The organism is Comamonas testosteroni (assembly GCF_000761245.1).
In the GTDB taxonomy this organism is placed as follows: Bacteria; Pseudomonadota; Gammaproteobacteria; order Burkholderiales; family Burkholderiaceae_C; genus Comamonas; species Comamonas testosteroni_C.
Window position 1 is genome coordinate 57,672 of the sequence record NZ_AWOR01000110.1, and the last position, 115,343, is coordinate 173,014.

Annotated in this window: 103 protein-coding genes and 1 pseudogene (2 of these 104 cut by a window edge); 50 read left to right on the plus strand and 54 right to left on the minus strand. The window is 62.9% G+C overall.

Going from position 1 to position 115,343, the window contains the following annotated elements; genetic code table 11:
- From hflX to surE, 17 genes are all read right to left on the minus strand, one after another.
- Window positions 1–373 carry the 5' portion of a GTPase HflX gene (gene hflX / locus P353_RS26640; RefSeq protein ID WP_196354100.1) on the minus strand. The gene continues 791 nt to the left of window position 1, outside the view, so the window shows 373 of its 1,164 coding nt (coding positions 1–373); it begins with the start codon at window positions 371–373; its stop codon lies off the left edge, out of view.
- A gap of 101 nt (window positions 374–474) precedes the next feature.
- Window positions 475–732 carry an RNA chaperone Hfq gene (hfq, locus tag P353_RS26645; RefSeq protein ID WP_034376379.1) on the minus strand — a complete coding sequence of 86 codons (258 nt, stop codon included), beginning with the start codon at window positions 730–732 and terminating at the stop codon, window positions 475–477.
- A gap of 104 nt (window positions 733–836) precedes the next feature.
- A complete protein-coding gene (gene der / locus P353_RS26650) occupies window positions 837–2,177 on the minus strand; it encodes a ribosome biogenesis GTPase Der (protein WP_034376381.1) in 1,341 nt (446 codons plus the stop codon).
- A gap of 15 nt (window positions 2,178–2,192) precedes the next feature.
- Window positions 2,193–3,368, minus strand: coding sequence for an outer membrane protein assembly factor BamB (bamB, locus tag P353_RS26655; RefSeq protein ID WP_052085031.1), 1,176 nt, complete (start codon window positions 3,366–3,368; stop codon window positions 2,193–2,195).
- Window positions 3,369–3,370: 2 nt separating this feature from the next.
- Entirely contained in the window at window positions 3,371–4,048 is a 678-nt protein-coding gene (locus P353_RS26660) for a YfgM family protein (RefSeq protein WP_034359353.1), read from the minus strand.
- Between the two features lie 49 nt (window positions 4,049–4,097).
- Complete coding sequence (gene hisS, locus P353_RS26665; RefSeq protein ID WP_232776954.1) at window positions 4,098–5,366, minus strand: histidine--tRNA ligase; 1,269 nt, start codon at window positions 5,364–5,366, stop codon at window positions 4,098–4,100.
- A gap of 235 nt (window positions 5,367–5,601) precedes the next feature.
- Window positions 5,602–6,882 (minus strand): flavodoxin-dependent (E)-4-hydroxy-3-methylbut-2-enyl-diphosphate synthase, encoded by a 1,281-nt coding sequence (gene ispG / locus P353_RS26670; RefSeq protein ID WP_034376385.1) that lies wholly within the window; start codon window positions 6,880–6,882, stop codon window positions 5,602–5,604.
- Window positions 6,883–6,901: 19 nt separating this feature from the next.
- Window positions 6,902–7,891: a helix-turn-helix domain-containing protein gene (locus tag P353_RS26675; protein WP_052085032.1), complete on the minus strand. Its 990-nt coding sequence runs from the start codon at window positions 7,889–7,891 to the stop codon at window positions 6,902–6,904.
- Entirely contained in the window at window positions 7,884–8,735 is an 852-nt protein-coding gene (gene pilW, locus P353_RS26680) for a type IV pilus biogenesis/stability protein PilW (RefSeq protein ID WP_269799986.1), read from the minus strand. The genes P353_RS26675 and pilW overlap by 8 nt, the downstream gene beginning before the upstream one ends.
- Window positions 8,736–8,760: 25 nt before the next feature.
- Window positions 8,761–9,882 carry a 23S rRNA (adenine(2503)-C(2))-methyltransferase RlmN gene (gene rlmN / locus P353_RS26685; RefSeq protein WP_034376389.1) on the minus strand — a complete coding sequence of 374 codons (1,122 nt, stop codon included), beginning with the start codon at window positions 9,880–9,882 and terminating at the stop codon, window positions 8,761–8,763.
- Window positions 9,883–10,014: 132 nt separating this feature from the next.
- Window positions 10,015–10,440, minus strand: a complete 426-nt coding sequence (gene ndk, locus P353_RS26690) for a nucleoside-diphosphate kinase (RefSeq protein ID WP_003053316.1) — start codon at window positions 10,438–10,440, stop codon at window positions 10,015–10,017.
- Between the two features lie 122 nt (window positions 10,441–10,562).
- Entirely contained in the window at window positions 10,563–12,161 is a 1,599-nt protein-coding gene (locus P353_RS26695) for a pseudouridine synthase (protein WP_034376391.1), read from the minus strand.
- Window positions 12,158–13,327 carry an SMC-Scp complex subunit ScpB gene (gene scpB / locus P353_RS26700; RefSeq protein WP_034376394.1) on the minus strand — a complete coding sequence of 390 codons (1,170 nt, stop codon included), beginning with the start codon at window positions 13,325–13,327 and terminating at the stop codon, window positions 12,158–12,160. Before scpB ends, P353_RS26695 begins: the two co-directional genes overlap by 4 nt.
- Before the next feature lie 99 nt (window positions 13,328–13,426).
- A complete protein-coding gene (locus P353_RS26705; RefSeq protein WP_034376397.1) occupies window positions 13,427–14,485 on the minus strand; it encodes an RluA family pseudouridine synthase in 1,059 nt (352 codons plus the stop codon).
- A gap of 2 nt (window positions 14,486–14,487) precedes the next feature.
- Complete coding sequence (locus tag P353_RS26710) at window positions 14,488–15,348, minus strand: peptidoglycan DD-metalloendopeptidase family protein (RefSeq protein WP_034376400.1); 861 nt, start codon at window positions 15,346–15,348, stop codon at window positions 14,488–14,490.
- A gap of 13 nt (window positions 15,349–15,361) precedes the next feature.
- Window positions 15,362–16,147 (minus strand): protein-L-isoaspartate(D-aspartate) O-methyltransferase, encoded by a 786-nt coding sequence (locus tag P353_RS26715; RefSeq protein WP_034376608.1) that lies wholly within the window; start codon window positions 16,145–16,147, stop codon window positions 15,362–15,364.
- A complete protein-coding gene (surE, locus tag P353_RS26720; protein ID WP_034376403.1) occupies window positions 16,144–16,929 on the minus strand; it encodes a 5'/3'-nucleotidase SurE in 786 nt (261 codons plus the stop codon). Before surE ends, P353_RS26715 begins: the two co-directional genes overlap by 4 nt.
- 123 nt (window positions 16,930–17,052) lie before the next feature.
- Here surE and P353_RS26725 point away from each other — a divergent pair, with 123 nt between their 5' ends.
- From P353_RS26725 to P353_RS26735, 3 genes are all read left to right on the plus strand, one after another.
- The gene (locus P353_RS26725; protein WP_034376405.1) at window positions 17,053–18,030 is read left to right on the plus strand and encodes an NADPH:quinone oxidoreductase family protein; all 978 of its coding nucleotides are present in this window, start codon (window positions 17,053–17,055) and stop codon (window positions 18,028–18,030) included.
- Window positions 18,031–18,116: 86 nt separating this feature from the next.
- Window positions 18,117–19,724: an alkaline phosphatase D family protein gene (locus P353_RS26730; RefSeq protein ID WP_034376408.1), complete on the plus strand. Its 1,608-nt coding sequence runs from the start codon at window positions 18,117–18,119 to the stop codon at window positions 19,722–19,724.
- Between the two features lie 22 nt (window positions 19,725–19,746).
- Window positions 19,747–21,417: a phospholipase D family protein gene (locus P353_RS26735; RefSeq protein WP_034376409.1), complete on the plus strand. Its 1,671-nt coding sequence runs from the start codon at window positions 19,747–19,749 to the stop codon at window positions 21,415–21,417.
- 1 nt (window position 21,418) lies between these two features.
- Here P353_RS26735 and P353_RS26740 read toward each other — a convergent pair whose 3' ends face one another.
- Window positions 21,419–22,798 (minus strand): NAD(P)/FAD-dependent oxidoreductase, encoded by a 1,380-nt coding sequence (locus tag P353_RS26740; RefSeq protein WP_034376411.1) that lies wholly within the window; start codon window positions 22,796–22,798, stop codon window positions 21,419–21,421.
- Between the two features lie 386 nt (window positions 22,799–23,184).
- Here P353_RS26740 and P353_RS26745 point away from each other — a divergent pair, with 386 nt between their 5' ends.
- The 3 genes from P353_RS26745 to P353_RS26755 all read left to right on the plus strand — a co-directional run bounded on the left by P353_RS26745 (window position 23,185) and on the right by P353_RS26755 (window position 24,715).
- Entirely contained in the window at window positions 23,185–23,448 is a 264-nt protein-coding gene (locus tag P353_RS26745) for a ParD-like family protein (protein WP_034376413.1), read from the plus strand.
- A complete protein-coding gene (map, locus tag P353_RS26750) occupies window positions 23,445–24,251 on the plus strand; it encodes a type I methionyl aminopeptidase (protein WP_034376417.1) in 807 nt (268 codons plus the stop codon). Before P353_RS26745 ends, map begins: the two co-directional genes overlap by 4 nt.
- 131 nt (window positions 24,252–24,382) lie before the next feature.
- The gene (locus P353_RS26755; RefSeq protein ID WP_034376419.1) at window positions 24,383–24,715 is read left to right on the plus strand and encodes a DMT family transporter; all 333 of its coding nucleotides are present in this window, start codon (window positions 24,383–24,385) and stop codon (window positions 24,713–24,715) included.
- Here P353_RS26755 and P353_RS26760 read toward each other — a convergent pair.
- From P353_RS26760 to P353_RS26780, 5 genes are all read right to left on the minus strand, one after another.
- Window positions 24,709–25,401 carry an alpha/beta hydrolase gene (locus tag P353_RS26760; protein WP_034376422.1) on the minus strand — a complete coding sequence of 231 codons (693 nt, stop codon included), beginning with the start codon at window positions 25,399–25,401 and terminating at the stop codon, window positions 24,709–24,711. The two genes, P353_RS26755 and P353_RS26760, sit on opposite strands and share 7 nt — an antisense overlap.
- 196 nt (window positions 25,402–25,597) lie before the next feature.
- Window positions 25,598–26,008, minus strand: a complete 411-nt coding sequence (arfB, locus tag P353_RS26765; RefSeq protein ID WP_034376423.1) for an alternative ribosome rescue aminoacyl-tRNA hydrolase ArfB — start codon at window positions 26,006–26,008, stop codon at window positions 25,598–25,600.
- A complete protein-coding gene (locus P353_RS26770; RefSeq protein WP_034376425.1) occupies window positions 26,005–26,943 on the minus strand; it encodes an alpha/beta fold hydrolase in 939 nt (312 codons plus the stop codon). The genes arfB and P353_RS26770 overlap by 4 nt, the downstream gene beginning before the upstream one ends.
- Window positions 26,937–27,380, minus strand: a complete 444-nt coding sequence (aroQ, locus tag P353_RS26775; protein ID WP_003077599.1) for a type II 3-dehydroquinate dehydratase — start codon at window positions 27,378–27,380, stop codon at window positions 26,937–26,939. Before aroQ ends, P353_RS26770 begins: the two co-directional genes overlap by 7 nt.
- 133 nt (window positions 27,381–27,513) lie before the next feature.
- Window positions 27,514–27,846, minus strand: coding sequence for a hypothetical protein (locus tag P353_RS26780; protein WP_034376428.1), 333 nt, complete (start codon window positions 27,844–27,846; stop codon window positions 27,514–27,516).
- A 226-nt stretch (window positions 27,847–28,072) separates the two neighbouring features.
- Here P353_RS26780 and P353_RS26785 point away from each other — a divergent pair, with 226 nt between their 5' ends.
- The 5 genes from P353_RS26785 (at window position 28,073) to P353_RS26805 (ending at window position 36,281) form a co-directional block, all read left to right on the plus strand.
- On the plus strand, window positions 28,073–29,890 hold the full coding sequence (locus P353_RS26785; RefSeq protein ID WP_034376431.1) for a glutamine--tRNA ligase/YqeY domain fusion protein: 1,818 nt from the start codon (window positions 28,073–28,075) through the stop codon (window positions 29,888–29,890).
- A 310-nt stretch (window positions 29,891–30,200) separates the two neighbouring features.
- The gene (locus P353_RS26790) at window positions 30,201–31,622 is read left to right on the plus strand and encodes a YdgA family protein (RefSeq protein ID WP_034376434.1); all 1,422 of its coding nucleotides are present in this window, start codon (window positions 30,201–30,203) and stop codon (window positions 31,620–31,622) included.
- 338 nt (window positions 31,623–31,960) lie between these two features.
- Window positions 31,961–34,540 carry a DUF3300 domain-containing protein gene (locus P353_RS26795; RefSeq protein ID WP_232776949.1) on the plus strand — a complete coding sequence of 860 codons (2,580 nt, stop codon included), beginning with the start codon at window positions 31,961–31,963 and terminating at the stop codon, window positions 34,538–34,540.
- 118 nt (window positions 34,541–34,658) lie between these two features.
- Window positions 34,659–35,285, plus strand: coding sequence for an FMN-binding negative transcriptional regulator (locus P353_RS26800; RefSeq protein WP_034376435.1), 627 nt, complete (start codon window positions 34,659–34,661; stop codon window positions 35,283–35,285).
- Between the two features lie 114 nt (window positions 35,286–35,399).
- Entirely contained in the window at window positions 35,400–36,281 is an 882-nt protein-coding gene (locus P353_RS26805; protein WP_034376437.1) for a M23 family metallopeptidase, read from the plus strand.
- Window positions 36,282–36,401: 120 nt separating this feature from the next.
- Here P353_RS26805 and P353_RS26810 read toward each other — a convergent pair whose 3' ends face one another.
- The gene (locus tag P353_RS26810; RefSeq protein ID WP_003063876.1) at window positions 36,402–36,860 is read right to left on the minus strand and encodes a DUF2242 domain-containing protein; all 459 of its coding nucleotides are present in this window, start codon (window positions 36,858–36,860) and stop codon (window positions 36,402–36,404) included.
- Window positions 36,861–37,297: 437 nt separating this feature from the next.
- Here P353_RS26810 and P353_RS26815 point away from each other — a divergent pair, with 437 nt between their 5' ends.
- Window positions 37,298–38,122 (plus strand): META and DUF4377 domain-containing protein, encoded by an 825-nt coding sequence (locus P353_RS26815; RefSeq protein ID WP_034376439.1) that lies wholly within the window; start codon window positions 37,298–37,300, stop codon window positions 38,120–38,122.
- Window positions 38,123–38,542: 420 nt separating this feature from the next.
- Here P353_RS26815 and P353_RS26820 read toward each other — a convergent pair whose 3' ends face one another.
- Window positions 38,543–38,890 (minus strand): MoaF-related domain-containing protein, encoded by a 348-nt coding sequence (locus tag P353_RS26820; RefSeq protein ID WP_034376442.1) that lies wholly within the window; start codon window positions 38,888–38,890, stop codon window positions 38,543–38,545.
- Window positions 38,891–39,234: 344 nt separating this feature from the next.
- Here P353_RS26820 and P353_RS26825 point away from each other — a divergent pair, with 344 nt between their 5' ends.
- Complete coding sequence (locus P353_RS26825; protein WP_034376443.1) at window positions 39,235–40,530, plus strand: MFS transporter; 1,296 nt, start codon at window positions 39,235–39,237, stop codon at window positions 40,528–40,530.
- A 98-nt stretch (window positions 40,531–40,628) separates the two neighbouring features.
- On the opposite strand, the gene P353_RS26830 is transcribed toward P353_RS26825, so the two are convergent.
- Both P353_RS26830 and rarD read right to left on the minus strand, forming a co-directional pair.
- Complete coding sequence (locus P353_RS26830) at window positions 40,629–41,624, minus strand: diaminopimelate dehydrogenase (RefSeq protein ID WP_034376614.1); 996 nt, start codon at window positions 41,622–41,624, stop codon at window positions 40,629–40,631.
- Between the two features lie 81 nt (window positions 41,625–41,705).
- A complete protein-coding gene (gene rarD / locus P353_RS26835; RefSeq protein ID WP_034376445.1) occupies window positions 41,706–42,596 on the minus strand; it encodes an EamA family transporter RarD in 891 nt (296 codons plus the stop codon).
- 220 nt (window positions 42,597–42,816) lie between these two features.
- Between rarD and P353_RS26840 the strand changes: the two genes are divergently transcribed.
- Window positions 42,817–43,584, plus strand: coding sequence for a pseudouridine synthase (locus P353_RS26840; RefSeq protein ID WP_034376448.1), 768 nt, complete (start codon window positions 42,817–42,819; stop codon window positions 43,582–43,584).
- 52 nt (window positions 43,585–43,636) lie between these two features.
- On the opposite strand, the gene P353_RS26845 is transcribed toward P353_RS26840, so the two are convergent.
- Window positions 43,637–44,656, minus strand: coding sequence for a DHH family phosphoesterase (locus tag P353_RS26845; protein ID WP_034376451.1), 1,020 nt, complete (start codon window positions 44,654–44,656; stop codon window positions 43,637–43,639).
- A 339-nt stretch (window positions 44,657–44,995) separates the two neighbouring features.
- Between P353_RS26845 and P353_RS26850 the strand changes: the two genes are divergently transcribed.
- On the plus strand, window positions 44,996–46,192 hold the full coding sequence (locus tag P353_RS26850) for a M20 aminoacylase family protein (protein ID WP_034376453.1): 1,197 nt from the start codon (window positions 44,996–44,998) through the stop codon (window positions 46,190–46,192).
- A gap of 64 nt (window positions 46,193–46,256) precedes the next feature.
- Here P353_RS26850 and P353_RS26855 read toward each other — a convergent pair whose 3' ends face one another.
- A complete protein-coding gene (locus tag P353_RS26855; RefSeq protein ID WP_034376455.1) occupies window positions 46,257–48,539 on the minus strand; it encodes a putative bifunctional diguanylate cyclase/phosphodiesterase in 2,283 nt (760 codons plus the stop codon).
- A 156-nt stretch (window positions 48,540–48,695) separates the two neighbouring features.
- Window positions 48,696–49,646 (minus strand): ribosome biogenesis GTPase YlqF, encoded by a 951-nt coding sequence (gene ylqF / locus P353_RS26860; RefSeq protein WP_034376457.1) that lies wholly within the window; start codon window positions 49,644–49,646, stop codon window positions 48,696–48,698.
- 123 nt (window positions 49,647–49,769) lie between these two features.
- On the opposite strand from ylqF, the gene P353_RS26865 reads away from it, so the two are divergent.
- Window positions 49,770–49,994: a hypothetical protein gene (locus P353_RS26865; protein ID WP_034376458.1), complete on the plus strand. Its 225-nt coding sequence runs from the start codon at window positions 49,770–49,772 to the stop codon at window positions 49,992–49,994.
- Window positions 49,991–50,209, plus strand: a complete 219-nt coding sequence (locus tag P353_RS26870) for an oxidoreductase-like domain-containing protein (RefSeq protein WP_034376460.1) — start codon at window positions 49,991–49,993, stop codon at window positions 50,207–50,209. Before P353_RS26865 ends, P353_RS26870 begins: the two co-directional genes overlap by 4 nt.
- A gap of 39 nt (window positions 50,210–50,248) precedes the next feature.
- Here the strand turns inward: P353_RS26870 and P353_RS26875 are convergent, their stop codons facing one another.
- The 3 genes from P353_RS26875 to P353_RS26885 form a co-directional block, all read right to left on the minus strand.
- Window positions 50,249–51,904: a methyl-accepting chemotaxis protein gene (locus tag P353_RS26875; protein WP_034376615.1), complete on the minus strand. Its 1,656-nt coding sequence runs from the start codon at window positions 51,902–51,904 to the stop codon at window positions 50,249–50,251.
- Between the two features lie 154 nt (window positions 51,905–52,058).
- Window positions 52,059–53,585 carry a glutamate--cysteine ligase gene (gene gshA / locus P353_RS26880; RefSeq protein ID WP_034376461.1) on the minus strand — a complete coding sequence of 509 codons (1,527 nt, stop codon included), beginning with the start codon at window positions 53,583–53,585 and terminating at the stop codon, window positions 52,059–52,061.
- 317 nt (window positions 53,586–53,902) lie between these two features.
- Window positions 53,903–54,814, minus strand: coding sequence for an SDR family NAD(P)-dependent oxidoreductase (locus tag P353_RS26885; protein WP_034376464.1), 912 nt, complete (start codon window positions 54,812–54,814; stop codon window positions 53,903–53,905).
- A 552-nt stretch (window positions 54,815–55,366) separates the two neighbouring features.
- Between P353_RS26885 and P353_RS26890 the strand changes: the two genes are divergently transcribed.
- The 11 genes from P353_RS26890 (at window position 55,367) to prfH (ending at window position 64,921) form a co-directional block, all read left to right on the plus strand.
- On the plus strand, window positions 55,367–55,672 hold the full coding sequence (locus P353_RS26890) for a 2Fe-2S iron-sulfur cluster-binding protein (RefSeq protein ID WP_003077671.1): 306 nt from the start codon (window positions 55,367–55,369) through the stop codon (window positions 55,670–55,672).
- Window positions 55,673–56,173: 501 nt separating this feature from the next.
- Window positions 56,174–57,295: a bifunctional 3,4-dihydroxy-2-butanone-4-phosphate synthase/GTP cyclohydrolase II gene (gene ribBA, locus P353_RS26895; RefSeq protein WP_034376465.1), complete on the plus strand. Its 1,122-nt coding sequence runs from the start codon at window positions 56,174–56,176 to the stop codon at window positions 57,293–57,295.
- A 15-nt stretch (window positions 57,296–57,310) separates the two neighbouring features.
- Window positions 57,311–57,784: a 6,7-dimethyl-8-ribityllumazine synthase gene (gene ribH, locus P353_RS26900; protein WP_034376468.1), complete on the plus strand. Its 474-nt coding sequence runs from the start codon at window positions 57,311–57,313 to the stop codon at window positions 57,782–57,784.
- A complete protein-coding gene (gene nusB / locus P353_RS26905) occupies window positions 57,777–58,313 on the plus strand; it encodes a transcription antitermination factor NusB (protein WP_034376471.1) in 537 nt (178 codons plus the stop codon). Before ribH ends, nusB begins: the two co-directional genes overlap by 8 nt.
- 207 nt (window positions 58,314–58,520) lie before the next feature.
- The gene (locus tag P353_RS26910) at window positions 58,521–59,714 is read left to right on the plus strand and encodes a pyridoxal phosphate-dependent aminotransferase (protein ID WP_198529174.1); all 1,194 of its coding nucleotides are present in this window, start codon (window positions 58,521–58,523) and stop codon (window positions 59,712–59,714) included.
- A gap of 181 nt (window positions 59,715–59,895) precedes the next feature.
- Window positions 59,896–60,294 (plus strand): tol-pal system-associated acyl-CoA thioesterase, encoded by a 399-nt coding sequence (gene ybgC, locus P353_RS26915; protein WP_034376618.1) that lies wholly within the window; start codon window positions 59,896–59,898, stop codon window positions 60,292–60,294.
- On the plus strand, window positions 60,291–60,995 hold the full coding sequence (gene tolQ, locus P353_RS26920; RefSeq protein WP_003077681.1) for a protein TolQ: 705 nt from the start codon (window positions 60,291–60,293) through the stop codon (window positions 60,993–60,995). The genes ybgC and tolQ overlap by 4 nt, the downstream gene beginning before the upstream one ends.
- 144 nt (window positions 60,996–61,139) lie before the next feature.
- Window positions 61,140–61,571 carry a biopolymer transporter ExbD gene (locus P353_RS26925; RefSeq protein ID WP_012839211.1) on the plus strand — a complete coding sequence of 144 codons (432 nt, stop codon included), beginning with the start codon at window positions 61,140–61,142 and terminating at the stop codon, window positions 61,569–61,571.
- 77 nt (window positions 61,572–61,648) lie between these two features.
- Window positions 61,649–62,797 (plus strand): cell envelope integrity protein TolA, encoded by a 1,149-nt coding sequence (tolA, locus tag P353_RS26930; RefSeq protein WP_034376475.1) that lies wholly within the window; start codon window positions 61,649–61,651, stop codon window positions 62,795–62,797.
- A gap of 391 nt (window positions 62,798–63,188) precedes the next feature.
- Window positions 63,189–64,343, plus strand: a complete 1,155-nt coding sequence (locus P353_RS26935; RefSeq protein WP_034376477.1) for an RNA ligase RtcB family protein — start codon at window positions 63,189–63,191, stop codon at window positions 64,341–64,343.
- Window positions 64,334–64,921, plus strand: a complete 588-nt coding sequence (gene prfH / locus P353_RS26940; RefSeq protein WP_034376480.1) for a peptide chain release factor H — start codon at window positions 64,334–64,336, stop codon at window positions 64,919–64,921. Before P353_RS26935 ends, prfH begins: the two co-directional genes overlap by 10 nt.
- 73 nt (window positions 64,922–64,994) lie before the next feature.
- Here the strand turns inward: prfH and P353_RS26945 are convergent, their stop codons facing one another.
- Window positions 64,995–65,753, minus strand: a complete 759-nt coding sequence (locus P353_RS26945; RefSeq protein ID WP_034376619.1) for a sulfite exporter TauE/SafE family protein — start codon at window positions 65,751–65,753, stop codon at window positions 64,995–64,997.
- Between the two features lie 145 nt (window positions 65,754–65,898).
- Between P353_RS26945 and P353_RS26950 the strand changes: the two genes are divergently transcribed.
- The 3 genes from P353_RS26950 (at window position 65,899) to P353_RS26960 (ending at window position 69,236) form a co-directional block, all read left to right on the plus strand.
- Entirely contained in the window at window positions 65,899–66,804 is a 906-nt protein-coding gene (locus P353_RS26950; RefSeq protein ID WP_034376482.1) for a LysR substrate-binding domain-containing protein, read from the plus strand.
- Window positions 66,805–66,831: 27 nt separating this feature from the next.
- Window positions 66,832–68,220, plus strand: coding sequence for a tRNA 5-hydroxyuridine modification protein YegQ (gene yegQ, locus P353_RS26955; protein WP_034376484.1), 1,389 nt, complete (start codon window positions 66,832–66,834; stop codon window positions 68,218–68,220).
- Window positions 68,221–68,375: 155 nt separating this feature from the next.
- Window positions 68,376–69,236, plus strand: a complete 861-nt coding sequence (locus P353_RS26960; RefSeq protein WP_034376485.1) for a plasmid replication/partition related protein — start codon at window positions 68,376–68,378, stop codon at window positions 69,234–69,236.
- Window positions 69,237–69,269: 33 nt separating this feature from the next.
- Here the strand turns inward: P353_RS26960 and P353_RS28935 are convergent, their stop codons facing one another.
- The 3 genes from P353_RS28935 to ilvD form a co-directional block, all read right to left on the minus strand.
- Window positions 69,270–69,416 (minus strand): hypothetical protein, encoded by a 147-nt coding sequence (locus P353_RS28935; protein WP_198529176.1) that lies wholly within the window; start codon window positions 69,414–69,416, stop codon window positions 69,270–69,272.
- A 47-nt stretch (window positions 69,417–69,463) separates the two neighbouring features.
- Window positions 69,464–70,459 carry a Bug family tripartite tricarboxylate transporter substrate binding protein gene (locus P353_RS26965; protein WP_034376487.1) on the minus strand — a complete coding sequence of 332 codons (996 nt, stop codon included), beginning with the start codon at window positions 70,457–70,459 and terminating at the stop codon, window positions 69,464–69,466.
- 97 nt (window positions 70,460–70,556) lie between these two features.
- A complete protein-coding gene (gene ilvD / locus P353_RS26970) occupies window positions 70,557–72,371 on the minus strand; it encodes a dihydroxy-acid dehydratase (protein WP_034376488.1) in 1,815 nt (604 codons plus the stop codon).
- Window positions 72,372–72,912: 541 nt separating this feature from the next.
- Between ilvD and P353_RS26975 the strand changes: the two genes are divergently transcribed.
- The 3 genes from P353_RS26975 to P353_RS26985 all read left to right on the plus strand — a co-directional run bounded on the left by P353_RS26975 (window position 72,913) and on the right by P353_RS26985 (window position 76,812).
- Entirely contained in the window at window positions 72,913–75,129 is a 2,217-nt protein-coding gene (locus P353_RS26975; RefSeq protein WP_052085034.1) for a TonB-dependent receptor family protein, read from the plus strand.
- Between the two features lie 62 nt (window positions 75,130–75,191).
- Complete coding sequence (locus P353_RS26980; protein ID WP_034376491.1) at window positions 75,192–76,316, plus strand: PepSY-associated TM helix domain-containing protein; 1,125 nt, start codon at window positions 75,192–75,194, stop codon at window positions 76,314–76,316.
- A 106-nt stretch (window positions 76,317–76,422) separates the two neighbouring features.
- Window positions 76,423–76,812: a VOC family protein gene (locus P353_RS26985; protein WP_012839226.1), complete on the plus strand. Its 390-nt coding sequence runs from the start codon at window positions 76,423–76,425 to the stop codon at window positions 76,810–76,812.
- Between the two features lie 71 nt (window positions 76,813–76,883).
- Here the strand turns inward: P353_RS26985 and P353_RS26990 are convergent, their stop codons facing one another.
- The 7 genes from P353_RS26990 to P353_RS27020 form a co-directional block, all read right to left on the minus strand.
- Window positions 76,884–79,787 carry an aconitate hydratase gene (locus P353_RS26990; RefSeq protein WP_034376493.1) on the minus strand — a complete coding sequence of 968 codons (2,904 nt, stop codon included), beginning with the start codon at window positions 79,785–79,787 and terminating at the stop codon, window positions 76,884–76,886.
- Window positions 79,788–79,953: 166 nt separating this feature from the next.
- Window positions 79,954–81,093, minus strand: coding sequence for a CaiB/BaiF CoA transferase family protein (locus tag P353_RS26995; RefSeq protein WP_034376496.1), 1,140 nt, complete (start codon window positions 81,091–81,093; stop codon window positions 79,954–79,956).
- A 92-nt stretch (window positions 81,094–81,185) separates the two neighbouring features.
- A complete protein-coding gene (locus tag P353_RS27000; protein WP_034376498.1) occupies window positions 81,186–82,193 on the minus strand; it encodes a tripartite tricarboxylate transporter substrate binding protein in 1,008 nt (335 codons plus the stop codon).
- Between the two features lie 30 nt (window positions 82,194–82,223).
- A complete protein-coding gene (locus P353_RS27005; protein ID WP_034376500.1) occupies window positions 82,224–83,405 on the minus strand; it encodes a M20 aminoacylase family protein in 1,182 nt (393 codons plus the stop codon).
- Between the two features lie 173 nt (window positions 83,406–83,578).
- A complete protein-coding gene (locus tag P353_RS27010) occupies window positions 83,579–84,562 on the minus strand; it encodes a Bug family tripartite tricarboxylate transporter substrate binding protein (RefSeq protein ID WP_034376622.1) in 984 nt (327 codons plus the stop codon).
- Window positions 84,563–84,603: 41 nt separating this feature from the next.
- Window positions 84,604–85,599 carry a tripartite tricarboxylate transporter substrate binding protein gene (locus P353_RS27015; RefSeq protein WP_034376503.1) on the minus strand — a complete coding sequence of 332 codons (996 nt, stop codon included), beginning with the start codon at window positions 85,597–85,599 and terminating at the stop codon, window positions 84,604–84,606.
- A gap of 95 nt (window positions 85,600–85,694) precedes the next feature.
- The gene (locus tag P353_RS27020; protein WP_034376505.1) at window positions 85,695–87,404 is read right to left on the minus strand and encodes an acyl-CoA dehydrogenase family protein; all 1,710 of its coding nucleotides are present in this window, start codon (window positions 87,402–87,404) and stop codon (window positions 85,695–85,697) included.
- 251 nt (window positions 87,405–87,655) lie between these two features.
- Between P353_RS27020 and P353_RS27025 the strand changes: the two genes are divergently transcribed.
- The 3 genes and pseudogenes from P353_RS27025 to bfr all read left to right on the plus strand — a co-directional run bounded on the left by P353_RS27025 (window position 87,656) and on the right by bfr (window position 89,886).
- Window positions 87,656–88,543, plus strand: coding sequence for a LysR family transcriptional regulator (locus P353_RS27025; protein ID WP_034376507.1), 888 nt, complete (start codon window positions 87,656–87,658; stop codon window positions 88,541–88,543).
- 131 nt (window positions 88,544–88,674) lie between these two features.
- Window positions 88,675–89,010, plus strand: a pseudogene (locus P353_RS27030) (hypothetical protein); the annotation flags it as partial.
- A gap of 411 nt (window positions 89,011–89,421) precedes the next feature.
- Window positions 89,422–89,886, plus strand: a complete 465-nt coding sequence (bfr, locus tag P353_RS27035; RefSeq protein WP_034376513.1) for a bacterioferritin — start codon at window positions 89,422–89,424, stop codon at window positions 89,884–89,886.
- 386 nt (window positions 89,887–90,272) lie between these two features.
- Here bfr and P353_RS27040 read toward each other — a convergent pair whose 3' ends face one another.
- The gene (locus P353_RS27040; RefSeq protein WP_034376515.1) at window positions 90,273–90,953 is read right to left on the minus strand and encodes a 7-cyano-7-deazaguanine/7-aminomethyl-7-deazaguanine transporter; all 681 of its coding nucleotides are present in this window, start codon (window positions 90,951–90,953) and stop codon (window positions 90,273–90,275) included.
- 248 nt (window positions 90,954–91,201) lie between these two features.
- Complete coding sequence (locus P353_RS27045; RefSeq protein ID WP_034376624.1) at window positions 91,202–91,624, minus strand: hypothetical protein; 423 nt, start codon at window positions 91,622–91,624, stop codon at window positions 91,202–91,204.
- Between the two features lie 140 nt (window positions 91,625–91,764).
- On the opposite strand from P353_RS27045, the gene P353_RS27050 reads away from it, so the two are divergent.
- Window positions 91,765–92,607, plus strand: a complete 843-nt coding sequence (locus P353_RS27050) for a helix-turn-helix domain-containing protein (protein ID WP_034376627.1) — start codon at window positions 91,765–91,767, stop codon at window positions 92,605–92,607.
- 82 nt (window positions 92,608–92,689) lie between these two features.
- Here the strand turns inward: P353_RS27050 and acnB are convergent, their stop codons facing one another.
- From acnB to P353_RS27075, 5 genes are all read right to left on the minus strand, one after another.
- Window positions 92,690–95,275, minus strand: a complete 2,586-nt coding sequence (gene acnB, locus P353_RS27055; protein ID WP_034376518.1) for a bifunctional aconitate hydratase 2/2-methylisocitrate dehydratase — start codon at window positions 95,273–95,275, stop codon at window positions 92,690–92,692.
- 97 nt (window positions 95,276–95,372) lie between these two features.
- The gene (locus P353_RS27060) at window positions 95,373–95,945 is read right to left on the minus strand and encodes a hypothetical protein (protein WP_034376520.1); all 573 of its coding nucleotides are present in this window, start codon (window positions 95,943–95,945) and stop codon (window positions 95,373–95,375) included.
- 31 nt (window positions 95,946–95,976) lie between these two features.
- The gene (locus P353_RS27065) at window positions 95,977–96,981 is read right to left on the minus strand and encodes an HpcH/HpaI aldolase/citrate lyase family protein (RefSeq protein WP_034376523.1); all 1,005 of its coding nucleotides are present in this window, start codon (window positions 96,979–96,981) and stop codon (window positions 95,977–95,979) included.
- Window positions 96,978–97,802, minus strand: a complete 825-nt coding sequence (gene tam / locus P353_RS27070; RefSeq protein ID WP_034376526.1) for a trans-aconitate 2-methyltransferase — start codon at window positions 97,800–97,802, stop codon at window positions 96,978–96,980. Before tam ends, P353_RS27065 begins: the two co-directional genes overlap by 4 nt.
- 14 nt (window positions 97,803–97,816) lie before the next feature.
- Window positions 97,817–98,806 (minus strand): malate dehydrogenase, encoded by a 990-nt coding sequence (locus P353_RS27075; RefSeq protein WP_003053219.1) that lies wholly within the window; start codon window positions 98,804–98,806, stop codon window positions 97,817–97,819.
- Between the two features lie 230 nt (window positions 98,807–99,036).
- On the opposite strand from P353_RS27075, the gene P353_RS27080 reads away from it, so the two are divergent.
- The 8 genes from P353_RS27080 (at window position 99,037) to P353_RS27115 (ending at window position 105,682) form a co-directional block, all read left to right on the plus strand.
- Window positions 99,037–99,828, plus strand: a complete 792-nt coding sequence (locus P353_RS27080; RefSeq protein ID WP_034376529.1) for a GntR family transcriptional regulator — start codon at window positions 99,037–99,039, stop codon at window positions 99,826–99,828.
- A 146-nt stretch (window positions 99,829–99,974) separates the two neighbouring features.
- Window positions 99,975–100,400, plus strand: a complete 426-nt coding sequence (gene sdhC / locus P353_RS27085) for a succinate dehydrogenase, cytochrome b556 subunit (RefSeq protein WP_003053216.1) — start codon at window positions 99,975–99,977, stop codon at window positions 100,398–100,400.
- A 41-nt stretch (window positions 100,401–100,441) separates the two neighbouring features.
- Window positions 100,442–100,807 carry a succinate dehydrogenase, hydrophobic membrane anchor protein gene (sdhD, locus tag P353_RS27090; protein WP_003063575.1) on the plus strand — a complete coding sequence of 122 codons (366 nt, stop codon included), beginning with the start codon at window positions 100,442–100,444 and terminating at the stop codon, window positions 100,805–100,807.
- A 33-nt stretch (window positions 100,808–100,840) separates the two neighbouring features.
- Window positions 100,841–102,646 carry a succinate dehydrogenase flavoprotein subunit gene (gene sdhA / locus P353_RS27095; RefSeq protein WP_034376530.1) on the plus strand — a complete coding sequence of 602 codons (1,806 nt, stop codon included), beginning with the start codon at window positions 100,841–100,843 and terminating at the stop codon, window positions 102,644–102,646.
- Window positions 102,647–102,673: 27 nt separating this feature from the next.
- Window positions 102,674–103,378: a succinate dehydrogenase iron-sulfur subunit gene (locus P353_RS27100; protein ID WP_034376531.1), complete on the plus strand. Its 705-nt coding sequence runs from the start codon at window positions 102,674–102,676 to the stop codon at window positions 103,376–103,378.
- On the plus strand, window positions 103,378–103,671 hold the full coding sequence (locus P353_RS27105) for a succinate dehydrogenase assembly factor 2 (RefSeq protein WP_003053208.1): 294 nt from the start codon (window positions 103,378–103,380) through the stop codon (window positions 103,669–103,671). Before P353_RS27100 ends, P353_RS27105 begins: the two co-directional genes overlap by 1 nt.
- Window positions 103,672–103,701: 30 nt before the next feature.
- Window positions 103,702–105,012, plus strand: a complete 1,311-nt coding sequence (locus P353_RS27110; protein ID WP_003053203.1) for a citrate synthase — start codon at window positions 103,702–103,704, stop codon at window positions 105,010–105,012.
- Window positions 105,013–105,277: 265 nt separating this feature from the next.
- Window positions 105,278–105,682 (plus strand): nuclear transport factor 2 family protein, encoded by a 405-nt coding sequence (locus P353_RS27115; RefSeq protein WP_198529177.1) that lies wholly within the window; start codon window positions 105,278–105,280, stop codon window positions 105,680–105,682.
- Window positions 105,683–105,706: 24 nt separating this feature from the next.
- Here the strand turns inward: P353_RS27115 and P353_RS27120 are convergent, their stop codons facing one another.
- On the minus strand, window positions 105,707–106,702 hold the full coding sequence (locus P353_RS27120) for a quinone oxidoreductase family protein (protein ID WP_034376534.1): 996 nt from the start codon (window positions 106,700–106,702) through the stop codon (window positions 105,707–105,709).
- Between the two features lie 125 nt (window positions 106,703–106,827).
- Between P353_RS27120 and P353_RS27125 the strand changes: the two genes are divergently transcribed.
- The 3 genes from P353_RS27125 (at window position 106,828) to P353_RS27135 (ending at window position 113,921) form a co-directional block, all read left to right on the plus strand.
- Window positions 106,828–108,123 carry a DEAD/DEAH box helicase gene (locus P353_RS27125; protein ID WP_034376535.1) on the plus strand — a complete coding sequence of 432 codons (1,296 nt, stop codon included), beginning with the start codon at window positions 106,828–106,830 and terminating at the stop codon, window positions 108,121–108,123.
- A gap of 366 nt (window positions 108,124–108,489) precedes the next feature.
- Window positions 108,490–109,029 carry a hypothetical protein gene (locus tag P353_RS27130; protein ID WP_034376536.1) on the plus strand — a complete coding sequence of 180 codons (540 nt, stop codon included), beginning with the start codon at window positions 108,490–108,492 and terminating at the stop codon, window positions 109,027–109,029.
- A 107-nt stretch (window positions 109,030–109,136) separates the two neighbouring features.
- Window positions 109,137–113,921 (plus strand): DUF3320 domain-containing protein, encoded by a 4,785-nt coding sequence (locus P353_RS27135; protein ID WP_034376538.1) that lies wholly within the window; start codon window positions 109,137–109,139, stop codon window positions 113,919–113,921.
- A gap of 98 nt (window positions 113,922–114,019) precedes the next feature.
- Here the strand turns inward: P353_RS27135 and P353_RS27140 are convergent, their stop codons facing one another.
- A complete protein-coding gene (locus tag P353_RS27140) occupies window positions 114,020–114,529 on the minus strand; it encodes a hypothetical protein (protein WP_034376539.1) in 510 nt (169 codons plus the stop codon).
- A gap of 153 nt (window positions 114,530–114,682) precedes the next feature.
- Between P353_RS27140 and P353_RS27145 the strand changes: the two genes are divergently transcribed.
- Window positions 114,683–115,138, plus strand: coding sequence for a helix-turn-helix domain-containing protein (locus P353_RS27145; protein ID WP_034376542.1), 456 nt, complete (start codon window positions 114,683–114,685; stop codon window positions 115,136–115,138).
- Window positions 115,139–115,186: 48 nt separating this feature from the next.
- On the opposite strand, the gene P353_RS27150 is transcribed toward P353_RS27145, so the two are convergent.
- Window positions 115,187–115,343, minus strand: the 3' end of a protein-coding gene (locus tag P353_RS27150) for a GlxA family transcriptional regulator (protein WP_034376544.1). 866 nt of this gene lie beyond the right edge of the window; the window shows 157 of its 1,023 coding nt (coding positions 867–1,023); its start codon lies off the right edge, out of view; the stop codon is at window positions 115,187–115,189.

Consider the following 115,343-nt stretch of genomic DNA (forward strand, 5'->3'; position numbering starts at 1 on the left):
GCGTGCTGATGTATTGCAGGCGAGCCAGCTCCACCTGCAGCTTGCCTTCATGGCTGCGTGCGCGCTGAGCGAAGATTTCCAGAATCAGCATGGTCCGGTCGTTGACCGGCATCTGGATATGGCGCTCCAGATTGCGCTGCTGTGCCGGACTCAGGGCCTGGTCGAACCAGACTTCCTTGGCACCGTGCATCTGGGCCAGCATGCGGATCTCATCCGCCTTGCCACTGCCCACGAACAACGCGGGATCGGGGGCTTTGCGCTTGCAGGTCAAGCGGGCCACGGGTTGCAAGCCAGCGGTCTGTGCCAGCAGGCCCAGCTCTTCCAGCTCGTCGTCAAAATGGGGAACACCAAAATCCACGCCCACCAGCAGCACTGGCGCAGACGCGGAACGTTCAAAGGATTCAGAACTCAAATACCTGTCCCGTAGGGTAAAAGCCGCGCCGGGCTAGCCGGCGGGCGTTGACGCAAGAAAGCTTAGGCAGCAGCAGCGGCGTCGTTGTCAGCCGGAGTAGCGGCCGAGAAATTCACGGCGCGACCGGGAACGATGGTGGAGATGGCGTGCTTGTAAACCATCTGGGTCACAGTGTTGCGCAGAAGCACCACATATTGGTCGAACGACTCGATTTGGCCCTGCAGCTTGATGCCGTTGACCAGATAGATGGAGACCGGCACATGTTCACGACGCAGTGCGTTCAGGAACGGATCTTGGAGGAGTTGACCTTTATTGCTCACGATATTCTCCGTGTTCGAAGAGTGTTGTTGTAAACCGACACATTACCACAGGGCCCGGGAAAAACAACGAAAAGGGTTTTCCCGCAGGCACCAGCAGACAGTTATTAATCCTTGTCGGCGTAAGGATTATGGGAGGTTTTCAAGTCGATGCGCAACGGGGTGCCGACCAAATTGAACTCCTTGCGGAAACGGCCTTCCAGAAAGCGCTTGTAGGCATCGGTGACCAGCTCCAGCGAGTTGCCATGGATCACGATGATGGGCGGGTTCATGCCACCTTGGTGGGCATAGCGCATCTTGGGACGATAGGCTCCCACCTTCTTGGGCGTCTGGAACTGGATCGACTCCATCAGAATGCGCGTCAACACCGGCGTAGGCATCTTGCAGGTGGCTGCACGATGGGCCTGGATGATGGACTTCCACATCGGCTCGAGACCCTGGCGCTTTTGTGCCGAGATGAAATGCAGCGGCGCAAACTTCAGGAAGGACAGGCGCGTCTCGATGGAACGCTCCAGCATCTGACGCTGGTAGTCATCCACGGCATCCCATTTGTTGATGCCCAACACGACCGAGCGGCCGCTCTCCAGGATATAGCCCGCGATATGCGCGTCCTGGTCGGTCACGCCTTGCGTGGCATCGATCAGCAGCAGCACGACGTTGGCGCCTTCGATGGCCTGCAGCGTCTTGACCACCGAGAATTTCTCGATGGCTTCAAACACCTTGCCCTTGCGGCGCAGACCGGCTGTATCGATCAGCTCGAACTTCTGGCCATTGCGCTCGAAAGGCACGGTGATCGCATCGCGCGTGGTGCCGGGCATGTCAAAAGCCACCAGGCGCTCTTCACCCAGCCAGGTATTGATCAGCGTGGACTTGCCGGCATTGGGACGACCTGCCACCGCCAGACGCACGGGCTTCTGGTCTTCCTCGCCAAAGACCTCTTCTTCAGGCTCCGGCAGATTCAGCAGACCCAGAGCCGCATCCACCAGGCTGCGCACGCCCTGACCATGGGCTGCGGATACAGGCATGACCTCGCCAAGACCCAGCTCATAGAACTCGGACAGGTGCACGCCATCCTTCATGCCTTCGGCCTTGTTGGCCACCAGCATAGTGGGCTTGCCCAGACGGCGCAGGTAGTTGCTGATTTCGTGATCCTGACCGGACAGGCCGGCGCGCGCATCCAGCACGAAGATCACGACATCGGCTTCCGCCACCGCTTGCTGCGTCTGCTTGGCCATCTCCTTGAAGATGCCGCGCGATGCGTCCGGCTCGAAACCGCCCGTATCGATGACGATGTACTCATGCTTGCCCTGACGGCCCTGGCCGTAATGGCGGTCACGCGTCAGCCCTGCAAAGTCGGCGACGATGGCATCCCTCGACTTCGTGAGTCGATTGAACAGCGTCGACTTGCCCACATTGGGGCGCCCTACCAGGGCAATAACTGGCTTCATTCCAAAAACAACCTATCAATCCGGCTTGAAGCCATACACAGTTCCGCTTCGGCTGACGATCACCAGAGTATTGGCGGCGACAACCGGGGAAGTGGCAACTCCTGCCTTGTCAGTTTCCAAACGGGCCAGTGCAGAGCCGTCTTCACGCGAGAGCATATGCACTGTCCCCAAATCATCGGCCAGCACCACGGAGCGGCCCAGCACCAGAGGCGCCGTCAGCTTGCGGTACTGCAGCTTGTCGATGGACCACAGACGCTGACCGTCTGCACGATTCCAGGCCTGCACCGTGCCGTTGCCTTCCGCGCCAAACACGGCCTGCTCGTCGCCCGCCACGCCGTCGCTACCCTTGGAGGTCTGCGTCCAGCGCACATTGGCCGTGCTCACATCCACGCATCCCACCGAGGCCTGGAACGCACGTGCACAGACACTGCTGCCCACACGGCTGACGGGACCGACCAGATCCACCAGTCGCTCCACATCGTTGGTCCCGCGCGGTGCGGCCAGAGGAGCCATCCAGCGCACCGAGCCATTGTCAGGATCAACTCCTGCCAGACGTCCGGACACGCCTACCACCAGATTATTACCAACGGCCTGCAAAACGCCTGGCTGTCGCAAAATAAGCGGTTCATTGCTGGGGCCTTCAACCGACCACAGCTCACGACCCGTATTGGCATCGAAAGCCGCCAGAGAACGATCAGCCGCCATCACGAACACGCGGCCGCCAGCCACCAGAGGCGGCGTATAGACCGCTGCGGTCAGGTTGTTCTTCCACAGCTGCTTGCCTTCGGCAAACACCATGAGCTGGTTGCTGCGTGTAACCACCGCTGTGCGCTGGCCGTCGCTGCCCACGCCGGTGGTCAGCGGCTCGCCCGCACTGAACTTGCCCAGCTGGCTGCCGGTATTGCCATCAAGCGTGGTAACGCTGCCATCTTTGGTGACCACGGTGACGGTATTGCCCTGCACCAGCGCAGGTATGGCCAGAGGCACTTCGCTGCCGAGCTTGGCCGACCAAGCCTGATGCACCGCAATCTTGCCGGGATTGGGCCCCAGGTCCAGAGGCTTGGGCTTGTCCTTGCCGCCGAACATGGAGCAGGCAGCCAGCGACGCGGCCACAGCAGTCAGCACCAGCACACGGGCTGCGGATTGCGCTGCAGGGGCAGCGGACTTCACTTGATGGGCAAAAGTCTTCAAGATTATTTCTCCGACGGCGTTGTCTTGACCAGGGTTGCGGCTTCAGGAGCCACGCCCAGCGCGTTCAGCTTGAATTCCACCAGATGGCGGTAGTCCAGATCCTTGTCCAGTGCCTTGTAGGCTGCCTGGTACTGGGCAACCGCCTCAGCCTGCTTGCCCAGCGCCACATACAGATCGCCACGGCGATCAGCCTGCAGACCGGCATAGGACTCAGGCATGGCCGCCTCAAGCACCTTCAGGCCTTCGTCATAGCTTTTTTGCTGCTCCAGCACGGAAGACAGACGAATGCGAGCGAGCGCCTTGAAGCTTTCATCGCCCTTGTCGGCCACCCAGCTCAGCTGAGCCTTGGCATCATCGAGCTTGCCGGCATCCACCGAGGCCTTGGCCATCAGCAAAGCCGTCTGGGCTGCCTGCGCCGTGCCTGCGTACTTGTCCCGCAGCTCGCTGAAAGCCTGGTCGGCGCGCGCCGCATCCTTGGCCGTCAGCGCTTCGTCCACGGCGAACTCCAGGGCCGAGGCCTGGGTGGCCTGACGCTTTTGCCAGTACTGCCAGCCGTTCCAGCCGGCCAGTCCGAGAAAGACCACGACCAGCACGCTGGTGATCAGAGTTCCCCAGGAATTCCAGAAATGCTTGAGCTGCTCAATTTGCTCTTGTTCTTCAAGATCGAGATGATTTGCCATGGCTACTTAGATTGAGTGGAACGCTGGTCGAAAAACGAGGTGCGGAAAATCAAACCGCCGATTTTAGGCTGCCGGCCCACTGGGCCACGTCCGCCAGAGCTTGCTGCACCTGCTGGCCTTCGCCGTCGCGCAGCGACTTCACAGTCACCTTGCCCTGGGCCAGCTCGTCGGAGCCGAAGATCAGAGCAAAGCGTGCACCCGAGCCATCGGCCTTCTTGAACTGGGACTTCATCGAGCCCATGCCCTCGGCCGAGCCGCCGGCCGCTGCATGCATCTGAACCGCCACACCGGCTGCACGCAGCTGCTGCACGGTCTTGAAGACCTGGGGCAGCGCCGAGGCGTCGGGAATGATGGCGTAGACATCGGCTGCGGGCTGGGGAATCTCTACCCCCACCTCCTTGAGCACTTCGAGCACGCGCTCCACACCCATACCCCAGCCCACGGCCGGAGCGGGTTTGCCGCCGATTTCCTCGATCAGGTAGTCGTAGCGGCCGCCGCCGCAGATGGTGCCTTGCGAGCCCAGCTTGTCGGTAATGAACTCGAACACCGTGAGGTTGTAGTAGTCCATGCCGCGCACCAGACGCGGGTTCAGGCTCCAGGCCACATCGTTGGCATCCAGAATGTCCTGCACAGCCTTCAGATGCGCCTTGGAGGCATCACCCAGATAGTCCATCAGCTTGGGCGCTGCGTTGACCATGTCCTGCATGGCAGGATTCTTGGTGTCCAGCACGCGCAGCGGATTGCTGTACATGCGGCGCTTGGCTTCTTCGTCCATCACCTCGGTGTGCTGCTCGAAGTAAGCGATCAGGGCCGCGCGATGCGCCTTGCGCTCCTCGGGCTGGCCCAGGCTGTTGAGCTCCAGGCGCACGCCTTCAATGCCCAGCTCCTTCCAAAGTTGAGCGGCCAGCAGAATCACTTCGGCATCCAGCTCGGGGCCGGCAAAGCCCATGGCTTCCACACCGACCTGGTGGAACTGGCGATAGCGGCCGCGCTGGGGACGTTCATGGCGGAACATCTGGCCGATGTAGAACAGACGCTTGCCGCCTTCGTACAGCAGATTGTTTTCCACCACCGAACGCACCACGCCGGCCGTACCTTCAGGACGCAGGGTCAGGTGCTCGCCGTTGAGCTTGTCTTCGAAGGAGTACATCTCCTTTTCGACGATATCGGTCACCTCGCCCAGGCCGCGCACAAACAGGGCCGTGGGCTCGACGATGGGGGTGCGCATATTGCGATAGGCAAAGCGGCCCATCAGATCGCGCACCTTGGCTTCAAACCACTCCCAACGCGCCGAATCGGGTGGGAGAATGTCGTTCATGCCTTTGACGGCGGTCAGTTTTTCGTTCTTGGCCACGTGAAGTCTCACACTTGGGTTACTAGCAAAACAAGAGCACATTGCGCTTGGCAGGTATGCTTTTTAGCTAGAAACCTAATTCAAATCCATACAGATAGTGCGCAAGCAGCTATCAATTCCAAAGTCTTGGCTCGCTGGCATTGTGCCAGCAAGCGCAATCACCACCCGCATGCCGGGCCGCTGCAAGCGCTCAAGTCGCTCAGGCCTTCTGGCCATAGCGGCGCTGCACATATTCCAGCACCAGGGTCTGGAACTCCTCGGCGATATGCTCGCCACGCAGCGTCAAGGCCTTCTCGCCGTCGATGAACACTGGCGCTGCAGGTGCCTCGCCATTGCCGGGCAGACTGATGCCGATATCGGCATGTTTGCTCTCGCCGGGGCCGTTGACGATGCAACCCATCACCGCTACCTTCATGGCTTCCACGCCAGGGAACTGGGTGCGCCAGACCGGCATTTCACCACGCAGGAAATCGTCGATCTTCTTGGCCAGTTCCTGGAAGGTGGTGCTGGTGGTGCGGCCACAGCCCGGGCAGGCGGTGACGCTGGGCACGAACACGCGCAGACCCAGGGCCTGCAGGATTTCGGAAGCTACAACGACCTCCTGCGTGCGTGCTTCACCTGGCTGGGGCGTGAGCGAGACGCGAATCGTGTCGCCGATGCCTTCTTGCAGCAGCACCGACAGTGCTGCGGTGGATGCCACCGTGCCCTTGGTGCCCATGCCGGCCTCGGTCAGGCCCAGGTGCAGCGCATAGTCGCAGCGGCGCGCCAGCTCGCGGTAGACCGAAATCAGATCCTGCACACCGCTGACCTTGCAGGACAGGATGATGTTGTCGGGGTTCAGGCCGATGTTCCTCGCCAGCTCGGCCGAGCTGATGGCCGAGGTGATCAGCGCCTCGTACATGACCTGGCGCGTCTCCCAGGGCTTCTCGCGACGGCTGTTCTGGTCCATCAGATCGGCCATGATTTCCTGGTCCAGCGAGCCCCAGTTCACACCGATGCGCACGGCCTTGTCGTATTTGGCCGCAATCTCGATCATCTGACCGAACTGCTTGTCTTTTTTGTCGCCCTTGCCCACGTTGCCGGGGTTGATGCGGTACTTGGACAGCGCCTGGGCGCAATCGGGGTAGTCGGTCAGCAGACGGTGGCCGTTGTAGTGGAAGTCCCCGACCAGCGGCACATACTCGCCCATGCGATCGAGCTGCTCGCGGATATAGGGCACGGCCGCCGCCGCCTCGGGCGTGTTCACCGTGATGCGCACCATCTCCGAGCCGGCCTGGGCCAGCTGGCGCACCTGGATGGCAGTCTCCACCGCATCCACGGTGTCGGTATTGGTCATGGACTGCACGCGCACGGGCGCATCGCCCCCCACTGTGACCACGTTGTTGCGCCAAACCACACGGGCCTGGCGCGATTTGCGCGGCAGCGGGCTGGCGACGGCTATCGCCTGGCTGAGCTGCTGCGAGCTTTGAGAATCTTGCACTCTTGTTTACCTCGAACGGTTACTTCACCTCGAAGCGAGCCACATTGTCGCGTGTGCTCGAGATATCGAAGGGTTCGCCACGTACCGTCACCTGCGTGCCCTTGGCATTGCCCACAATCACCGACAGGGGCAACTGGCCTTGGGCAGTCGCAGATTCATCCTTGGACAGGGTCTTTTCCAGCACCACCTTGCCAGCTGCGTCCTTGACCTTGACCCAGGACTGACCGGTATTCACCTTCAGCACCAGCAGGCCGCCAGCGCCGGTCGCGGGCGTGGCTGCCTCGGCTGCTGGGGCTGCGGTTTGGGCCGCTGTCACAGGTGCGGGAGCGCTTGCTGCAGCGCCATCGCCTGGCATGCTGGCAGCAGCAGCAACCGGCACAGGTTCTGTCACCGACGCCGCGGGTGTGGCAGAACTGCCCTGTGCACCGCCCTCATCAGTCTGGGCAAGCGGTTCTGCAGCCGCAGCGCTCACCACAGCCGTCTGGCCAGACTGGGCCTGAGCCGGCGCTGGCGCGCCTGCCCCATCGGCGCCGTCCACCATCTGCTGGAATGGCACAAAGTACACGGCAGCGGCAGCTGCCAGCAAAATCAGAACGCCTGCCGCAATCTTGCGAGAGCTGCTGTTGCCGGAGTCCAGCGGTGTACCTGTGACCTTGAAGCTGCTGCGCACCTTGACGGTCTCGTTGATGCCAGGACCTGTTTTGGCAAGGCTTTTGATCTCGGTGCGTGGCAGCTTGGCCAGCACCGATTCGGCATCGATATGCAAGGTCCGGCACATTCCCATGGCCAGAGCACGCATGAACACATGATCGGGAAAGGCCTCATAGTCATCGGCCTCCAGCGCTTGCAGCTTGTGCTGCGGCACCTTCAATGTCGCAGCCATCACGGGCAACTGCATCCTGGCTGCTTCCCGCGCCTGACGCAACAAGACCCCGGCCGTGGCCTGCCCCTGAGTTGGCACCTGCTCTTCGCTTTGCATAGTTTCCTCTTCCACCGCAGCCTCATTCATTGAAAGCTCCACGTTCATAGGCCAGCCACTGACGCGATTGAGGAAAACGCTCGCGCAACTGATCGGCCTGTTGACGCACTCCAATGTCGTCGTGCAGTGCCCTGTCTATTTTGATCCCCAGCCAGAGGCTTTCCGCACTGGCCTGATTGCTATTGTTATTCAAGCGCCGGATGTAGAACTGCGACTTCTTCAGATCACCTTTGAGCCACAACACATTTGCCAGGTTGTAGCCTGCGGCGGGGTTGCCCACATCCATCTCGTAGGCGCGAAACATGTTCTGGTAGGCCTGCTCCAACTGTCCTGCCTGCTGGTAGCACATGCCCTTGGCCAGCAAAGTCCTGGGCTGTTCACGGTAGCCCGGAGCCTGCAAGGCTCTATCAAACCACTGCTGGGCTGCATCGAAATGCTTTTGCTGGCATTGCATCCAGCCGTAATTGTGAATCTGGTTGCCGTCGCGCGGATTGAGATCCACGGCCTTGCGCATGGCGATCTCGGCCTGCGTCCAGTCCTGGTTCTGCATGAGGATCAGGCCCAGCAGGCCGTATGCATCGGCGTAATCGGGCTTGGCAGCCAAGGCCTGCCCCACCTCATCCATGGCCACATCCAGGCGCCCGGCCTGAAAGTAATTGGCAGCCAGCTCCAGGCGAATCTGTGCACGGCGATTGGCATCGGCGACCTGGGTCGCACCCGTGCCAACCACGGAAGACTGGGGCACGGACGTAGAGGACGTGGTGGTGGTCGTTGTCGAAGTACAACCCACAAGTGCCGCGACCGCAACCGGTACCCCCCACCGGGCCAACAAGCCCCAATGTTGCCAAACCGGTCGCTGTACCACTGCCCTCATTGATTGTCCTTTATTCAAAGCTCCGTCAAGACACCTGCTTGAGCGGGATAGTACGCTGCTTGGCCATACGCTCGGCAGCGCGAGTTCTGTCCTTCACATCGCCCGCGAGCTGACCACAGGCCGCATCGATATCGTCACCCCGGGTCTTACGCACCGTGGTCACGATGCCGGCATTGCTCAGCAACGTAGCGAACTCGGTCACACGAGCCGAAGGCGAGCGCAACAAACCCGAAGCAGGGAAGGGATTGAACGGGATCAGATTGAACTTGCACCAGCTCTTGCCATCGCCGCGCGCGCGCACCAACTCTATCAGCTGGCGTGCATGCTCAGGCTGATCGTTAACGCCGTCGAGCATGCAATATTCAAAGGTGATGAAGTCACGCGGCGCGAACTCCAGATAGCGCTCGCAGGCGTCCAGCAGCTCGGCAATCGGGTACTTCTTGTTCAGCGGCACCAAGTTGTCACGCAACGGATCATTGGGCGCGTGCAGCGACACCGCAAGCGCCACCGCGCAATCCTGCGACAGTCGGTCCATCATCGGCACCACGCCCGAGGTGGACACCGTCACGCGACGACGCGACAGGCCATAGCCATGATCATCCAGCATCACGCGCAGGGCTGGCACCAGCGCACTGTAGTTCTGCAAAGGCTCGCCCATACCCATCATCACCACGTTGGAGATGATGCGGTCTTCGGTACCGAAGCGCTTGCGCAGCGAATGCTCGGCATACCAGAGCTGGGCAAGGATCTCGCCGGTATTGAGGTTGCGGCTGAAGCCCTGATGCCCTGTCGAGCAAAAGCGGCAGCCCACGGCGCAACCTGCCTGGGACGATACACACAGCGTGCCACGGTCGTCCTCAGGAATGAAAACGGATTCAACGGCATTGCCGTCACCCACATCGAACAGCCACTTCACGGTGCCATCGGCAGAGACATGCTCCGTCACCACAGGCAAAGCGGTAATGTGGGCCCGGCTTTTTAGCTTTTCGCGCAAAGACTTGGCCAGATCTGTCATCTGGTCGAAATCGGATGCACCACGCTGGTGAATCCAGCGAAACAGCTGCGTCGCACGGAAACGCTTCTCCCCGAGCTGCTCGCAATAAGCGGTCAGTCCTTCGAGGTCAAAATCAAGCAAATTAGTAGTCATATCGGCATGTGGCGAGGCGTCTTGCGAACGGGGTTAGCCACGCCGTGGCCAGCATCTTCAAGTGCTGACACCCGCTTTGCACGAATGCAAAGCGCTGGCGTCAGCGAGAGCATGCTGTAAAGCTAGCGTGGATTAACGCGAGTACACGTTCATGCCGGGGAAGAAGAAGGCAACTTCCACAGCAGCAGTTTCAGCAGCGTCGGAGCCGTGCACGGCATTGGCGTCGATGCTGTCGGCGAAGTCGGCGCGGATGGTGCCCTTCTCTGCCTTCTTGGGATCGGTGGCGCCCATCAGCTCACGGTTCTTCAGGATGGCGTTCTCGCCTTCCAGAGCTTGAATCATCACGGGGCCGGAGACCATGAAGTCCACCAGATCCTTGAAGAAAGGACGGGCAGCGTGTACAGCATAGAACTGCTCGGCTTCGCCGCGCGACAGGTGCACCAGCTTGGCAGCCACGATCTTCAGGCCAGCAGCTTCGAAGCGGGCGTAGATTTGGCCGATCACGTTCTTGGCAACTGCGTCGGGCTTGATGATGGAGAGGGTACGTTCGATAGCCATGATGATTATTTCCTAATCAGGGTTACTATGGGTTTTTGCCGAAAAAGCAAAACAGTTGATTTTAGCGGTGCCGCCATAGACCTTGAAGTCCAGACAGCACTCAAATCCTTACGGACGCCTTTTTAGCGACCGCCGCGACGACCACCACCGCCGCCGCCACTAGGGCGACGCTTGGCGTTCTGGCGGGCACGCGACAGACTGTCGCTGCCGATATAACCCACTGAAGTGCGCATGGGGTCGGGCTGACCGCCCCCTTGCGAGCGACCTGAGCCACCGGAGCCACTGGAGCGGCCGCCGGACTTGCTCCGCGGGTTGTCACCCAGCATGCCGCTAGGTGCCGGACGATTGCCGTCCCACTCGCCACGGCGCTGACCGCCGCCTTCACGGCGACCCTGGGGTGCGCGATCGGCGTTCATGCCATTGCCGCGACCGCCGCTGCGGTTGTTGCGTCCGCCACGGTTGTTGGCACCACGGGCGCCGCTGTTGTTGCGCTCGACGGGAGCGCGTTCCTTGACGCCGGCTGCCGACATCAGCGCCTGGATATCGGCCTGATCGAGCTCCACCCAGGCGCCGCGCTTGAGACCGCGGGGCAGCATCATGGCGCCATAGCGAATGCGGATCAGGCGGCTGACGGCATGACCCACAGCCTCGAACATGCGACGCACTTCGCGGTTGCGGCCTTCGGAGATGGTCACGCGGTACCAGCAGTTGGCACCTTCGCCGCCGCCGTCTTCCACGGCACCAAAGCTGGCTTCGCCGTCTTCGAGCTGCACGCCGTCCAGCAGACGCTGCTTTTCTTCCTTGCTCAGCGCGCCCAGCACACGGGCCGCGTATTCACGCTCCAGGCCGAAGCGAGGGTGCATCAGCGAGTTCGCCAGCTCACCCGAGCTGGTGAACAACAGCAGACCTTCGGTATTCAGGTCCAGACGCCCCACCGACTGCCACTTGCCATGCTGCAGCTTGGGCAGCTTGCGGAACACCGTAGGGCGGTTTTGCGGATCGTCATGCGTCACCACTTCGCCCACGGGCTTGTGATAGGCAATCACGCGCGCGGGCGGCGGGTCGATACGGAAGCGGATGGGCTGGCCGTTGACCTTGACGATATCGCCAAACTGAATGCGCTGGCCGACGTGGGCAGGCTCGTTGTTGACCGAGATGCGCCCTTCCAGGATCAGTTGCTCCATCTCCAGGCGCGAACCCATGCCGGCCTGGGCCAGCACCTTGTGCAGCTTGGGAGAATCGACCTGGGGTGCAAGCACGCGCTTGGCGGGCATGGCGCTGCCGTTCTCTTCCTCGTCATCGAAGTCGCCCGAGATCACATCGGCAAAGTCGATGTTCTGCCCCTTGCGTCCCTTGGACCCATGAGAAGCGGCAACGCTCTCCACGACCACGTCCGCGACGACTGCATCTGCTGCGTCATGGTCATGGCCCTGGGACTGCGCCTCCACCTCCTGCCCAGCCACGGGCTGAACCGGCTCCTCGACGGCCACGGGTTCTTCCGCGCGGGGCTTGGTCACGCGCTTGCGCGCAGGCTTGGCCTCGGCAGCAGCGTCCTTTTTGACGCCGGCACGCTTGCGCGGTGTGGCAGGCTTCTTGGCCTCGGCGGCATCCTTGGCACCATCGGCCTTGGCTGCGCGGGGCTTGCGAGTCTTCTTGACCGGCTCGGCTTCGGGCGAAGCGGCTGCGGACTCGGGCATCGGGTTCGATGTCTCGTTGTTCATTCCAGTTTTCCTTCGGGGATGACGCCATCGTCATCCTCCACAATTCGTTGTTCTGCCGACTCGACGGCATCGTCGGCCCGCGCTTTCGTCTTTGCGTCCTCGGCCTCGTCGTCGCTGCCGTAGTCATCCTCGAGAAACGCCTTCAGGCCCACCCACTCGGTACGACCTGTTTTCTTGGCCGCCGGCTTGGGCTCCGACTCTGCCGCCTTGGCAGTCCTGGCGGGCCTGGCCGCTTTGGGCTTGCTCACGGACGGCAGCTCCATAGCCGCCCCAGGCTCCGAGTCAGGCAGCGCGGTCTCTATTGTTTCCGTAGCAGCTTGCACAAAATCAGCCTGCGCTTGAACTGGATATGACTCCAGCTGCGGCACATCGGGCTCAGGCTGGAGCTCCGTCTGAATCACTGCCTGCTCTTCTGCCACTTGATCAGTACCTCGATCGGGCTGCTCCTCGCCGCCATCTTCCTCATTCAAGGCACCCAGGACTTCACTCTCAGCCGCATCGGACTCTGCAGCGACATCCGTATCCGCTACGACCTCGGCCGGCTCCACGGCTTCCGCCCCCTCCTGAGGCTGAACATCCTCCGCGCCGGCCTGCGGCACGGCAGTCTGATCGCCCTCCTCCCCATCCAGCGCCTTGAACAGGCTTTGCTGGGCCTGGGTTTCCTCCAGCATGGGCAGCTGATCCAGCGACTGCAGGCCCAGATCATCAAGAAACTGACGCGTGGTGGCAAACAGCGCGGGCCGCCCCACGGTTTCACGGTGACCGATGACCTCGATCCAGCCTCGGTCTTCCAGCTGCTTGATGATCAGGCTGTTCACGGTCACCCCGCGAATGTCCTCAATATCACCCCGCGTGACCGGCTGACGGTAGGCAATGATGGCCAGCGTCTCAAGCGTCGCCCGCGTGTACTTGGGCGGCTTCTCGGGGTGAAGCTTGTCCAGATAGACCCGCATCTCTGGCCGGCTCTGAAAACGCCAGCCAGAAGCCACCTGCACCAGTTCCACGCCCCTAAGGGCCCAGTCCTTTTGCAGGTCCAGCAGCAAATCCTTAATCGTGTCCGAGCCCAGCACATCATCAAAAAGTGAGCGCAATTCCCGCAGCGTTACGGGCTGCGGGGCACAAATCAATGCTGTTTCAAGAACCCGCTTGGCATCTACCGTATTCATGGGCGCAGCGTTTCGGGAGCGGCCGTCGCACCGACTGCGGTGGGACGCCTGATTCTAAGAAGAGAGGGAAGCGCCCCAAAGATGCCATGCGAGTGATGGTCAGAGGCTTTCTGGCAGATTGTAACGCAGACCCCATAAATCCAGTGCGCCGGCCATGTCTTGTGGCAGCGGCGCATAGTGGACCAGCGGCTTTTTCGTCACTGGATGCTCGAAGGCCAGCCTGAAGGCATGCAGTGCCTGGCGCTCCAGCCCGCCCTCGGGCTGGCCGCCATACAGCGTATCGGCTATCAGCGGATGCCCGAGCGAAGCCATGTGCACCCGGATCTGGTGCGTGCGGCCGGTGTGCAGCGTGCAGCGCACCAGGCTGTGAGCGGCATCGCCATCGAGCAGATCGAAATCGGTACGCGCCTGCTTGCCGGGATGCAGATTCAGATCCACCACCGCCATGCGCAGTCGGTTGCGCGGGTCACGGCCAATCGGCGCATCGACTTCGCGGCGCTTGCGGCTGCCCCATTGCTTGTGGGCAAGCGCCAGATACTGGCGACTCACATCGCGCGCGGCAATCATCTTGATGAGCGCATCCATGGTGCTGCGATTGCGTGCCACCACCATCAACCCGCTGGTGTCCTTGTCCAGCCGGTGAACAATGCCGGCACGCGGCACCTGGCGCGCTTTTTCGTCACGCGCCAGCAGGCCATTGAGCAATGTGCCCGTCCAGTTGCCGGGCGCCGGATGCACCACCAGGCCCGCAGGCTTGTTGATGACCAGCAGATCCTCGTCCTCATAGACCACCTGCAGATCCATGGCCTCGGGCTGGAAGGCCATGCTCTGCTGGGTGGGCCGCATTTCCACGCGCAGGCGGTCGCCCACGGCCACCTTGACCGAGGGCTTGAGCAGAACCTTGCCGTTGAGCGTGACTGCACCGTCGGCCAGCAACTGCTGCAGATAGCTGCGCGAGAACTCGGACACCCCCAGCGCCAGCACCTTGTCCACACGCTGACCATGATGCTCGGCGGCGACCGTGAGTTCGCGGTTCTCGACCTCGGCCGAGGCAATGCCGTCTTCGGCTGCTTCGTCCCAGCTCTGCTCGACCGCGTCAGAAGGCACAAGCCCCTGCGGGGCAGGGGCTTGTGCGGCTTGCTTGCGTTGCGAGGCCATGCTCAACGCGAGGGCAGATAGCGCGAAGGATCGACAGGCTTGCCCTGGCGACGCACCTCGAAGTGCAGCTTGACGCGATCGGCATCGGTGCTGCCCATCTCGGCAATCTTCTGTCCCTTCTTCACGGCCTGATCTTCCTTGACCAGCAGCGACTGGTTGTGGGCGTAGGCCGTCAGATAGGTGTTGTTGTGCTTGAGGATGATGAGGTTGCCGTAGCCACGCAGGCCGGCACCGGCATACACCACACGTCCATCGGCCGCAGCCAGCACGGGATCGCCGGCCTTGCCGCTGATGTCGTAGCCCTTGTTGCGCTGCTCGTCGAAGCCAGCAATCAACGAGCCGCTGGCAGGCCAGATGAAGTTCACATCATCGGCTCCCTTGGCAACAGGCGCGGGGCTTGTTGCAGGCGTGGCTGGCACTGGCGTTGCAGTTGCAGCCGGGGGAGTCACGGGTGTAGTCGTCGTTGCGGCGCTGCCACCGCCCACAACCACGGGCGCGACACCACGGCCCGAACCGGACGATGCGACAGGCGCCTCGCGTCCGGGCGGCACCACACGCACCACCTGACCGACTTCAATCACGTTGGGATTGTCCAGATTGCTCCAGCGGGCAATGTCCTTCCAGCTCTGGCCGTGCTCCAGACCAATCCTGATCAGAGTGTCGCCAGGCTTGATGGTGTAGTAACCCGGCTTGCCCGCATTTTCAGCGCCGGGCAGCGACTTGACGTCCACAGTTGAAGACGAGGAGGCCGACTGTCCGCGATCCTCCACAGGAGCCCTGTTTGCCTGGGCAGCACAACCGGCCAGGATGACACCTGCCAGCACGGCCGTTCCCCATGCACCAAGACTTCGCGATACCAACATAAGCTATTCCCTTCTAGGCGATCCCCGATTTTAGAGGGACAAAGTTGACTGCTTCCAAAACTGTCTGCGTAAAACCGTGTGAACTCTTGTCAATCACCAGCAGTGCCTGCTTACCCGCACCCACCACGACCGGAGCCACCAGACGCCCGCCCACCGCCAGTTGATCACACCACTCTTGCGGCACCACATCACCTCCGGCAGCGGAGATGATGCCCGCATAGGGCGCTCCACTTGCAAAACCCACCATGCCGTCTCCGAGAATCAGATGCACATTCGATAGGCGCATGGGGCGCAGATGGCTGCGTGCTTTCTCATGCAGGCCGCGCAGCCGCTCTATCGAATAAACCTCTTTGGTGAGCATGGACAGCACAGCGGCCTGATAGCCGCAGCCCGTACCGATCTCCAGCACGCGCCCTTGCCCGTTCCGTGCCGCATCTGAATCGAGCAGCAGCTCGATCATGCGGGCCACGATGCTGGGCTTGGAGATGGTCTGACCCAGGCCGATAGGCAGGCTGGTGTCTTCATAGGCCTGGTTGACCAGAGCACTGTCGACAAAGCGGTGGCGCTCCACCGTGGCCATGGCCTGCAGCACGGCAGGGTTGCTGACGCCGGCCGCACCGATGCGCTGAGCCATGCGGGAGCGCACCGTGGATGAGTCCAGACCCACCCCCACGGGTGAAGCGGCCACACGCAGCGGATTGATGGGCTTGGGAGCAACGGGCGGCCGCGCCGCGCTGGTGCCCGTCTGAACCGAGCGTGCAATCCAGCCCGGGACCTGAGGCGGACGACGCTCGCTCACGATGCCGCCGCCGATGTGGTGGATGGACCTGCCAGCTTGCTGGCCGTCTGCGCCCAATAGCCCAGGTTTTCATGATCAGTCAGATCGACCTTGAGCGGCGTCATGGAGACATGGCCGTGGGCCGTGGCATGGAAGTCCGTGCCTTCGGAGTCGTCCTTTGCAGCGCCGGCGCTGCCGATCCAGTACATGGTCTCGCCACGTGGACTTTGCTGCTGAATGGCCTGTTCGGCCGCATGGCGGCGCCCCAGGCGGCACAGCTTGACGCTTTTGAGTGCATCGAGCGGCATATTGGGAATGTTCACATTGAGCAGCCATGGCAAGACACCAATCAGTTGCTGGGACTGCATCTCCTGGACCATCTGACGCGCCGTGGCAGCCGCCGCTTCGAGCTCGGCCCAGCCTTTGTCCACCTGCGAGAAGGCAATCGACGGAATACCGAACAGATAGCCTTCCATGGCCGCTCCCACGGTCCCCGAGTAAATCGTGTCGTCACCCATATTGGCGCCGTTGTTGATGCCCGAGACCACCAGATCGGGCCGGTAGCCAAGCAGCCCGGTCAACGCGATATGCACGCAGTCTGCTGGCGTGCCGTTCACATAGCGAAAGCCGTTATAGGCCTGGTGCACATACAGCGGTGCATTCAGCGTCAAGGCATTGGACTTGGCGCTGTTGTTGTGCTCGGGCGCCACCACTTCGACGTCTGCCACGGTGCGCAGCGCATCGTGCAGGGCCACGATGCCTGGGGCCTGGAAGCCGTCGTCATTGCAAATAAGAATCTTCATGGATGAGGCGGATTGTAGGCGGCTCCAAGGTCACGACAGAGACACGCGGCATTCGCACCACACTTCTATCATCTGCGAGCCGATTCCCCCCAATCTCACCTCAAGAAGATCAGGAGACAAGATATGCACGCATGGCTTTGCACCACCCCCACCGGCGTCGAAACACTGAAATGGACCGAGCAGCCCACACCGCAGCCCGGCCCCGGCCAGGTGCTGCTGGAAGTCAAGGCTGCCAGCCTGAACTTTCCCGATCTGCTGATCGTGCAGAACAAATACCAGATCAAGCCGGCCCTGCCCTTTGTGCCGGGCTCGGAATATGCCGGCGTGGTGCAGTCTGTGGGAGAAGGTGTCAAACATCTCAAGCCAGGCCAGCATGTGGCCTGTCTTTCGGGCACGGGCGGGTTCGCCACGCATACGCTGGCACCTGCCGCCATGTGCATGCCGCTTCCGGCCGACTTCCCCTTTGTCGATGCCGCCGCCTTCATCATGACTTATGCCACCTCCCACCATGCGCTGATCGATCGCGGTCAGCTCAAGGCCGGCGAGACCGTGCTCGTGCTGGGCGCAGCTGGGGGCGTCGGCACGGCTGCCATACAGATTGCCAAGGCGGCCGGCGCACGGGTGATTGCAGCGGCCTCCACTGACGAGAAATGTGCGCTGTGCAAGGCGCAAGGTGCGGACGTCACCATCAACTACAGCCAGGGCGATCTGCGGGAAGCCATCAAGGCCGCGACCGACGGCAAGGGTCCCGACGTGATCTACGATCCCGTGGGCGGCGAGTTCGCCGAGCCTGCCTTCCGCTCCATCGCCTGGCGTGGCCGCTATCTGATCATCGGCTTTGCCTCCGGCCCCATCCCCTCGCTGCCGCTGAACCTGCCGCTGCTCAAGGGCGCTTCCCTGGTCGGCGTGTTCTGGGGCGATTTTGCCAAGCGCGAGCCCCAGAACAACGCCGCCATGATGCAGGAGCTGTCGCAATGGTGGGCCCAGGGCAGGATCAAACCCGTGATCGACCGCACCATGCCCATGAGCGAGCTGTTCGCAGCCTATGAGCGTATGGGCTCGCGCCAGGTACAGGGCAAGCTGGTGCTGGTCAACGCGTAAAGCTGCGGTAAATCGCGGCGATGCCTGTGGGGTCGGGGAGATACTTCCAGCCACTGGCTACAAAACCCCGACACCACAGCATCGCCATGTTTTCTCCTGCCCACACGCCCGCGCCGGATCGCCGGCGCTTTCTGATTGCCTCCAGCCTTGCCACGGCCGTGGGCGCCCTGCCCGCCTGGGCCCGCGCCACGGAATCACTGGCCCACAACCCGTTCACACTGGGGGTGGCCAGCGGCGACCCGGAACCCGACAACATCCTGATCTGGACGCGGCTCACAGCGCCTCTGGACTATCTGGGTACAGCAGCCGCGCCAGACCTGGCAGCACAGACCGTGCATTGGGAGGTGGCCCACGACACCCAGTTCCGCCAGCCCGTGGCCCATGGGCAGACGAAGGCCCTGGCCGAATGGGGTCATGCCGTCCATGTGCAGATCAACGGCCTGAGCCCGGACCGCTGGTATTTCTACCGCTTCCGCTGTGGCGACGCCTTCAGCACCATCGCACGCTGCCGCACCGCCCCGGCGGCCGGAGCCGATGTACGCAAGCTGCGCCTGGCCGTGGCCTCCTGCCAGCGCTGGGAGCATGGCTTCTACAGCGCCTGGGCCGATGCCGCCCAGGCCTCGCCCGATCTGGTGCTGTTTCTCGGCGACTACATCTATGAATATGCGCAACCGGCCAAGCCCGATGGGCTGGCGCGTGCGCAGCCGCTGCGTACCGCCCAGACCTTGCAGGACTACCGCGACCGCTATGCACTGCACAAGAGCGACCCCCATCTGCAGGCCGCCCATGCCGTGTGCAACTGGTCGGTCATCTGGGACGATCACGAGGTTGAGAACGACTATGTAGCCCAGTACGGACGCGGGGACAGCGCTCACTTCCTGGCCAGGCGCATGGCGGCCTGGCAGGCTTTTTATGAAAACATGCCGCTGCGTGACAGCGCATTGCAGCGCAACTTTCAAGGACTGGCGCTGTACCGCAGTCTGCAGTGGGGCAAGCTGGCCAGGCTGCATCTGCTGGACGGCCGCCAGTACCGCGATCTGCAGGCCTGCCGCCCCGAGGGCAAGGCCAGCACGGGCACCGTGGACCCAGCCGAATGCCCTGCCCTGCAAGATCCGATGCGCAGCTTTCTGGGCTGGGATCAGGAGCGCTGGCTGGCCCGGCAGTTGCAGGGCGACGCACGCGAGAGGGCCGACGCCACCCGCTGGAGCGCCGTGGTGCAGACCACCTTGTTCGCGGCCCGCAAACATCCCAATGGCCGGCAGTCTACCGACAGCTGGGACGGCTACCCTCAGGCCCGCCAGCGCCTGGTGCGCCAGATTGCAGAAAGCCAGCCACGCAACAGCGTGCTGCTCGGCGGAGACATCCACCAGAACTATGTCTGCGCCATTGCAGCCCAGGCCGACCAGGCTCCGGACAAGGCCAATCCGGTGATTGCCAGCGAGTTCTGCGGCACCTCCATCAGCTCGCACAGCGGCACGACACAGGCCAGGGTCGATGCCATCGTGGCCCACAACCCTCAGGTGCTTTTCGCACGCTGCGAGGAGCGCGGCTACAGCCTCGTGGAGATCACGCCGCAGTCCATGACCACGCATCTGCGTGCCGTGAGCAACCCGCTCCAGGTCGACAGCGACCTCTACACGCTGGCAAGCTTTGTGGTGGAAGATCGCCGCCCCGGCCCCGTGAAGATCGCCTGATGCGCTGCGGCATACTCGGGTCATGCAAAACACACAGGCCTCGAGACCCGAACTTCCCCTGTGGCGCGGTACGGCGGCAACCCTGCTGATTGCGGGCTTGCTCGCAGGCTGCGGCCTGCCGCCCATGCCGGATCGCACTGCCACACAGGCGCTGAGTGCCGAACAGGCCCTGCAAACCCGGCTCGGCCAGGCGCTGGCGCCGCTGCAGCAAGCGCATCCGGGGCAAAGCGGCATTCACATGCTGGCCGATGCCCATGACGCCTTTGCTGCCCGCGCCCTGCTGGCCCGAGCTGCGCAGCGCACGCTCGATGTGCAGTACTACATCTGGCGCAACGACACCACAGGCCATTTGCTGCTCGATGAGCTGCTGCTCGCGGCAGAGCGCGACGTGCGCGTACGCCTGCTCTTGGACGATGGCGGCACCGGCGGCATGGATGCCACACTGGCCGCCCTGGACCAGCACCCGCAGATCGAGGTGCGACTGTTCAACCCCTTCGCCCTGCGCACGCCCAAGGCGATTGGCTATGTGACGGACTTCGCGCGCACCCAGCGGCGCATGCACAACAAGAGCTACACGGCCGACTCCGCCGCGACCATAGTGGGCGGGCGCAATATCGGCGACGAATACTTTGCTGCCTCCGACGGCGTGCTGTTCGCCGACCTCGATGTAGTGGCCACAGGCTCGGTGGTAGGCGAGGTGGCAGCGGAATTCGACCGTTACTGGAACAGCCCATCCGCCTACCCGGCAGCCAGCCTGCTGCCCGCCATGCCGCAGCAGGCCGTGGACAAGGTCTACGCAAGCCTGCACGCCGATGTGAATCGCCCCGAATCACAGGCCTATGTGAAGGCCGTTAGCCGCAGCCGCTTCAGCACCGATTTGCTGGCAGGTCAACTGCCGCTGCAATGGGCCGAGACCACCCTGGTCAGCGACGACCCGGCCAAGGTCCTGCGCGAAGCTGCGCCCGAGGATTTGCTGCTGTCCCAGCTCCAGCCGGTGATTGGCCAGCCGCAGCAGTTGCTGGAAGTGGTGTCACCCTACTTCGTGCCCACCCAGGCCGGAGTCGACGCCTTTGCTCATCTGCGCCAGCAAGGTGTACGAGTACGCATTCTGACCAACAGCCTGGAGGCAACCGATGTGGCCGTGGTGCACGCGGGCTACGAGAAATACCGCAAGCCGCTGCTGAAGATGGGCGTGGAACTCTACGAGATGCGCCGCCAGATCGATCTGCGCAGTCAGCCCGCAGCCGACGAACCGGACAAGACCCGAAAGAGCGAGCCTGCCGAAAAGACTCCCAAGCGCGAAGCCCCCTCACCTGCCGTGCTGAGCGGCAGCTCCGCCACCACGGGCAGCTCGGGCGCCAGCCTGCATGCCAAGACCTTCGCGGTCGACGGCAAGCAGCTCTTTGTCGGCTCCTTCAACTTCGATCCGCGCTCGGCCATGCTCAATACCGAAATGGGCGTGGTCATCAAAGACCCGGCCTTGAGCCAGCAGGTCAGCACCAGCCTGGATCAGCATCTGCCGCGCATGGCCTACAAGGTGCAGCTGGACCCGCAGGGCAGGCTGAGCTGGACGGGCCAGAATCCGCAGCCGCCCCATGAAACCCAGACCTTCAGTGCCGACCCCGGCACCAGCTGGTGGCAGCATTTCATGGTGCGGGTGCTGAGCTGGCTGCCCATCGAAGGGCTTTTGTAGCTCAGTCCAGACGGATGGAGGGACGCAGCCGCGCGTTCATCAGATCAATCAGCCACAGCAGGCCACCGCGCCAGAAGCCGTAAAGCCGCGCCTGGTGCGAGCGGTACAGCATGATGTGGCTGAGCATGGCCATGCGGCCACGGATCACACCGCCGTTGAACAGGCCGAACTTTCCCAACGAGCCATAGGCGTCGTAATGCGCAAGCGACACCAGGGCACCAAAGTCGCGATAGGCAAAGCCTACGGGTTTGGCCCCAGGACGCTCCAGCACATGGGGCAGGGTCTCGATCAGATAGCGGGCCTGCTGGTGGGCCACCTGGGCCGTGGGAGGCAAGGCCTCCTGCTTGCCCGGCAAGGTATAGCTGGCGCAGTCGCCCAGTGCATAGATATCAGGGTCGCTGGTCTGCATCTCGTCATTGACCAGCAGCTGATTGCTGCGCGTGGTCTGCAAACCCAGCTGCATCAGAAATTCCGGCGCCTTGACTCCGGCTGCCCAGACACGCAGGCTGGCAGGAATCAGCTCGCCATTGGCCAGCTCGAAACCTTGCTCCGTCGCACGGCTGACACGGCCGCCGACGATCACGGAAACGCCCAGGGCCTGCAGCCGCACGCGCGTGGCCTCGGAGATTTCTTCGGGAAAGCTGGGCAGCAGGCGCGAGCCTGCCTCGATCAGCACGATGCGGAACTTGGCCGCCTCGCCCAATGCTCCGTAGGCCGTGGCACTTTCTGCAAGCTGAACAAGCTCTGCCGCCAGCTCAACTCCCGTGGCACCGCCGCCCACGATGGCGACCTGCAACTGCTCGCCACTGGTCATGCAGCGCACCATGCGCAGACGGATTTCCTGGTTGAAGGCATCGGCCTTGCGACGCGAATCGATCATGAAGCAGTGCTCATGCACGCCGGGCGTACCGAAGTCGTTGGCACCGCTGCCCACCGCAATCACCAGCTTGTCATAGGCAAGACGCCGCTCCGCCACCAGCTCGCGACCATCGGGGGCATAAATAGGGGCAAGCAGAATCTCGCGTGCCTCACGGTCCAGGCCGCACATCTCGCCAGGCTGGTAGGCAAAGTCGGCATCGGTGGCCTGGGCGAGATAAGTGGTCTGCTGCTGCGCCAGATCGCGGGTGCCGGCGGCAATCGTGTGCAGCATGGGCTTCCAGACATGAGCGGAGTCGCTGTCCACCAGCGTCACCGTGTCAATGCTTTCGCTTTTGAGCTTGCCCAGGGCAGTGGCCACCTCCAGCCCCGCCACGCCACCGCCCACGACCACGATGCGGGCCGCAAGCCCATTGCGCGGAGGCTGTGGCTTTCGAGCTTGCCGGCCCTGAGATTCGATGATGGGCTGCTCGCCCTGCTCTGCTTGACTGACTGCGTTTTCCATGAACGACCCTGACTCTGCGTCTGTTGTAACCGGACGCCAGAACATCCCGAGATGTCTGGCACGCATTGATTGTTCTTCAGTTTTTATAGCAGGAAACTCAATATGGACAAGGCAAATACTGATGATATATATCTTTTATAAGACTTGAGTGACACGAATGCAAGGCCTGCTCTAAAAGCTTTCAGTTTTCTGAACAACCCTGGCTGCAAGCAATGCCAATCATGCGCAGAGCGCTATCAACTTCTTGAGCACCGTGTTATTCGGCAGGGGCCTAAAACCCCGCTCGACGAACAGCGCTTGTCAAACAGTTGCAAAACCGCTGCTTCAACCATGCAATTTGCGTTTGTCAATATACGAAACGTATACAACCCTTATGATGCTCAGCCATGGGAATCGTCAAAATTTCAGACCAGTTGCACGACCAGATTCGTGTCTCCAGTGCGGCCCTCGGCCGCTCCATCAATGCCCAGGCCGAGCACTGGCTGCGTGTAGGCCAGTTGGCCGAGCATCACCCCCAGCTCAATTACGAAGGCATTTGTGCCCTGCTGCTGCAGCAAGCCGAGCGTGAGCTGCAGCCTGCCAGCGCTCATGACCCCGACACAGTCGTGCGCCGCCCCCGTCCGGTGCGCCTGGTAGGAGGCATGCAATGAAGCGCGGCAAACAGAAAGTCGTGCCCATTCATGACGCCACAGACATCTATCTCTCGCGCAAGGCAGGTAGCCTGGCCGCCAAGGTGCTGGCCATGCTCACGCCCCATGTGCAGCCCGGCGTGAGCACCGAGGAACTGGACAAGATCTGCCACGACTACATCGTCAATGAACTGAAATGCACGCCCACCAATGTGGGCTATTACGGTTTTCCCAAGACCGTGTGCACCTCCGTCAACCATGTGGTCTGCCACGGCATCCCCAATGTCGAGCAGGTCCTCAAGGACGGCGACATCATCAATGTCGACGTCGCAGTAACCACGCCCGAAGGCTGGATCGGCGACACCAGCCGCATGTACTACGTGGGCCAGCCAAGCAATCTGGCCAGGCGCCTGGTCAACACCACCTATGAAGCCCTGGTGGCCGGCATCCGCGCCGTCAAACCCGGGGCAACTCTGGGCGATGTAGGCCATGCCATCCAGACCGTGGCCCAGCGTGAGCGCTTTTCCATCGTGCGCGAGTACTGCGGTCACGGCATCGGCAAGGTCTATCACGACGAGCCTCAGGTGCTGCACTACGGCACGCCCGGCCAGGGTCTGATGCTGCAGCCCGGCATGATCTTCACCATCGAGCCCATGCTCAACGCCGGCAAGGCCGCCACACGCGAACTGTCTGACGGCTGGACCGTGATCACCAACGACAAATCGCTGTCCGCCCAGTGGGAGCATATGGTGCTGGTGACGGAGAGCGGATTCGAGGTGCTGACGCCCTGGCCCGAGGGCACAGGCGACTACCCCGCTATCTGATAGCACCTGGCAGGCCCTGCCCGGCGCCCGTGCGCACAGCCGCCGGTTTTTGGCAACAAGGACCGCAAGCCCACCGGGGTTTTGGCACCCGCCTTGAGGCCTCCCGCTTCGACCCCACTACAGTGCCCGGAATGACAAATTACCTGTATCTGGGCCTGGCCATCATCTGCGAGGTGATTGCAACCTCCTTCCTCGCCAGGTCGGAAGGCTTCTCCAAATTCGGCCCTACCGCTGTTGCCCTGGTGGGCTATGCGATTTCGTTCTATCTGCTGTCGCTGACGCTGCGCACCGTTCCCACGGGCGTGGCTTATGCGATCTGGTCCGGCGTGGGCATCGTGCTGGTCTCGGCCGTCGCCTATTTCTGGCAGGGCCAGAAGCTCGATGCCCCCGCTCTGGCCGGCATGGCCATGATTGTGGGAGGCGTGCTGGTAATCAATCTGTTTTCAAAGACCGCCGGTCACTGATCCGCATCGCTCCCGAAGTCATCCGCTGACTGCGTCAAATCCTGCAGCCACTGCATGCTGGCACGCAGCTCCTCGGGCCGGATCTCATGGGCGCCCGGATACTCGTGATAGCTCAGCTGCAGGGGCAAGGAGGCCAGACGGTCACGCACGGCATGGGCGCTGGTCAGCGGAATCACATTGTCATAAGTGCCATGGCTGACCCAGGCCGACTTGCCCTCAAAAGCGGCAGCGGGCGCGTGCAGCGAGGCAATCTCGGGCAATAGGCGGCTGTGCCAGACCAGCGCGGCACGCAAGGTCTGGGGCTGCGTCAGCAACTGGCTCAGACTCATGATGCCGCCCTGGCTGAAGCCTCCCAGCACCACCCGCTCGGGCGGAATGTCCAGCTGCTGGGCGGCCTGCTCCACCGTCTGCTGCAGCAAGATGCGCGCCTGCTGCTCCTGCGGCACATTGATATGGCGCGTGCCATCGGCATCCACGGTGAACTGAAACCAGGCATAAGCGCCCATGCCCATGGCAAAGGGAGCGCGCAGACTGAGCACATGAAACTGCGGCGGCACATAGGGCACCAGGCCGAACAGGTCCTGCTCATTGCTGCCCACGCCATGCATGAGCACCAGCAGCCAGGCAGGCCGGCCAGCGGCAAGCTGCGCGGGCCGCTCCAGATAAGTCAAAGGCAATGTGCTCATGGACAACTCCCGAAGGCAGCACGGAATTCGATAGGGAAACAGGCTGTAGCGCCTTTGCATTCTGCGACTCCAGCTATCAAAACAATATAGCGCAGACCCGCAGCCGGCCGAGGGCGCAGCCCGTGTTCCGATGGAGCTGGCACAGGCTTTTTGATACAACTGCGCGGCCTGAGCGTGGCTTTGCCGCTACACAAGCTCAGTCATGCACCCGGCCGCGCAAGGCCTTGATGTCGGAGCGCAAGCTTTTGCCCTGCAAGCGCCTTTGCTGCGAACCCCAGGTCGGCTTGGTGGGCTTGCGCGGGCGTGGTGGCCTGGCAACCGTGGCCACCAGCGCATTGAGGCGCTGCAGCCCTTCCCACAGATTGTGTTCCTGGGTGCGGTATTTTTGTGCTTTGATGACCACCACTCCATCGGTGGTGATGCGCGAATCGCCCAGCGCCAGCAGGCGCTGCTGCACATCGGCCGGCAGACGCGAGGCTCGAACATCAAAGCGCAGATGCACGGCGCTGGCCACCTTGTTCACATTCTGGCCGCCCGGGCCTTGAGAGCGCACGGCGCTCCATTGCACATCGGCCTCGGTCAGCTCGAAGACGGCAGCATTGCTCACGACAGAACCTCCTGCAGCGCGGCGCAGAAGGCGGCCGGGTCCTCGTGCTGTACCCAATGGCCCACGCCTTGCATCACCTGCCAGTCCAGCTCCCCCAGGCACTGGCGCTGCATCAGCATTTGCAGCTCAGCCAGGCAGCCCGCATACAGAGGGTCATGCTCGCCATAAATCGCCGCCACCGGCACTTCAATACGGGTCAGAGCCCGGGCCAGCACATCGGTGCGCGACAGCCGCCTGCGCGGCAGCCGGTCACGAGCCACATTGAGCGCATGCAGCGCCAGCGTCTGCTCATCGATCAGCGTCGCGTCATGCAGCATGAGAGTCGCAATATTGTGGCGATGGGCCTGCATCTGCGCCTCCAGCCCCGGCAGATGACGCCAGCCCAGCAGGCGCACGCTGCGTCCTTCGGTCATTCCCATGCCGGGAGCACCGACCAACACCAGCTTGCGGACCAGCTCCGGATGCTCGGCGGCCAGCAGACCGGCGGTCATGCCGCCAAAGGAAAAACCGACCAGATCGCAGACCGGCCCCGCACCGGCGTTGCCCAACAGTTGCCGGATTCCATAGGCCAGAGGCTCCAGCATGGTGTCCACATCCATGCCGCCGGGCACGCCATCGGATTCGCCAAAACCCGGCAGATCGGCCAGCCACAGACGATAGCCAGCCTCGGTCAACGGCTGAATCACGTGCAACCAATGCGTCCAGCTGCCGCTGCCGCCATGCAGCAGCACCAGCGGCAAGCCGCGCTGCGCCACCCCTGGCGGGGGCTGCCAGCCATGCCAGATCATCACGCCGCTGTCGGTGGCTTCGCCAAGCCTAGTCTGCACGCGCTGCGCCGTGGCCTGCAGCCGGGCAATCGCTGCCGGTACGTCGACACCCAGCTCCTGCGAGACCTGCGCCAGGGAGCAGGCTGCTTCAACCGCCGATGTCACCACTGCGCCACCGCATCGATGGCCAGGCCGTAGCCGGCCACGCCAAAGCCGCACATCACGGCGCGCGCCGTGGCCGACAGATAGGAATGGTGTCGAAAGCTCTCGCGCGCATGGACATTGCTGATGTGAAGTTCCACCAGCGGCACGGCCGTTCCCTTGACGGCATCGAGAATCGCCACACTGGTATGGGTATAGGCTGCGGCGTTCATGATCAGGGCCTGCAACTCCCCCTTGGCGTGCAGACGGCCGGCCTCGTGAATCCAGTCCACCAGCTCTCCCTCATGGTTGCTCTGGCGGAACTCCAGCTTCAGGCCATGTCGCACGCAAGCTTGCTCGCACAGCTTCTGGACATCGGCCAGCGTGGCCGAGCCATAGATGGCGGGTTCGCGCATGCCCAGCAGATTGAGATTCGGGCCATTGAGAACATAGACGGTTTTCACGGAAGCACTCTCCTGATTTTTGAGGACTGCCCCGGATTATGCGAGCGCGGCAGCCGGCCCACAGGCATAAAAAACGGCTGCCTGGGCAGCCGTCTGTGGTGCAGAGTCTTTCAGGGCTCTGCTATCGATGCCATCAACGATAGTGATGATGGTGATGACCACGCCAGCGCGGGCCGCCGCCGTAGTAGACCGGGCCGGGCACGACCATCACGGGTGCGGGACGATACACGGGGGGCGGCGGCGCATAGTAAACCGGTGCCGGAGGCGCATAGTAGACGGGGCGTGGCGGCATATAGACTGGGGCTGGCACCACATAGGGCGCAGCGTAAACGGGAGCGCCGACACCCACGGCCACACCAGGCACGCCGATGCCGACCGACAGGCTGACGCCGCCATGAGCCTGGGCGCCTGCGGCAGCCATCAGGCCGGCCACTACGATGGAGCCAGCGGCAATCAGCTTGGCCATACGGGGGGAAGTTGTTCTGGACATCACAATCTCTCCTCTGTTTATGAGTCACCGAGGGCAGGCCTGCAAACCTGTGCAGCGCCTTCGGCCCTTGGGGATATAACGTTTCAGAGTCCCGTCAGGATGGCATGATTCCTCAAAAACATTGTGTCCAAATGCACACGAGGCAAAGCTGCAGTGTCCGCAGATCGACATGAGGTCATGGCAGCCGGCCTAAAATGGTGCAATGAGCTCTGCTGACGCCTCCAAATCCAACAACTCCGCCCCCGAAGCGGTCAAGCCCACCAACTTCCTGCGCCAGATTATCGAATCGGATCTGGACAAGGGCACTTATGCCACCCGTCACTGGGGCGGTGCGCCCGGCGATGCCCAGCATCACCAGAGCGGCCAGGTCGACGAGGCCAAGATCCGCACCCGCTTTCCGCCAGAGCCCAACGGCTATCTGCATGTGGGCCATGCCAAGTCCATCTGCCTGAACTTCGGTCTGGCACGTGACTTCGGCGGCGTCTGCCATCTGCGCTTCGACGACACCAATCCGGAGAAGGAAGATCAGGAATATGTGGACGGCATCATCGACGCCGTGCGCTGGCTGGGCTTTGACTGGAAGGATGCCGACGGGCACGAGAACCTCTATTTCGCCAGCAATTACTTCGACTTCATGTACCGCTGTGCGGTCTACCTGATCGAGCAAGGTCTGGCCTATGTGGATGAGCAATCGGCCGACGAGATGAAGGCCAACCGCGGCGACTTCACCCGTCCCGGCGTGAACAGCCCCTTCCGCGACCGCTCCGTGGCCGAAAACCTGCAGCGCTTTGCCGACATGAAGGACGGCAAGCTCGCCGATGGCGCCGCCGTGCTGCGCGCCAAGATCGACATGGCCGCGCCCAATATCAATCTGCGCGACCCCGCCATCTATCGCGTGCGCCATGCCGAGCACCACAACACAGGCAATCAGTGGTGCATCTACCCGATGTATACCTTTGCGCACCCCATCGAGGATGCCTACGAGCACATCACCCACTCCATCTGCACGCTGGAGTTCGAGGATCAGCGCCCCTTCTATGACTGGCTGCTGAACCACCTGCGCGAAGGCGGTCTGATCGACGCCCCCCAGCCCCGTCAGTACGAGTTCTCGCGTCTGAACCTCACCTATGTGATCACCAGCAAGCGCAAGCTCAAGCATCTTGTGGACAACCAGTTTGTCACCGGCTGGGACGACCCGCGCATGCCCACCGTGGTCGGCCTGCGCCGACGCGGCTACACGCCGGCGTCCATCCGCAACTTCTGCGAACGCATCGGCGTGACCAAGGACTACGCCTGGATCGACTACGGCACGCTGGACGGCTGCCTGCGTGAAGATCTGGAAAACAAGGCACACCGCGCCATGGTCGTGCTGGACCCGGTCAAGCTCGAACTCAGCAACTGGGCCGAAGTGTTTGGCAGCGCCGAGCATCTGGAGGACTGCCACCTGCCGGCCCTGCCCCACGCGGCAGAAGGTGAAACCGTGCCGGAGCGCCGTTTCACTCTGGGCCGCGAAGTGTGGATCGAGCGCGAAGACTTTGCCGAAGTGCCGCCCAAGGGCTACAAGCGCCTTTTCCCCGGCAACAAGGTCCGCCTCAAGGGCGGCTATGTGATCGAATGCACGGGCGCCGAAAAAGACGCCGATGGCAATGTGACCAAGGTGCTGGCCACCGTGGTGCCCGACACCAAGAGCGGCACACCCGGAGCCGACAGCGTCAAGGTCAAGGCCGCCATCACCTGGGTGGGCGTGGCCGACGGCCTGCAGGCCGAAGTGCGCATGTACGACCGTCTGTTCACCGACCCGCAGCCCGATGCAGGCGGCAAGGATTTCCTGAGCCTGCTGAACCCCGACAGCCTGAAGGTCGTCACCGCCTATGTGGAGCCTTCGCTCAAGGCGGCCCTGGCTGACGACAAGTTCCAGTTCGAGCGTTTTGGCTACTTTGTGGCCGACCGCAAGGATCACCGGAGCGACAAGCCCGTGTTCAACAAGATCACCGGACTCAAGGACAGTTGGGGCAAGTAAACACTCCAGCCAGTTTCAGCAAGGCTGCCAGGATTCACTGGCAGCCTTTTTTTATGCGCAAACCGCTGCAGCATTTATCCCGAGATCAGCTATTCGGCTCTCCGATCGGAAAATGGATAGCGCCCCATGAATATTGGTTACATATTGAAATAAATACCGCAGGTATTGATTTTCAATACTCGATAAACATTTGCATAAAATGTTCTGGAATTCAGAGCATTTCATTATTTTCTTTCTAGAATCCTGCTCACCACAACATTACCAATCCGCAATTCATTCGCGGATTTTTTATTTTCATCAAAGGTCAAGAATGAACAGAAAAGCAGGAGCAGGCATTGCAGCTGCCATCGCCGTGATCGTGGCTGGAACACTGGGCACAAGCTATTACATGGGCGGCAAGCTGCAGCAGAGCTTTACCGAAGGCCTGGACAAGTGGAGCGAGCATGGCGTGAAGATTCAGGTCACCAGCTATGACCGCGGTGCTTTTTCTTCCACGGCCAAAACGGTCTGGACGCTGGACAGCGGCGATGAGCCCGTCCAGTTCACCGCCGAGCACAAGATCAGCCATGGTCCGCTGCCCCTGGGCCATGCCGCCGAAATTCACACCAGCTTCAATCTGCCCGAGAATGCAGACCCGGAGCTGAAAACCGCACTCAATGGCCGCTCTCCGCTGGAAGTCGACACCAAGGTCGGCTGGGGCCGCAGCAGCTCCAACGTCATGACATCGCCGGCCGTGAGCAGCAAGATCAAGGACAGCGAAATGACCTGGGGCGGCATGAAGATCGTCTGGGACATGCCCGCCGACATGAAGGCCGCCAAGGGCACTGGCAGCTTTGCCGGCCTGCAGTTCAAGGACGAGGAAGGCAGCGTGACGCTGGACAAGGCCGATATGCGCTTCGACATGAAGCAGCCCTCGGGCCAGCAGTTCTGGACCGGCCCGTTTGCCATGACGATTGGCAAGATTGCCGCCACCAAGCAGGAAGAGGAAGGCAAGAGCTCTGCCAGCCACTTCGAAGGCATCACCATGGATTCGGACACCATCCTCAAAGGCGAGGTGGTGGAAATGACGCTCAAGACCGGCATCAAGACCGCCAAACTCGAAGACAAACAGGCTGATGACCTGGTGCTGGAGATGGCGTTCAACAATGTCGATGCCAACTGGATCAACCAGGTTGTGGAAATGAGCAAGCGCAAGAACCCGCTGCTCGGTGCCTCTGGCGAAGCCGGGGACGATGAAGACGCTGACGAACAGCAAAGCGGCGATCTGCGCGAAAAAATGCTCAAGTCACTGACACAGGCGCTGGCACGACAGCCCGTGATCGAACTCAAACGCCTGTCCATGCGCACCCCTGACGGCGTGAGCGAGTTCGCGGCAGCCGTTCAGTATCTGGGCGATGGCGAGAAGATGGGCACTCTGCTGCAGGACTTGAAGGTCAGCCTCAAGGCCGATATGCCCAAGCCCTTCATGGAAAACATGATACTCGCGCGCAGGCGCTCCAGCCTGCAGGCCGTGTTTGAAGGCGAGAGCGAGTACAAGCCCGAAGATATCGAGGGAGCCGCCAAAGCCCAGACTCAAGCAAGCCTGGAAATGCTCAAGGAGCAAGGCATCTTCGAAGACAAGGATGGCAAGATGCGTACCGAGATCGTCTATGCCAAGGGTGAATTCCTGGTCAACGGCAAGCCGCTGGATGCCATGGGCACGAGCACACTCATGGGCACCATGGCCGAATGATGTGACCCAAATCCGGGAGGCGGGCTGCTTCGCGGATAGCTCCAAGGCCTGCCTCGTGCAGGCCTTTTTCATGGGGGAATAGCGCCCCAGCCGCAGCGACTCAGACGAGAAGTCACCCCCTTGCACTTCTTGTCGTAAATTTTCACTATTTTTGGCATTAAAGCATTACTCACACTACGATAAAAGCTATCAAAATTCATAAGACCCTCTTGGAGCATGGACTGCAGCCACACGCCTTATTTGCTTACAACACACTGTCAACAACGGCTCAACACTGGCGTTAAAACAGCATCCGCCAAAGCTCCGTGATCCGCACGGCGCGGCGCAAGGAACGTCAGATGTCGCATTTCTCCCGGACCCGGCCCGAGCAGCCGGAACTGCAGCCACACATGCTCCCCCGCTACTGGCACCCGGGCATGATTGCCCTGGCCGCTGCCATGGCGTTGAGTGCCTGCAACGACAAGGATTCGCCGATCAAGACGGACAGCACACCGCCAGCCTTGGCACCAGCCGCCACGCCCGATGCCGCCCAGCCTCAGCCCGCAGCCTATGTGCCACCCGATGCAGACGCGCTCTACCGGATGGTGGCACCGATTGCGCTGTACCCGGACAAGCTGGTGGCCCAGATCCTGGCCGGTGCCACCTATCCAGACCAGATCAGCGCCGCCGAAACCTGGCTGGGGCAAAACCCCGGCCTGCAGAGGACGGCGCTGAGCAATGCCGTCAACGCCCAGAACTGGGACCCGTCGGTCAAATCTTTGACCCAGTTTCCCAATGTGCTGGAACAGATGGCCTCCAATCTGCCCTGGACCACGGCGCTGGGCAAGGCCTATTACAACGCTCCCTCGGATGTGATGAACGCCATACAGGTCATGCGCAATCGGGCCTACAAGGCCGGCACGCTCAAGACCTCCGGTCAGCTCAAGGTCAACCTGGCCTCCACGCCAGCCGCCGTGGCCTATACGCCTGGAGCCGTAGTCACACCGCTGCCCGAGCCGGTCATAGAGCCACCGGAGCAGTTCATTGAAATTAGCCCTTCCCAGGTGGATACGGTCTACGTTCCCCAGTACAACCCGGCTGCGGTCTACGGTCAGCCGCTGCCCGTATATGGCGGCTACCGCTATGTGGAGGTGCCGCCTCCGGCTCCCGTGGCCGGCGTGCCCGTGATGGCCGGCCTGCTGGGCTTCGGTGCCGCTATCGTGCTGGCCGAGTCCAGGGACAGGCATCCGTCCTGGGGCTGGAATGCCTGGAATATGCGCTGGGGCGATCCCGAAAGGCCCTGGCGTCACGGCGAGCGTCCCCCGCCCCCGCAGGCCCGTCCGGCCGTGGTCTACAACAACACCACCTATATATCGCAGTCGCGAACCGTGGTGCAGAACATCCACCGCACGGACAACACCTACATCAACAACATCCATGAAAATGCCGCAGGCGAGCGACGGGGGCCAAGCGGGCAGCCTCAGGCTGCAGGCGTCTTTGCTGCGCCGGGCACGATGGCGGCGGGCGCAGCCGCGAGCGCTGCCGTCGGTGCCGCCGCCGTGGCAGCCAGTGGCCATGCCCTGAACCAGCGCCAGCCAGCACCGAGTCCCCTGGCGACACAGCCGCAGGGGCTGCCGGACTTTGCCCAGGGGAGCAACCGGGCTCCGGGCCTGCCGCGCGCGCCCAATGGTCATGCCCTTCTGCAGCCGCAAGACCCGCATGATCGCTCCAGCAGCCCCGGGGCCCATCCACCGCAGACACCGCAGACACCGCAGATGCAGGCCGCCATGACGGAGAAGACCTTGCAGCCACGCGCGCAGGAGCCAATCCAGCGCCAGCAAGCAATGCAGCAGCAGATGCAACAGCGGCACACCCAGTTGCAACAGATGCAACAACAGCACGCCCAGGAGCTGGCCCAGCGCCAGCAGCCAATCCCGAAGGCCCGCGAACAACAGGAGCGCCAGCAGCAGACCCAGATGCAGCAGCAACAGCAACAGCAGCGCGCCCAGGAGCAGGCCCAACGCCAGCAGCAAATGCAGCAGCAAGTTCGTGAACAGCAAGAGCATCGGCAGCAAGCCCAAATGCAGCAGATGCAACAGCAGCTGGCCCAGGAGCAGGCCCAGCGCCAACAGCAAATGCAGCAAGAGCGCCAGCAGCAAGAGCATCGGCAGCAAGCCCAAATGCAGCAGATGCAACAGCAGCGGGCCCAGGAGCAGGCCCAACGTCAGCAGCAAATGCAGCAGCAAGTTCGTGAACAGCAAGAGCATCGGCAGCAAGCCCAGATGCAGCAGATGCAACAGCAACGCACCCAGGAGCAGGCCCAACGCCAGCAGCAAATGCAGCAGCAAGTTCGTGAACAGCAAGAGCATCGGCAGCAAGCCCAAATGCAGCAGATGCAACAGCAGCTGGCCCAGGAGCAGGCCCAGCGCCAACAGCAAATGCAGCAAGAGCGCCAGCAGCAAGAGCATCGGCAGCAAGCCCAAATGCAGCAGATGCAACAGCAGCGGGCCCAGGAGCAGGCCCAGCGCCAACAGCAAATGCAGCAAGAGCGCCAGCAGCAAGAGCATCGGCAGCAAGCCCAAATGCAGCAGATGCAACAGCAGCGGGCCCAGGAGCAGGCCCAACGTCAGCAGCAAATGCAGCAGCAAGTTCGTGAACAGCAAGAGCATCGGCAGCAAGCCCAGATGCAGCAGATGCAACAGCAACGCACCCAGGAGCAGGCCCAACGCCAGCAGCAAATGCAGCAGCAAGTTCGTGAACAGCAAGAGCATCGGCAGCAAGCCCAAATGCAGCAGATGCAACAGCAGCGCGCCCAGGAGCAGGCCCAACGCCAGCAGCAGGCCCAGATGCAGGCTCAACATCACCAGGCCGAGCAGCAGGCCCGCATGCAGGCAGCGCGCGCCGAGGGCCGCACGCGCGGGGACCGCGAGCACCGCTGAAACGCCGCTGGTCCTCATGCCAGGCCGCCTGTCACGCAGGCGGCTTGTGAGCGCGCGGCCTGCGCGGCTGTATAAACAAGGCCACGCGTTTTTGCGCCACTCACTGCAGCAGGTCTTCATGTACAACCCCAGCCATTTCAAGGTCAACGACCCCACCACCGTGCATGCACTGATCCAGGCTCACCCGCTGGGTTGCCTGGTCACCCAGTCCGACGCGGGACTGGATGCCAATCACCTGCCTTTCGAGTTGCTGCAAGACGAGGATGGCTTGCTGCGCCTGATCGCCCACGTGGCGCGCGCCAATCCTGTGTGGCAGCAGATCCGGGAAGATAGCTCCGTGCTGGTGATCTTCCGTGCCGAGCAGGCCTATATCTCTCCCAGCTGGTATCCCAGCAAGCACGAGAACCATGAGCAGGTACCGACCTGGAACTACCGTGTGGTCCATGCCCATGGCCGCATCAGCGTTCGCGACGATGAAAAGTTCGTGCGCGGCGTGGTGGGCCGGCTCACCCGCCGCCATGAGGCCAGCAACAATGCCCAGGCCCCATGGAAGATGAGCGACGCTCCGCCCGACTATCTGCAGCGCATGCTCGACGCCATCGTGGGTCTGGAGATTACCGTCGACCGCCTGGAAGCCAAGTTCAAGCTGAGCCAGAACAAGCAGCAACGCGACCGGCTCGGTGCGGTCCAGGCCCTTGAGCAGCTGGGACAGCTGGATCTGGCCCGGAGCATGCGCCAGCCCTGATCACCGCAACCTGTCTTCAAGGCATAGGCAGCGCAAAGCTCCCATCCCTGTATCGCCTTTAGCTCCGCTATCGATAGCAATACAGCACAATGCCTGCACAACCCGATAAGCACCATGCCAACCGAAAAACTCACCAGCCTTTCTCTCCCGCCCGAACGCCGTCGTCTGCTGCAATGGATGGCGCAAACGGCGCTGTTTTCCGCAGCCCCGGCCTGGGCTGCACGCAGCGCCAGCTCGGACAGCGCGCTCTGGCCGCAGGACAGCAGGGTTCCTGGCGGCGTCGCACGCCTGTCGCTGGGCCCGGCTTCCGCACGTCCCCAGGTCACGGCCGCAGAGGCCGAGGTTCTGGTGGTGGGCGACATGATCGAATGGACCGCACTCGTGGGCATACCGCTGGCCGCCACACCAGGTGAGCAAAGCGTTGGCGTGAAGGCCGACGGCCGTTTGCGCACCATGAGCTATACGGTGCGCGACAAACAGTATGTGGAGCAACGCCTCAAAGTCTCGCCCAAGACGGTGGATCTGTCTGCCGAAGACAATGCCCGTTATGAACGCGAGGCCGCCCACCTGAAGAGCGTGATGGCCACCTTCACCGAGCCGCCGCCTTCCGGCAGCCTGCACATGCGCGTGCCGGTGCCGGGTCGCCGCTCCAGCAGCTTCGGCCTGCGCCGTGTCTTCAACGGACAGTCGCGCAATCCGCACAGCGGCATGGACATCGCCGCCCCTACGGGCACGCCGGTGCGTGCACCGCTGCCCGGCAAGGTGATTGATGTGGGCGACTATTTCTTCAACGGCGGCACAGTCTGGCTGGACCATGGCGGCGGCCTGCTCACCATGTACTGCCACCTGAGCCAGGTGGACTGCAAGCCGGGCGACCAGTTGCAGACGGGCGATGCGTTTTGCAAGGTCGGAGCCACCGGCCGCGTGACCGGACCCCACCTGCACTGGAGCGTGATGCTGAACCGCGCCATGGTGGACCCGGCGCTGTTCATCTGAACATCTGAACGGATCTCGCCGACAAAAAAGCGGCTTCGCGAGCCGCTTTTTAGTTCTTGCCACCAGATCAGAATCACAAGCGCCCGACCTACCAAGCGCTACAGACCGGTTTGCTCGAAACTATGGTGCATCCTGATCCTGCTTCAGATAGTTCTCCACCAGCTCGAAAAAACTGTCGTAGAAGCTGCGTTTGGAAATGGTCTCGCTGCCTACCTTGACCAGCGAATCGTTGCTGGAAGAAAACGGCAGCGACAGCGACCCCAGAGCGCTCACGCCCACGCTGGCCGAGGTTGCGCTTTTCTTGAGCGAATAGCGATCCTGCAGCGCTGTCGCAAAACCCAGACTGACCAGGCCGTCGCTGGTCTGCGGCACGCAGACCACACGGAAATTGATTTCCAGATTGGTCTCCGTATTGGGCTGGAAGTTCTTGCGCCCTTCTATCAGCTCCTGCGTCCTGGCCGTGGCGATATAACCCTGGCTCAACAAGGCGCGACGCGCGGCCTCGCAAGTCTGTGCCGGTGTCGCATCAAAGCCGCGGGAAAACGTGGAACTGGAGTCGAAAGTCTCCTGTACCGGCATATGCTGAGGTGCAGTTGCCGAGCATGCCCCCAGCAAACCTGCCAATATGCCCACAGAACCCAGCCGCCCCCAATTCAGCCCAAACAAAGCAACACCACCTAAGCGCACAGAAACTCCTTGATGCCTGGGCCATAGTTTCTGCATAGCCCGAACCTTTGAAGCGTAGCAGCTTGGCGAAGACTAATTTGACGAAGCGCTGTCTAGACGTACGGATTTTTTCGATCTTTACAGGGGCTTCACGCCCGAGCGGCACATCTGATTTCTCCGCCCGTCCGCGTGCAGCATTTGTTGACACTCTGAGGTTGTCGAAGCGCAAAACAAAAGCAACGTTGGGTTAAGGTCAGATAAAACCCGCAGGGAACTGATATGGTCAACAGAGACTCTGTTTCTGCTGACACGGTTTGCCGTATTCCTCTATTTCACCTTAAGGAAACCCTATGAAATTTCGCTGGACCTGGTGCCTTCCCCTTGTTGCTTCCATGACGCTTGCCGCCTGCGGTACGACAGGCGGCGGCGGTGCAAGCAAGCCCGGCCCTACAGGCCCCGCAGGCGATGCCGCGTCGCTGACTGCCTACCACTGGAAATTGCAAGAGGCCTTCACGCCAGCTGGCAATGAGGACCAGAGCTGGTTTCTGAGCTCCAGCCAGGCACCTATCGAGCTGGACTTCGTGGACCAGCGCGTCGTTGTCAAGAATCTGTGCAACGTCATCTCGTCGGCTTACACCGTTGAAGGCCAGCGCATCAATCTGCAGCGCGGCATGAGCACCCTGCGTGCCTGCAATGACAACCAGCTGATGATGCTGGAGCAGAAGGTTGCACGCATTCTGCCTACGGCCAAGCAGTGGAACGTGCAGCTCGGCGGCTCCACTACTGAGCAGCCTCGCCTGACGCTGCAGTTCATTGATGGCACGCGCTGGCAGCTCAACGGCAAGCCCACCGCCCAGACCCAGTATGGCAGCGCACCCGAGCGCATCTTTCTGGAAGTGGCCCCCGAGCGCAAGGCCTGCAGCCACGGCGTGATCAAGGACTACCAATGCCTGCAGGTGCGTGAAATTCGCTATGGCGACAACGGCGTCAAGACCTATACCGGCCAGTGGGAAAACTTCTACAGCGAGATCGAAGGCTACAAGCATGAAGCCGGCGTGAGCAATGTGCTGCGCATCAACCGCTTCAAGCGCCAGAACGTGCCCGCTGACGCATCGAGCTATGTCTATGTGCTGGACATGGTGGTGTCTTCGGCCATTGCCGACAAGCGTAAATAAGCAAGAACTCTGGCACCGAAAAGCCGGCCATGGTGCCGGCTTTTTTGCATTCTCATGCGCCGATGTTTCACGCCCCACGCGCATCCGTCACGGTTTGCTGCCGGATGCGATTTCCGTTTGACCATAGCCACTTAGAGAGCATTGCCTGCACGCAACCGCTCGGCAAGCACGATGGCAGGTTATGCCCAGCGACTGTGGAGCCGCCTGTGGACAAACCTCGGGAAAACGGGGCAAAGCCGCACTGGTGTTAGCTTTGGCCGCAGCGATCAAAAAATACGCAGCGTCCGGCGGGTCTTTGATGTTTCACGGACAAAAAACCGACATCGTTCGGATGTCGGCAAGAGAGGAAGACACTGACCTCTCACACACTCTTTGCACTGACCCCTGCCCCCGCTGCATGCGGGGCAGGAGCCGACAGATTCAACGCAGGCGGAAGCGGCCTTCGACAAACATGGAGGAACGATGACCGGTTTCGCACTGGTTGTCGGCATAGGACCAGAAGGCCTGCACAGTGCCTTTGGCCGAATCGATGACCTGGCTGACCGTGAAGCCGGTTTTCTCGATCCAGTTCAAAAAATGCAGGTGGTCGCTCAGTTGCAGATAGCTGAGGTTCTCGCAGCCCTCGGAGATATGTCCCTGCGAGTCCACCACGCGCCAGCGCATCTGCCCGCTGGCGGTGTAACGGACATGGGCCTGACTGTCCGGGAATTCAATGACTGCTTCGCGGCCCAGAAGAGTTCCTGCGTATTGCATCGAAAGCATGGACATGATGTCACTCCTTGAGAGAAAGCTTCGCTATTCATAAAGCCAAGCCGTTTGCGTGAAGCTATGATGAATCCGCGCCGTTTTTTTGCGTGTGGGAAAGTGACTCATGCCTTCGTCGGTAAACATTTTTTGACAAACAAGGCTTCTCTCCTGCACGGCTTGACGGCCAATCCGCAGCCTGCTTGCCGGATACGAACTGCAGCAGAAGTGAATGCTCATGGCGGCCACAAGTTGTGCAAAAAACAAGACGATCGCGCATACTCGGCCCTCTGACCTTTCAGGTCGCCGAGGCAGGAAGCCAGCCCAAGCCTTCCCCAGCCTCCCCGGCCGCATTCACGGATCTCACCTTGTCCAGCCCCGTCCCACCCAGCGCCCCCCAGGCATCCACCGTTGCGCCGTTGCGCGACCCCGCTTTTGTCAATTTCGTGCTGGCACGCATGCTGGCCATGTTTGCCCAGCAGATGCAGGCCGTGGTGGTGGCCTGGCAGGTGTACGACATCACACGCGAGCCGCTGTCTCTGGCCTATGTGGGGCTGGCGCAATTCCTGCCCATGGCAGGCCTGCTGATTCCCGCCGGTGATCTCAGCGACCGCATGAGCCGCAAACGCCTGCTCGGCATCAGCTGGCTGGTGGCCGCGGTGTGCTCGGGACTGCTGTGGCTGCTGGCCGAGAGCGGAGCGCACGATGTGCACTGGATCTACGCCGTGCTGGTGCTGTTTGGCTGCAGCCGGGCGTTCAGCGGACCGGCGCTGCAAAGCCTGCTGCCGCAGATCGTTGCCCGCGAGCAGCTGGCCAAGGCCCTGGCCACCAACAGCATGCTGATGCGCATCTCGGCGATTGCCGCTCCCGTGCTGGGCGGCCTGCTCTATGCACTCGGTGGCGGCGTGCTGACCTATGCGGTCTGCGGCATCGCCCTGATTCTGGGCGCGGTCCTGCTGGGCCAGGTCCCCGTGCGCTTTGCCAGCCCCAAGATCGGCATCGACGGGCAAACCACCATGTGGCAGCGTTTTGCCGAAGGTCTGCATTTCATGCGCACCCGCCCCATCATCCTGGGCACCATCTCGCTCGATCTGTTTGCCGTGCTGCTGGGCGGCGTTGTGGCCCTGCTGCCCGTCTATGCGCATGAAGTGCTTCAGGTAGGTCCGCAGGGCCTGGGCCTGCTGCGCTCCTCCATGGCCGCGGGCGAGGTCTGCATGGGCCTGTGGCTAGCCTCGCGCCCCATCAACCGCCGCGTGGGCAAGGTGATGTTTGCGGCCGTGGCCGTGTTCGGGCTGGCCAACCTGGTGTTTGCGCTCTCGCACTGGTTTGTGCTGTCCATGCTGGCCTTGGCCGTGGCCGGTGCAGCCGATATGGTCAGCGTCTATATCCGAGGCGCACTGGTGCAGTTTTCCACACCCGACCATATGCGCGGCCGCGTGAATGCAGTGAACATGCTGTTCATCGGCTCCTCCAACGAACTCGGCGAGTTCCGCGCGGGCAGTAGTGCCTCCTGGTTCGGCGCGGTTCCCGCCGCCATTCTGGGCAGCCTGTGCACGCTGGGCGTGGTGGGCGGCTGGATGACGCTGTTCAAGCCACTGCGCGATGTGGACAGGCTAGAGGATGCCGCACGCGTGAGCGGTGTCGCCGACCCCGCAGCCACTTGAGCATGCCTGCCTGACGATTCATCGATCGGCGCTGCAGCCTGTTCCCGTCAAAAAAGCCTCGCCGGTGTTGCGAGGCTTTTTTTCATGGCTGCAGGGGTTTACAGCAGCTCGGCGCGCAGCTGGTCGGCGCTCTTGGGCGACAGCAGGCCAGGGGCCACGTCAAACACGGTCTTGCAGCCATGTTGGCCGGCCTGGGCCAGGCGATGCACGGCGCGGGCATAGGCCACAAGCACGCTGGAAGTGAACTCGGGGTTGCTGTCCAGCTGCAGGCGGTATTCGATGACCTGCTTGTTCTCGGCACTGGTGTTGCCGCTACGGATCACAAAGCCGCCATGGGGCATGCGGGCATGGTCGCGAGCCAGTTCCTCGGCACTGATGAAGTGGACCGTGGTGTCGTACTGGTCGAAGTAGTGAGGCATCTCCACAATGGTCTTGCGCACGGCTTCGGCGTCGGCGCCATCCTTGAGCACCACATGGCATTCACGCTGATGCTTCTCGCGGGTGGACAGCTCGGGGCGCACGCCGGAGCGCACCTTGTTGACGGCCTCTTCCACAGGGATGGTGTACTGCACGCCGCCCGCCACGCCTTCCACACGGCGGATGGCGTCGGAATGCCCCTGGCTCAGGCCCTTGCCCCAGAAGGTGTAGGTAGCGCCGTCAGGCAGCAGGGCTTCGCCCAGCACACGGTTGATGGAGAACATGCCCGGGTCCCAGCCGGCCGAGATCAGGGCCGTGCACTGCCCCGCCTGAGCGGCCTTGTCCACATTGGCAAAGTGTTCGGGGATGCGGGCATGGGTGTCAAAGCTGTCGACCAGATTGAAATGGGCCGCCAGCTCGGGCGCCTGCCTGGGCAAATCGTCCTTGGAGCCGCCGCAGAGAATCAGCACATCGACCTGACCTTTGTGCGACAGCAAAACATCCATGGAATGCACCGGCGTACCTGCATTCAGGGGCTGGAGTTGGGAAGGGTCGCGACGGGTGTAAATCCCCTTGAGCTGCATATCGGGGTTCTTGGCGACAGCAGCTTCCACGCCGCGGCCCAGATTGCCGTAACCGACGATAGCAACGCGGATAGGGGATGGGGTCAATGCCATGACGAGCAATTCCTTCAAACAAAACAAAACTTCAATTATTGTCCTTTGATGCACCAACTTGGGGCTGGAACTGCAGCAATCTCAGTCCGATGTGTGTGAACGCCCACGCCATGAATGCCGAAAGCCGTCGCCGACCAGCAGACCCACGGCGGCAAAGATCAGCGCATAGCTCAGTTGCTGCTGTGGATCCATGCTCTCGCCCAGCAGCCAGGCCACCACGACCAGCAGGACCGGCTCCACATAGGACAGCAGTCCGAACAGCCCCAGCGGCAGCCAGCGACTGGCAATCATGTACAGCGCCAGCGCCACGGCGCTGACGATGCCCAGCAAGGGCAGCAGGGCCCAAAGCGAGGGATTGCCCGCCAGCAGCGGCCAGCTGCCGGGCTCGCGCAGCGTGAAGCCGACGGCCACCGGCACCAGCAGGGCCATGTCGATCCAGTGGCCTGCCAGGGTATCGGTCTGCAGCCAGCGGCGCAGCGAGAAATACACCGTGTAGCCCAGCGCCACCACCCAGGTCTCCCAGGACATGCCGCCCGCCTGCCAGAACTCATGTGCCACGCCCGCAGCCGCCACCAGCGTGGCCAGGCCCTGGCCGAGTGTCAGGCGCTCGGCAAACAGCACACGCCCGGCCACGACCATCACCAGCGGCAGCAGAAAATAGCCCAGCGACACCGGCAACGCGCGCCCGTTCATCGGTGCCCACATGAAGATCCACAGCTGCACGCCCAGCAATGCCGAACTCAGCACCAGCAGCAGTCCAAACCGGGGCTGGGCCAGGGCCCGCACCAGCAAGGCGCGTACCGCCGCCACCTCCTTGAGAGCGAACAGCAGGGCCGTGGTGAAGGGCAGCGTCACCAGCACGCGCCAGCCAAAGATCTGCTCGCCATCGAGCGGGGCGAGAAAAGGCGAGAGGTAATACAACGAAGCGAACAGCACGGACGCGAGGACCGAAACCACCACGCCCTTGAACATCACAGACACAAGATCAAGCCTCCAAATGGCTGCCGGCATTAATCCATCATGCGCGGCAACTGTCCCCCAAAAAAAGAGCCTGCATCGAGCGGCCCGCACCGATTCTCGGCCACGGCGCGGCCTGCCGGCAGGCAGGCCCTGGTCAGCAAAGCTTTGCACTGTGCGCTAGAGTGCGGCTCGCCCTGTATTTGCGGCTCGCCCTGTATTGCCTGTTCTCCTCATGCCCGACACCGCCCCGCCCGCCTGCTCTGCCAATCCCCTTTTGCATATCCTCTGGCAGGACGAGCACCTGGTCGCCGTCTACAAACCCGCCGGCTGGCTGGTGCATCGCACAGGGTTGGATGCGCACGAGACGCGCTTTGTCATGCAGACGCTGCGCGACCAGCTGGGTCGCCATGTCTGGCCCGTGCACCGGCTGGACAAGGGCACTTGCGGGGTGCTGCTCATGGCACTGAACAAGCAAGCGGCCCAGGCCCTGGCGGCGAGCTTTGCAGCCCATGAAACCCGCAAGGAATATCGGGCCCTGGTGCGTGGCTGGTTGCCCGAAGCGGTGGAAGTCGATCACCCCCTCAAGCCCGACGATGCGCCCGAGGATGCCCCGGTGCAGGAGGCGCACACGCGCTTGCGCTGCCTGGCACGCCTGTCCTGGCCCGAAAGCTATGACGGCAGGCACCCCGAGACCCGCATCAGCCTGGTCGAAGCCCTGCCCACCACGGGCCGCAGACACCAGATCCGCCGCCACCTCAAGCATGTGGCCCACCCCATCATCGGCGACGCCACCCACGGCAAAGGTCCGCTGAACCGCTGGTGGGCCGAGCGCCTGGGTCAGCAGCGGCTGTGGCTGCATGCCAGGGCTCTGGAGATCGCTCACCCCGTGAGCGGCCAGCCACTGCGCTTCGAGGCCGACTGGTCCGCCCTGCCCCAGGTACAGGAAGCACGGGACTGGCAAACGCTGCTGGCCCTGCCGGGCTGGCAGTCCACTCCATGAAAATAGCTGAAAGCCCCGGTATATAAAGCGCTGACAGCTATTGTTTTTGCAATTACGCAGACTTGGGCGTGGCGCGAACCCACTTGCCCTCTTCGTCGAACTGCAGGCTGGGTGCGGCCAGGAAATCGTACTGCGCTTCGGGGTCGGCCTTGAGCTCGCCCTGCAGCAACTCCACCAGACGCTCGTTGCCCATCTTGAAGCCACAGGCCTGGGCGTGACCGCCGCCTCCAAAGCTCTCGGCCAGAGGAATGCAGTTGAACTCCGAGCGCGAGCGCAGGCCCACCTTGGTGCCCTTGTGATTGGCATGCCACATCAGGGCAAAGCTGCCGCTCTGGCGTGCCAGCAAATCACCCACCTGGCTGTGGAACATGCCCGGGCAGTTGACCATCAGGCCCTGCCTGCCGTTGAAGACCAGCACCTGGGCGCCGTCGGCAATATCGGCACAAAGCTTCTGGAATTTCTCGTCCATGGCGCCGCCACGGGCCATGTAGACGGATTCCTGCTCGGGCGTGAAAGCCGCAATCTCGGCCCAGCGCTCAAAGCTGCGCACGGGCTCCATATCCAGAGCCGCGAGAAACGCCGCGCTTTCGGGGAACTCCCATTTCCAGATATCGCGGTCCTCGATGTAGCGAATCAGGCCGGGCACGGGCTTGTCGGCCTGGAAAAACTCCCAGGCCAGACGCGCGCCGGACTTGCTCATATCGAAATGCACCACGCCGCATTGGCATTGGTAGCCGCTGAGTTTCTCGGCCGCGCTCTTGTGATGGTCCAGCACCACGAGCTTGGCCACGCGCGACTCGATCTCGGCCATCAGCGTGGGCTCGAAGGCAAAGTCCAGCACATAGACGGCGCGACCGGCCAGCTCGCCCAGGTCCTCGGCCGTCTGAATCTCGCCGTGATCCAGACCGCGAAACTCGGCCTGACCTTCATAGAACAGCCAGGCCGCCAGCGCCGCGCCGAAGCCGTCAGGGCAGCGACGGCCATGGTAGAGGATGAGGGGGTTGGGATCGTTGCGATCGGGGCGCACCAGCAACTGCTGGAACAGGGAAATTTTGGCGTTCTGTGCGGTCATAACCCGGTATTTTCGCCGTTTGCGCCGGAACGAGACGACGCGCGGGGCATTGTGGGTTCACGGCTGGCTGCATCAGGCGGGTGCTTCGCCCTGCCAGGCACCGCCAGCAGGGCTTATCCCCGGCCGCCTGCAAGAGGCCTCACGCCTGGTAAGTCACCGCTTGCTTTTTCCTCGGTTAGCACAAGCGCTGAAATCCCTGATTTCGGTATCTACCTAAGCCCCCACTCTTCGCATACGCCTATGATGGGGGTCTTGCTATTGAAATGCTGCGGTCACCGGCAGGCCCGCAACGCTTGCCTGCCACGACAGTTACAGCGCTGGGTGCTCCGCGGCCCCTGTATGCGATCTACACCCGATATCACTCCTCACCTCGGTACGCTGCTCAGCTTTCGCCGCGACCTGCACGCCAATCCTGAGCTCAAATACGAAGAGCACCGCACCGGCGACAAGATCGCCGCGTACCTCACCGCCCTGGGCCTTACGGCGCACCGCGGTCTGGGCCAGACTGGCATTGTCGCCAGCATCTACGGCAAGGGCCGCAGCAAGGACAACCCCGGCCGCAGCATCGGCATCCGCGCCGACATGGATGCCCTGCCCGTCACGGAAATCAATACCTTCGGCCACATCAGCCAGAACAAGGGCCGCATGCATGCCTGCGGCCACGACGGCCACACCACCATGCTGCTGGGCGCTGCCACCACCCTGGCCCAGCACCCCGACTTCGACGGCACCGTACACCTGATCTTCCAGCCCGCAGAAGAAGGCGGCGCCGGAGCCAAGGCCATGATGGACGACGGCCTGTTCGACAAATTCCCCTGCGAAGCCGTGTTTGCGCTGCACAACTGGCCGTCGCTGCCGGCAGGTCAAATGGCGGTGCGCGTTGGCCCCATCATGGCTTCCACCCTGCGCTTTCAGATCAAGGTGCATGGCAAGGGCGGGCACGCGGCCATGCCGCACACCACGCTGGACCCGATTCCCGTGGCCTGCGCCATCGTGACGCAGCTGCAGACCCTGGTCTCGCGCAGCACCGATCCGCTGGACTCGGCCGTGCTCACTGTGGGCAAGATCACCAGCGGCACCGTGGAAAACATCATTCCCGATGACGCCATCATCGCCGGCACCGTGCGCACCCTGAAGAAGGAAACGCGCGAGATGTTTGTTGAAGGCCTCAAGCGCATCAGCAGCCATGTGGCTGCCGCCCATCTGTGCACGGCCGAGTTCACGCTGCGCCCCGGCGCCTACCCCAACACCACCAACCACGCCCGCGAAGCCAAGTTCATGGCTGCCGTGATGCGTGAAGTGGTCGGTGATGACAACACCTTTGACGATGTGCTGCCTGCCATGACCTCCGAAGACTTCGGCTTCATGCTGGAGGCCGTCCCCGGCGCCTATGGCTGGATTGGCAATGCCAAGGGCGACCAGCCCGGCGTGAGCCTGCACAATCCGGCCTACGACTTCAACGATGACAACATCGGTCGCGGCTCCAGGTTCTGGGATCTGCTGGCACGTCGCTACTTTGAGCAGCCTGCCGCCTGACGAAAGCCAAAAACTACGCTATTCATAGCTGATGGCCCTCAACCAGCAATGGTTGCGGGCTTTTTCATGTCTTGGCGGCATCGGGCTCGCCCAATACCTCGACCAGCCAACGCTGCTGCGGCATGGGCATGCCGAGCAGCATGCCCTGCAGCACGATATCCGGGTTCCACTGCGTCAACTGCAGCGCCTGCTCGGACAGCTCCACGCCTTCGGCCACCACGCGCAGTTGCAGGCGGCGCGCCACCAGCAACATGGCCTCCACCAGAGCCGCATCTTTTTCGGAACGATGACTGCCGCTGACAAAGCTTCTGTCGATCTTGAGTTCCTGAATCGGCAGGTGCTGCAAGCTGTACATGCTGGAATAGCCGGTCCCGAAGTCATCGAGAGAGATCTCTATGCCCAGGCCGCGCAGTGCCAGCATGCGCCGACGTGCCTGATCCAGATCCCGTAGCAAGGTGCCTTCGGTGATCTCCAGTGTCAGCTGGCGCGGATTGGCACCGGTTTCCCTCAAGACCTTGTCCAGCGTGGCCATGAAGTCGTCATGCGCAAATTGCTGGGCGCTGACGTTGACCGACAGACGCAGTCCGCGCTCTGCCATGGCCGGTCTGGCCAAAAGCATGCAGGCCTGACGCAGCACCCAATCGCCCAGACGCACAATGAGCTCGGACTCCTCGGCCACCGGAATGAACTCTCCCGGGCTGACCAGCCCCCATTCGGGGTGCTGCCATCGCACCAGTGCCTCGGCCCCCACACAGCGACCGCGCGCATCGGTCTGGCTCTGCAGATACAGACGCAGCTCCCCGTCGGAGATGCCATGGTACAAATCCCTGGCAATGCGCACGCGCCGATACACATCCTGGGCCATGCGCGGCTCGAACAGCACCACACTGCCCGGACCGCCCAGCTTGGCCTCATGCAAGGCCACGCTGGCAAAGCGCAGCACGTCATGGCTGTTGCCGCCTCTGATGGCCGGCTCCAGCACCGCGCCACCGATGCAGCAGCTGACAAACTCGGTTTCCACCCAGCTGTTGAGGGAAAACGGCTTTTGCAAGGCCTTCTTCAAGGTCTGCGCGTACTGCTGCAGCTGCTCCTCCACGCCCTGGACATGCTTGTGCAGGCTATCGAAGACGATGGCAAACTCCGCAGCCGCGATACGCGCAATCCAGGCATCGTCAGGCAGCACCTCGACCAGTCTGGCCCCCATGGCCTGCACCAACTCGTCGCTGTGCTGCATGCCATGCACATCGTTGAAGACGGAAAAGCGATCTACATCCAGCAGCAGCAAGCCATGGCTGGCATCCTGCCGAACCAGGGCCAGTTCGCGCAGATGCAAGGTCAGCGAATGGCGGTTGGGCAGCCCTGTGAGTGAGTCCAGGTAGACCAGGTCGTGGATACGGCGCTCGGCCAGAACGCGCTCGGAGAGATCGCGCTTGAGCTCCACATAATTGACGACCTCTCCCTGAGGCGTGCGAATCGGCGTCACCAGCACCGACTCCCGCAAGGCCTCACCCTTGCTCGTGCGATTGGTCATCTCGCCACGCCATAGCATTCCCTTGGCCAGTTGCTTGAGCGCGCGCTGGCGATGACTGCGGTCCATGCCCATGGTGGATACCAGCTCGGTAGACTGGCCGAGCACCTGCTCACGCGCATAGCCCGAGCGCAGCAAAAAGGCCTCGTTGACATAGATGACCTTCAGCTCGGGATCGGTGATGACGATGCTCTCGGGGTTCTGCTCGACCGCCCGATAGAACTTGCGCAACTCGTTCTGGCTGGCCTCCAGTGCGGCCAGCATCTCCTGGCTTTTCTGCACGCGCCGCCCCAGGCTGGCTCTTGCCTGCAAGCAAATGATGAGCACCAGCATCATCATGCCCAGCGAATGCATCATCGCCAGCGTTTGTTCGGCTGCCGATAGAGCCGCAAATGGCGTGCCGATATGCGGCGCCAGCCACCATAGAGCGGCAATGACGATGGAGGACAGCACCAGCATCGTCAGGGCGGCACGCGTGCCCTGCACCCAGAGCGCAACCGCCAACCAGGCAGGAAATGCCATCACGGCCGGCCCATAGAGCCCTCCCAGGTGCCAGACCCAGAGCAAGCTCAACAGCCAGTTGCCCCAGACAAAGCAGGACACGGCCCAGACCCACTGCCTGGCCTTGGCCAGGCCCATGCACAGCAGCGACAGCAGCATGACGCCGCCGGACAGCGCCAGATCCCTGTCGTCCATCGCCGGCGTCAGCAACCAGACCAGACTCATCGCTGCGCCCAGGATCCACATCCAGAGACAGCCCAGCCACACCATGCGACGCATGGGCAACCGATATCTGGCCTCGACGAAATGACGCTGCATGCAAGCCCTTTGGCATTCAGACCGAATGATGAATGCTAGGGGCAGTTGCCAATTAGTTCAATCGTCCGGCCAGCCAGGTCTTGAAAGTCCAGATGCGCGGCCTGCACGGCTTGAGCGCATGCCAGCCCTGGCTGCATCGGGCTTGTCGCCAGCAGCCTAACGCTGCTGCTGGCGCCGCGCGCTTCGGCGCGCTTTGGTCTGGGCGTCCTTCCTGGCCTGGCGCTCCGCATCCTTTTGCTGGCCCTCGGCAAGCCAGGCCTCGAATTCGGCCGGCGTCTCCAGCGTGATGCGGCCTATGCTCACATCACGGAAGTCGGTCAGCACCAGCTCGGCCGCCTTTTGCAGGTTCACGCGGCCGCCGCTCATCACGGCACCACGCTTTTTGCCGATCATTGTCAGCAGTTCGTCATCGTGCAGCGCCGCAATTTCTTCAGCCGAAATGCCCAGCTTGTAGCGCGCCTCCAGCATCGGGGCATAGTGTTTTTGCAGATACAGCAGCAGCTCCAGCGCCACCAGGTCTTCGTCGTAGGCATTGCGCCCCACGGCACCGCTGGCCGCCAGGTTGTAGCCGCTTTTCTCCACGATGATGCGCGGCCACAGCATGCCGGGCGTGTCCCAGAGATAGAAGTCGTCGGCCAGCACGATGCGCTGCTCCAGCTTGGTCACACCAGCCTCATTACCGGTCTTGGCCTGGGTCTTGCCGCTCATGGAGTTGATCAGCGTGGACTTGCCCACATTGGGCACGCCGCAGATCAGCACGCGCATGGGCTTGGCCAGACCGCCGCGCGAGGGCGCCAGCAGCTTGCACTGCTCAATCAGGCGCTTGGTGGGAGCTGGCTCCGAGGCATCCAGCGCAATGGCGCGCGTCTCGCTCTGGGCGTTGTACCAGTCCATCCAGGCCTTGGTCTGCACCGGATCGGCCATATCCTGCTTGTTGAGTATCTTCAGGCGCGGCTTGTGGCCCGTCATCTCCTGCAGCAAGGGGTTGGCACTGGAGCCAGGCAAGCGCGCATCCAGAACCTCGATGACCACATCGATTTCCTTGACGCGCTCCGTGATGGCCTGACGCGTCAGATGCATGTGACCGGGAAACCATTGGATGGCCATAAGCGGAGATCTTTCTTTTTTGCAGGGTGTGAGCACGCAATGGGCGCAAACACCCTTTTATGTCAGTGAATTCAGGCGCGCAAGGATAATCTCCCTCTGCTTTTCTGACCTGCCCGCTCGCTTATGCCCTTGCCCCCTGCCCCCCAAAAGTCCAAAGCCCGCAACGAAATTCTGATCAAAGGCCTGACGATTGCACTGATCGGCATCATCATCTTGCTGGCCCCTGTGTTCAAGCCTGAAAGCGGAATTGCCCAGCTGTTTGCCCAGTCCCATATCGTGGGCTGGTTTGCCCTGGTTCTGGGTCTGGCCTTCATCGCCCAGTTTCTCTGGGTTCGCTTCAAGAAATGAGCGACACAGCCGTGCTGCAGCCGCTGACCCAGGCGCGCAGCCAGATTGCGCTATGGCAGCAGCGCGCCACAGCAGCGGCGGTGAAGCTGCGCCAGCCCCCGCCCGAGCCCACGAGTTGCTGCGGGCGCGGCTGCAACGGCTGCGTCTGGGAAGGTTATTACGGCGCGCTGACTTTCTGGCTGGAGGATGCGGCCCAAGTCCTGACCGAGGCCTGACCGAGGCCTGATCGAGACCGGAAACCCGCTACTCGGGATTTATGCCATTTCGGCTTCCAGCGCAGCCAGGCGAGGCACATGGACTTCTTTTTCCATGACATCTACCTCGATATCGGCGATCTCGCTATCGAGCGCTTGATAGTCGATACGGAAGCGTCCCGCCCCTGCCTCCAGCCTTTGCGCCTGATGAAATAGCTCGCGCGCTGCTGCACTGGATTCGGCCACCAGCCCCGCGTTCTGGCTGGTCATATGGTCCAGTGCCTGCACCGCCTCGCTGATCTGGGCGATACCCTGGTTCTGCGCCTGGGCAGCCTCGGTGATCGACGCGATCAGACCGCTGACCGTGCGCACATCGCGCACGATATGCTCCATGCGCTGGCCGGCCTGCAGCGCCAATGTCTGTCCCGACTTCATCTGCTTGGTGGAATGCTCCATGAGATGGCGGATCTGCTTGGCCGCTTCGGCGCTGCGCTGGGCCAGCTCGCGCACCTCGGCCGCCACCACGGCAAAGCCACGGCCCTGAGTGCCTGCCCGTGCCGCTTCCACGGCGGCATTCAGCGCCAGGATATTGGTCTGGAAGGCAATGCCGTCAATCACCCCCACAATGGCCGCCACCTGCTGGCTGCTTTGCGCCATGTGTTCCATATTGCGAACCACCTCCTGCACCACGCTGCCGCCGCTGGCCGCCGCCTCGGCGGCGCTGCGCGCGCTCTGGTCGGCATGGCGCGCACTGTCGGTCGAATGTGTGACCAGGGTGACCATGTTTTCTATGCTGCTGACCGTGGCCTTGAGCTGCTCTGCCGCATGGGCCGTGCGATCGGAGAGATCGCTGTTGTCCTGCGCCATCTGGCTGGATGCGGCGGCCACGGCCTCCACTCCGCCCTGCACCTCACCCACCAGGCCGCGCAGCTGGCGCGTCATCAGCGCCAGCGACTGCATGAGCCGACCGAGCTCGTCGCTGCGCCCCGTCGCCGGCGGTGCATAGCTGAGATCGCCCGCCGCAATGGTCTGCGCCAGCTGCACGGCCTCGCTCAAGGGCGTGGTGATGGAGCGAATCGTCGCCAGCGACAGCAATGCCCCCACCAGACCCATGAACAGGCCCACACCCATGGCCATGCGCTTGGCGATGGCGGTTTGCTCGCGGCCATGCTGCTCGGCGTCCAGGCGCTGCTGCTGCTGGGCCTCGATAAAGGCATCCTGCGCCTGAACATAGCGCCTGGAAGCAGGGATCAGTTGCTCGTCCACCAGCTTCTGCGCCTCCCAGGCCTTGCCCAGATCACGCGCCTGATAGGCCTGCTCGTAGATATTGAGCACTGCCTTGCGCTCCTGCTCCACCCTGGCCAGGCCGCTGCGATCGACTTCGCTCTGCGCATCGGCCTGCACCTGTTGCTGCAGACCACCGGCCTGTTGCATCAGCCCACGCGCTTTCTGCGAGAGCTGAGCAATCAGATGCTCTTCCGAAGAGAGCACGCTGGCCAGCGCAGCCTCCACGCTCTGCAGCGTCAGCGCCTGCCAGCGCAGCGCAAGATTGATGCGCTTGTCCGTGGCCTGAACAGCAGCGCTGACCCGCTGCTCCACATTCTGCAAATAGCTGAACAAGCCGCCTGCCACCAGCACATTGCACAGCAACAGCCCCAGGAACAAGGCCCACATCTTGCGAGCCACCGAAAGGTTCTGGAATTTCTTCAACAACATGAGCACACCGCCGATCAAGCGCGGAGCGCAGTGCTCCGCTGGCCGTTACGATATGAAACACAGATGACAAGGCAATGACATCGCGACCTGCTCAAAAAGAAAAGCGCTTGCAGCCCAAGAACTGCAAGCGCTTTTTGCTATCGAATTCAGAGAATCAGCGCAGGCTGGCCGGATCCATATAGCGCTGGCGCCACTCTTCGAACGTCATGGTGTCGGCTGCCTCGATGGCTTGCTGCGCGGTCACCGACTCCTGGCTCATCTGCTCGTAGCGCGCCTGCTGCTCGGCCGTCCAGGGCATGGCCAGCAAGGCATCGCGGGCCTTGGCGGACTGCATGGTCATGAAGTCTATGAAACGGTTGTCATAGGCGCCGGTGAGCTCCTTGAGCACATGGGCCGAAGGCGTGGACTGCGCATCCTGCACGCGGGCCAGAGCCTGATCCAGCGCAGCGCTGTAGTCGCTTGTGCCATGAGCAGCGTCCAGAGCCTGGGCATAGGGGCGGCATTGCTCGAGCACATCCTGCGCCCAGTCGGTCAGCAGCACCTGCTGGCCGTTGCGCACCAGCTTCAGGCCCGGCTCGCGGCCCTGTTCTGCGGCCAGATGCTGGTTGTGCTTGAGGTCGGCAATTTCCTGGGGCGTGTCATCGGGGCTGTCGCTGTGCAGGCAGTGCAGCAGAAAGACGTCGATCATGCGCATGGTGGCCGGGGCAATGCCCACGGTTTCATAGGGATCGATGTCCATGAGCCGCACTTCCACATACTCCACACCGCGCTCGCGCAGCGCGTGAAGCGGGCGCTCGCCGCTCTTGACGGTGCGCTTGGGGCGGATGGTGCCGTAGAACTCGTTCTCGATCTGCAGCAGGCCCGTGCCCAGCTGGTTGTAGTCGCCACCGGGGTTCCTCACGCCCAGTTGCTCGTAGGCCGGGTAAGGACGGGTCAGCGCCTCATGCAGCGAGTCCGCATAGCCGTCGAGCCCGTTGTAGCTGACATTGATGCTGGACTGTGCATCGCTCTGATAGCCCAGGCGTCCCATGCGCAGCGATGTGGCATAGGGCAGGTACAGCGCATGCCTGCCGTCGCCCAGCGGTTGCAGGCGATGCTCACGCCCTTGCACAAAGCAGGGACACAGCGCGGGAGAGGCGCCATACAGATACAGCAGCACAAAGGCGTTGCGGCGGAAGTTACGGATCAGCGCAAAGTACTGGTCACTGCTCACTCCGGGCAGCGACCAGTTGTAATGAATCCCCGAGATGGTCTGCATGCGGCGGCCATAGCGGTGGCCCAGACCCATGCGGTACACACTCTTGGAACGGCCCGAGTGCGAGCTGCCATAGCGGCCCAGCGGAATCGTCTCGTCCGTGGGCAGGCGGCAGGGCATGCTGGAGTTCCACATCAGCTCGCCGCTTTCGCTGAGGTTGCGCAGCACGAACTGATGGACTTCGGTCAGCTCGTCCAGGCACTCCTCCACCCCCAGGCGCGCGCCGGTGATGAGTTCCAGCTGGGACTCGCTGTAATCGGTGGTGATGTGCGGGTGCGTGAGAGCCGAGCCCAGTTCTGCCGGGTGCGGCGTCAGGGCCAGCGAGCCTGTAGCCAATGCCCGCAGCCCCTCTTTCTCGATGCCGCGACGAATGCCCAGCAGCCTTTCGGCGGTGGGCATATTCACGGCGGCCTGCGATGTCTTCATTGTTCTTACCTTCTTAGTGAAGACGCTGACGACAAACTTCGTCTGCCCAATCGCGCCCAGACGGCGAATGATAGAGAAACAAGACGCAACGCGATGGCGGCTGGCCGCTTAACCACGTTTTTCGGCCTGTTGAGCTGCCAAGAGCCTGGGCCTCTACCAGAAATTTGTCAGGTTAACAGCAATCAAAGCATGAGCACATGCTCACTCCAGAACAGAAAAAGCCCTCGCGAGAGGGCTTTTTTCAGCTGTGCTAATCGCCACCGCCAGCAGCTCTTGCCGCTCGTACAGGGCAAAAAATGTGGCGACTTTGGCCTTGATCAATGTCCATGCGCTTTCATGGCCTTGCCCACTTCCACCTGTCCCTGGACGGCGCCGCTGGCCGGCACCTGCTGGCCCTCGCTGGCCGTGACTTCGGCCAGGCGCGCGGCCAGCTCTTCGGGGACGGTCTCGCCCATGCCCAGATAGATACCCTCGGTCATGGTGATGTGCGCCGCCTCGAAACCGCCGGCGCCGGCGCAGACAATGGTGCGCGTGGGCGCGCTCTCGTGCGCCAGCACCAGCATGGCTGGCACCACGGCCTCCGGCTTCAGGGCTTCCAGCACCGGCTCGGGCAGCAGGCCCGCTGTCATGCGTGTGGCCGCCGTGGGGGCCAGCGCGTTGACACGGATATTGTGTTTGGCCCCTTCGATGGCCAGCGTCTGCATCAGGCCCACCTGGGCCAGCTTTGCTGCGCCATAGTTGGCCTGGCCGAAATTGCCATAGAGGCCCGTGGACGAGGTCGTCATCACGATGCGGCCATAGTTCTGCTCCTGCATATAGGGCCAGACGGCCTTGCAGCAATTGGCCGCGCCCATCAGGTGCACATCGACGACCAGGCGGAAGTCCGCCATGTCCATCTTGGCAAAGCTCTTGTCGCGCAGAATGCCGGCGTTGTTGACCAGAATGTCCACGCGTCCCCAGGCCGTGATGGCCTGCTTGACCATGGCCTGCACGGCCTCGAAGTCGGTCACGGAGGCCGCGTTGGCAATCGCCTCGCCGCCCGCCGCACGGATTTCATCCACCACCTGTTGCGCCGCCGTGGCCGAGCCGCCCGAGCCGTCCACCGCGCCGCCCAGATCGTTGACCACCACCTTGGCGCCGCGCCTGGCCAGCGCCAGTGCATGCAGACGCCCCAGTCCACCGCCCGCCCCCGTCACGATGGCCACACGACCTTGAAAATCCATTGCCATGATGTCCTGCTCCTTGCTTGTGCATTGATGCAGCCACTTTAAGCGCCCATGCTGCAGCGCAACGTAGCGTTTGCGACTGCCTGCGGGTAAGTCAGGACAACGCTATTAATATGGAAGCTTTCATCGCAAGTAATAACTTGATTTCAATAAGAAAACTATTCAAGTTTCAATATTAACAAACGCTATAAGCTATTTTTTTAATAGCAAACATCGGTCATCCACAAGCATCAGGCTTTTCCCCAATTTTGCTCAACAAGCCTGTGGACAAGCCTGAATAGCTTTTGCAGCAATGGCTCAAGCTACTGATTTATCGAGAATTTTTCAAAATGCCTATTTTTTGATCAGATCCCTTCCGACAGCCAGCCACTTATCCCGTCCTACGCTGGACATCCTTGTGAACAACTGCACCCGCACCATGAATAAGTCAGGCAAGTCGTTGATTTCAAACAGCTCATTCCCCAGCGCTGAAAAAACAGGCAACCCGCACCGGACCCACGGCCTTGGCAAACCGGCTACAACAACGGGTTTTGCAAAGAATCACCACAGCGCCTCATGTCCAACGACTCCGCATTTGCCCCTCCCTTCTTCATCGCCAAGTGTGAGCCCAGCGGCCAGCAGGTCGATGCCTGGGCCGACCAGTCGCTGCTGGACTCGCTGGAGAGCGGCGGCGTGAACTGGCCCAGCTCCTGCCGCAACGGCACCTGCCGCACCTGCATGGGACAGCTGGTATCGGGCAGCGTGCACTACGACATCGAGTGGCCGGGCGTGACGAGCGAGGAACAGGCCGAAGGCTATGTGCTGCCCTGCTGCGCCTACCCCGACAGCGATGTGGTGCTCAAGGATCATGAGTATCTGTAAGCCACTCTGAGCCGCCTTGCCGCTTCCCCCAAGGGGGACGGCATCATTGCTCGGGCAGCCCATGCTGCGGGGCGGCGGGGCCGCCTAGGCCCTTGCTTGTTGATGCCCCATATTTGAAATCCGTCCAATTTCTGTACCGGATCATGGTTTCAGGGCAGTTCGGGGTCAAAGCTCACGCTGCCATAGCATGGCAGCGCAACAGCCCTCGCCCGTGCGGCTCTTGCTCAATGCCGCGCATCGGAACTGCGTCCGGTTCTTGCACTGCATCATGGTTTCAGGGTCGGCTCGCGCGCTCAAAGCCCGCTCTGCAATAGAATGAGCGCTTTCCGCAAGGCCCTGCCCTGCAGAAAGCGGCTCCGCCCAGGCGGCCCCCGCCTCACACGTTCTTTGGAAGTCCTGCCTGCGCCCCTGGCGGCGTCGGCAATGCCTCACTGGTGCGTGTCATGCGCCAGCCGCCGACTGCAGTGCATCGCCTCCAGTTCACGTCCAAGAAGGCATTCCATGAACAGCTCCCTCCAACCCGTGCCCATCTCGCCCGTCGAAGAAATCGTGGCGGAAATGCGTGCCGGCCGCATGGTCGTTCTCGTTGACGAAGAGGACCGCGAGAACGAAGGCGATCTGGTTCTGGCATCCGACCATGTCACAGCGGAGGCCATCAACTTCATGGCCCGCTTCGGCCGTGGCCTGATCTGTCTGACGCTGACGCGCGAGCGCTGCGAATTCCTCAAGCTGCCTCCCATGGCCGCGCGCAACGGCACCGTGTACAGCACGGCCTTCACGATCTCCATCGAAGCCGCCGAAGGCGTGACCACCGGCATCTCGGCTGCCGACCGCGCGCGCACCATCCAGGTGGCCGTGAACAAGAACAGCCAGCCCAGCGATCTGGTGCAGCCCGGCCATATCTTCCCGCTGCAGGCCGTGGACGGCGGTGTGCTCATGCGCGCCGGTCATACCGAGGCCGGTTGCGATCTGGCCGCGCTGGCAGGCTGCACGCCCTCGGCCGTGATCTGCGAGATCATGAAGGACGACGGCACCATGGCCCGCCTGCCCGATCTGCAACTGTTCTGCGCCGAGCATGGCATCAAGATCGGCACGATTGCCGACCTCATCGAATACCGCAGCCGCAACGAATCGCTGCTGCAGAAAGTGGGCAGCCGCCCCATGCAGACGGTCCATGGCGAATTCATCGCCCATGCCTTCCGCGACGTGCCCAGCGGCTCCGTGCATCTGGCACTGGTCAAGGGTGAATGGCAGCCCGACACCACCGTGCCCGTGCGCGTGCATGAGCCACTGTCGGTGCTCGATGCGCTCGAAATCGGCCGCAACCAGCATTCCTGGTGCCTGGACGAGAGCCTCAGGTACATCAACGGCAATGGCCAGGGCGTGGCTGTGCTGCTCAACTGCAGCGAGTCCGGCGAGCAGTTGCTGACCCAATTCGAAGGCAAGGCCCGTTCGGCCCAGGCGCCCGAGCGCGGCCGCATGGATCTGCGCACCTATGGCGTGGGCGCGCAAATCCTGCGCGAGCTGGGCGTGAGCAAGATGCACCTCATGGGCCAACCCCGCCGCATGCCCAGCATGGCAGGCTACGGCCTGGAAATCACGGGTTACATCCCCAAAGAATAAGAGACGGAACACCAGATGCAAAACGCAGAAAAAGGCCAAGGCCAGAACCTCAACGGCGCCGAGCTGAAGATCGGCATCGTGCAGGCACGCTTCAACGAAAGCATTACCAACACCCTGTTTGCCTCCTGCCGCGACGAGCTGCTGGCACTGGGTGTGAAGAGCGAGAACATCGACCATGTCACAGTCCCCGGCGCACTCGAAGTGCCCGTGGCGCTGCAGACACTGGCCGACACCGATCAGTACGACGCCCTGGTGGCGCTGGGCTGCATCATCCGTGGGGAGACATACCACTTCGAGCTGGTAGCCAACGAATCGGGCGCGGGCGTGACACGTCTGAGCCTGGACTACCGACTGCCGATCGCCAACGCGATCATCACCACTGAAAACATGGAGCAAGCCATTGCCCGCCAGGTCGAGAAGGGCCGCGACGCAGCCCGCGTCGCCGTGGAAATGGCCAACCTGCTCAACTCCTACGACGATCATGAGTGAAGAACAATCCAGCGAGTCCGGCTCGCGCCGTACTCCCCAGAAGCGCACCGGCCTGACCAGCACCGGCGCACGCAAGGCGGGCTCCAAATCCAATCGCAGCCGCGCACGCGAGTTCGCACTGCAAGGCCTGTACCAGCACATCGTGGGCCGCAATGAGGTGCTCGACATCGACCGCTTCACGCGCGATCTGGCCGGCTTTCACAAGGCCGACGTGGTGCACTACGATGCACTGCTGCGCGGCTGCGTGGAAAACGAAGCTGCACTGGATGCACTGATCACGCCCAAGCTCGATCGCGGCCTGACCGAGATCTCGCCCATCGAACATGCCTGCATGTGGATTGGCGTCTACGAGTTCCAGAACTGCCCCGACGTGCCCTGGCGCGTGGTGCTCAACGAGTGCATCGAGCTGGCCAAGGAATTTGGCGGCACCGACGGTCACAAGTATGTCAACGCCGTGCTCAACGGACTGGCTCCCGAGATGCGCAGCGCCGAAGTGGCGCATGACCGCGCCAACAAGTCTGCCAGCTGAACCGCTTGAGCTGCAGCGCCGTGCCTGCGCGGCCCTGCTGGCGCCACATGCATAGTCAATGCAAATACTGCAACAGGGCCGCAGGTGCTATCGTGCACCGGCTGGCTGGTTGCAGTTTTTTTATGGGCGCAAGGCTGCTGCACCGGCTGCATCCACCGGCACCAGGCTGCACCCGAACGCTGATTGATTGAAAGAATAACGTCGTCCATGTCCGCCATCGAGCTTTCCCGCCGCGCCCAACGCATCGAGCCTTTTTACGTCATGGAAATGGCCAAGCACGCGCAGGAAGTGGCCCGCCAGTCCAGCGCCAGCGGCACGCCCATGATCTATCTGAACATCGGCGAGCCGGACTTCAGCGCCCCGCCCCTGGTGCAGGAAGCCGCAGAACGCGCGATTCGCGCAGGCCGCACGCAATACACCCAGGCACCGGGCCTGCCCGAGCTGCGCGAGCGCATCAGCGCCTGGTACGCCAGCCGCTTCGGCGTGGACGTGCCGGCGCGCCGCATCATCGTCACGGCCGGCGCCTCGGCCGCGCTGCAGCTGGCCTGCCTGGCACTGATCGACGACGGCGACGAGGTGCTGATGCCCGACCCCAGCTACCCCTGCAACCGGCACTTTGTCTCGGCGGCCGAGGGCAAGCCGGTGCTCATCCCCTCCTCGGCGGCAGAGCGCTTTCAACTCAGCGCTGCCAAGGTCGAAGCGGCCTGGGGCGAGCGCACGCGCGGCGTGATGCTGGCCTCGCCCTCCAACCCCACGGGCACCTCGATTGCGCCCGACGAGCTGCGTCGCATTCACGAAGTCGTGCGCGCCAAAGGCGGGCTGACCATCGTCGACGAAATCTATCTGGGCCTGTCGCATGACGAAGCCTTCGGCCAATCGGCCCTGAAGCTGGGCGACGACATCATCTCCATCAACAGCTTCAGCAAATACTTCAATATGACGGGCTGGCGCCTGGGCTGGATGGTGGTGCCCGAATCGCTGGTCGCGCCCATCGAGATGCTGGCCCAGCATCTGTTCATCTGCGCCAGCACCGTGTCGCAATATGCGGCCCTGGCCTGCTTCGAGCCCGAAAGCATTGCCGAATACGAACGCCGCCGCGCCGAGTTCAAGGCGCGCCGCGACTATTTCATCCCGGCTCTCGAATCGATCGGCCTGCCCGTGCCCGTCAAGCCCGACGGCGCCTTCTACGCCTGGGCCGACTGCCGCGCTGCCGCCGAAAAGCTCGGGGTCAAGGGCAGCTGGGACTTTGCCTATGCGCTGATGAACCAGGCACACCTGGCCATCACCCCCGGCCGCGACTTTGGTCAGGCCGAGACGGCGAACTATGTGCGCTTTTCCACCGCCAGCTCCATGGAGCAGCTGCAAGAAGCGATTGCACGTCTGAAGAAGCTTCTTGCCTAAAACAGTGATGACACAGAGCACGCAGGAATCCCTGGCACCGGAAACTGACGCCCCCCAAGCCCGTGATGCCAAGCAAGAGCCGCCTCGCAGCATGGGCTGCCCCAGCGAAGGCATCGTCCCCCTTGGGGGGTGCCCTGCGAGGGAAAGCAACGCAGTTGCTCAGGGGAGATTCGCTTTCCCGATGCGCGTCTACTGGGAAGACACCGACACGGGCGGCGTCGTGTTCTATGCCAACTATCTGAAGTTCTTCGAGCGTGCCCGCACCGAGTGGTTGCGCTCGCTGGGCATCGCCCAGCAAAAGCTGCGGGAACAAACCGGCGGCATCTTTGTCGTAACGTCTGCGCAGCTTGAATATCTGCACCCGGCCCGACTCGATGACCAACTCTTTGTTACCGCTAGCTTGAAAAGTGCCGGCCGCGCTTCGCTCACAATCGAGCAGCAGGCGCTGCTGGTCCACTCCAACAGTCAAGCCCAAGAGCCCACGCCACTGTGCACGGGCTCCATCCGAATTGGATGGGTGGATGGCACAACCATGCGCCCCGCGAGAATTCCGAACCATATCCTGGAGCAACTTTCATGAACTCCCAAGACATGTCCATCCTCAGCCTCATCATGCAGGCCAGCTGGGTGGTGCAACTGGTCATGCTGATCCTGGTGATCGCATCCATAGCGAGCTGGGCCACCATTTTCCGCAAGGCCCAGACCTTGAAGCGCGTGCGCTCGCTCAACGACAACTTCGAGCAGGACTTCTGGTCGGGCACCAGTCTCAACGACCTCTACGCCTCTGCCGCGCAGAACGCCAAGACCGGCGGCCCCATGGAGCGCATCTTTGCCAGTGGCATGCGCGAGTACCAGAAGCTGCGCGAGCGCCGCATCGGCGATGTCGCCACGCTGATGGACGGCACGCGCCGAGCCATGCGCGCGAGCTTTCAGCGCGAACTCGACGAGATCGAATCCGGCCTGTCCTTTCTCGGCACCGTGGCCTCGGTCTCGCCCTACGTCGGCCTGTTCGGCACCGTGTGGGGCGTGATGCACGCCTTCACCGGCTTTGCCAACATGGAGCAGATCACGCTGGCCACCGTGGCCCCCGGCATTGCCGAAGCCCTGGTCGCCACCGCCATGGGTCTGTTTGCGGCCATCCCCGCCGTGACGGCCTATAACCGCTACGCCCACCACATCGACCGCATCGCCAGCCAGGAGGAGACCTTCATCGAGGAGTTCTCCAATATCTTGCAGCGCAATGTCGGCTCCACCGCCAGCGGCTCCGCCTCCGGCCATTGAGATGAAACTGTTCCCGAGTCGCTTCAGGCCTCTGGCCTTGACAGGGCACAAGGCCCGCGGGCCTTTGCACTGCGCCTCTGGATTGAAACTTGCACAAGCAGGACGGCTGCGCGCCAAGCAGCCTATTTGTAAGGAGTGTGATCCATGCCAGCCATGAGTTCACGCGGTCGCAATCGCCGCACCGTCAACGAAATCAATATGGTGCCCTTCATCGACGTGATGCTGGTGCTGCTCATCATCTTCATGGTGACGGCCCCCATGCTCACGCCCGGCTCCATCAACGTCCCCAGCGCAGGCAAGTCCTCGCGCCCACCGACCAAGAACATTGCCTATGTGCTGCTCGACAAGGATGGCAGCATCCAGTTCAAGAACGGCAGCAACACCCAGACCATCAAGCTCGACGACCTCAAGGGTCTGGCCCAGTCCTGGCAGCAAGGCCAGGGCGAGGACAGCGCCATCCAGATCATCGCCGACAAGGGTCTGCCTTTTGACGACGTCATGAAGGCGCACACCACGCTGTCCAAGGCTGGCGTCAAGCGCATAGCCTTCGGCGTCGTTTCCTCTTCCAGCAATTGACCCCCTACATGAAGCTCTGCCGCCAGCCGCGACTTTGATGTCTTGAAGCCGTAGCCCGCGCAGACCACCAATTCACCATGCCTAACCAGCAAGATCGCGATCAATTTGCCCCGCCCCGCCCCAAAGGCCGGGCGCGCTCATGGTCGCTCGCCCTGGCCGCGCACGGGTTGCTGATCGCGGCCCTGCTGTGGACGGTGCGCCCCCCCAAGGAAGCCGACGAAGCCATGGTCGAAGCCGAGGTCTGGAGCAGCTCCGCCCCGGCTTCCGCAGCCGCCGTGACACCGCCGCCTGCCGCTGCGGAGCCCACGCCGGAGCCAGCCCCGGCTCCCGAGCCGCCACCTCCTCCGCCGGAGCCCGTGGTGGCACCGCTGCCTCCTCCTGCTCCTGCCCCCAAGGTCCAAGCCCCTGACGACGATCATGAGGCCGAGATTGCCCTGGCCAAAAAGAAAAAGCAGGAGCAGCTGAAGAAGGAAAAGGCCGAGCAGGAAGCGCGCGAACAGCGGGAAAAAGAGCGCAAGGAAAAAGCCGAGAAGGACAAGGCCGAAAAGGAAAAGGCCGAAAAGGCGCAGCTGGAAAAGCAAAAGGCCGAGAAGGCTGAAAAAGCCGAAAAGGAACGCAAGGAAAAGCTCGAGCACGAGAAAAAGGAAAAGGCTGAAAAGGCCGACAAGGCGGCCAAGGACAAGGCCGATAAGGAAAAAGCGGAAAAGGCTGAGAAAGAGAAAGCCGAGAAAGCTGCCAAGGACAAGGCTGCCAGGGAAAAGGCCGACAAGGAAAAAGCAGCCAAGGAAGCCAAGGAGAAGGCGGCCAGGGACGCCAGGGATGCCAAGGCAGCCGATGATCGCCGCAAGGCCGAGCTGGCACGCCTGCAAGGGCTGGCCGGCGGCTCCGGCGGCAGCGATCAGTCCGGCAGCGGCGGCAGCCGCACGGGCGGTGCGGGCAGCAGTGCCAGCGGCGGTCCCTCGGCGGGTTATGCGGCCAAAGTGGCAGCGCGCGTCAAGCCCAACATCGTCTACCCCGATGCGGTCAGCGGCAATCCGCGTGCCGAGGTTCGCGTGCGCACGGCACCGGACGGCACCATCACCAGTGCCACGATCTCCAAGTCCAGCGGCAACGCGGCCTGGGATGAGGCCGTGGTCCGCGCCCTGCACAAGACCGACAAGCTGCCGCGCGATATCGACGGCAAGGTGCCCTCGGATCTGGTCATAGGCTTCAGACCCCAGGACTGACGCGGGACTGCTCCCCGCGCTGTCCCCCAAGCCCCGCAGGCATGGCCTTCGGGGCTTTTTTACTTGTGGCCATTCCGCAACGCACCGAGCTGCACGGCTTGCGCCGCCGCCCGCCAGTCCATAGCATGCCTTTCTTTGCCGCACTCCATGCAGGATTGCGCGCCTCACCCACTCACGCAAAGGAGAGAGCCATGTCCCAGACGACAAATCCCTTTGCAGTCGTGCACGCCTAAAGCCTTCTAGCGCTTCCCGCCACGCTGCAGACCCTGGCCGGCCCATGGAACAACATGGAGTCAGGCTTTGCGCTGCGCGTGAATTCCCGGATGCCTCCTGGCCGAGCATGTCGCGACTGCCCCATCGCTGATTTCATGCATTCGACCAAGGGCCATTCATGGGCAATTCTTTTTCGGACACCTATATCAAGGTGTTCGCCAACCGCAGCGTCTGGATCGAGGACGCTGCCATCCAGCAACTTCACACCACCGCCGCCAATCTGGACGGCATCCGCGCCGCAGTGGGTCTTCCCGACCTGCATCCGGGCCGGGGCTATCCCGTGGGCGCGGCCTTCTTCTCGACAGAACGCTTCTACCCGGCCCTGGTCGGCGGCGACATAGGCTGCGGCATGTCCCTGTACGCGACCAGCCTGGCCGTGCACAGGACTTCGGGCGCCAAGCTCGAAAAAGCCGTGGGCAATATCGACGGCCCTCTGCCCCAGGAACTGCTGGAGACCGCGGACATGGAGCAGTTGCAGCAGATCGCGCAGACCAGCGGTGTCGCCGATCTGGCCTATCTGCTGCAGAGTCTGGGCACCATCGGCGGCGGCAACCACTTTGCCGAACTGCAGCAGGTCGAGACCCTCTATGAGGAAGGCGCGCTCGACAAAAAGCGCGTGCACCTCATGGTGCACAGCGGCTCGCGCGGCCTTGGCGGCTCCATCCTGCGTGAGCATGTGCAGCGCTTCAGCCACGACGGTCTGGCCGCCGGCAGCGAAGCCGCACGGCAATACCTGCTGCAGCACGATGCCGCCATCGACTATGCCCAGCTCAACCGCCGCAGCATCGCCCAGCGCCTGCTGCGTGCGATCCGCACCCAGGGCGAGGCCGTGCTCGACATCACGCACAACCATGTGCTGCCCCACCACTGGCAGGGCCAGGACGGCTTTCTGCACCGCAAGGGCGCCACGCCGGCGGACCGGGGTCTGGTCGTCATTCCGGGCTCGCGCGGCGACTACAGCTATCTGGTGCGGCCCGTCGCCGGGCGGCACGAGGCCCTGGATTCGCTGGCCCACGGCGCCGGCCGCAAATGGGCGCGCACGGACTGCATGGGCCGGCTGCGGCCCCGCTTCACGCTGGACGAGCTGCTGCGCACGCGCTTCGGCAGCGCCGTGGTCTGCGCGGACCGCGAGCTGGTCTACGAGGAGGCCCCCCAGGCCTACAAGGATGTGGACTCCGTGGTCGCCAGCCTGCAGCAAGCCGGCCTGGTGGAGCTTGTCGCGCGTCTCAAGCCCCTGCTGACCTACAAGAAGGGGGGCATGCAATGCTGCTGATGCAACTGAGCTCCGCCCATGGCCCTGCCGAGTGCGAGTACGCGCTGCAGCTGACGCTGCGCAAGCTGCTGCAGGCCTGCGCGGCCGAGGACCTGGCCGTCGAGGTGCTGGAGGAGTCCCGCACCCCGGCCGGCTACAGGTCGGTACTGCTGCGCTGCGAGCGCGAGACGCCCGCCCTGCGCGAATGGCTGGGCACCATCCAGTGGATCTTCGCCAGCCCCTTTCGGCCGCGGCATCCGCGCAAGAACTGGTTCGTCGCCGTGCAGCGCTGCGAGCCGCCGCGCCAACTGGCCATGGACGGCGAGATCCTGTTCCAGTCCTGCAAGGCTTCGGGCAAGGGCGGCCAGCATGTCAACACCACGGACTCGGCCGTCCATGCCCTGCATGTGCCCAGCGGGATTGCCGTCAAGGTCATGAGCGAGCGCAGCCAGCATGCCAACAAGCGACTGGCGCGCGAGCTGCTGGCCATCAAGCTGGCGCAGCACAATGCGCGCAGCGAGGGGCAGGCGCAGCGCCTGCGCAGCCAGCAGCACTGGGAAGTCGAGCGCGGCCAGGCCGTCAAGGTCTTCCGCCTGTAAGCGCCCCGTGACGACATTGCCGCCCGCCTCCCGAACGCAGGGGCGGCGGCAATGTCGCTGTGGCCCCGACCACTCAGAAGCACAGATAGCCCCCCAGGGCCAGAAGACTGAGCATCAGCAGCTTCCGGAAAAGCTCGGGCGAGAGTTTCTCGCGCAGCAGCTCGCCCCAGTGCATGCCGGCCAGAGCCGGAATCAGCATCAGGGCCGAAGCCAGCAGTCCCAGCCCCATCTCCTGCGCCTGCGCACCCAGGCCCTGTCCTTGCCAGAGCAAACCGGCCCCCAGGGCCAGCGTGGAGGTGGTAAAGCACAGGCCCATGGCCTGCATGAGTGCGAAACGGGACAGGCCCAGCGACTGCAAAAAAGCCACGGCTGGCACGACAAAGACACCGGTCACCGCCGTGATGGCGCCCGTCAGCAGGCCGCATACCGCCCCCAGCCAGGCCTGGTGCGGCAGCGGCGTCTGCCAGCGCAGACCCGACAGCCCCCACAGGGCATACATCACCAGCGCCAGACCCAGGGCCGGCCTGGCCGCAGGCAGGCTGCCGACTCCGCCCCAAAGGGCCACGCCTCCGAGCGTGCCCAGCACGATGCCCAGCTGCATCCAGCCCAGACGCTGCAGCATGGGCCGCAAACCCGCCACAGGCCGCATCTGCACCAGATTCGTCACCAGCGACGGCAACAGCAGCAAGGCCGCCGCCTGCGCAGGCGGCATGAACACCGCCAGCAAGGCCATGGAAACCGTGGGCAGGCCCAGACCCACCACGCCCTTGACACAACCTGCCAGTCCAAACACGGCAATGGCTGCCGCAGCCATCCAGCCTTCGTTCCACATCATCAATCCTTCGTATCATCCGAACCTTTAGACACCGGCAAGATCCATTTTTCTCTTGCATGGCCCTGATAATCCTTCGATACAGAACGCTTTACCAACGGGATTATTCAAATCCAGACTTCGTACAAACCTTAGGCTTGACCCCATGCGCTTTGACCTGACCGACCTCCAGCTGTTTGTGCACATCCTCGACAGCGGCACGCTGACGGCAGCGGCACAGCGCAGCCATCTCACGCTGGCCTCGGCCAGCGAGCGCGTGCGCGGCATGGAGGCGCTTCTGGGCACGGCACTGCTCATTCGCAAGGCACGCGGCGTGCAGCCAACGGCTGCAGGCCACACCCTGGGCCAGCATGCGCGCCAGGTGCTCAGCCAGATGCAGCTGCTGCGCGGAGCCATGGGCGAATTCGGCGCCGGCCTGGCCGGGCAGATACGTTTGCGCGGCAATACCTCGGCCGTGCGCGAGCATCTGCCGCTGGCCGTCAGCGGCTTTCTGCGCCAGCACCCACAGATTGCACTGGAGCTGCAGGAATGCCCCAGCAGCGAAGTGCTGGCCGGACTGCGCCAGGGCCTGTGCGATATCGGCGTGGCCGCCTGGGATGCCGAAGACAGCAGCGCCCTGGCAGGCCTGCACTGCCAGCCCTGGAGGCAGGACCCGCTGGCCGCCGCATTGCCGCTGGGCCATGCACTGGCCGGGCGCGCGCACCTTTCGCTGGCCGAGCTGCTGCACGAGAGCTGGGTCGGCCTGCCGCGCGAATCCGCCCTGCAGCAGCTGCTGCAGAAACAGGCCTTGCGGATCAATGACAGGCTGCTGCGCATGCAGGTCCAGCTGCAGCATTTCGAAGGTCTGTGCCAGCTCGTGGGCCAGGGCGTGGGCATTGCCGTGCTGCCGCTGGCCGCCGTGCAGCGCCACGGTGGCGCCACTGGCGTGGCGGCCGTGCCGCTGTCCGACGCCTGGGCGCAGCGCCAGCTGCTGCTGTGCACGCCCGCCGCCACCGCATCGCTGTCATTGCCTGCGCGGCAGCTGCACGCGCAGCTGCTACAGACCGCGTAGCCTTAGCAAGCCACGGTGAAAAGCGCTATGCGGGACAATAGCGCCATCATGACCCTCAAAGCCCCCGAACTGCTGCTGCCTGCCGGCTCGCTCGACAAGATGCGCGCCGCCTACGACTTTGGTGCCGACGCCGTCTACGCCGGCCAGCCGCGCTACAGCTTGCGCGCGCGCAACAACGAATTCCGCCTGGAGCAGATCGGCCAGGGCATTGCCGAGGCGCATGCACGCGGCAAGAAGTTCTTCCTGACCAGCAATCTGATTGCGCACAACGACAAGGTGCGCACCTATCTGCGCGACATCGAGCCCATCATCGCCATGAAGCCCGACGCCATGATCATGGCCGACCCCGGGCTCATCATGATGGTCAAGGAAAAATGGCCCGAGCAGGAAATCCACCTGTCCGTGCAGGCCAACACCACCAACTACGCCACCGTGAAGTTCTGGCAGAAGATGGGCGTCTCGCGCATCATCCTGTCGCGCGAGCTGAGCCTGGACGAGATCGAGAAGATCCGCCAGGAATGCCCCGACATGGAGCTGGAAGTGTTTGTGCACGGCGCGCTGTGCATCGCCTACTCGGGGCGCTGCCTGCTGTCGGGCTACTTCAACCGCCGCGACCCCAACCAGGGCACCTGCACCAACGCCTGCCGCTGGGACTACAAGACGCATGACGCGGCCGTGGACCCCAACACCGGCGAGGCGCTGGGCCAGACCATGGAGAACGGCTTCAACTTCGAAGAAGCCAAGAACGATCTGGACAACCAGTTCACCAGCACCTGCGGCGACCAGCAGCGCCATCCCAAGGCCGATGCCATCTATCTGCTCGAGGAAAAAGGCCGCCCCGGCGAGATGATGCCCATCATGGAAGATGAGCATGGCACCTACATCATGAACTCCAAGGACCTGCGCGCCGTGGAGCATGTGGAGCGCCTGACCAGGATCGGCGTGGACTCGCTCAAGATCGAAGGCCGCACCAAGAGCCTGTACTACGTGGCCCGCACGGCCCAGACCTACCGCCGCGCCATCGACGACGCCGTGGCCGGGCGCCCGTTCAACCCGCACCTGATCACCGAGCTCGAAGGCCTAGCCAACCGCGGCTATACCGGCGGCCTGCTGGAGCGCCGCCCTGCCAACGACTACCAGAACTACGAAACCGGCCACAGCGTGCTGCAGCGCAGCCACTTCGTGGGCGCGGTGCGCGGCTACGCCGACGGCATGGCCGAGATTGAAACCATGAACCGTTTCGCCGTGGGCGACACCATCGAAGTGATTCATCCCCAGGGCAACCGCCAAGTCAAGCTGGAGAAGATGTTCAACCTCGAAGGCCAGCCCGTGGAAGTCGCACAAGGCAACCCCGTGCGCGTGCGCATTCCGCTGGAAGGCCCTGTGGAAGGTGCGCTGATTTCGCGTCTGCTGTAAGCTCGAGCGGCTTTGCTTTTCCAACGCCCCATTCGCTGGGGCGTTGCTCTTTTATCTATAGCTGCTTTCGCTCGTCTTCTAACGAATTCACATTGATTTCATGCTGAAAACGAATGCCAAAAAGCGCAAGCAGCTCCTCAATTTAAAGAACACACATGGAACTGAAGATTGACGAAGGCCTGAAGGCCTATATCGACCCTCTGACCCCGGACGAGCACGAATCGCTGGAGCGCAGCATCCTCGCCGAAGGCTGCCGCGACTCCCTGGTGGTCTGGGGCGATCTGCTCATCGACGGCCACAACCGCTACGGCATCTGCCGCAAGCACGACCTGCCCTTCAACACCGTGCAGGCCACGCAGTTCAAGAACATGGACGACGTGCATCTGTGGATGATCGACCAGCATCTGGGCCGCCGCTCGGTCTCCGACTTCCAGCGCGGCGTGCTGGCGCTGCGCAAGCGCGAGATCATTGCCGAGCGACGCGCTGCGGCAGCCGCTGCCGTGAACGCTGCCAAGGCCTCCCAGGCTGAAGGCGAGCAAGCCCCCTGGGAAGGCGAGACCGACCCCGTGGTGGCCCAGGCCCTGGCCAGCGTGGCCAAGGTGCCCGACGAAGCGCTGGACACGCGTGAAGCCCTGGCCCGCGCCGCCCGCCTGTCGGCCGGCCAGGTCAAGATGATCGAGACGATCCAGGAAAAGGCCGCGCCCGAAGTCGTGGCCGCGGTCAAGGCCGGTGAGCTCTCGCTCAACGCCGCTGCCGTGGTCGCCACCCTGCCTGAGGAAGAGCAGCAGGCCGTGGCCGCCGAAGGCGCCGATGCGCTCAAGCAGGCCGCCAAGCGCGTGCGCGATGCCAAGAAAAAGCCCAAGGCCGCCAAGCCCGAAGCCGAAGAATCGGCAGAAGCCGCGCCAGCCGCCAGCCCCGAAGAGCTGCAGGCCCGCGTCACCGAGCTGGAGGCCGAGAACGAGCGCCTGCGCCTGCAGGTCAAGACCTTGCAGGACCTGCTGGCAGAACAGGGTTAAGGCGCGCCAGCTGCGATGGGCTCTGCCTGCCGCTCAGAGCGCGTCGAAGCCATGGGCGCGCAGGCTTTGGCGCATGAGCTGCACGACCCTGCGCAGGCGTTCGCGCGGCATGCGATTTTCGGTGGCTGCCGCGCTGATGCCGGCCAGCACATCGCCGCTGGCGGTTTGACGGGACCGCACCGGCCGCCAGATGGCGGCACGGCCCCGAGACCACCGGACGCTGTTGATCAGGCCTCGGCCGTGAAGCCCACCTGCTTGACGATGGGCGCCCACTTGGCCAGGTCGTCCTTGATCAGCGCTGCCAGCTCGGCAGGCGAGGACGACATGGCCTCCAGACCGAATACGGCCAGGCTGTCGACCACATCGGGGCTGACCAGGGCCTGGCGCATCTGCGCGTTGAGCCGCTCCACCTGATCGGGCTTGGCCTTGGCCGGCAGAAAGAAGCCGAACCACTCGCTGTGGGCCATGTTCTTGTAACCCTGCTCGGTATAGGTGGGCACCTTGGGCATGAAGCGATTGCGCTTGGCACCGCTCACGCCCAGCAGGCGCATCTTGCCGCTGGCCGCGTGCTGCATGGCGTCGCCCACGGGGCAGCTCACTGCGGCGATGTTGCCACCCATCATGTCCATGAGCGCAGGCTGCGAGCCGCGATAGCCCACGTGCTTGAAGTCCACGCCCGCCTGCTGGCCCAGCAGGGCGCCGACGAAGTGCGGCGTGGAGCCCGCAGCGGGCGAACCGAAGCTGGCGCCGTCGGGATGGGTCTTGGCCCAGGCAAAGAACTCGGGCACGGTGGTCACGCTGGTGGGCACCATGGGGCCGACGGCAAAGCCGAAGTCGAAGATACAGCCCACGGAGACGGGCGTGAGATCGGTCACGGGGTCGTAGCCCAGCTTCTTGTAGATGTGCGGGTAGATAGTGAGCATGGAGGTGGGCGTCTGCAGCATCACCGAGCCATCGGCCGGGCGGCTCTTGACGTAGTTGATGGCGATCTGCCCGCCCGCGCCCGTGCGGTTTTCCACCACCACGGCCTTGGCGTAGGCGGCGAGCTTGGTGCCCACGCGGCGGCATATGGCGTCCGAGGTTCCACCGGCCGCGAAGCCGGTGATGATGTTCAGATTCTCGAGCGGCGCCTGTGCCAGCGCCGGCAGGCCCAGGCCCGAAAGCAGCGCTCCCGCGCTGCCTGCGCCTGCGGTCTGCAGCCATTCGCGGCGGTTGAAGTTCATAGGAGTCTCCTTGGTGTTTTGAGTCGTCGTTGGATCTGTCCGTCAGGGCCTGGAGTGGTTTCACGCTCCCGGGTCGCTGCCTTTGCCTCTGGGCGCATCACTTGCTGTCGCGCAGCCAGGTCACCGCCCCCGAATGCGTGACCGCGCCCTGGTGGGCGGGGCGCACGGTCAGCGCGTATTTCTCCAGCAGCCCGCCCAGGGGGCGCTGCTGCGCGCGGCTGGCCCTGGCGGCTTCCAGCCGCGCGGAGATGACGGCAGGCTCGAGCTCCACCGTGATGCTGCGCGCTCCGGCCCGCGCGTCGATGGCAATGATGTCGCCGTCCTGGAGCGCGGCAATCGGCCCGCCGTCAGCGGCCTCCGGCCCCGCGTAGCCTATGCACAGGCCGCGCGTGGCGCCCGAGAAGCGCCCGTCGGTGAGCAGTGCCACCTTGTCGCCCATGCCCTGGCCGTAGAGCAAGGCGGTGATGCCCAGCATCTCGCGCATGCCGGGGCTGCCCTTGGGGCCTTCGTTGCGTATCACCAGCACATCGCCGCTCTGGTAGGCCATGGCCTGCACGGCGTCCTGTGCTTGCTCCTCGGAGTCGAAGACGCGGGCCGGGCCGCGGTGCACCAGGGTCTTGAGCCCCGCCGTCTTGAGCAGGGCACCGTCCGGGCACAGATTGCCCTTGAGCACCGTGAGCCCGCCGTCGGCCGAGATCGGGTTGCCGGCCTTGCGCACCACTTCGCCGTCGGGCTCGGCGGCACCGGCCACCTCCTCGGCCAGCGTGCGGCCCGTGAAGGTGAGCGCATCGCCATGCAGCAGACCCTGCTCCAGCAGGGTGCGCAGGATGACGGCCGCACCGCCGATGTAGTAGACGTCGCGCGCCAGGAAGCGGCCGCCGGGCTTGAGGTCGGCGATCAGCGGCGTGCGCGCGAAGATCTCGGCCACGTCGTCGAGGTGAAAGCGTATGCCGGCCTCGTGCGCGATGGCCGGCAGGTGCAGGGCCGCATTCGTGGAGCCACCCGTGGCGCAAACCACGGCACAGGCGTTTTCCAGGGCCTTGCGCGTGACGATGTCGCGCGGCAGCACGGCCTCGCCCCTGGCGCTGGCCCAGACCATTTCCATGAGCTGGCGGCCCGCGCGGCGCATCAGCGGCGCGCGTTCGCTGAACACGGCCGGCACCATGCTGGAGCCTATGGGCGCCAGGCCCAGGGCCTCGCTGACCATGCCCATGGTGTTGGCCGTGAACTGCCCGGCGCAGGCCCCGGCCGAGGGCAGGCACGAGCGTGTGACGGTGTCCAGCTCCTGCATGGTGGAGGTGCCGGCCAGCACCTTGCCGATGGTCTCGTAGGTGTCGACCACGTTGAGATCACGCCCCGAGACGCTGCCCGGCATCTGCCCGGGCAGGGCCGAGCCGCCATGCACGAAGACGCTGGGCACATTGCAGCGCACCATGGCCATCATCAGGCCCGGCAGGTTCTTGTCGCAGGCACCCACGGCAAAGATGCCGTCCCACTGGTGGCCGCGCACCGAGGCCTCCACGCTGTCGGCGATCAGCTCGCGCGAGATCAGTGAAAAGCGCATGCCCGAATGCGCCATGGTCAGGCCGTCGCTGACCGAGACCACGGGGCACTCGTGGGGCATGCCGCCGCCCGCGTAGATGCCGGTCTTGGCATGCTGGGCCTGGTCGCGAAGGTTCATATTGCAGGGGCTCATCTCCCCGCCCGTATGGAACACCCCCACATGCGGGCGTGCGATCTCCTCATCGTCCTGGCCCAGCGCATGCAAAAAGCTGCGCGCGCTGGCACGCAAGGTGCCGCGGTGCACGGTGGCCGAGCGCAGGCCGGGGGCGGAGGGAGGCGGACAAGAGTCGGAGGGTTCAGCGGGGCCGTTGGCGGCGGCCTGAGGATCAGTGGAGCGGAAATCGTTCATGGGGCGAGAAGCGGAAGCGGGATGAAGTCCAGTGGCTGCAGGAATGTGCCGGAACTTCGCCGCATGTTTATGAACGATAACCGTCAGCCCCGGCCCTGAACATTGGCGTTTCACCTTGCCGCTGCCCGGCCTTCCGGCAAGAAAAGGCCCGCTGGCGCAGGATTGCGCCGGGGCTTGCGTTAACGCCTGCAGACCGCAGGCGCCGTTGGGGCCCGCCGGGTCAGGCCGGCAGCTGCGCGCCCTGACCTGCCAGCCTGCAGGACCTGCTGGCCGAACAAGGTTAAGCCGCTCTCTTGCCCAGCTCCCACACGCAGCGTCCCCGGACGGCCAGATTGCTGCACGGGGAGGCTGTTTTTTTTGTGTCTCAACATAACCACATACAGCCAAATGACAGCCATTCTCATTAATATCTGCGCCTGCCAATAAACGCCACATAGCCCCCTCCGGCCCCGACTGAAGACAAGAGATGCCGCCAGCGCAAGGCTGGGGCAGCGCGCTGTTCATGCCAGCCAGGTGCTGTGTGCCATCCTCTACAACACCTATGGCTAACCTCCATCTTTCCGACTCCCCTGCTTTTCGCCTGAGCAGCGCCGCCGCTGCCGTTGCCGCAGCCCTTGGCGTGCTCGCCAGCCCCGTTCATGCACAGACGGCCAGCGCCTCAGCTGCCGATGTCGCCCTGGACTCGGTCACCGTCACCGGCAACTGGCTGGATGGCGATATGTCCAGTGCCGAGAAGGTTCTGGAGCATCCAGGCGCCCGCACCATCGTCGAGCGCGAGCGCATTCAGGAAAGCGGCGCGGCCACCTTGCGCGAAGCGCTGCGCCTGGTGCCCGGTGTGCAGGTTCAGGACAGCAACGGCACGGGCGGCAGCGATATCTCTCTGAACCTGAGCGTGCGCGGCCTGACCGCGCGCCTGTCGCCACGCTCCTATGTGCTGCAGGACGGCGTGCCCGTCTCCTACGCGCCCTATGGTCAACCCCAGCTGTCGCTGGCGCCCGTGGCGCTGGGCAATCTGGACTCCATCGACGTGGTGCGCGGCGCAGGCTCCGTGCGCTACGGCCCGCAGAACGTGGGCGGCATCATCAACTTCACGACGCGTGCCATTCCCAAGACCTTTGCGGCCGAAGCCTCCATCGGCACCGAGATCTACAGCCACGGCGGCAATGTGAAGACCACGCCCAGCTTCTTTGTGGGCGGCACCAACGAGTCGGGCCTGGGCCTGGCCGTGCTGTATTCGGGCACGCACGGCAAGGGCTGGCGCAGCAGCAACGACAAGACCGACATCGACGATCTGCTGGTCAAGGGCAGCTACAAGCTCAGCAACAACAGCAGCATTTCCGCTTCGCTGCACCACTTCGAGGGCAAGGGCCAGATGCCCGGCGGCCTGACCACGGCCCAGTACGCCGCCGACCCGTTCCAGAGCACGCGCAACTATGACCAGTTCACGGGCCGCCGCACGGACGGCTCGCTCAAGTACAGCTACAAGGACGGTCGCAACAACTTCGAAGTGCTCAGCTACTACGTGGACTCCTTCCGCGGCAGCTATATCGAACGCGATGCCACAGGCGCCAATGCCGGCAAGCGCAGCCTCACAGCCGCACCGCGCGACTACAGCTACTACGGCGTGGAGCCGCGCTACTCGCGCATTTTCGAGACCGGCTCCGTGGTGCAGGAAGTCAGCGTTGGCTATCGCTACCTCAAGGAAAAGAGCTCGGAGACGGCGCAGGCCACTTCCGGCTTCTATGTGCCCGGTCAGGTCGATGCCATGGCCCTGCCGCTGAACACCACCCAGACCAGCCAGGGCGGCACCACGGCCAATGCCTTCTATATCGACAACCGCATCGATGTGGGCAACTGGACCATCACGCCCGGCGTTCGCTACGAGCGCATCCGCTCCTTCAACAATGTGGTGGACTACAAGGGCGCGACCGCAGCGGCCATCTACCCGACGGCGGCCGCCAACGAACTGCTGCCCACGCTGTCGTTGCTCTACCGCGTCGACAGCCACTGGTCGGTGTTCGCCAATGCCGGCAAGTCCTTCGGGCCCCAGCAGTACGCACAGCTGGCCCAGTCGTCCAACAACCAGCTCTACCCCGAATCGGCCAAGACCTACGAGCTGGGCACGCACTACAAGAGCGACACCTGGAACGGTGAGCTGACGCTGTTCAACATCGACTTCAACAAGGAGCTGTTCCTGGACCGCCCGGGCGACGGCACCGGCAACGGCATCTGGACCGATCTGGGTGCCACGCGCCACCGTGGTCTGGAATCGGCACTGCGCTATGACTTCGGCAAGAACTACCCGGCACTCAAGGGCCTGTCGCTGGGCATGAGCTATACCTTCACCCAGGCCACCAGCCAGGCCGGCCCCTTCGCAGGTCGCGACCTGCCGCTTTATTCGCGCCACACGGCCGGCCTGTCGGCACGTTATGCGATGGAGCGCTGGACCTTCAATGCCGATCTGAACGCCCAGTCCAAGCAACGCTCGCCCGGCACGCCCGGCACCAGCGCCAAGCCCAATCCCTATATCACGCAGGAAGATGCCAACGGCAATCTGGGCGATATCCCCGGCTTTGCCATCCTGGGCCTTCGCACCAGCTACCAGGCGGGCAAGGAGCTGAACAATCTGCGCCTGACCGTGGGCATGAAGAACGTGTTTGACCGCCGCTACTTCACCCGCTCCACCGACAACAACGGCGGTGGCAAATACGTGGGCATGCCACGCACCCTGTACGTTCAGGCCACCCTGCCGTTCTAAGCGGCGGCCCCGCGAGTCCAGCCTCCCGGCCGGTCTCGCGGGGCATCACACCATCACGCGCAATGACTTCGCTCCGTTCTCTGTGGCTGCGGCTGCATCGCTGGTTTGCCCTGGGCCTGGGCTGGATCCTGATTCTGGCCGGGCTCACCGGCACCCTGCTCATCATCGGCCAGCCGCTGGACCGCATGGTGCACCCCGAGCTGTTCCAGGCCCACACTACGAATGCGCAGCAGGCCCAGCAGGCCGCAGCACTGGCGCCGATACTGGCAAGAGCCCATGAGGAGTTCGGCAGCAAAGCCACTTTGCGCTTCCGGCTGCCTCAGCAGACGCAGGACAGCCTGTGGCTGCGCGTTCAGGCGGCCAACTGGCGCGGCACCATTTACCTGGACCCCGTGACCGGACAGGAGCAGGGCCGCCGCGGCGAGACCGAGGGCTTTGTCAACACGCTGTTCAAGCTGCACAGCACCTTGCTGCTGGAGGCCAACGGCAAGGCCATACTGGCCTGGACCACGCTGGCCTATGTGCTGCTGCTGCTGACGGGCGTCATTCTCTGGTGGCCCAAGCGCTGGCCGGGCAACTGGCGCATAGAACTCAACAAAAGCCTGGTGCGCGCCCTGTTTGACATGCACCGCATCGGCGGCGTGATCATGGGGCTGCTGATCGCGGTGTCGGTCGTCACTGGTGCCTATATGGCATGGCGGCCGCTGGGCGCCTGGCTCAATGTGCTCAGCAGCAGCACGGCAGTCAAGCCACCCAAGCTGCCCGCACTGGCTGCGCAAGGCGCCGCCCAACCGCTGCCAGCCGATGTGGACGCCATGCTGGCCTCGGCCCGCGCGGCCATGCCCGATGCCCAGGCCAGCTTCGTGCAGCTGCCGCCCAATGCCAAACAGGCCGTACGCATCCGCTTTCGCGCCCCGGGCGAGCCGCACCCCAACGGCATCAGCTCGGTATGGCTGGACCCGCGCAACGGGGCGGTGCTGGACGTCAGGCGCTGGAATGAGCTCGACCCCGGCGCAGCGGCGGTGGCCGTGGCCTATCCGCTGCACACGGGCGAGCTCGGTGGCGTGCTGATGGAAATCCTGGCCGGTCTCAACGGTCTGGTGCTGGGCGGCTTGGGAATCAGCGGGATCTGGCTCTGGTGGCACCGCCGCAAGGCCAGAAAGCTTGCCGCCCAGAGAAAGTCCTGAAGGAGCCGGACCCGGATACCCCTGTTCAGGGCCGGGTCTGCTTGCATCACAGCCTCTGCGGCCTCAGCATCTTGACTTCCACCGATGAGCAGACAAGGAGCTGAAGATGGCTATGAATCCCGTTGGCTGGTTCGAGATCTACGTGCAGGACATGTCGCGCGCCAGGAGCTTCTACGAAGCCGTGCTGGGCTGTCAGCTGCAAGCGCTGGCCATGCCTGAAGGCGGCGAGCACCCCGATATGGAGATGTGGGCCTTTCCCGGGCAGCCGGATAACGCTGGCGCCACCGGGGCGCTGGTCCGCATGCCCGAATGCCCCTCTGGCGGCGGCGGCACGCTGGTCTATTTCGTCTGTGAAGACTGCGCCGAGCAGGCCGCCCGCGTCGCACGCAACGGCGGCAGCCTGCACCGCGACAAAGTCTCCATAGGCCCTTATGGCTTTATTGCTCTGGCCATCGATACCGAAGGCAATATGTTTGGCCTGCACTCGATGAAATAGGGCTCGCGCCAGCCCACGAAAAAGGCCTGCCTCCGAAGAGGACAGGCCTTTTGTCTGGCAAGCGGGCGCAATCAGGCCAGCAGCTGCCTCAGCACATAGGGCAGGATGCCGCCATGGCGGTAGTAGTCCACCTCGATGGGTGTATCGATGCGCAGCTTCACGGTCAGGGTTTTCTTGCTGCCGTCGGGCCTGGTGATCACCAGCTGGGCATCGCTTTGCGGCGCCAGGTCGGCGGCCGGGATCACATCGATGAACTCCTCGCCCGTCAGGCCCAGGCTTTGCCAGCTGTCATTGCCCTTGAACTGCAGCGGCAACACGCCCATGCCCACCAGATTGGAGCGGTGAATGCGCTCGAAGCTGCGCGCCACCACGGCCTTGATGCCCAGCAGCTGCGTGCCCTTGGCCGCCCAGTCGCGGCTCGAGCCCGTGCCGTACTCCTCGCCGGCCAGCACCACGGTGGCTCGGCCCGCAGCCTGGTACTTCATGGCCGCGTCGTAAATAGCCATCTTCTCGGCCCTGCCATTGTCGTCACGGTACAGCGTGATGCCGCCCTCCTCGCGCGAGCCGTCGGCCGCAGCGGGAATCATCAGGTTCTTGATACGCACATTGGCAAATGTGCCGCGCATCATCACCTCATGGTTGCCCCGGCGCGAGCCATAGCTGTTGAAGTCGGCTTTTTGCACACCATGCTCGAGCAACCACTTGCCTGCCGGCGAAGACTCCTTGATGGAGCCTGCGGGCGAGATATGGTCGGTGGTGATGGAGTCTCCGAACAAGGCCATGATGCGGGCACCATGCACCGCGCTTGGATTGGAGGCTCTGTCTGTCGTTGCGGACGGCGCTTTCAGTTCCAGAGCAAAGTCGGCAAAGAACGGCGGCTCGGCGATATAGGTGCTCTCGGGCCAGGTATAGGTGGCGCCCGTCACACCCCGAATCTTTTCCCAGAGCTTGCCCGGCTCGCTGGCCACCTGCTCGTAATTGCTGCGGAAAGCCTTGCCGTTCATGGCGAACTTGAGCAGCTCCTGGATCTCCTCGCTGCTGGGCCAGATATCGCCCAGATACACGTCCTTGCCGCCCTTGCCCTTGCCCACCGGCTCGGTCATGAGGTCCTTGCGCACCGTCCCGGCGATCGCATAGGCCACCACCAACGGAGGGCTGGCCAGGAAGTTGGCCTTGATATTGGGGTGGATGCGTGCTTCGAAATTGCGGTTGCCCGACAGGACGGCCGCGCAGACCAGCTCATTGCGGGTGATGACATCGTTGAGCTCGGGCGTCAGATCGCCGGCATTGCCGATGCAGGTGGTGCAGCCATAGCCGGCCAGCGCAAAGCCCAGCTTCTCCAGATAGGGCAGCAGCCCCGCCTCGGTCAGATAACGGGTCACCAGGCGAGAGCCTGGCGCCAGCGAAGTCTTGATATGCGGCTGAACCTTGAGTCCCGCCTGCACCGCCTTCTTGGCCAGCAGGCCCGCCGCCAGCATGACGCTGGGGTTGGAGGTGTTGGTGCAGCTCGTGATGGCGGCAATCAGCACATCGCCATTGCCGACATGCAGCACCGGCTCGTCGATGCCCGGCAGATCGCATACGGACTTGGCCGTCGCATCGTCGTGAGCGGTTTCCAAGGTAGGCCGGTTGCTGACCATCTCCACCACAGCCCGATCCGCTCCTGCCTTGGGCGGCGGTGCATCGGTCGCCTGCTCACCTTCGCCGCAGCCCACGCGATAGCGCTGATCGAGCTTCTGTGCCGGCTGATTGAAGCCGTTGACAGCTGCCGATGCCGAGAACAGCTCGGTGAACTTGCGCGCCACATCGCCGATTTCGATACGGTCCTGCGGACGCTTGGGGCCGGCCAGACTCGGGGCTACAGTACCGAGATCGAGCTTGACCACTTGCGAGTAATCGATATCGCCCGCCTTGGGCACGCCAAACAGCTGCTGGACCTTGAAATAGGCTTCGAAAGCCTGGATCTCGCTCTTGGTGCGTCCGGTTCCCTTGAAGTACTCGATGGTTTTCTCATCGACAGGGAAGAAACCCATGGTTGCCCCATATTCGGGAGCCATATTGCCGATGGTGGCGCGATCCGGCAGGGACAGGCTGCGCGTGCCTTCGCCAAAGAATTCGACGAATTTGCCGACCACTTTTTCCTTGCGCAGCAGCTCCGTGACGGTGAGCACCAGATCGGTGGCGGTCACGCCCTCGCGCAACTGGCCGGTCAGCTCGAAGCCCACCACATCAGGCGTGAGGAAGTACACGGGCTGGCCCAGCATGGCCGCCTCGGCCTCGATGCCGCCCACACCCCAGGCCACCACGCCTATGCCGTTGATCATGGTGGTATGGCTGTCGGTACCGACTAAGGTGTCGGGGTAGTACACCGCCTCGCCCTTGCCGCTCCTGGCCTTGTGCACGCCGCGCGCCAGATATTCCAGATTGACCTGGTGCACGATGCCAAAGCCCGGCGGCACGACACCGAAGGTGTCGAAGGCCTGCATGCCCCATTTCATGAACTGGTAGCGCTCCTGGTTGCGCTGGAACTCCAGCTTCATGTTCAGGTCCAGCGCCTTCTTGGTGCCGAAGTAGTCGACCATGATGGAGTGATCCACCACCAGATCCACGGGCACCAGCGGCTCGATGGACTTGGGCTTCTTGCCCAGCTTGGCAGCCGTACTGCGCATGGCAGCCAGGTCGGCCAGCAAGGGCACGCCGGTGAAGTCCTGCAGCACCACGCGCGCGACGACAAACGGAATCTCGTCGACACGCTCGGCCTTGGGTTGCCAGCGCGCCAGCTGCGCCACATGCTCCTCGGTGATCTTGTTGCCATCGCAGTTGCGCAGCACCGATTCGAGCACGATACGAATCGAGACCGGCAGGCGCTTGATTTCGGGGAACTGCTTGGCCAGGGCCGGCAAGGAATAGAACTTGCCCTTCTTGCCCTCGGCCAGTTCAAAGGACTTCAGGGTTTTGGCAAAAGCATGCGACATCGTGAGACTCTCCATGGACAGAACACAGGGAAAACGCTTTTGCATTCCATTGTGCACACAACTCCCGAGAAAAGGGTGGGACAGGGCGCCGGCAACGCAAACCGGCTCACATGGGCGCAAAAAAGAAAGCCCGCTCTGGGCGGGCTGGAGTTACGGTGAGGCAAGCTCAGGCGCTGGCGTCCGGCAGAAACTCCTGTCCTTCGCTCAAGGGCGCAAAGCGGTAGCTGGCCGGCGTGCGGCTGAGCTTGACCGGAGCGCCCAGCCCCTGGTATTGGCCCATCGTCACCACCATCTCGCGGTGCACGGTATGCGGATGCTCAAGCGCCTGAGCCACATCGAGCACCGGCGCTGCAGGCACGCCGATGGCCATCAACTCATCGGCAAGCTTCACGCCATCGAACGGCGCAAACGCCTTCTGCAGCAGGGGCTTGAGCTCGGCACGGTGGACGGAACGCTGGCCTGCAGTGGCAAAGCGCTCATCCTGCGCCAGTCCCTCCTGCCCGACATGGTTGCACAGCAGCCGGAACTGTCGGTCATTGCCCACGGCCAAAAAGATGGGGGCACCGCCCGTGCTGAGCACGTCATAGGGATAGATGTTGGGATGGGCATTGCCAGAGCGCTGCGGCACCTTGCGCCCCATGAACCAGTTGGCCGCATGGGGGTGGAGCAGCGACAGGCCGGAGTCATAGAGCGAGGCGTCAACCAGTTGCCCCTGTCCGCTTCGCCCCCGCTCGTGCAGGGCCAGCAGCACGCCTATGGTGGCATTCAGCCCCGTCACCATGTCCACCACCGGCAGGCCCACGCGCAGCGGGTCGCCGTCGGCCTCGCCGTTGATGCTCATGATGCCGGCCATGGCCTGGATGGCTGCATCGTAGCCGGGCAGGCTTCCCAGGGGACCGTCGGCACCAAAGCCCGTGACGCGGCACCAGATCAGATGCGGCAGCTCTTCTCGCATCTGCTCATAGCCTATGCCCCATTTCTCCATGGTGCCGACCTTGAAGTTCTCCACCACCACATCGGCCTCGGCCATCAATGCGCGCACGCGCTGCTGGCCTTCGGGCACAGACAGATCGAGAAACTGGAGGCGCTTGTTGCGGTTCAAGCCGAAGTAGTAGGAGGCCACGCCGTCGCGAAACGGAGGCCCCCAGGTGCGGGTGTCGTCGCCCTGCGGCGGCTCCACCTTGAGCACATCGGCGCCATGGTCGCCCAGTATCTGGCCACAGAACGGACCACCCAGAATGCGTGACAGATCAAGCACCTTGACGCCCTGCAGGGCTCCGGCGCCAACCGTGGCTGGATTGTGCATGTTTCACTTTCCGACAGAATGCGGGCCCATGGCCCGCGTGTTGATCAAAGATTGTTCGCGGGCTTGCGCCGCCAGACGCGGCAGCCCACACCTCAGGCCAGAGGCTTTCGGCCCACGCCGCGCACCAGCGTGCTCAGGCGCTGATGGATGGCATGGAAGCTCTGGTCCGCCTCTGCCTGCGAGGCAACGGGCTGGCTAAGGTGCTTGCCCTCCAGCTCCAGCTTGGCGCGGATTTCCGGATTCACCAGAGCCTGCCCTATGGCACTGCGCAGCGCGGCCACGCGGTCCGCGGGAGTGCCCTTCTTCACGAAGTAGCCCGCACTGACCGTGTATTCGAAATCCGGGCTGAGGCGGCTTTGCGATATCAGCGGCACATGAGCCAGCTCCTTGGGCAGGGTCTTGGAGAAGCTGGTCAGAATCTTCAGGCGCCCCTGCCTGGCCATGCCTTCGAAGCTTGCCTGATAAGGCAGGATGGCGAAGTCCACCTGCCCTCCTGCCAGGTCCTGCAGGGCCGGCGCGCCGCCCTTGTAGGGCACATGCAAAAACGGCAGCTTCAGTCTGGCTGCCAGAGCATCGCCCATCAGGTTGTACATGCAGTCCACGCCCACCGTGCCATAGGTCAGCGGGCCGCTTTTGCTGGCGCGTGCATATTCGATGAACTCGTCATAGCTGTCGACAGGCAGCCCGCTCTTGACCATGAGCACGATGGGCGACTCAGTCGTGGGAGCCGCCAGCGTGAAGTCGCCCGGCTTGTAGCGCGCTGCCGTATTGAGCATGGGCGCCAGGAAGATCTCGTTGGCCGAGCCATGGAAGAACATATAGCCGTCTGCAGGCGCGTTGAGCACCTTGGCAGCAGCAATCAGGCCCGTGCCGCCGCCCAGGTTCTCCACCACCACCTGCTGCCTGATGCTGCGGCCTATGGATTCGGCAAAGATGCGCGCCGCCACATCGCTGGCCCCGCCCGCGGGAAAAGGCACCATGAGAATCAGTGGCTTGGCCGGAAAGCTTTCTGCAGCCCGGACCCCGGTCGAAGCTGCTGCCAAGGCGGCCGTCTGCCACAGTGTGTGCCGCACAAAGCCGCGGCGGTTCCATGTACCCATCTCCTGTCTCCCTCTTCTATATGCGGCCGCTCAGGCCAGGTAGCTTTGCACCAGTTGCGTCCAGAAGGCAGCGCCTATGTGCAGGGCCTTGTCGTTGAAGTCGTACAGCGGGTTGTGCACCATGCAGCCTCCGTCCTCGCCCACGCCGTTGCCCAGCCGGATATAGGCGCCGGGGCGCTTTTGCAGCATGTAGGCAAAGTCTTCGCTGCCCATGGTCGGCGTGCGCTCGCCCACCTTGTCCTCGCCCAGCAGGCGTATGGCCACCTGCCGCGCGTATTCGGTCTGGGCTGCACAATTCACGAGCACCGGGTACTTGTGCACGTAGTCGATGTCGCAGCTGAGCTGATAGCTCTCGGCCTGGGCCTGCACAAAGGCCTTGATGCGCGTCTCCACCCAGCTGCGCACGTCCGGGTGCAGGGCGCGCACGCCGATCTTGAGCACGGCGCTCTCGGGCACGATGTTGAAGACCTCGCCGGCCTGGATGGAGCCCACCGTGATCACGGCCGCCTGCTGGGCATCGATCTCGCGCGTGATGATGGACTGCAGGCCCAGCACGATGCTGGCCGCGCACTGCATGCTGTCTATGCCGTGGTGCGGCATGGCGCCATGGGCGCTGCGCCCGCGCAGCGTAACGGTCACGCGGTCGAACGAGGCCATGGCCGGTCCGGAGCTGATGGCCATCTGGCCCACGGGCAGGCCTGGCGCGTTGTGCAGCGCATAGATCTCGTCGCAGGGAAACAGCTCGAACAGGCCCTCGTCCACCATGCGCATGGCGCCGCCCTCATTCTCCTCGGCAGGCTGGAAGATCAGGTTCAGCGTACCGTCGAAGTCGAGCTTTTCGGCGATGTACCTTGCCGCGCACAGCAAGATGGCGGTATGCCCGTCATGGCCGCAGGCATGCATTTTCCCGGGCAGGCGGCTGGCGTAGTCCAGGCCTGTTCTTTCAAGAATGGGCAAGGCGTCCATATCGGCGCGTATGCCCAGCGACTTGCTGCCCGAGCCTTTCTTGAGCACGCCGACCACGCCGGTCACGCCCAGGCCTCGGTGCACGGCATAGCCCCAGCGAGCCAGGGATGCAGCCACCATGTCGCTGGTGCGCGTCTCTTGGAAGGCGAGTTCGGGATGGGCATGGATGCTGCGGCGGACCTCGACGAACTCGGCAGCGACCGCCTGCAATTGCGCAAGCAGAGGGGATGGGCTTGAAAATGTCATGGCAATGGATAGGTGAAGAACCCCGGCCCATGTCTTGCACGGGCCCGCAGGCAGTGGCTGGTGGTGCTAGACAGTGTCCCCTCACAACCCGTGCAAGAGGTTTCGAAAAGTTCTAACACGACCAGCCTTCAATTCAATGGCACGCGTTTGCTTGCATCCAGGCAACTGCACCGTCAGTCCAGCGTGACACCGGCCTTTTGCACCACCTCGCTCCATTTGTCGAGTTCGCTCTTCACGAAGCCGGCCAGATAGGCTGGCTTGGCATCCGCGCCGCGCTCAAGGCCCTGGGCCGCAAAGGCTTTCTTCACATTCTCGGAATCCAGCGCTTTGGCATAGGCCTGATTGAGCAACTCCACCCGCTCTACCGGCATGCTCTTGGGGCCGACCACCCCGAAGAACACGCTCACGTCATAGCCAGCCAGACCCTGCTCGGCGATCGTGGGGATCAGGGGCATGGCACTGGAGCGTTTGGACGTGGCCACGCCCAGGGCCTTGACCTTGCCGGCCTTGATATAGGGCATGGCCGTGAGGATGTCGGTGAAAGTCATGTCCACCTGACCGGCCAGCAGGTCGTTGAGTGCCGGCCCCGTGCCCTTGTAGGGCACATGCTGCAGCTGGGTTCCGGCCAGGCCGTTGAACAGCACGCCCGCCAGATGGGATGAAGCGCCATTGCCCGAAGACGCGAAATTGAGCTTGCCGGGCTTGCTCTTGTCCAGCGCGATCAGCTCCTTGACGTTGCCAACGCCCAAATTCGGCCGAACTACCAGCACATTGGGCAGATAGCCAACGTAGATGATGGGCGTGAAGCTGGTGCGCGGGTCATAGCTGATGGACTTGTACAGCGGCTTGTTGATGGCCAGCGGACCCGAAGTACCGAACATCAGCGTATAGCCGTCAGGCTTGGCACGTGCCACGAAGTCCGCTCCGATATTGCCGCCGGCGCCGGCCTTGTTCTCCACGATCACGCTCTGGCCCAGCTCCTTGGTCAGCTCGGTCGCCAGAATGCGGGCCATGGCGTCGGTCGGGCCGCCAGGTGGAAACGGCACGATGAACGTGATGGGGCGTGTCGGGTATTTCTCCTGGGCAAGTGCGGGCAGCGCTGCCGACAGGGCGGCGGATGCCATCAGGCCCAGCGCTGCGCGTCTGGCTTTATGCATGTCTGTCTCCTTGGAAGGGTGTTGCCGATGAATCAGCCAGATCACTGGGGGGTGCCGCCGGCAACGGCCTTGAACTGCTCCATGCGCGTCTTCTCGCGTGCGTAGGCGCTCCTGGCGTACTGCTCGAACTCTTGCGGGCTGCGGTAGTTCAGCGGCTGATTGAGTTGTTCGAGGATCTTGCGCCCCTGCGCCGACTCCAGAGCTGCCTTGAAGGCGTCATGAATGATGCGCAACCGCGCCGGCGCCAGGCCGGCAGGGGCGGCAATCCCATAGGGCGACTCGATCACCGCGTCCACGCCCAGCTCTGTCAAAGTGGGCACCTGGGGGAACTGCGGAACACGGCTGGACGTGAACATGGCCAGGTAGCGCAATCGGCCCGACTGGACATGCTGGGAGGCTACGCCGGAGAGCACGCCCGCATCGATGTGACCGCCCAACAGGTCGCTGGCCTGCTCCGAGTCTCCCTTGTAGGGCACGCGATTGAGCTGCAGGCCCGTGGACTGCACCAGCTCGCTGAGCACGATGCTGGGCGTTTGCACCGGGCCGGCCGCACCGACGGAGATCCGGCCGGGACGCCTGCTCGCATCTTCGGCAAACTCCTTCCAGCTCTTCCACGGCGCTTCCCGACGCACAGCCAGCCCGAAGGTGTAGTCGGTCATGCCGATCACATAGCTCAGCTTCAAGGGGTCGAAGCTCACCCGGTTCAGATACGGTTCGCGATAGACGCTGGCAGGCAGCACGGCCAGGGTGTAGCCATCGGGCTGCGCCCGCGCCAGCTCCACCGCGCCAAACGTGCCGTTGGCGCCTGGCTTGTTCTCTATGACCACCGGTTGCCCCAGCAGCTGCGAGGCTTGCTGTGCCACCACCCGCAAATGCGCGTCCGTCGGTCCACCGGCGCCATAAGGCACCACCAGGCGTATCGGCCGAGCCGGATAGGAGTCGCCCTGAGCCTGCGCGGCAAAATGGGCTGCCGCCAGCAGTGCTGCTGCCGAGGCTGCGACCAGCAGCCTTCGGCGCTCTCTTGTGTGATTGCGCATATTTGTCTCCTTGCAGAAATAATCCGAGAGCCGATAGCGCCTTTTTCACGAAGCGCTTCAGCCGTTTCTTCTACTTATTTCAAGGCTGCCGGCAATCACTCCTGCCACTGCACCGGCACGGCAGCCGCATCGTCCAGCGGATCACGCGGCAGCACACGGTGCAGCAGCACCAGTTGCGACAGGCGCAGGCGCTCGTTTGATCCGGTCTGTGCGGCTTCCCAGGCCATGGCGATGGCCGTGGTGCAGTTGTAGAGAGCTGTGGCGGCCTGGCGGGCCAGTACTTCGCCGCCGTCCTGAGCGGCCCTACCGGCCAGGGTGCTGGCGCGGGCCAACGCCTCTTCCAGCGCCTGTCGGTAGGCGGGCACCAGGCGGGCGTGGTCGAGCAAGCCATGCAGATACTGCTGCAGCACAGGCAACGAACCTTCGCGCTTGATGGCGCGGATCACGTCCAGCGCCACAATATTGCTTGTACCTTCCCAGATAGAGCCCAGGTGGGCATCGCGCACCAGACGCGGATCGCTCCACTCCTCGATATAGCCGCAGCCGCCGCGCACTTCCATCGCATCGCCAGTGACCTTGCGTGCATCGCGGCAGGCGCGGAACTTGATCAGCGGCGTCAGGATGCGCAGCAGCGCATAGGCATCCGGCTGGCCCGCGTCGGAGCGCATCAGCGTCTGCGCGGTCTGGAACACCATGGTGCGCGCCTGCTCGGCGGGCACGCGCAGCTTGTCGAGCTGGCGCTGCATCAGCGGCATCTGCTCCAGGCGCTTGCCAAAGGCAATGCGTTCATGGGCGATGAATTCGGCCTCCGCCACAGCGCGGCGCATCATGCCGGCGGAGCGCACACCGTTGGACAAACGCGAGTTGTTGACCATGTCGGCCATCTGCACAAAGCCCCGGCCCTGCTCGCCCACGAGATAGGCCACGGCCCCGTCCATGCGGATCTCGCCGCTGGCCATGGACTTGGTGCCCAGCTTGTCCTTGAGACGGATGATGCGGTAGCGGTTGGTGCTGCCATCGTCCAGGGAACGCGGCAGCAGAAACAGCGAGATGCCCTTCATGCCCGGCGCCCCGCCCTCCACACGGGCCAGCACCATGGCGAACTCGGCATCGGGGTTGGAGCAGAACCACTTGTCGCCGGTGAGAAGCCAGGAGCCGTCTGCCTGCGGGGCGGCCATAGTCAGCGTGTTGGCGATGTCCGAGCCTGCGGCCTGCTCGGTCATGAACATCGCGCCCTGGGCCTGGCTTTCCCAATCCAGCGAGAGCAGCTGAGGCAAATACTTGTCCACCAGCTCGGGGGTACCGTACTTCTTGAGCGTGCGCGTCAGCGAATCGGTCATGGACAGCGGGCAGCACAGACCGAACTCGGACTGCACGAACAGAAAGGTCAGTGCGTACTTGACGATGGGCGGCATCTTGCCGCTCCAGCCCAGCATGTCGTCGCGGTGCGAGATGGCCTGCAGGCCGAACTCCCCGTAGGCGATGCGCTCGAGCTCTTCATAGGCTGGATGCTTGATGATGCGCTGGCTGTCCTGGCCGGCGCGGCTGCGGTGCTCGAGCGCAGGCGGATTCCTGTCGGCAATGCCGGCCAGCTCGTCGATGCGCCCACCGGCAAGCTCACCCATGCGCTGCAGATAGGGCTGCAGATGGGCCAGCAGATCGGCTGGCAGATAAAGCGCCAGCAGCGACTGCAACTCAGGATCGGTGGCGTAGAAATTGGCTCCGTGGCGATCAGGCACGGGATGAGCTGCAGTGCGGACAGCCTGTGCCAAGGCATGCATCTGACTCTTATCGTTGGCGGACATGAACGTCTCCTGCTGAATTCGAATATCCCTTGAGGAGCTGAGCGCCCTCTCATTGGAGAGAGGTCGACAACCTCGCTACAGGGCTTGCCTTGCTTACCGTCTCTGGTTTGGGCCGTGACGGATTCAGGCGATATGTACCGCACTCAAAACCGGCAATGGAGGCAAGGACTGCCACGAATTTCAGCACCCTCATATATTCACGTCAAATATTATTAAAATCTTTCTCAATACTTTTTAAATATCAGAACATCATGGAACTGAGGCTGCTGAACTACTTCGTCACCCTCGCTGAAGAGCTTCATTTCAGCCGCGCGGCCCAGCGGCTGTCGATCTCCCAGCCTCCGCTGTCCGTAGCCATCAAGCAGCTGGAGCAGGAACTGCAGGCCCAGTTGTTCGAGCGCAGCAGCAAGGGCGTGCGGCTGACTGCGGCCGGTGAACATTTGCTGGACAAGGCGCGCCAGCTATTGGCGCTGAGTCAGCAGGCCGCACAGGAAACGCGCGACGTGGCCCAGGGCACGCGCGGCCATCTGCGCCTGGGCTTCGTGGGATCGAGCCTGTACCGCGGCTTGCCACAGGCGCTGGAGCGGTTCCAGCACGACCACCCCCTGGTGCGCGTGGACATGCTTGAGGCCAACAGCGCAGAGCAAATCCTGGACCTGCAGCAACTGCGGCTGGACATGGCCCTGGTCCACTCCATACAGCCGCCTGAAGGAATTGCCAGCCGGCTGCTGATGGAAGAGCCTTTCGTGGTCTGCCTGCCCGACCGCCACCCGCTGCACGCCAGCTCCGCCATCGATCTGGCCGAACTCAAAAACGAGCGTCTGATCCTGTTCTCCAGCCTGGTCTCGCCCACCTATCACCAGCGCATCTACGAGATGTGCCTGGCCCATGGCTTTGCACCCGAAGTTCGCCACGAGGTACGGCACTGGCTGTCGGTGATCTCGCTGGTGTCGCTGGGTCAGGGCGTGGCACTGGTGCCCCAGGCGCTGACGCGCGTGGGCATGCCGCGCCTGGTGTTTCGCCCGCTCAAAGGCTCACACCCATCTTCAGAAATGCTGGCCATGTGGCGTCGTACGCCGGCCAATCCGCTGGTGCAGGCATTGCTGGCCTGCCTGCAGCAGGCGGTGACGGAACTATGACGCCAAGTCAGGACTGATCATCGCTGAGCGGCAGGTCTGCCCGGATCGACTTCAACACTTCACTGCCGAATTCTTCGACATGGCATCGGCTGCCCACCAGGAACCCTTGCCTGAATGGAAACAGGAGGCAAGGAAGATCTACACCGCAGCAAAAGCAGCGCGAGCTGGCCCAGGCCTTTGACGAGCTCGGTCACGAAGTGGCCTGCCACGGCCTGAAGTGGATTCACTACCAGAACGTGCCCGAGGAGATCGAGCGCGCCCACATGCAGCAATGCGTGAACATCTTTGAAGAGCTGTACGGCGCGGACGGCGACCACGGCCTGGGCTGGTACACCGGCCGGATTACAGCGCTGCAGCGCTTCCTCGGCCACATCCAGAAGCGCGACAACGTGTGGGTGTGCCGCCGTATTGATTTGGCTCGTCACCGGGCCGAGCGTTTCCCCTGCAATGAGCCAGTCTCGCCCTGACTGCAGATTCCGGGAACCCCAGGAGATTGAGGAAGGCGAGCAGGGCACTCGATTTGTCGAGGCATCATCGCAGCCCGTTGCAACCAGTGCGGCCCTGAAGACTGGAGCGCGCATCCCTGCCCTGTGGGCAGGGGCATCTGCCGGGGACTCGCCAAGTACGCCAAGTGCGCCAAGTGCCGTCCCTGCTTTATCGCTGATCGGTCCATGCTGCCCAAAAGTGCTTGGTGCTATCCATCCCTTGCGAGGAATCGGACGAACCCGATCAGCCTCGATACGCACTGAGCAATGCGAATGCATCTGCTTACAGCCCGCATCCAGAGCACGTGCGCGCGGGAATTGATAGACGCCTTTGATTCTCGAAGCCGGTCGCGGGATACTTCAGGCTTCGAAAACTCACCGAGAACAACAAATATGCAAGGCCATCCCGAAGTCGTCGACTACCTCAAGGACCTGCTTCGCGGCGAGCTCGCGGCGCGCGACCAGTATTTCGCCCACTCGCGCATCTATGAAGACCAGGGTTTTGCCAAGCTCTTCACGCGCCTGGACCACGAGATGCAGGAAGAAACCCAGCACGCCGACGCACTGCTGCGCCGCATTCTGATGCTGGGCGGCCGCCCCGACATGCGCCCCAAGGAGTTCACGCCCGGCGAGACCGTGCCCGAGATGTTGCGCAAGGACCTGGACACCGAATACGAAGTCCGTGCCGGTCTGCAGCAAGGCGTGGCGCTGTGCGAGCAGCACCGCGACTATGTGAGCCGCGACATCCTGCTGGCCCAGTTGCACGATACCGAGGAAGACCACGCCTACTGGCTGGAAAAGCAGCTGGGACTGATCGACAAGGTCGGACTGCAGAACTATCTGCAAAGCCAGACCTGAGCCCCAGCAGCGCAGCTGCGGAGAAATACAAAGGCCGTCCTTGAAGGACGGCCTTTTTCATGGACTCGAGACGAGCTCGGAAACCATAGTCACCACCAATGACGGCGGGACGGCCTTCTGCCGGATTGTCGATCTTGCAAGGCTCGCCCGGACCCATCTTCTGGAACGAGGCTCCAACAACATTCACGCCGTTGTGGCATCCCATCGACTCGTTGACAAACGGCAAGCCAGAGCCCCGGGCAGCTCGGCCATCACCGGATGTCATCCGGGACTGGCGCTCCTCGTCTCCAACCAGGCACAAGCTGCGGCTGCCGGCAGGACCTGGCAATGCCGATGCATATGTCGGACAGGCCCCTGCACCCGGGCCTGCCCTGCACGCCCCATCCTCAGCGAATTGCCGCTGCGGGCGTGACCTGCACCTTCATGCTGCGCACGATGGCCGCCAGCACCACGCCATAGGCGGGAACAAACAGCAGCAGGCTCACGCCCAGCTTGATGACATAGTCGACCATGGCGATTTCCACCCAGTTGGCCGCCATGAAGGCATCGGAGCTATTCCAGAAGGCGATCGAGAAAAAGGCCGCGGTATCCAGCACCTGGCCGAACACCGACGCAGCCGCCGGAGCCAGCCACCAGGAATGGCTTTTCTGGCGGATACGGTCAAAGACCTGAATGTCCAGCAACTGGCCCAGCACATAGGCGGCAAAGCTGGCCAGTGCGATACGGAACACAAAGCCGTTGAAGCTTTGCAGCGCTTCCCAGCCGTTGAAGCGGCCTTCATGGAACAGCACGCCCACCACATAGGACACCACGAGCGCGGGGAGCATGGCACGCATGATGACGCGTCGCGCCGCTGTCTTGCCGATCAGGCGCACGGTCAGATCGGTGGCCAGAAAGATGAACGGAAAGCTGAAGGCGCCCCAGGTGCTGTGAAAGCCCAGCAGCGTAATGGGCAGCTGCACCAGGTAGTTGCTGGCGATGACCAGGGCGATATGGAACGCCACGAGTACGGAGAGGTAAAACGGCACGCGCGACGCTTGCGTCTGCACGGCATGAGCGGATGTCATGACAGTCCTTTTTGGTTGATGGGGGCGAGGGAACCCATGGTTGCGAAGAGTGCGCCAGCGCGGCGCAACCGTGAATTTTAAGCGGTACGGAATTATCTCTGCCTCCCCCGGCCCGCTTATCCGCCCGGGCGCATGGCGGATATAACAAAAAGCATAGCTTGTAGCGCCTGCCAACCCATGTTTTCAGCAATAAATCAGCCTGCTTTCAATGAATGGCAAGCGCTAGCCGCTATCCTTTTTTTCATCACTCAAAGCGCGAGCTGCGCCTCCTGCCGGCCCGCATGGCGCGTGGCACGCAGCCCTGCCCACTGCAGATCGGCCAGCACCAGCACCACGACGGCCTGCACCGCCACCCAGGCCAGACCCCAGGCACTGAGCGCCAGCCCGGAGGCAAACACCAATACCGCACAGCCCATTGCCCAGCCCAGATTGCCAAGAGCCACCAGACCGATCAGCGTGCGCGGCAAGGGCTCGCGACGCGCCATCCAGGCGGCGGCCGATGCATAGGCCAGCAGGAAGAGACCTGTTCCCATCAGCAGGAAGGCTGGCAGACCTGTCAGATCTGCCAGCGTCTGCGTGACAACCAGTTGCAGCGCGCCCGTGGCGGCGCAGGAGGCCGCATCGGCCCACATCACATGGCGCAGAAACCGGGGAGAAGCAAAAATGGACATGGAAAACTCCTGTTCAATGACGAAGGTCTTGCGGCCGGCCCTGTGCCGGCTGCTGGGGTCCATGATTGCCATCCGCGCGCACAGCGTCGATAACCTCGCAGGTCATGGCCGCATGTGCGGCCTGCCACTACGATGCGGCCATGACCTCCAGCACCGCCCCCTCTTCTTTTCATGCCGCTCATCAGTCGCCGGGTGCACGCGCGCCGTTTGGCGAACACCTGCGCCACTGGCGCCAGCACCGCCGGCTGAGCCAGCAAGGACTGGCACTGGAGGCCGAGATCTCGACACGCCACCTGAGCTATGTGGAAACAGGCCGCGCCCAGCCCAGCCGCGAGATGGTGCTGCGCCTGGCCGAACGCCTGTCGGTGCCGCTGCGCGAGCGCAATGCACTGCTGGTGGCTGCGGGCTTTGCCCCCATGTACCAGGCCCGCCCGCTGGACCACCCCGATCTGGCGGCCGCGCGCCAGGCAGTAGAGCTGGTGCTCAAGGGGCACGAGCCCAACCCGGCCCTGGCCGTGGACAGGCACTGGAGCCTGGTGGCCGCCAATGCCGTCGTGCCTCTGCTGCTGGACGGCGTCGCGCCCTGGCTGCTGGAGCCTCCCGTGAATGTGCTGCGCCTGAGCCTGCACCCCGAGGGACTGGGCCCACGCCTGGCCAACTCCGCGCAGTGGCGTGCCCATCTGCTGCACCGCCTGCAGCAGCAGATCGCCGCCACGGCAGACAGCGAGTTGCAGACGCTTCATGACGAGATCGCAGCCTACCCGTTCGCCGAGGACAAGGACTCCCCGCCGCCCAGCCCCATCGCCGTCCCCTTCGAATTGCACACCGATCTGGGCACACTGAGCTTCATCAGCACCATCACCATCTTCGGCACGCCCGTGGACGTGACACTGCAGGAGCTGGCCGTCGAATCCTTCTTCCCGGCGAATGCCGAGACCCAGGCGGCGCTGCTGCGGCTGCAGCAGGGCCACCGAGCCACCTGAAAAGCAAAAGCCCGCAGGACTTGCATCCTGCGGGCTTTTTCAGCAAGGCCATTGAAGGCCTTGATTCCTGGTGCCTAGACGCTTAGATCTTGGCGGCCACTTCAGCGTACTCGGCGATTTCGTTGAAGTTCATGTAGCGGTAGACGGAGGCCTTGTCGGCATCGATCACGCCCATTTCCTTCAGGTACTCTTCCTTGGAAGGCAGGTAACCCAGACGCGAAGCGATGGCTGCCAGCTCGGCCGAGCCCAGATACACGTTGGTGTTCTTGCCCAGACGGTTGGGGAAGTTACGAGTGGAAGTCGAGATGACAGTCGCACCTTCACGCACTTGAGCCTGGTTACCCATGCACAGCGAGCAGCCGGGCATTTCGGTACGGGCACCGGCAGTACCGAAGGCAGAGTAGTGACCTTCCTTGATCAGCTCGTCCTGGTCCATCTTGGTGGGAGGAGCCACCCACAGTTTGACGGGGATGTCGCGCTGGCCGCCCAGCAGCTTGGCTGCGGCGCGGAAGTGACCGATATTGGTCATGCAGGAGCCGATGAAGGCTTCGTCGATCTTGGCACCGGCCACGTCAGACAGGGTCTTGGCGTCATCGGGGTCGTTGGGGCAGCAGACGATGGGTTCCTTGATGTCGCTCATGTCGATCTCGATGACATGGGCGTACTCGGCGTTGGCGTCGGCTTCCAGCAGATCGGGCTTGGCCAGCCAGGCTTCGACCTTCTCGATACGGCGCTGCAGCGTCTTGGCGTCGGCGTAACCGTCGGCGATCATGTTCTTCATCAGAACGACGTTCGAGGTCAGGTATTCCTTGACGGGCTCGGGGTTCAGCTTGATCGTGCAACCGGCAGCGGAACGTTCAGCGGACGCGTCGGACAACTCGAACGCTTGCTCGACCTTCAGGTTGGGCAGGCCTTCGATCTCCAGGATGCGACCCGAGAATTCGTTGATCTTGCCGGCCTTGGCCACGGTCAGCAGACCGGCCTTGATGGCGTACAGAGGAATCGCGTGCACCAGATCGCGCAGGGTCACGCCGGGCTGCATTTCACCCTTGAAGCGCACCAGGATCGATTCGGGCATGTCCAGAGGCATCACGCCGGTAGCGGCGCCAAAGGCCACCAGACCGGAGCCAGCAGGGAAGGAGATACCAATAGGGAAGCGGGTGTGCGAGTCGCCGCCGGTACCGACGGTATCGGGCAGCAGCAGGCGGTTGAGCCAGCTGTGGATCACACCGTCGCCAGGACGCAGGGCCACGCCGCCGCGGTTGCTGATGAAGTTAGGCAGTTCGCGGTGAGTCTTCACGTCCACGGGCTTGGGGTAAGCCGCTGTGTGGCAGAAGGACTGCATCACCATGTCGGCGGAGAAGCCCAGGCAAGCCAGGTCCTTCAGTTCGTCACGGGTCATGGGGCCGGTGGTGTCTTGCGAGCCAACGGTGGTCATGCGGGGTTCGCAGTAAGTACCGGGGCGCACGCCCTGGCCTTCTGGCAGACCCACGGCACGGCCAACCATCTTCTGAGCCAGCGTAAAGCCAGCGTTGGAAGCGGCAGGAGCCTGGGGCAGACGGAATTCGTTGGATGCGGGCAGACCCAGGGCTTCGCGAGCCTTGGCTGTCAGCGAGCGGCCGATGATCAGGTTGATACGGCCACCGGCTTGCACTTCATCCAGCAACACATCGGACTTCAGTTGGAAGTCAGCGATCTTGGCGCCGTTCTTTTCGATCTTGCCAGCGTAGGGATAGACGTCGATCACGTCGCCCATTTCCAGCTTGGAGACATCGACTTCGATGGGCAGAGCGCCGGAGTCTTCTTGCGTGTTGAAGAAGATGGGAGCGATCTTGCCGCCCAGGGTCACACCACCAAAGCGCTTGTTAGGCACAAAGGGGATGTCCATGCCGGTAGCCCAGATGATGGAGTTGGTGGCGGACTTGCGCGACGACCCGGTGCCCACCACGTCACCCACGTAGGCAACCAGATGGCCCTTCTTCTTCAGGTCTTCGATGAACTGCATGGGGCCGCGCTTGCCGTCTTCTTCGGGCTTGAACGCCGCGTCGGGACGCGTGTTCTTGAGCATGGCCAGGTAGTGCAGGGGAATGTCGGGACGGCTCCAGGCGTCGGGAGCGGGCGACAGGTCGTCGGTGTTGGTTTCGCCAGGCACCTTGAAGACGGTGACGGTGATCTTTTCCTCGACCTTGGGACGCGAAGTGAACCACTCGGCGTCGGCCCAGCTTTGCATCACTTCCTTGGCCTTGGCATTGCCGGCCTTGGCCTTGTCGGCCACGTCGTTGAAGAAGTCGAACATCAGCAATGTCTTCTTCAGCGCGTCGGCAGCCACACCAGCCACTTCGGCATCGTCCAGCAGCTCGATCAGGGGGTGCACGTTGTAGCCACCCACCATGGTGCCCAGCAGCTCGGTGGCCTTGGCCTTGGAGATGAGACCCACCTTCAGGTCGCCGTGAGCCACGGCAGCCAGGAAGGAAGCCTTGACCTTGGCTGCATCATCCACACCGGGCGGCACGCGATGAGTCAGCAGATCCATCAGGAATGCGTCTTCACCGGCGGGTGGGTTCTTGATCAGCTCGATCAGGTCTGCGACCTGCTTGGCATCCAGAGGCAGCGGGGGGATGCCCAGTGCGGCGCGTTCTGCCACATGGTCACGGTAGGCTTTCAACATGGGTTCTCTCCAATGGTTTTTTGAAAAAGGCTGCGCGTGGAGCGCGAATTACAGGGCTGGCGCATGTGCGATACGCCAGCCCTCAGCCTTGCCAGACTTATTTGCTGTCCAGCAGGCTGGGAGGTGGGTTCTTGCGGATGGCTTCGGCCACTTGCTGCTGCTCGGGGCTCATGCACTCATCCGCCAGACGCTGGCCGGCCTTCTGGTTCATCAGCATGGACTTGTTGGCGATCTGCAGCCACACTGCACCGGCCGCCTTGTCTTCCAGGCGCACCGTGCCCGTGGAAGTCTTGACCGGAGACATGTGGTACTTGAAGCCACGACCGTCCACGATGAAGTAGCCGGGGTTGGCAGCGTCGGCGTTCACGTTCACATAGGCGCCCAGCTCGCAGGCAATGCGGCCCTTGTGCACGCGTTCGGCCACGGCCAGCTCTTCCGTGCCCAGGGGGGAGGAAGCCGGGCCGGCCGCCACGGCGGCAGCAGCACCCGCGCCACCTGCAGCTACGGCAGCGGCAGCCTTGCCCTTCTTGGACGCAGTGGTTGCTTTCTTGGCAACGGGAGCCTTCTTGGCGGCGGCAGCCTTGGCCTTGGGAGCGGTTTGTGCCACGGCAGAGTGGCTGATTGCGACCAGGGGAGCGGCAATCATCAAAGTGGCGATCAGGGTCTTCATAGGAATTAGCTCCTGCAGACTTGTTATGAGTTCAACGGATTGAGGCCGGGGCAAACCAGGGTTGAACTTCAACCGGCAAGACCTGCCCCGTCTGGTGAGCGCGCTCCAGCAACTGCCAAAAATAGCGGTAGCTCGCGCGGTCGTGTAGTACACCACCAAAACTGATGGGCGCCCAATTCTGCACCGCGGCAGAGGTAAGTATTTGTGCTGCCTGTAGAACTTCGTCTTCTGCTGGCGCAAATGCACGCAGAATCGGGCGAATCTGGTCAGGATGAATGCTCCACATGCGTGTGTAGCCAAGCTCACGCGAGGCTTTTTGCGCGCAAGCCCCCAAAGCTTCAGGATTCTTGAATTCCGTGACCACGCAGTGCGAAGGCACCTTGCCGTGGGCATGGCAGGCTGCCGCGATCTCCAGCTTGGCGCGAACGACCAGCGGATGCTCGAACTGGCCCTGCGCCGTCATGGCGGACGCGGGGATGGCGCCTCCATGGGCCGAGACAAAGTCCATCAGCCCAAAGGAGATGCTCTGCACGGCCGGATGTGCGGCGATGTCGAAGGCCTGCTGCACGGCAGCAGGAGACTCAATCAAGACATGTAGCGGCACACGCTTGTCTGTCGCGCGTTGCAGGGCTGCTTCGGCCTTGATGACGTCATCCACCGACTCCACCTTGGGAATCATGATGTGGCAGAGCTTGTCTGCAGCGCCGCCGGCAATGATGTCCATGTCTGCCTGGAAATGCGCATGCTCAACCGCATGCACCCGGGCCGCCACGCGCGCGCCTTGAGCCGCTTTGCTCGCCAGCTCGACGACCAGACGAGCGTGCTCGGCCTCCTGGCCGACAGGAGCGCCATCCTCGCAGTCCAGCGTCACATCGAACACGCAGGTGCCGAACTCCTGCATCATCTCGGCCTGCAACTGCAGGCTTTTGCGCATGCGCGCTTCCACGCCGCTGTAGTGATCGCAGACGGGCAGACGCTGAGCGCCACCCTGGGCATCAAGCAGCACGGTGGCGGGGTGAACCAGTTCTTTCGTCATGACTTGCGCTGAGCCACCATGAAAAGTCGGGGGAAAGCCAGCAGACGCTTGCCGTCGGCTCGCTCCGGATAAGCCGCATCAATGCGGCTTTGATACTCGCTCAGGTACTCGGCTTGCAGCTCATGGGGCAAACCTTCCACGAAAGGCTTGAGGCCCGTGCTGCTGAGCCACTGCACGATCGCTGCGGCCGAGTCCATGGGATGCTGGTAGATGGTGTGCCACACATCCACGCTCGCGGCCTCATTCATGGGAGCAGCCGGCTGGGGCGCCCCCAGCAGGTCGTAATACACCCCTATGGGCAAAATCTCGGTACGCACCTTGCTCGCGTCCCCGATGTGCGCCACAAACCGGGGCAGCTGCGCGACTTCGCGCATGTTTCGGTGCGAGGGTTCCTGACGGTTGTCAGGCATCTGTACGGCCAGCACGCCACCGGGCGCCAGCAGCGAAAACAGACGGGGAATCAGGCTCTCATGCTCGCCCACCCACTGGATGGAGGCATTCGCATAGATCAAATCAGGTGCTGGCTCACCTTCAGCAGGTGCCCAGGAGGCAATATCACCGGCCTCGAACCTGGCCTGCGGCAACTGCCTGCGCGCAGTCTCCAGCATGGCTTCGGAATTGTCGACACCGAGCACATCGGCGCCGGGAAAACGCTCCACCAGAAGTTCGGTGGAGTTACCCGGCCCGCAGCCCAGATCCACGATGCGGAGGCTGCGAGCGGGTGAATGCAAGCTGGAAGGTACTCTTGCCAGCAGTTCTGCCGCAGGGCGCGTGCGCTCATTGGCAAAGCGCAGATACAGCGCAGGGTTCCAGTCTTGCATAGGTTTTGCGCTGATTACAGCAGGTGCTTGACGCCGTCTTGCTCGCCTTGCAGCTCAGCCAGAGTCTTGTTGATGCATTCTTGCGAGAAGGCATCGATTTCCAGACCTTCGACGATCTTGTATTCGCCGTCAGCCGTGGTGGTCACGGGGAAGCCGAACACGATACCGGCGGGGATGCCGTACTCGCCGTTGGAAGGCACGCCCATGGTGACCCATTCGCCGTTGGAGCCCAGGGCCCAGTCACGCATGTGGTCGATGGCAGCGTTGGCAGCCGAAGCAGCCGACGACAGGCCGCGAGCAGCGATGATGGCGGCGCCGCGCTTGCCCACGGTGGGCAGGAACACGTTGGCATTCCATTCCTGGTCGTTGATGGCTTCCTTCACGGACTTGCCGTCCACGGTGGCGAAGCGATAGTCGGCGTACATGGTGGGCGAGTGGTTGCCCCACACGGTCAGCTTCCTGATGTCGCCAACCTTGAAGCCGCCCTTGGCAGCCAGCTGGGAAGCAGCGCGGTTGTGGTCCAGGCGCAGCATGGCGGTGAAGTTCTTGGCGGGCAGATCGGGAGCCGACTTCATGGCGATGTAGGCGTTGGTGTTGGCGGGGTTGCCCACAACCAGAACCTTGACATTGCGCGAAGCCACAGCGTTCAGAGCCTTGCCCTGGGCGGTGAAGATCTGGGCGTTGGCAGCCAGCAGGTCAGCACGTTCCATGCCGGGGCCACGAGGACGGGCGCCCACCAGCAAAGCGTAGTCGGTGTCCTTGAAGGCGGTCATGGGGTCGGCGTGGGCTTCGATGCCGGCCAGCAGAGGGAAGGCACAGTCTTCCAGCTCCATGATCACGCCCTTCAGAGCGTTTTGAGCCTTTTCGTCGGGGATTTCCAGCAGTTGCAGAATAACGGGCTGATCTTTACCCAGCATTTCGCCGGAGGCGATGCGGAACAACAGGGCGTAACCGATTTGGCCAGCTGCGCCGGTAACGGCGACACGGACGGGCTTCTTGCTCATGGTGAAACTCCAAGATTGGAAAAAAGTGAGATGTTATGGGCGCCAGGCGGCACCAGCGTAACCACCAGTAGCGCAAGCTCCGCAAACATGCGGCAAGTGTACTGCTGAAATCAAAGCCCGGTCAATTTGTCTTATGTCTTATATAAGATATGATCTTCACTTAGCGACCAGAGTCAAATCGACTGTTTTTTGTGCATCGCATCGCGGAGGCGATACCTTCAAAACCAACTATGCCCAGCCCCCACAACACAGCCCCGGACAACAACGCCAGCCATAGCGGTGGTGCCGGCGTCTCCACCCCAGCCTTCAGCCCTCTGTACCAGCAGATCAAGGGCCTGATCCTGCAAAGCCTGGAAGCTGGCGAATGGCGCCCCGGAGAACTGATCCCCAGTGAAATGGAGCTGGCAGCCCGCTTCAAGGTCAGCCAGGGCACGGTGCGCAAGGCAATCGATGAACTGGCCGCCGAAAATCTGGTCATGCGCCGTCAGGGCAAGGGCACGTTTGTGGCCACTCACGCCGCCCAGCAGGTGCAGTACCGCTTTCTGAATCTGCGCCCCGATGCCGGCGACCTGCAGGGCGAAGGCCGCGCAGAGCGCCACATTCTGGAGTGCCGCCGCCTGCGCGCGCCTGCCGAAGTGGCCCGAGCCCTGGCCCTGCGCACCGGCGACGCCGTGATGCATGTGCGCCGCACCCTTTCATTTTCGGCAATCCCGACTATTTTGGAAGACATCTGGCTGCCTGGCAACGCCTTCAAGGGGCTGACGGCCGAGCAGATGTCCAGCTACCAGGGCCCCACTTACGCCATGTTCGAGCTCGACTATGGCGTGCGCATGGTGCGGGCTGACGAGAAGATTCGCGCCGTTCTGCCGGATGCCGAGCAAGCCCAGTTGCTGAACATTCCCAGCACCACGCCGCTGCTCAGCGTGGAGCGAACTGCTTACACATACAACGATGTTCCCATGGAGTTACGACGCGGTCTGTACCGCACCGACACCCATCATTACCGCAATGCATTGAACTGAATCCCCCCGTAAAAGCGTTGATTGCAACAGAGCCCAATCATCTGTTATGCAAATTCGGCTAACGGATTCTGCTGCATTGCAATAGAATTTTGTGTCGCTTCGCACTAGCGATTACAACGCAGTTACATCCACGAAAGTACCCTGCCATGACAGAGCAAAAAGCAAAACAGCGGCCAGAGTTCCGCAATATCAACTTCTTCTCGGACCTACCGACCTACCGCCTGCCCCTGGCAGGCATCGTGTCCATCCTGCACCGCGTCAGCGGCCTGCTGATGGCGATCCTGCTGCCGTTCATCATCTGGATGTTCGACCACTCGATCTCGTCGGAAATTTCGTTTGATTCCTTCACGTCGGTATTCGCAGGTCCCTTCGGCTGGTTTGCCAAGCTCGTCTGCCTGGCACTGATCTGGGCCTATCTGCACCACTTCTGCGCAGGTGTCCGCCATCTGGTGATGGACGTGAACCACCACGCCGTGAACAAGCAGACCGGCAAGTCCACTGCCGCAGTCGTGCTGTGCATCAGCGTTGCCCTGACCGTGGTGCTTGGCGCCAAGCTGTTCGGCCTGTACTGATCAGCGTCCAGTCAATAACACCTCACGATAAGGAAACAACCATGTCCGTGAATTACGGCTCCAAGCGTACTGTTGTCGGTGCGCACTATGGCACCCGCGACTTTCTGGCTCAACGCTCTACTGCCGTCCTGATGGCTCTGTACACCGTTGTGCTGCTGGTGCGCTTTCTGACGGTCGGCGGCCCCGTGGGCTACGAGCAGTGGGCCGGCATTTTTGCTCCCCAGTGGATGAAGTTTCTGACCCTGGCCCTCTTCGTGGCTCTGGGCTGGCATGCCTGGATCGGCGTGCGTGACATCTGGATGGACTACGTCAAGCCTGTGGGCCTGCGCCTTGCACTGCAAGTGGTCACCATTGTCTGGCTGGTCGGCTGCATCGGCTGGGGCATCCAGGTTCTGTGGCGTCTCTGATTGAGACACAGTCTCCACGATTGAAGGTTAAGAATGAGCTACTCCAAAGCAAATATCACCAAGCGCAAGTTTGACGTCGTGATCGTCGGTGCCGGCGGCTCCGGCCTGCGCGCTGCGCTGGAACTGTCGCGCGCCGGTCTGTCCGTCGCCTCGCTGTCCAAGGTTTTCCCCACTCGCTCGCACACTGTGGCTGCTCAAGGCGGCGTGTCCGCTTCGCTGGGCAACATGAGCGAAGACAACTGGCACTATCACTTCTACGACACCATCAAGGGCTCCGACTGGCTGGGCGACCAGGACGCCATCGAGTTCATGTGCCGTGAAGCGCCGAACGTCGTGATCGAGCTCGAGCACTTCGGCATGCCTTTCGACCGCAATGCCGACGGCACCATCTACCAGCGTCCCTTCGGCGGCCACACCGCCAACTACGGCGAAAAGCCCGTGCAACGCGCCTGCGCCGCTGCTGACCGTACCGGTCACGCCATGCTGCACACGCTATACCAGCAAAACGTCAAGTCCAAGACCAACTTCTTCGTGGAGTGGATGGCGCTGGACCTGATCCGCAACACCCAGGGCGACGTGGTCGGCGTGACCGCTCTTGAACTGGAAACCGGCGACCTGTACGAACTGCACGCCAAGGCCGTGCTGATGGCAACCGGCGGTGCTGGCCGCATCTTCCAGGCTTCGACCAACGCCTTCATCAACACCGGTGACGGCCTGGGCATGGCTGCCCGCGCTGGCATTCCTCTGCAGGACATGGAGTTCTGGCAGTTCCACCCCACCGGCGTGGCCGGCGCGGGCGTGCTGCTGACCGAAGGCTGCCGCGGTGAAGGCGCCATTTTGCTCAACAGCGAAGGCGAGCGCTTCATGGAGCGTTACGCTCCCACCCTGAAGGATCTGGCACCACGTGACTTCGTGTCGCGTTCGATGGACCAGGAAATCAAGGAAGGTCGCGGCTGCGGTCCCAACAAGGACTACATCCTGATGAAGCTGGACCACCTGGGTGCCGACACCATCCGCAAGCGTCTGCCTTCCGTGGAAGAAATCGGCCACAACTTCGCCAACGTGGACATCACCAAGGAACCCATCCCCGTGGTTCCCACCATCCACTACCAGATGGGCGGCATCCCCACCAACATCAACGGCCAGGTCGTTGTCTGGGACGGTCAGCAAAACAATGTGGTCAACGGCCTCTATGCCGTGGGCGAATGCTCCTGCGTGTCCGTGCACGGCGCCAACCGCCTGGGCACCAACTCGCTGCTGGACCTGCTGGTCTTCGGCAAGTCTGCCGGCAAGCACATCGTGGAATTCGTCAACGGCTTTGGCGCGCACCATGAAGTGCCCGCCGACGGCGCTGACCGCACCCTGGCTCGTCTGAACCAGCTGCAGGACTCCAAGGAAGGCACTTACGCCCAGGAAATCGCTGGCGAAATCCGCACTTCCATGCAGACGCATGCCGGCGTGTTCCGCACCCAGAAGAGCATGGACGAAGGCGTCGAGAAGATCAACGCCATCCGCGAACGCGTGGGCTCCGTGACCCTGAAGGACAAGTCCATGGTGTGGAATACCGCACGCATGGAAGCCCTGGAAGTGGACAACCTGATCGAAGTGGCACAAGCCACCATGACCTCGGCCGCAGCCCGCAAGGAATGCCGTGGCGCACACACCGTGTACGACTACGAGCACCCTGCCGACCACGCCGAATTCCCGCTGGGCCGCAACGACAAGGAATGGCTCAAGCACACCCTGTGGGACAGCGCCACCAACAGCCTGTCCTACAAGCCTGTGAACCTCAAGCCCCTGACCGTTGCCAGCGTTCCTCCCAAGGTCCGCACGTTCTAATCCAGCAGCCCACGAGAGAAGATCAAAATGAAGCGCACATTCAAAATCTACCGCTACGATCCGGACAAAGACGCCAAGCCCTACATGCAAACCGTGCAAGTGGAGCTGGACGGTCACGAGCGCATGCTGCTGGACGCCCTGGTCAAGCTCAAGGAGATGGATCCCTCCATCGCCTTCCGTCGCTCCTGCCGTGAAGGCGTGTGCGGCTCCGACGCCATGAACATCAACGGCAAGAACGGCCTGGCCTGCCTGACGAACATGAACACCCTCAAGGGCGACATCGTTCTCAAGCCCCTGCCCGGCCTGCCTGTGATCCGCGACCTGATCGTGGACATGACCCAGTTCTTCAAGCAGTACCACTCGATCAAGCCCTACCTGCAAAGCGATGTCTACGCCTCGCCCAGCAAGGAGCGCCTGCAGTCGCCCGAAGAGCGCGAAGAGCTCAACGGCCTGTACGAGTGCATTCTGTGCGCCAGCTGCTCCACCAGCTGCCCCTCGTTCTGGTGGAACCCCGACAAGTTCGTGGGCCCGGCCGGTCTGCTGCAGGCTTACCGCTTCATCGCGGACAGCCGCGACACAGCCACGGGCGAGCGCCTTGACAATCTGGAAGATCCTTACCGCCTCTTCCGCTGCCACACCATCATGAACTGCGTGGACGTGTGCCCCAAGCACCTGAACCCCACTGCAGCCATTGGCAAGATCAAGGAGCTGATGGTTCGTCGAACCGTCTGATGCTGATGACGAATACTCTGCTCGACGAACGTGAGCGCGACCTGCTGAGGTGGCGCAGCCGCCGTGGTCTGGTTGAGAACGATCTGTTCATCGAGCAGTTCTTCGCCACCTACGGAAGCCAGCTCACGCGGAGACACGCGACTGGCCTGTCTGCCTTGATGGATCTGGCAGACAACGACCTGATGGATCTTTTCTTGCGTCGCAAGGAACCTGAAGGACAACTCGATACCCAAGAAGTCAGGGAAGTGCTGGAGATGGTGCGCAAGCGTCAGCCCGGTAACTGTCCCCAGTAGGCTAGGCAAACTAGAGAAGGAAGTTTGGAAATGAAACTCGCTGACAACAAAGCAACGCTGTCTTTCAGCAATGGCGCTCCCAGTGTGGAAATGCCGGTGTACCAGGGCAATATCGGCCCGGATGTGATCGACATCCGCAAGCTCTATGCCCAGACTGGCATGTTCACGTATGACCCGGGCTTCCTCTCTACCGCCGCCTGCCAATCCGCCATCACCTACATCGATGGCGACAAGGGCGAGCTGCTGTACCGCGGCTACCCCATCGAACAACTGGCCAAGAACTGCAACTTCCTGGAAACCTGCTACCTGCTGCTGTACGGGGAGCTGCCCAACGAGAAGGAAAAGGCCGACTTCGAAGAGCTGGTGACCAAGCACACCATGGTCAACGAGCAGATGCAGTTCTTCCTGCGCGGCTTCCGTCGTGACGCTCACCCCATGGCCGTGCTGACCGGTCTGGTGGGCGGCATGTCGGCCTTCTACCACGACAGCACCGACATCACCAACCCAGAGCACCGCAACATTGCAGCGATCCGCCTGATCGCCAAGATGCCGACTCTGGTTGCCATGGCATACAAGTACGGTATGGGCCAGCCCTACATGTACCCCAAGAACGACCTGTCGTATGCCGGCAACTTCATGCGCATGATGTTCGGCAACCCCTGCGAAGAGTACAAGGTCAACCCCGTGGTTGAGCGCGCTCTGGACCGCATCTTCATCCTGCACGCCGACCACGAGCAAAATGCCTCGACCTCCACCGTGCGTCTGTGCGGCTCGTCCGGCACCAACCCCTTTGCCGCCATCTCCGCTGGCGTGGCCTGCCTGTGGGGCCCCGCCCACGGCGGCGCCAACGAAGCCTGCCTGAACATGCTCGAAGGCATCCAGGCCAACGGCGGCATCGAGAAGGTCGGCGAGTTCATGGAACAGGTCAAGGACAAGACCAGCGGCGTGAAGCTGATGGGCTTTGGCCACCGCGTCTACAAGAACTACGACCCCCGCGCCAAGCTGATGCAGGAAACCTGCAACGAAATCCTGGCCGAGCTGGGTCTGGAAAACGATCCCCTGTTCGCCCTGGCCAAGAAGCTGGAAAAGATTGCCCTGGAAGACGACTACTTCGTCCAGCGCAAGCTCTACCCCAACGTGGACTTCTACTCCGGCATCGTGCAGCGCGCCATCGGCATCCCCGTCAACCTGTTCACCGGCATCTTCGCTCTGGCCCGCACCGTGGGCTGGATCGCTCAGCTCAACGAACAGATGGCCGACCCCGAGTACAAGATCGGTCGTCCCCGCCAGCTGTTCACCGGCTCCGTGTCGCGCGACGTCAAGCCTATCGCTCAGCGTTGATCGGCACGCCCAGGCCCGGATTTCCGGGTCTCAGGGTGGCACAAAGCCCGCAGACTGCAAAGTCCGCGGGCTTTTTTGCGTGAGCTTGCAATCTCGGCATTTGACAAAAAAAGCATAGCTTCTTGCGCATTACCCATAACGATTTCAGATTGAAATCACCATGAAATCCTTTTATAGCATGCGCTATCCGCTATAAAAATTCATTAACCGGTGCGAGTCAGAAATTCCGGGCAAACCCGGAATTGGCTCTTCTATACTGCTCTTCATGCATGCAAAACGACAACGCAATCTAGAGCTGGCCCACGCCGTGCTGGACTGGAACCAGCGCCACCTGAGCCGTCACACCACGCTGAGCCGCGAGCAGGTCGCCGAATGCTTTGCCGAGCAATTCGTGGTCGAGCCCAACGGCCGCCACTATGCGGCAAGCCTTGAGAGCTATCGCGAGTTTCTCGAAGGCATGAAGCAGGACATGGAAGGCATTCGCTACGACATCCGGCACACCACGGCCGACGAGGACTCCGTGGTCTTTTCCATGGATGTCTGCATCACCAAGGCCGATGGCAGCGCCCAGCACTTTGTCGCCATGCTGCTCATGCGCTTTGACGCGCATGAAAAAGTCAGCCTGTGGCGCGAGGTCTATCTGCCACGCCCCCAAGCCGGCGCGCAGTAAGACCGCTAGCGCAGATAGCCCCCGTCAAGGCACGAGCAAAATCGGCTGCACGGCGCCATGCGCCTCCAGCTGCCTGTGGGCCTGCGCCGCATCGGCCAGCGCAAACTCCTGCGGCTCGCCCATGCGGAAATGCTTTTTGCGCAGCGCCTCGAACAGGCGCGCGGCCATGGCATCGCGCTCTTTGGGCTTTTTGACGAAGTGGAACACCATGGGCCGGCACACGCTGCTCGATTTGGCGGCCAGACGCGCAATCTCCAGCGGCGGCACCGGGCCGGAAGACTGCCCGTACATCACCAACTGGCCACCGATGCCAAGACTGGCCAGCGAGGCGTCGAAGCTGTCCTTGCCCACGCCGTCATAAGCCACATCCACGCCTTCGCCGCCAGTCAGTTGCTGCACACGCGCAGCCACATCCTGGGCGCCCGCACCGCGATAGCGGATCACCTCCACGCAGCCGGCCTGATCGGCCTTTTTTGCCGTGGCATCGCCGCCCGCCGTGCCTATCACCATGGCGCCCAGCTGCGTTGCCCACTGGCTCAGAATCTGCCCCATGCCGCCACCGGCGGCCTGCACCAGAATCCGCGAGCCCTGGCCTACCCTGGCCACCCGGTGCAGCAGCACATCGGCCGTCAGCCCGCGCAGCAGGCTGGAGGCGACCAGCGCGTCGCTGAGGTCATCGGGCACGGCCATCAGCTCGTCGTGCGCAATCACGCGCTCGGCGGCGTAGATGGAATAGGCACCAGAGACATAGCAGACCCGGTCGCCGGGCCTGAAGCGGCTCACGCCGTCCCCGACTTCAGCCACCACCCCCACGGCTTCGATGCCGGGCGTGCCCGGCAGCGCCAGCGTCTTGTAAAGTCCGGAGCGCACATAGATATCGTGAAAGTTCACGCCAATGCGCGTGTGCCGCACGCGCACCTGACCGGCCGCCAGAGGCGGCGAGGCGACCGAGGCGATCTTCAGGACCTCGGGGCCTCCGTACTCCGTCATGACAATGGCTTGATGCGTGGCCTGAATCATGGTTTGCGCTCCTTGATGTTTGAAATCCTCCGAATGTAGCCTGCCGCCGCGCTTGTCCCTGCGCCCCGCTGCGACGCGGCAATTCCCGCACAATGCGCCTCCTGCACACCGCTATTGATTCTTCTATGTCTTTTGCCCCACTAGGCCTGCGCGCCGAGCTTCTGGATGCCACACTTGATCTGGGTCTGCGCGACGCAACGCCGATTCAGACCGAGGCCATCCCCGCCGTGCTGGCCGGGCGCGATCTCTGGGCCTGCGCGCCCACGGGCTCGGGAAAGACCATGGCCTATCTGCTGCCCCTGCTGCAGGCCTGGCTGGCGCAAAAGCGCAGCCACACCGGCTTTGTGCGGCCGCTGGCCACCTTGATTCTGGTGCCCACGCGCGAGCTGGCCCTGCAGGTTCATGAAAGCCTGAGCGACATCACACGCAAACTGCGTGAGCAACCACGCAGCCGCGTGGTCTATGGCGGTGTCTCCATCAACCCGCAGATGATGCAGTTGCGCGGCAGCGCCGACTTTCTGGTCGCCACGCCGGGCCGCCTGCTGGATCTGGTGGAAAACAACGCCGTGCGCCTGAACGCGGTGGAGCATCTGGTGCTGGACGAGGCCGATCGCCTGCTGGACCAGGGCTTTGCCGAAGAACTCAACCGCGTGCTGGCCCTGCTGCCCGCCAAGCGCCAGACCCTGCTGTTCTCGGCCACCTTCCCGCAGAACGTGGAGGCGCTGGCCACCCGCCTGCTGCACGACCCCATTCGGGTGCAGGTCGATGCCGACCAGGCCGCCGAACATTCGGCCAGCCCCGAGAACATCAGCCAGCGCGCCATTGCAGTGGACAGCACCCGCCGCACCCAGCTGCTGCGCCAGCTCGTCAAGGAAGGCGAGAACCAGCCCGAATGGGAGCGGGCCCTGGTCTTTGTCGCCAAGCGCCACAGCGCCGAAATGCTGGCCGACAAGCTCTACAAGGCAGGCATCTACGCCACCACCTTCCACGGCGACATGAGCCAGGGTGCGCGCAAGGACGTGCTCGACCAGTTCAAGGCCAAGCGCTGGCAGCTGCTCATCACCACCGATCTGGCCGCGCGCGGCATCGATATCGCACAGCTGCCCACGGTCATCAACTACGACCTGCCCCGCTCGCCCGCCGACTATATTCATAGAATTGGCCGCACGGGTCGCGCAGGGCACGCGGGTTGCGCCATCACTTTTGTAAGCCCCGCCGACACCGCGCACTGGCAACTGATCTGCAAGCGCAATCAGCTGGAGATCGATCTGGAGCAAGTCCAGGGCTTTGAGCCCACCGAGGCCCTGCCGCCGCCGCCGGTTGCGCAAGATGGCAATGGCGGCATCAAGGGCCGCAGACCCAGCAAGAAGGACAAGCTGCGTGCGGCGGCTGCCGCCGAAAAGCACAAGCCAGCCGATTAAGCTGCCGCGCAAGGCCGAGGACTCCCTCACCGCACCTCATCAAAAAGGCCGCCCCTGCGGCCTTTTGTGCGTCTGACAGAGACCGCCTTCAACCTGGCCGGACGCAGCCGCTCCCTCTTCCTGCCGATTCTTTGACAGAGAAATCTCCAAATTTCCATAAATCCAATTGAAGTTCAATCACTAATAGATAAGAGCTATTCCTACACTGCAAAACACGATAGTCAAAGACATTAAGAAACATGGTTTACATGAATTTCTTAAATAGAAATTGGTACGCCTGGTCCCTTGCCATCGCTGCGAACGCGAGCCAAGGATGTCACTGACCTGTCTGCATGCGCCTGTGAAGCGATGCGGGGGGGAACGGCAATGAAATCGTTGAAAGCACTGGCAGGATTGACCATCGTCATTGCCTGCTCCGCAGTCCAGGCCGATGAAGCCAACCAGACTGCCGAAGCCAATCCGCCTGCCGAGGCCACTCAGTCCGCCGAGGTCAATCAGCCTGCCCAGGTCAGCCAGGCTGCGGGCGCATGGCATATCAACCTGCACACGGTCAGCCACCATTTCAGCGAACGGAAACATGGCAAAACATGGAACGAGGAAAACCTGGGCCTGGGTATCAGACGAGAGTTTTCCAGCAATTTCTCCGTGCAGGCCGGCTTCTATCGCAACAGCATCGACCGCTGGAGCACCTACGCCATAGGCGAGTACACGCCGCTGACTTTTGGCAATCTGCACTCTGGCGTTTATGCCGGCTTGCGCACCAACTACACACGCCCCGTCATGGCGGCCGCCGGAGCCCTGGTGCGCTGGCAGGGTGAGCGCTACAGCGTTACGGTCCGCGCTGCACCGAAGACCTGCGGTCAATGCTCGGCTTTCATTGCGCTCGAGTTCGGCTGGAAACTGTGACCAATTTGTAAAACGGGTAGGGAGCTGCAGTGCACACATTGCCAATCAGCATCATCAGCACCAGTGAGCACGCTAAAGTGCCAGCTCACTGTGCTTTTTGATGCCCCATGCACGCAGACTCGAATTTTGCCCCTATCACACGCCAGCTCGAAAAAAGCCGCCAAGCGCTGCTGGACCTATCCACACGCAACCGGCTGCTGAGCCTGCCTCAGGCCGCCACGGCACGCGTGCTGCATTTTTCGGATGAACGCACGGACGAGGTCTATCGCCTGCTGGCGGGCGAAAGCAAAGCCATGAGCTTTGCGCCGGCAAAGGCCGAGGAGGAGCAAGCGACCGCAGACCCTTCAGAGGCCCCCGCCCTCGCCCTGCCCCAGCCCGAAGAAAGCGTCGACGAGCAGCTCGATGCGCGCGGTGTGGCCCAGCGTCATCGTGACCTGAAGCTGCAGACGCGCCTGTCCAGCGAGAAGCTGCAGCGCCGGCTGCTGGACATGTATTCCGATGCCCGCACCTTCATCGAGGAACAGGGCGTCAACATCTTGTTTCTGGCGCTGGGTCAGCTGCAGTGGTTCGACCGCAATGCCCCCGACAAGCCGCGTTTTGCGCCGTTGATTCTGCTGCCCGTGGCACTGGAGCGCAAAAGCGCAGCCGAGCGCTTCACCCTGTCCTGGCTACAGGAGGATGCGGCGGAGAACCTGTCGCTGGCCGCCAAGCTCAAGGCCGACTTTGGCCTGGAGCTGCCCGAATTCAATGCTGGCGACGACTTCGATCCCCGCGCCTACCTGGCCGCAGTCGCCACCATGGCTGCAGCCCAGCCAGGCTGGCAAGTGTTGCCCGACGCCATGACGCTGGGTTTTTTCAGCTTTGCCAAGTTCCTGATGTACCGCGATCTGGACACTGCGACCTGGCCGCCGGAAAAGCAGCTCGAGCGGCAGGCGCTGATTGCCGCAGCACTGCAGGACGGCTTCGAGGCACGCGAACATCTGTTCCCCGAAGACGCCGATGTGGACCAGTTGATCCCCGTGGACAGCCAGCGCCATGTGGTCGATGCGGACAGCTCGCAGTCACTGGCCATCGAAGCCGTGCGCCGCGGCGAAAGCCTGGTCATTCAGGGCCCGCCGGGCACGGGCAAGTCCCAGACCATCACGAACGTGATTGCGGCGGCGATCGCCGACGGCAAGAAAGTGCTGTTCATCTCAGAGAAGATGGCCGCGCTGGAGGTGGTCAACCGCCGCCTCAAATCCGTGGGCCTTGGACCCGCCTGTCTGGAGCTGCACAGCCACCATGCCAACAAGCGCAAGGTGCTGGAGGAGCTCAAGGCCACGCGCGATCTGGGCAGGCCGCGTGTGGAGCACCGCGAGCAAATCATCCATGAGCTGAGCAACGTGCAGCAGCAGCTCAACTCGCACAGCCGGACCATGCATCAGGCGCTCGCGCCCTGCGCACTCACGCCCTACCAGATCCTGGGCCAGCTGGCGCGGCTGGATGCGGTGCAGATCGCGCATCTGCCCGATCTGCTGCAAGGCGCACAGAACTGGTCACCCGAGGACTTTCATTCACGCCAGCAGATTGCCGAAGCACTGCGCCAGGCGGCGTCCAAGGTGAGCCCGGTGGCCGGGCACCCGTGGCGCGGCGTATGCCACCTGGCACTGCTCAAGCTGGATGCACAACGCCTCGCCCAGCAACTGCCGACGCTGCAAGCAATGCTGGCCCGGTTGCAGCAGGATGGTGAGCTGCTGGCGCAATCCCTGAGCGCGCCGGCGGCGCAAACCATTCAGACCCTGCATGAGCAGATCACGTTGGCGCAGCAGCTCGCCAGTGCCCCGGCCATCGACCGGCAGGCCGTCGCCGGCAGCATCTGGGATCAGGGCCTGGACCAGTTGCACAAGCTGGTGGAATGCGGCGCACGGTTCAGCCAGCAGGCACAGAACCTGCGCAGCAGCTTTGCCGAGTCCGCCTGGACGGCGGACTGGAACGCCCCACGCCAGAGCATCGCAGCACATGGCGACTCGCTGTTTCGCATTTTCAACAGCGGCTACCGCGCAGCGATTGCCAGCCTCAAGGGCCAGCTCAAGACAACATTGCCGAGCTCGCGCGCAGAACGTCTGAACCTGCTCGACAGCCTGATCGAAGCCCAGCAATTGCGCCACAGCCTGAGCCAGCTGCAGATCCAGGGGGCCGATGCCTTTGGCAGCCTATGGCTGGGCGAGCAAAGCAACTGGGCGCAATTGCAGGCCGTGCTGGGCTGGATGGCCGGCCCCGACGGACAGGGGCGCAGTGCCGCTTTTCGCCAGCTCTATGCCCAGCTGCCATCGCCCGCACATTGCGCGGATCTGGCCGTCAAGGCCGATGCATCGCTGCAGGCATTCGAGGACTCTGCGCAAAGCTTGCTGCAGGGCTATCGGCTCGATGCGCAGGAAGCCTTTGGCGCCGCCGACCTGGCCCGCATTCCGCTGACCGCTTTTGGAGAGCGCCTTGTGCAATGGGTCGCCGAGCCCAACGCCTTGCTGGACTGGACCTCATACCATGCCACCCGGGAGCAGGCGCGTGCGGCCGGCATGGCAGCCCTGGTGCAGCAACTCGAGCATGAATCCATTGCACAAGATGCCCTGGCCGCCATCCTCGAGCGCGCGTATTACGAAGCGCTGCTGCGTCAGGCCACTCAGGCTCACCCCGAGCTGGTCGCTTTCAACGGCGATCAGCACAGCCAGAAGGTGCGCCAGTTCCGGGCGCTGGATCTGGAGCGCATCGAACTCGCGCGCGCCCAGTCGGCACTCTCGCATTACGAGCAGGTGCCGCGCAGCGCATCCGGCATGGGCCCGCTTGGCGTGCTCAATGGCGAGATTGCGCGCAAGCGCGGCCATATGCCTCTGCGCAAGCTGTTCAAGCTCGCAGGCGAAGCCGTCCAGGCCATCAAGCCCGTGTTCATGATGAGCCCGCTGTCCGTAGCCCAGTTTCTGGAACCTGGTGCAGTCGAGTTCGATCTGCTGGTGATTGACGAAGCCAGCCAGATCGAGCCCGTGGACGCGCTGGGCGCCATCGCCCGCAGCAGGCAACTGGTGGTGGTGGGCGATGACCGGCAGTTGCCGCCCACGCGATTTTTCTCGCGCATGAGCAGCGAGCAGGACGACTTCGACGACGAGGACGAGAATGGGGACGCCAGCCAGCTCATCGCCGGAGCAGCCGATGTGGAGAGCATTCTGAGCCTGTGTCTGGCCAAGGGCATGCCCCAGCTCATGCTGCGCTGGCATTACCGCAGCCGCCACCAGTCGCTGATTGCGGTGTCCAACCAGCAGTTCTACAACAGCGGCCTCTACGTCGTGCCCAGCCCCTACACGGCCCGCTCTGGCATGGGGCTGCGCTTTCACCATCTGCCCGAAGGCCGCTTTGACAGCGGCGCCAGCCGCGTCAACCGCATCGAGGCCCAGACCATTGCGCGCGCCATCATGCAGCACGCACAGCAGTCGCCGCAGCTCAGCCTGGGCGTGGCCGCTTTCTCGCTGCAGCAAAAAGTCGCCATTCAGGACGAGCTGGAACTGCTGCGTCGCCAGCAGCCCGAGGCCGAGTCCTTTTTTGTCGCCCATCCCAACGAACCCTTCTTCATCAAGAACCTGGAAAACGTGCAGGGCGACGAGCGCGATGTGATCTTCATCTCGGTGGCCTATGCGCGCAACGCGCAGGGCTATCTGCCCATGCGCTTCGGCCCGGTGAGTGCCGATGGAGGCGAGCGCCGCCTGAACGTGCTGATCTCGCGCGCCAAGCAGCGCTGCGAGGTGTTTTCGTCCATCACCGCCGACGATATCGATCTGGAACGCGGCAAGGGCAAGGGCGTGGCTGCGCTCAAGGTATTCCTGCAATATGCGGCCACCGGTCAGCTGGCCCTGGCCGACGTCAGCGGACGCGATCTGGAATCGCCGCTGGAGGAGGATGTGTACCAGGCGCTGACAGAGCGGGGTCTGCAGGTGCAGACTCAGATCGGCATTGCGGGCTTTTTCATCGACCTGGCCGTGGTCGACCCCGAGCAGCCTGGCCGCTATCTGCTCGGCATCGAGTGCGACGGCATGAGCTATCACCACAGCCGCAGCGCGCGCGACCGTGACCGCCTGCGCCAGTCAGTGCTGGAGAGCCAGGGCTGGACGCTGCTGCGCATCTGGGGCTGCGACTGGTTCCGCCAGCCTCGCGCCCAGACCGAGCGCGTGCTGGCGGCCGTCGAAGCTGCCAGGCAGCGCCAGGATGCCCAACCGGTTCAACCGGTAATGGCCCCCCATCAGCCACAGACAACCACAGAGGCCATAGAGCGCGCAACGCAGTCCGATGCCGCAAGCGCCGAGACGGAATCGGCCGCCGGCCCTGACGACAGCCTCTATCAGGAAGCCCGCTTCGACGTTCCAGCCGGAGAGCTGCACAACCAATCCACCGCAAAGCTGGCCCAGCTGATGCACCGGGCGGTGGAGCTGGAAGGACCGATTCATTTTGACGAGCTGGTCACCCGCATGCGTACGCTTTGGGGCCTGCAACGCGCCGGCAGCCGCGTGCGCGATGCGCTGGAGCAGGCACGCCAATCGCTGCTTGTCGACAAGGCACTGGCCGCAGAGGGGGAGTTTCTCGACCTGCCGGGGCGAGCGGTGCGGGTGCGCAATCGTGCAGAGGTAGGCTCGGCCAATCTGCGCCGCATCGATTGCCTGCCGCCAGCCGAGATCCGTGCAGCGATTGCCCAGGCCCTCAGGACCAGCCTGGGCGGCCAGCGCGATGAGCTGCCCGCTGCTGTGGCGCGGCTGCTGGGCCTGAGCGCTGTCACCGCGCCGGTGCGCGAGCTGGTGCTGACGCAGCTCGATGCGCTGCATGGCAGCGGCGCCGTGGCATTCAACGGGACACTGTATCGATTGCAGACCTGAGCCCTGAGCCCTGAGCCCTGAGTCAGCAATGAAAACGCCCTGAAGAAATTCAAGGCGTTTTCATTGCACCAGGCCACATGCCTGCACCACGCTCTGCGTCAGTGGTCGCTGCTGACCTTGTGGTCCTCGCTCTTGGCCTCCTCCATGGCCTCGGGCTCCAGCTCCTCCGCCGAACGATTCAGGTGAACAAACACCCCCCAGCCGACCATGAGCATGCCGACGGCGATGACCAAGGCAGCGGAATACAGCAGCTTCTCGGGCTGCTCCTGGGCCTTGAAGGTGGCAACCAATCCCTCGATGGCAAGAGCGACCACCAGCACCACCATAAAGCGCGAGAGAAAGCGACGCACTCTTGTCGGGCCGCTGATATGGGCGTCGCGCACCACCTCCTCTTCAATCACTGTCTGGGAAATCTGCAGAGCCACCACGCCTGAGGCCAGAATGCCCAGAGCCTCCACCACATGCAGTGTGGCCTCCGGCTGCAGGCCAGCAGCAATCACGGCCCAGGCCTTGGTGACGGCCATCCAGATCAGGCACAACGCCGCCAGGCCGAACAGCAGGGCTATCAGCGAATGGGCCAGGATGTAGAGCCAGTGAACAAACTTCATGAGCAACTCCAAGACCGTGTTTACGATTCATCGCCGTCCATGCTTGCAGACTTGATCTGGCCGCCTCGTAGGACAGTCAAGAAACCTGCTGACTCAATGCAAAGAGCGCCCTGTTTGCCCCGGGCACACCCCAAATCTGCCTACCATTGGCATATGCCTCGCCAGAACACCAGTCCCGCAGAGTTTCCGCCCGCCATTCTTTTGCAGATAACGCAGCTGGCCCAGCACATCGTGGCCCAGCGCAAGAGTCGGGGAGAAACACAGACGCAGTGGGCGCAGCGGCTGGGTATTTCCCAGCCCACCATGGCACGCATAGAGCGCGGCGACCCGGCCGTTGCCATGGCGACCTATGTGTCCTGCCTGTGGCAGCTCAATCCCGAGCTGGATCTGACCCGGCTGCTCGCCCCCAAGGCTCCAGCGCTGGCACCCGCATCCCGCTCGGATGCACCCTGCCTCGACAGGAAAAGAGCTGCGACGCCAAAGAGGGCCAAGTCCGCCGCCGAACCTGCCATCAAGACCGAGAACCACGATGAGCAACAGGCTCAGATCGAGCGCAATTTTGCTGCCGCCAAGGCCGCTCTGGATTTCTTCAAAAGCCCTCTGTTCTGATCGGCTTGCCTAATAACCGGCTGCCTGCGACAGGATGCCGCGAGCCCATCAGTCCCCGAACCGCTCCCGGTAAGCGACAGGTGTGATACCCAGCTTGCGCACGAACAGATGTCTCAGCGCCTGCTCGGAGCCGAGGCCGACCTTGGCGGCCACGGTCTTGAGGGGCACAGAGCCAAGATTCTCCAGCAGCTGCTTGGCCCGCTCC

Coding starts and splice junctions, on each gene's coding strand:
- P353_RS27145 (WP_034376542.1), top strand. CDS start 114,683: ATGCCTCGCCAGAACACCAGTCCCGCAGAGTTTCCGCCCGCCATTCTT.
- ribH (WP_034376468.1), top strand. CDS start 57,311: ATGCAAAACGCAGAAAAAGGCCAAGGCCAGAACCTCAACGGCGCCGAG.
- P353_RS27125 (WP_034376535.1), top strand. CDS start 106,828: ATGTCTTTTGCCCCACTAGGCCTGCGCGCCGAGCTTCTGGATGCCACA.
- P353_RS26830 (WP_034376614.1), bottom strand. CDS start 41,624: ATGGCATTGACCCCATCCCCTATCCGCGTTGCTATCGTCGGTTACGGC.
- ylqF (WP_034376457.1), bottom strand. CDS start 49,646: ATGGCCATCCAATGGTTTCCCGGTCACATGCATCTGACGCGTCAGGCC.
- ilvD (WP_034376488.1), bottom strand. CDS start 72,371: ATGAACGATTTCCGCTCCACTGATCCTCAGGCCGCCGCCAACGGCCCC.
- P353_RS26890 (WP_003077671.1), top strand. CDS start 55,367: ATGTCCAACGACTCCGCATTTGCCCCTCCCTTCTTCATCGCCAAGTGT.
- P353_RS27010 (WP_034376622.1), bottom strand. CDS start 84,562: ATGCATAAAGCCAGACGCGCAGCGCTGGGCCTGATGGCATCCGCCGCC.
- rarD (WP_034376445.1), bottom strand. CDS start 42,596: ATGTTCAAGGGCGTGGTGGTTTCGGTCCTCGCGTCCGTGCTGTTCGCT.
- P353_RS27140 (WP_034376539.1), bottom strand. CDS start 114,529: ATGAAGTTTGTTCACTGGCTCTACATCCTGGCCCATTCGCTGATAGCC.
- P353_RS26910 (WP_198529174.1), top strand. CDS start 58,521: ATGTCCGCCATCGAGCTTTCCCGCCGCGCCCAACGCATCGAGCCTTTT.
- pilW (WP_269799986.1), bottom strand. CDS start 8,735: ATGAGGGCAGTGGTACAGCGACCGGTTTGGCAACATTGGGGCTTGTTG.
- P353_RS26745 (WP_034376413.1), top strand. CDS start 23,185: ATGGGAATCGTCAAAATTTCAGACCAGTTGCACGACCAGATTCGTGTC.
- P353_RS26935 (WP_034376477.1), top strand. CDS start 63,189: ATGGGCAATTCTTTTTCGGACACCTATATCAAGGTGTTCGCCAACCGC.
- P353_RS26975 (WP_052085034.1), top strand. CDS start 72,913: ATGGCTAACCTCCATCTTTCCGACTCCCCTGCTTTTCGCCTGAGCAGC.
- P353_RS27020 (WP_034376505.1), bottom strand. CDS start 87,404: ATGTCCGCCAACGATAAGAGTCAGATGCATGCCTTGGCACAGGCTGTC.
- P353_RS26790 (WP_034376434.1), top strand. CDS start 30,201: ATGAACAGAAAAGCAGGAGCAGGCATTGCAGCTGCCATCGCCGTGATC.
- scpB (WP_034376394.1), bottom strand. CDS start 13,327: ATGAATACGGTAGATGCCAAGCGGGTTCTTGAAACAGCATTGATTTGT.
- P353_RS26865 (WP_034376458.1), top strand. CDS start 49,770: ATGCCCTTGCCCCCTGCCCCCCAAAAGTCCAAAGCCCGCAACGAAATT.
- P353_RS27075 (WP_003053219.1), bottom strand. CDS start 98,806: ATGAGCAAGAAGCCCGTCCGTGTCGCCGTTACCGGCGCAGCTGGCCAA.
- nusB (WP_034376471.1), top strand. CDS start 57,777: ATGAGTGAAGAACAATCCAGCGAGTCCGGCTCGCGCCGTACTCCCCAG.
- P353_RS27080 (WP_034376529.1), top strand. CDS start 99,037: ATGCCCAGCCCCCACAACACAGCCCCGGACAACAACGCCAGCCATAGC.
- P353_RS26695 (WP_034376391.1), bottom strand. CDS start 12,161: ATGAACAACGAGACATCGAACCCGATGCCCGAGTCCGCAGCCGCTTCG.
- P353_RS26840 (WP_034376448.1), top strand. CDS start 42,817: ATGCCCGACACCGCCCCGCCCGCCTGCTCTGCCAATCCCCTTTTGCAT.
- prfH (WP_034376480.1), top strand. CDS start 64,334: ATGCTGCTGATGCAACTGAGCTCCGCCCATGGCCCTGCCGAGTGCGAG.
- P353_RS26945 (WP_034376619.1), bottom strand. CDS start 65,753: ATGTGGAACGAAGGCTGGATGGCTGCGGCAGCCATTGCCGTGTTTGGA.
- hisS (WP_232776954.1), bottom strand. CDS start 5,366: ATGAACGACATTCTCCCACCCGATTCGGCGCGTTGGGAGTGGTTTGAA.
- P353_RS26855 (WP_034376455.1), bottom strand. CDS start 48,539: ATGCAGCGTCATTTCGTCGAGGCCAGATATCGGTTGCCCATGCGTCGC.
- yegQ (WP_034376484.1), top strand. CDS start 66,832: ATGCGGGACAATAGCGCCATCATGACCCTCAAAGCCCCCGAACTGCTG.
- P353_RS26995 (WP_034376496.1), bottom strand. CDS start 81,093: ATGCACAATCCAGCCACGGTTGGCGCCGGAGCCCTGCAGGGCGTCAAG.
- sdhD (WP_003063575.1), top strand. CDS start 100,442: ATGTCCGTGAATTACGGCTCCAAGCGTACTGTTGTCGGTGCGCACTAT.
- P353_RS27005 (WP_034376500.1), bottom strand. CDS start 83,405: ATGACATTTTCAAGCCCATCCCCTCTGCTTGCGCAATTGCAGGCGGTC.
- P353_RS27025 (WP_034376507.1), top strand. CDS start 87,656: ATGGAACTGAGGCTGCTGAACTACTTCGTCACCCTCGCTGAAGAGCTT.
- P353_RS26985 (WP_012839226.1), top strand. CDS start 76,423: ATGGCTATGAATCCCGTTGGCTGGTTCGAGATCTACGTGCAGGACATG.
- P353_RS26965 (WP_034376487.1), bottom strand. CDS start 70,459: ATGAACTTCAACCGCCGCGAATGGCTGCAGACCGCAGGCGCAGGCAGC.
- P353_RS26785 (WP_034376431.1), top strand. CDS start 28,073: ATGAGCTCTGCTGACGCCTCCAAATCCAACAACTCCGCCCCCGAAGCG.
- P353_RS26980 (WP_034376491.1), top strand. CDS start 75,192: ATGACTTCGCTCCGTTCTCTGTGGCTGCGGCTGCATCGCTGGTTTGCC.
- P353_RS27045 (WP_034376624.1), bottom strand. CDS start 91,624: ATGTCCATTTTTGCTTCTCCCCGGTTTCTGCGCCATGTGATGTGGGCC.
- P353_RS27050 (WP_034376627.1), top strand. CDS start 91,765: ATGACCTCCAGCACCGCCCCCTCTTCTTTTCATGCCGCTCATCAGTCG.
- ndk (WP_003053316.1), bottom strand. CDS start 10,440: ATGGCTATCGAACGTACCCTCTCCATCATCAAGCCCGACGCAGTTGCC.
- P353_RS26950 (WP_034376482.1), top strand. CDS start 65,899: ATGCGCTTTGACCTGACCGACCTCCAGCTGTTTGTGCACATCCTCGAC.
- tam (WP_034376526.1), bottom strand. CDS start 97,802: ATGCAAGACTGGAACCCTGCGCTGTATCTGCGCTTTGCCAATGAGCGC.
- P353_RS26810 (WP_003063876.1), bottom strand. CDS start 36,860: ATGCCGGTACAGGAGACTTTCGACTCCAGTTCCACGTTTTCCCGCGGC.
- sdhA (WP_034376530.1), top strand. CDS start 100,841: ATGAGCTACTCCAAAGCAAATATCACCAAGCGCAAGTTTGACGTCGTG.
- P353_RS26755 (WP_034376419.1), top strand. CDS start 24,383: ATGACAAATTACCTGTATCTGGGCCTGGCCATCATCTGCGAGGTGATT.
- P353_RS27015 (WP_034376503.1), bottom strand. CDS start 85,599: ATGCGCAATCACACAAGAGAGCGCCGAAGGCTGCTGGTCGCAGCCTCG.
- tolA (WP_034376475.1), top strand. CDS start 61,649: ATGCCTAACCAGCAAGATCGCGATCAATTTGCCCCGCCCCGCCCCAAA.
- P353_RS26870 (WP_034376460.1), top strand. CDS start 49,991: ATGAGCGACACAGCCGTGCTGCAGCCGCTGACCCAGGCGCGCAGCCAG.
- P353_RS26820 (WP_034376442.1), bottom strand. CDS start 38,890: ATGTCCATGCTTTCGATGCAATACGCAGGAACTCTTCTGGGCCGCGAA.
- rlmN (WP_034376389.1), bottom strand. CDS start 9,882: ATGACTACTAATTTGCTTGATTTTGACCTCGAAGGACTGACCGCTTAT.
- P353_RS27135 (WP_034376538.1), top strand. CDS start 109,137: ATGCACGCAGACTCGAATTTTGCCCCTATCACACGCCAGCTCGAAAAA.
- P353_RS26735 (WP_034376409.1), top strand. CDS start 19,747: ATGCAAAACACACAGGCCTCGAGACCCGAACTTCCCCTGTGGCGCGGT.
- der (WP_034376381.1), bottom strand. CDS start 2,177: ATGAAGCCAGTTATTGCCCTGGTAGGGCGCCCCAATGTGGGCAAGTCG.
- P353_RS26705 (WP_034376397.1), bottom strand. CDS start 14,485: ATGGCCTCGCAACGCAAGCAAGCCGCACAAGCCCCTGCCCCGCAGGGG.
- surE (WP_034376403.1), bottom strand. CDS start 16,929: ATGAAGATTCTTATTTGCAATGACGACGGCTTCCAGGCCCCAGGCATC.
- acnB (WP_034376518.1), bottom strand. CDS start 95,275: ATGTTGAAAGCCTACCGTGACCATGTGGCAGAACGCGCCGCACTGGGC.
- P353_RS27065 (WP_034376523.1), bottom strand. CDS start 96,981: ATGACGAAAGAACTGGTTCACCCCGCCACCGTGCTGCTTGATGCCCAG.
- P353_RS27105 (WP_003053208.1), top strand. CDS start 103,378: ATGCTGATGACGAATACTCTGCTCGACGAACGTGAGCGCGACCTGCTG.
- P353_RS26885 (WP_034376464.1), bottom strand. CDS start 54,814: ATGGCAATGGATTTTCAAGGTCGTGTGGCCATCGTGACGGGGGCGGGC.
- P353_RS27120 (WP_034376534.1), bottom strand. CDS start 106,702: ATGATTCAGGCCACGCATCAAGCCATTGTCATGACGGAGTACGGAGGC.
- P353_RS26850 (WP_034376453.1), top strand. CDS start 44,996: ATGCGATCTACACCCGATATCACTCCTCACCTCGGTACGCTGCTCAGC.
- P353_RS26990 (WP_034376493.1), bottom strand. CDS start 79,787: ATGTCGCATGCTTTTGCCAAAACCCTGAAGTCCTTTGAACTGGCCGAG.
- P353_RS26960 (WP_034376485.1), top strand. CDS start 68,376: ATGGAACTGAAGATTGACGAAGGCCTGAAGGCCTATATCGACCCTCTG.
- P353_RS27060 (WP_034376520.1), bottom strand. CDS start 95,945: ATGAAGACCCTGATCGCCACTTTGATGATTGCCGCTCCCCTGGTCGCA.
- P353_RS27115 (WP_198529177.1), top strand. CDS start 105,278: ATGCATGCAAAACGACAACGCAATCTAGAGCTGGCCCACGCCGTGCTG.
- P353_RS26800 (WP_034376435.1), top strand. CDS start 34,659: ATGTACAACCCCAGCCATTTCAAGGTCAACGACCCCACCACCGTGCAT.
- P353_RS26710 (WP_034376400.1), bottom strand. CDS start 15,348: ATGTTGGTATCGCGAAGTCTTGGTGCATGGGGAACGGCCGTGCTGGCA.
- P353_RS26875 (WP_034376615.1), bottom strand. CDS start 51,904: ATGTTGTTGAAGAAATTCCAGAACCTTTCGGTGGCTCGCAAGATGTGG.
- P353_RS27100 (WP_034376531.1), top strand. CDS start 102,674: ATGAAGCGCACATTCAAAATCTACCGCTACGATCCGGACAAAGACGCC.
- P353_RS26795 (WP_232776949.1), top strand. CDS start 31,961: ATGTCGCATTTCTCCCGGACCCGGCCCGAGCAGCCGGAACTGCAGCCA.
- tolQ (WP_003077681.1), top strand. CDS start 60,291: ATGAACTCCCAAGACATGTCCATCCTCAGCCTCATCATGCAGGCCAGC.
- ybgC (WP_034376618.1), top strand. CDS start 59,896: ATGCGCGTCTACTGGGAAGACACCGACACGGGCGGCGTCGTGTTCTAT.
- gshA (WP_034376461.1), bottom strand. CDS start 53,585: ATGAAGACATCGCAGGCCGCCGTGAATATGCCCACCGCCGAAAGGCTG.
- sdhC (WP_003053216.1), top strand. CDS start 99,975: ATGACAGAGCAAAAAGCAAAACAGCGGCCAGAGTTCCGCAATATCAAC.
- P353_RS26660 (WP_034359353.1), bottom strand. CDS start 4,048: ATGGCAAATCATCTCGATCTTGAAGAACAAGAGCAAATTGAGCAGCTC.
- P353_RS26925 (WP_012839211.1), top strand. CDS start 61,140: ATGCCAGCCATGAGTTCACGCGGTCGCAATCGCCGCACCGTCAACGAA.
- P353_RS27110 (WP_003053203.1), top strand. CDS start 103,702: ATGAAACTCGCTGACAACAAAGCAACGCTGTCTTTCAGCAATGGCGCT.
- P353_RS26845 (WP_034376451.1), bottom strand. CDS start 44,656: ATGACCGCACAGAACGCCAAAATTTCCCTGTTCCAGCAGTTGCTGGTG.
- P353_RS26760 (WP_034376422.1), bottom strand. CDS start 25,401: ATGAGCACATTGCCTTTGACTTATCTGGAGCGGCCCGCGCAGCTTGCC.
- ribBA (WP_034376465.1), top strand. CDS start 56,174: ATGAACAGCTCCCTCCAACCCGTGCCCATCTCGCCCGTCGAAGAAATC.
- bfr (WP_034376513.1), top strand. CDS start 89,422: ATGCAAGGCCATCCCGAAGTCGTCGACTACCTCAAGGACCTGCTTCGC.
- P353_RS26730 (WP_034376408.1), top strand. CDS start 18,117: ATGTTTTCTCCTGCCCACACGCCCGCGCCGGATCGCCGGCGCTTTCTG.
- P353_RS26675 (WP_052085032.1), bottom strand. CDS start 7,891: ATGAATGAGGCTGCGGTGGAAGAGGAAACTATGCAAAGCGAAGAGCAG.
- P353_RS26815 (WP_034376439.1), top strand. CDS start 37,298: ATGAAATTTCGCTGGACCTGGTGCCTTCCCCTTGTTGCTTCCATGACG.
- P353_RS27130 (WP_034376536.1), top strand. CDS start 108,490: ATGAAATCGTTGAAAGCACTGGCAGGATTGACCATCGTCATTGCCTGC.
- P353_RS27000 (WP_034376498.1), bottom strand. CDS start 82,193: ATGGGTACATGGAACCGCCGCGGCTTTGTGCGGCACACACTGTGGCAG.
- map (WP_034376417.1), top strand. CDS start 23,445: ATGAAGCGCGGCAAACAGAAAGTCGTGCCCATTCATGACGCCACAGAC.
- P353_RS27040 (WP_034376515.1), bottom strand. CDS start 90,953: ATGACATCCGCTCATGCCGTGCAGACGCAAGCGTCGCGCGTGCCGTTT.
- P353_RS26740 (WP_034376411.1), bottom strand. CDS start 22,798: ATGGAAAACGCAGTCAGTCAAGCAGAGCAGGGCGAGCAGCCCATCATC.
- P353_RS26725 (WP_034376405.1), top strand. CDS start 17,053: ATGCACGCATGGCTTTGCACCACCCCCACCGGCGTCGAAACACTGAAA.
- P353_RS26780 (WP_034376428.1), bottom strand. CDS start 27,846: ATGGCCAAGCTGATTGCCGCTGGCTCCATCGTAGTGGCCGGCCTGATG.
- P353_RS26805 (WP_034376437.1), top strand. CDS start 35,400: ATGCCAACCGAAAAACTCACCAGCCTTTCTCTCCCGCCCGAACGCCGT.